This window comes from Celeribacter litoreus, from assembly GCF_020165855.1.
GTDB classification, from domain to species: domain Bacteria; phylum Pseudomonadota; class Alphaproteobacteria; order Rhodobacterales; family Rhodobacteraceae; genus Celeribacter; species Celeribacter litoreus.
Genome location: NZ_JAIUFY010000011.1, coordinates 1 through 115,343 on the forward strand (window position 1 = coordinate 1; position 115,343 = coordinate 115,343).

Annotated in this window: 111 protein-coding genes (1 of these 111 running past the window's edge); 77 read left to right on the top strand and 34 right to left on the bottom strand. The window is 58.1% G+C overall.

Annotation, left to right across the window (positions count from 1 at the left end; genetic code table 11):
• Positions 1-299: 299 nt before the first annotated feature.
• The 15 genes from LA304_RS10475 (at position 300) to LA304_RS10545 (ending at position 15,858) form a co-directional block, all read left to right on the top strand.
• Positions 300-1,889, top strand: a complete 1,590-nt coding sequence (locus LA304_RS10475) for a sulfatase-like hydrolase/transferase (protein ID WP_224503102.1) — start codon at positions 300-302, stop codon at positions 1,887-1,889.
• A 166-nt stretch (positions 1,890-2,055) separates the two neighbouring features.
• Positions 2,056-2,559, top strand: a complete 504-nt coding sequence (locus LA304_RS10480) for a tetratricopeptide repeat protein (protein WP_224503103.1) — start codon at positions 2,056-2,058, stop codon at positions 2,557-2,559.
• A gap of 13 nt (positions 2,560-2,572) precedes the next feature.
• Positions 2,573-3,064, top strand: a complete 492-nt coding sequence (locus tag LA304_RS10485) for a prepilin peptidase (protein WP_224503104.1) — start codon at positions 2,573-2,575, stop codon at positions 3,062-3,064.
• Positions 3,065-3,126: 62 nt separating this feature from the next.
• On the top strand, positions 3,127-4,797 hold the full coding sequence (locus LA304_RS10490) for a TadE/TadG family type IV pilus assembly protein (protein ID WP_224503105.1): 1,671 nt from the start codon (positions 3,127-3,129) through the stop codon (positions 4,795-4,797).
• Positions 4,798-5,146: 349 nt separating this feature from the next.
• Positions 5,147-5,356, top strand: a complete 210-nt coding sequence (locus LA304_RS10495; protein WP_224503106.1) for a Flp family type IVb pilin — start codon at positions 5,147-5,149, stop codon at positions 5,354-5,356.
• A gap of 171 nt (positions 5,357-5,527) precedes the next feature.
• Positions 5,528-6,613 carry a Flp pilus assembly protein CpaB gene (gene cpaB, locus LA304_RS10500; RefSeq protein ID WP_224503107.1) on the top strand — a complete coding sequence of 362 codons (1,086 nt, stop codon included), beginning with the start codon at positions 5,528-5,530 and terminating at the stop codon, positions 6,611-6,613.
• A gap of 55 nt (positions 6,614-6,668) precedes the next feature.
• The gene (locus tag LA304_RS10505) at positions 6,669-8,102 is read left to right on the top strand and encodes a type II and III secretion system protein family protein (RefSeq protein WP_224503108.1); all 1,434 of its coding nucleotides are present in this window, start codon (positions 6,669-6,671) and stop codon (positions 8,100-8,102) included.
• A gap of 280 nt (positions 8,103-8,382) precedes the next feature.
• A complete protein-coding gene (locus LA304_RS10510) occupies positions 8,383-8,871 on the top strand; it encodes a TadE/TadG family type IV pilus assembly protein (RefSeq protein WP_224503109.1) in 489 nt (162 codons plus the stop codon).
• A gap of 53 nt (positions 8,872-8,924) precedes the next feature.
• Entirely contained in the window at positions 8,925-9,506 is a 582-nt protein-coding gene (locus tag LA304_RS10515; protein WP_318010690.1) for a TadE family protein, read from the top strand.
• Between the two features lie 15 nt (positions 9,507-9,521).
• Positions 9,522-10,664 (top strand): hypothetical protein, encoded by a 1,143-nt coding sequence (locus tag LA304_RS10520; protein WP_224503111.1) that lies wholly within the window; start codon positions 9,522-9,524, stop codon positions 10,662-10,664.
• The gene (locus tag LA304_RS10525) at positions 10,661-11,224 is read left to right on the top strand and encodes a L,D-transpeptidase (RefSeq protein ID WP_224503112.1); all 564 of its coding nucleotides are present in this window, start codon (positions 10,661-10,663) and stop codon (positions 11,222-11,224) included. Before LA304_RS10520 ends, LA304_RS10525 begins: the two co-directional genes overlap by 4 nt.
• 10 nt (positions 11,225-11,234) lie before the next feature.
• Positions 11,235-12,638 carry a CpaF family protein gene (locus LA304_RS10530; RefSeq protein WP_224503113.1) on the top strand — a complete coding sequence of 468 codons (1,404 nt, stop codon included), beginning with the start codon at positions 11,235-11,237 and terminating at the stop codon, positions 12,636-12,638.
• Positions 12,635-13,597, top strand: a complete 963-nt coding sequence (locus tag LA304_RS10535; RefSeq protein ID WP_224503114.1) for a type II secretion system F family protein — start codon at positions 12,635-12,637, stop codon at positions 13,595-13,597. Before LA304_RS10530 ends, LA304_RS10535 begins: the two co-directional genes overlap by 4 nt.
• Positions 13,598-13,615: 18 nt before the next feature.
• Positions 13,616-14,542 carry a type II secretion system F family protein gene (locus LA304_RS10540; RefSeq protein ID WP_224503115.1) on the top strand — a complete coding sequence of 309 codons (927 nt, stop codon included), beginning with the start codon at positions 13,616-13,618 and terminating at the stop codon, positions 14,540-14,542.
• Positions 14,543-14,580: 38 nt separating this feature from the next.
• On the top strand, positions 14,581-15,858 hold the full coding sequence (locus tag LA304_RS10545) for a hypothetical protein (RefSeq protein ID WP_224503116.1): 1,278 nt from the start codon (positions 14,581-14,583) through the stop codon (positions 15,856-15,858).
• An 89-nt stretch (positions 15,859-15,947) separates the two neighbouring features.
• On the opposite strand, the gene LA304_RS10550 is transcribed toward LA304_RS10545, so the two are convergent.
• Positions 15,948-16,721, bottom strand: a complete 774-nt coding sequence (locus LA304_RS10550; protein ID WP_224503117.1) for a class II aldolase/adducin family protein — start codon at positions 16,719-16,721, stop codon at positions 15,948-15,950.
• Positions 16,722-17,102: 381 nt separating this feature from the next.
• Between LA304_RS10550 and LA304_RS10555 the strand changes: the two genes are divergently transcribed.
• Positions 17,103-17,669: a nuclear transport factor 2 family protein gene (locus LA304_RS10555; protein ID WP_224503118.1), complete on the top strand. Its 567-nt coding sequence runs from the start codon at positions 17,103-17,105 to the stop codon at positions 17,667-17,669.
• Between the two features lie 71 nt (positions 17,670-17,740).
• Here LA304_RS10555 and LA304_RS10560 read toward each other — a convergent pair whose 3' ends face one another.
• The 7 genes from LA304_RS10560 to LA304_RS10590 all read right to left on the bottom strand — a co-directional run bounded on the left by LA304_RS10560 (position 17,741) and on the right by LA304_RS10590 (position 24,904).
• Positions 17,741-19,066, bottom strand: a complete 1,326-nt coding sequence (locus tag LA304_RS10560; protein ID WP_224503119.1) for a TRAP transporter large permease — start codon at positions 19,064-19,066, stop codon at positions 17,741-17,743.
• 3 nt (positions 19,067-19,069) lie between these two features.
• Positions 19,070-19,585 carry a TRAP transporter small permease subunit gene (locus LA304_RS10565; protein WP_224503120.1) on the bottom strand — a complete coding sequence of 172 codons (516 nt, stop codon included), beginning with the start codon at positions 19,583-19,585 and terminating at the stop codon, positions 19,070-19,072.
• A 60-nt stretch (positions 19,586-19,645) separates the two neighbouring features.
• Entirely contained in the window at positions 19,646-20,671 is a 1,026-nt protein-coding gene (locus LA304_RS10570) for a TRAP transporter substrate-binding protein (RefSeq protein WP_224503121.1), read from the bottom strand.
• 341 nt (positions 20,672-21,012) lie between these two features.
• Positions 21,013-22,038: a ketopantoate reductase family protein gene (locus LA304_RS10575; protein ID WP_224503122.1), complete on the bottom strand. Its 1,026-nt coding sequence runs from the start codon at positions 22,036-22,038 to the stop codon at positions 21,013-21,015.
• A gap of 9 nt (positions 22,039-22,047) precedes the next feature.
• Positions 22,048-23,328, bottom strand: a complete 1,281-nt coding sequence (locus LA304_RS10580; RefSeq protein WP_224503123.1) for a TRAP transporter large permease — start codon at positions 23,326-23,328, stop codon at positions 22,048-22,050.
• Positions 23,329-23,342: 14 nt separating this feature from the next.
• A complete protein-coding gene (locus LA304_RS10585) occupies positions 23,343-23,882 on the bottom strand; it encodes a TRAP transporter small permease (protein ID WP_224503124.1) in 540 nt (179 codons plus the stop codon).
• On the bottom strand, positions 23,879-24,904 hold the full coding sequence (locus LA304_RS10590) for a TRAP transporter substrate-binding protein (protein ID WP_224503125.1): 1,026 nt from the start codon (positions 24,902-24,904) through the stop codon (positions 23,879-23,881). Before LA304_RS10590 ends, LA304_RS10585 begins: the two co-directional genes overlap by 4 nt.
• A gap of 143 nt (positions 24,905-25,047) precedes the next feature.
• Between LA304_RS10590 and LA304_RS10595 the strand changes: the two genes are divergently transcribed.
• A complete protein-coding gene (locus LA304_RS10595) occupies positions 25,048-25,518 on the top strand; it encodes a MarR family winged helix-turn-helix transcriptional regulator (RefSeq protein ID WP_224503126.1) in 471 nt (156 codons plus the stop codon).
• Positions 25,519-25,535: 17 nt separating this feature from the next.
• Here the strand turns inward: LA304_RS10595 and LA304_RS10600 are convergent, their stop codons facing one another.
• The 8 genes from LA304_RS10600 to LA304_RS10635 are packed head-to-tail and all read right to left on the bottom strand — an operon-like array spanning position 25,536 to position 32,277.
• Positions 25,536-26,039: a flavin reductase gene (locus LA304_RS10600; protein ID WP_224503127.1), complete on the bottom strand. Its 504-nt coding sequence runs from the start codon at positions 26,037-26,039 to the stop codon at positions 25,536-25,538.
• A 3-nt stretch (positions 26,040-26,042) separates the two neighbouring features.
• On the bottom strand, positions 26,043-27,008 hold the full coding sequence (locus tag LA304_RS10605) for a PDR/VanB family oxidoreductase (protein ID WP_224503128.1): 966 nt from the start codon (positions 27,006-27,008) through the stop codon (positions 26,043-26,045).
• Positions 27,009-27,013: 5 nt separating this feature from the next.
• The gene (locus LA304_RS10610) at positions 27,014-27,775 is read right to left on the bottom strand and encodes an SDR family NAD(P)-dependent oxidoreductase (protein ID WP_224503129.1); all 762 of its coding nucleotides are present in this window, start codon (positions 27,773-27,775) and stop codon (positions 27,014-27,016) included.
• Entirely contained in the window at positions 27,775-28,269 is a 495-nt protein-coding gene (locus LA304_RS10615) for an aromatic-ring-hydroxylating dioxygenase subunit beta (RefSeq protein WP_224503130.1), read from the bottom strand. The genes LA304_RS10610 and LA304_RS10615 overlap by 1 nt, the downstream gene beginning before the upstream one ends.
• Positions 28,266-29,543, bottom strand: coding sequence for an aromatic ring-hydroxylating oxygenase subunit alpha (locus LA304_RS10620; protein WP_224503131.1), 1,278 nt, complete (start codon positions 29,541-29,543; stop codon positions 28,266-28,268). The genes LA304_RS10615 and LA304_RS10620 overlap by 4 nt, the downstream gene beginning before the upstream one ends.
• A gap of 14 nt (positions 29,544-29,557) precedes the next feature.
• Positions 29,558-29,920, bottom strand: a complete 363-nt coding sequence (locus tag LA304_RS10625) for a hypothetical protein (RefSeq protein WP_224503132.1) — start codon at positions 29,918-29,920, stop codon at positions 29,558-29,560.
• Positions 29,921-29,965: 45 nt separating this feature from the next.
• Positions 29,966-31,117: an acyl-CoA dehydrogenase family protein gene (locus LA304_RS10630; protein ID WP_224503133.1), complete on the bottom strand. Its 1,152-nt coding sequence runs from the start codon at positions 31,115-31,117 to the stop codon at positions 29,966-29,968.
• Positions 31,114-32,277, bottom strand: coding sequence for an amidase (locus tag LA304_RS10635; protein ID WP_224503134.1), 1,164 nt, complete (start codon positions 32,275-32,277; stop codon positions 31,114-31,116). Before LA304_RS10635 ends, LA304_RS10630 begins: the two co-directional genes overlap by 4 nt.
• Positions 32,278-32,850: 573 nt before the next feature.
• Between LA304_RS10635 and LA304_RS10640 the strand changes: the two genes are divergently transcribed.
• From LA304_RS10640 to LA304_RS10650, 3 genes are all read left to right on the top strand, one after another.
• Complete coding sequence (locus LA304_RS10640) at positions 32,851-33,894, top strand: NAD(P)-dependent alcohol dehydrogenase (protein WP_224503135.1); 1,044 nt, start codon at positions 32,851-32,853, stop codon at positions 33,892-33,894.
• Positions 33,895-33,922: 28 nt separating this feature from the next.
• Positions 33,923-35,371 carry a xylulokinase gene (gene xylB / locus LA304_RS10645; RefSeq protein ID WP_224503136.1) on the top strand — a complete coding sequence of 483 codons (1,449 nt, stop codon included), beginning with the start codon at positions 33,923-33,925 and terminating at the stop codon, positions 35,369-35,371.
• Positions 35,372-35,443: 72 nt separating this feature from the next.
• Positions 35,444-36,202: a FadR/GntR family transcriptional regulator gene (locus LA304_RS10650; protein WP_224503137.1), complete on the top strand. Its 759-nt coding sequence runs from the start codon at positions 35,444-35,446 to the stop codon at positions 36,200-36,202.
• A 3-nt stretch (positions 36,203-36,205) separates the two neighbouring features.
• Here the strand turns inward: LA304_RS10650 and LA304_RS10655 are convergent, their stop codons facing one another.
• Positions 36,206-36,886, bottom strand: a complete 681-nt coding sequence (locus tag LA304_RS10655; protein ID WP_224503138.1) for a DUF1028 domain-containing protein — start codon at positions 36,884-36,886, stop codon at positions 36,206-36,208.
• 101 nt (positions 36,887-36,987) lie between these two features.
• Between LA304_RS10655 and LA304_RS10660 the strand changes: the two genes are divergently transcribed.
• The 4 genes from LA304_RS10660 to LA304_RS10675 all read left to right on the top strand — a co-directional run bounded on the left by LA304_RS10660 (position 36,988) and on the right by LA304_RS10675 (position 42,428).
• Entirely contained in the window at positions 36,988-38,565 is a 1,578-nt protein-coding gene (locus LA304_RS10660; RefSeq protein ID WP_224503139.1) for an ABC transporter substrate-binding protein, read from the top strand.
• A gap of 79 nt (positions 38,566-38,644) precedes the next feature.
• Entirely contained in the window at positions 38,645-39,592 is a 948-nt protein-coding gene (locus LA304_RS10665) for an ABC transporter permease (protein WP_224503140.1), read from the top strand.
• Entirely contained in the window at positions 39,589-41,472 is a 1,884-nt protein-coding gene (locus LA304_RS10670; protein WP_224503141.1) for a dipeptide/oligopeptide/nickel ABC transporter permease/ATP-binding protein, read from the top strand. The genes LA304_RS10665 and LA304_RS10670 overlap by 4 nt, the downstream gene beginning before the upstream one ends.
• The gene (locus tag LA304_RS10675; RefSeq protein WP_224503142.1) at positions 41,469-42,428 is read left to right on the top strand and encodes an ABC transporter ATP-binding protein; all 960 of its coding nucleotides are present in this window, start codon (positions 41,469-41,471) and stop codon (positions 42,426-42,428) included. The genes LA304_RS10670 and LA304_RS10675 overlap by 4 nt, the downstream gene beginning before the upstream one ends.
• Here the strand turns inward: LA304_RS10675 and LA304_RS10680 are convergent.
• Entirely contained in the window at positions 42,425-43,426 is a 1,002-nt protein-coding gene (locus LA304_RS10680) for a GlxA family transcriptional regulator (protein WP_224503143.1), read from the bottom strand. The two genes, LA304_RS10675 and LA304_RS10680, sit on opposite strands and share 4 nt — an antisense overlap.
• A gap of 210 nt (positions 43,427-43,636) precedes the next feature.
• On the opposite strand from LA304_RS10680, the gene LA304_RS10685 reads away from it, so the two are divergent.
• The 20 genes from LA304_RS10685 to LA304_RS10780 all read left to right on the top strand — a co-directional run bounded on the left by LA304_RS10685 (position 43,637) and on the right by LA304_RS10780 (position 63,613).
• Positions 43,637-44,767: an S-(hydroxymethyl)glutathione dehydrogenase/class III alcohol dehydrogenase gene (locus LA304_RS10685; RefSeq protein ID WP_224503144.1), complete on the top strand. Its 1,131-nt coding sequence runs from the start codon at positions 43,637-43,639 to the stop codon at positions 44,765-44,767.
• A gap of 3 nt (positions 44,768-44,770) precedes the next feature.
• Positions 44,771-45,601, top strand: a complete 831-nt coding sequence (fghA, locus tag LA304_RS10690) for an S-formylglutathione hydrolase (RefSeq protein WP_224503145.1) — start codon at positions 44,771-44,773, stop codon at positions 45,599-45,601.
• A gap of 164 nt (positions 45,602-45,765) precedes the next feature.
• Entirely contained in the window at positions 45,766-46,182 is a 417-nt protein-coding gene (locus LA304_RS10695; protein WP_224503146.1) for a hypothetical protein, read from the top strand.
• Positions 46,179-46,799, top strand: coding sequence for a MotA/TolQ/ExbB proton channel family protein (locus LA304_RS10700; protein WP_224503147.1), 621 nt, complete (start codon positions 46,179-46,181; stop codon positions 46,797-46,799). Before LA304_RS10695 ends, LA304_RS10700 begins: the two co-directional genes overlap by 4 nt.
• On the top strand, positions 46,792-47,175 hold the full coding sequence (locus LA304_RS10705; protein WP_224503148.1) for an ExbD/TolR family protein: 384 nt from the start codon (positions 46,792-46,794) through the stop codon (positions 47,173-47,175). The genes LA304_RS10700 and LA304_RS10705 overlap by 8 nt, the downstream gene beginning before the upstream one ends.
• Positions 47,175-47,555 (top strand): ExbD/TolR family protein, encoded by a 381-nt coding sequence (locus LA304_RS10710; RefSeq protein WP_224503149.1) that lies wholly within the window; start codon positions 47,175-47,177, stop codon positions 47,553-47,555. The genes LA304_RS10705 and LA304_RS10710 overlap by 1 nt, the downstream gene beginning before the upstream one ends.
• The gene (locus LA304_RS10715) at positions 47,552-48,358 is read left to right on the top strand and encodes a TonB family protein (RefSeq protein WP_224503150.1); all 807 of its coding nucleotides are present in this window, start codon (positions 47,552-47,554) and stop codon (positions 48,356-48,358) included. The genes LA304_RS10710 and LA304_RS10715 overlap by 4 nt, the downstream gene beginning before the upstream one ends.
• A gap of 124 nt (positions 48,359-48,482) precedes the next feature.
• Complete coding sequence (locus tag LA304_RS10720; RefSeq protein WP_224503151.1) at positions 48,483-50,468, top strand: TonB-dependent receptor domain-containing protein; 1,986 nt, start codon at positions 48,483-48,485, stop codon at positions 50,466-50,468.
• A gap of 68 nt (positions 50,469-50,536) precedes the next feature.
• Complete coding sequence (locus LA304_RS10725) at positions 50,537-51,595, top strand: hemin-degrading factor (RefSeq protein WP_224503152.1); 1,059 nt, start codon at positions 50,537-50,539, stop codon at positions 51,593-51,595.
• Positions 51,592-52,449: a heme/hemin ABC transporter substrate-binding protein gene (locus tag LA304_RS10730; RefSeq protein WP_224503153.1), complete on the top strand. Its 858-nt coding sequence runs from the start codon at positions 51,592-51,594 to the stop codon at positions 52,447-52,449. The genes LA304_RS10725 and LA304_RS10730 overlap by 4 nt, the downstream gene beginning before the upstream one ends.
• A gap of 4 nt (positions 52,450-52,453) precedes the next feature.
• On the top strand, positions 52,454-53,542 hold the full coding sequence (locus tag LA304_RS10735; RefSeq protein WP_224503154.1) for a FecCD family ABC transporter permease: 1,089 nt from the start codon (positions 52,454-52,456) through the stop codon (positions 53,540-53,542).
• 10 nt (positions 53,543-53,552) lie between these two features.
• Positions 53,553-54,347, top strand: coding sequence for a heme ABC transporter ATP-binding protein (locus tag LA304_RS10740; protein WP_224503155.1), 795 nt, complete (start codon positions 53,553-53,555; stop codon positions 54,345-54,347).
• 169 nt (positions 54,348-54,516) lie between these two features.
• Positions 54,517-55,683, top strand: coding sequence for a nucleotide sugar dehydrogenase (locus LA304_RS10745; protein WP_224503156.1), 1,167 nt, complete (start codon positions 54,517-54,519; stop codon positions 55,681-55,683).
• Positions 55,684-55,694: 11 nt separating this feature from the next.
• Positions 55,695-56,705 (top strand): GDP-mannose 4,6-dehydratase, encoded by a 1,011-nt coding sequence (locus LA304_RS10750; RefSeq protein WP_224503157.1) that lies wholly within the window; start codon positions 55,695-55,697, stop codon positions 56,703-56,705.
• A 58-nt stretch (positions 56,706-56,763) separates the two neighbouring features.
• The gene (locus LA304_RS10755; protein WP_224503158.1) at positions 56,764-57,651 is read left to right on the top strand and encodes a LysR family transcriptional regulator; all 888 of its coding nucleotides are present in this window, start codon (positions 56,764-56,766) and stop codon (positions 57,649-57,651) included.
• 125 nt (positions 57,652-57,776) lie between these two features.
• Positions 57,777-58,247, top strand: coding sequence for a formate dehydrogenase subunit gamma (locus LA304_RS10760; RefSeq protein ID WP_396022187.1), 471 nt, complete (start codon positions 57,777-57,779; stop codon positions 58,245-58,247).
• A complete protein-coding gene (locus tag LA304_RS10765) occupies positions 58,244-59,761 on the top strand; it encodes a formate dehydrogenase beta subunit (RefSeq protein WP_224503160.1) in 1,518 nt (505 codons plus the stop codon). The genes LA304_RS10760 and LA304_RS10765 overlap by 4 nt, the downstream gene beginning before the upstream one ends.
• Positions 59,758-62,682 carry a formate dehydrogenase subunit alpha gene (fdhF, locus tag LA304_RS10770; RefSeq protein WP_224503161.1) on the top strand — a complete coding sequence of 975 codons (2,925 nt, stop codon included), beginning with the start codon at positions 59,758-59,760 and terminating at the stop codon, positions 62,680-62,682. The genes LA304_RS10765 and fdhF overlap by 4 nt, the downstream gene beginning before the upstream one ends.
• On the top strand, positions 62,679-63,413 hold the full coding sequence (gene fdhD, locus LA304_RS10775) for a formate dehydrogenase accessory sulfurtransferase FdhD (RefSeq protein WP_224503162.1): 735 nt from the start codon (positions 62,679-62,681) through the stop codon (positions 63,411-63,413). Before fdhF ends, fdhD begins: the two co-directional genes overlap by 4 nt.
• Entirely contained in the window at positions 63,410-63,613 is a 204-nt protein-coding gene (locus LA304_RS10780; RefSeq protein WP_224503163.1) for a formate dehydrogenase subunit delta, read from the top strand. The genes fdhD and LA304_RS10780 overlap by 4 nt, the downstream gene beginning before the upstream one ends.
• A gap of 58 nt (positions 63,614-63,671) precedes the next feature.
• Here the strand turns inward: LA304_RS10780 and LA304_RS10785 are convergent, their stop codons facing one another.
• A complete protein-coding gene (locus LA304_RS10785; RefSeq protein WP_396022188.1) occupies positions 63,672-66,041 on the bottom strand; it encodes a DUF1989 domain-containing protein in 2,370 nt (789 codons plus the stop codon).
• Between the two features lie 99 nt (positions 66,042-66,140).
• Positions 66,141-67,484 (bottom strand): NAD(P)-binding domain-containing protein, encoded by a 1,344-nt coding sequence (locus LA304_RS10790; RefSeq protein WP_224503164.1) that lies wholly within the window; start codon positions 67,482-67,484, stop codon positions 66,141-66,143.
• 179 nt (positions 67,485-67,663) lie between these two features.
• Between LA304_RS10790 and LA304_RS10795 the strand changes: the two genes are divergently transcribed.
• The 6 genes from LA304_RS10795 to glnT all read left to right on the top strand — a co-directional run bounded on the left by LA304_RS10795 (position 67,664) and on the right by glnT (position 74,096).
• The gene (locus LA304_RS10795; RefSeq protein ID WP_224503165.1) at positions 67,664-68,947 is read left to right on the top strand and encodes an ABC transporter substrate-binding protein; all 1,284 of its coding nucleotides are present in this window, start codon (positions 67,664-67,666) and stop codon (positions 68,945-68,947) included.
• A 22-nt stretch (positions 68,948-68,969) separates the two neighbouring features.
• Positions 68,970-69,605: a helix-turn-helix domain-containing protein gene (locus tag LA304_RS10800; protein WP_224503166.1), complete on the top strand. Its 636-nt coding sequence runs from the start codon at positions 68,970-68,972 to the stop codon at positions 69,603-69,605.
• Between the two features lie 193 nt (positions 69,606-69,798).
• Entirely contained in the window at positions 69,799-70,689 is an 891-nt protein-coding gene (locus LA304_RS10805; RefSeq protein WP_224503167.1) for a class II glutamine amidotransferase, read from the top strand.
• A gap of 4 nt (positions 70,690-70,693) precedes the next feature.
• Positions 70,694-71,380: a GltB/FmdC/FwdC-like GXGXG domain-containing protein gene (locus tag LA304_RS10810; RefSeq protein WP_224503168.1), complete on the top strand. Its 687-nt coding sequence runs from the start codon at positions 70,694-70,696 to the stop codon at positions 71,378-71,380.
• A 10-nt stretch (positions 71,381-71,390) separates the two neighbouring features.
• Positions 71,391-72,716, top strand: coding sequence for an FMN-binding glutamate synthase family protein (locus tag LA304_RS10815; RefSeq protein ID WP_224503169.1), 1,326 nt, complete (start codon positions 71,391-71,393; stop codon positions 72,714-72,716).
• 63 nt (positions 72,717-72,779) lie between these two features.
• Entirely contained in the window at positions 72,780-74,096 is a 1,317-nt protein-coding gene (gene glnT, locus LA304_RS10820; protein ID WP_224503170.1) for a type III glutamate--ammonia ligase, read from the top strand.
• A gap of 75 nt (positions 74,097-74,171) precedes the next feature.
• Here glnT and LA304_RS10825 read toward each other — a convergent pair whose 3' ends face one another.
• The gene (locus LA304_RS10825) at positions 74,172-75,110 is read right to left on the bottom strand and encodes a GlxA family transcriptional regulator (RefSeq protein ID WP_224503171.1); all 939 of its coding nucleotides are present in this window, start codon (positions 75,108-75,110) and stop codon (positions 74,172-74,174) included.
• Between the two features lie 119 nt (positions 75,111-75,229).
• Here LA304_RS10825 and LA304_RS10830 point away from each other — a divergent pair, with 119 nt between their 5' ends.
• The 14 genes from LA304_RS10830 (at position 75,230) to LA304_RS10895 (ending at position 89,215) form a co-directional block, all read left to right on the top strand.
• Entirely contained in the window at positions 75,230-76,480 is a 1,251-nt protein-coding gene (locus tag LA304_RS10830; protein WP_224503172.1) for a sarcosine oxidase subunit beta family protein, read from the top strand.
• 9 nt (positions 76,481-76,489) lie between these two features.
• Positions 76,490-76,771, top strand: a complete 282-nt coding sequence (locus LA304_RS10835; RefSeq protein WP_224503173.1) for a sarcosine oxidase subunit delta — start codon at positions 76,490-76,492, stop codon at positions 76,769-76,771.
• The gene (locus LA304_RS10840; protein ID WP_224503174.1) at positions 76,768-79,713 is read left to right on the top strand and encodes a sarcosine oxidase subunit alpha family protein; all 2,946 of its coding nucleotides are present in this window, start codon (positions 76,768-76,770) and stop codon (positions 79,711-79,713) included. Before LA304_RS10835 ends, LA304_RS10840 begins: the two co-directional genes overlap by 4 nt.
• A complete protein-coding gene (locus tag LA304_RS10845) occupies positions 79,706-80,263 on the top strand; it encodes a sarcosine oxidase subunit gamma (RefSeq protein WP_224503175.1) in 558 nt (185 codons plus the stop codon). Before LA304_RS10840 ends, LA304_RS10845 begins: the two co-directional genes overlap by 8 nt.
• A 1-nt stretch (position 80,264) precedes the next feature.
• Positions 80,265-81,182, top strand: coding sequence for a bifunctional methylenetetrahydrofolate dehydrogenase/methenyltetrahydrofolate cyclohydrolase FolD (gene folD / locus LA304_RS10850; protein ID WP_224503176.1), 918 nt, complete (start codon positions 80,265-80,267; stop codon positions 81,180-81,182).
• An 84-nt stretch (positions 81,183-81,266) separates the two neighbouring features.
• Positions 81,267-82,151 (top strand): formyltetrahydrofolate deformylase, encoded by an 885-nt coding sequence (purU, locus tag LA304_RS10855; RefSeq protein ID WP_224503177.1) that lies wholly within the window; start codon positions 81,267-81,269, stop codon positions 82,149-82,151.
• A 147-nt stretch (positions 82,152-82,298) separates the two neighbouring features.
• The gene (locus tag LA304_RS10860; RefSeq protein WP_224503178.1) at positions 82,299-83,012 is read left to right on the top strand and encodes a FadR/GntR family transcriptional regulator; all 714 of its coding nucleotides are present in this window, start codon (positions 82,299-82,301) and stop codon (positions 83,010-83,012) included.
• A 382-nt stretch (positions 83,013-83,394) separates the two neighbouring features.
• Positions 83,395-84,774, top strand: coding sequence for an ammonium transporter (locus tag LA304_RS10865; RefSeq protein ID WP_224503179.1), 1,380 nt, complete (start codon positions 83,395-83,397; stop codon positions 84,772-84,774).
• 27 nt (positions 84,775-84,801) lie between these two features.
• Positions 84,802-84,978 carry a hypothetical protein gene (locus LA304_RS10870; RefSeq protein WP_224503180.1) on the top strand — a complete coding sequence of 59 codons (177 nt, stop codon included), beginning with the start codon at positions 84,802-84,804 and terminating at the stop codon, positions 84,976-84,978.
• A 106-nt stretch (positions 84,979-85,084) separates the two neighbouring features.
• Positions 85,085-86,218, top strand: a complete 1,134-nt coding sequence (locus LA304_RS10875; protein WP_224503181.1) for an aminomethyltransferase family protein — start codon at positions 85,085-85,087, stop codon at positions 86,216-86,218.
• Between the two features lie 88 nt (positions 86,219-86,306).
• Positions 86,307-86,900, top strand: coding sequence for a dimethylamine monooxygenase subunit DmmA family protein (locus LA304_RS10880; protein ID WP_224503182.1), 594 nt, complete (start codon positions 86,307-86,309; stop codon positions 86,898-86,900).
• Complete coding sequence (locus LA304_RS10885) at positions 86,897-87,841, top strand: PDR/VanB family oxidoreductase (protein WP_224503183.1); 945 nt, start codon at positions 86,897-86,899, stop codon at positions 87,839-87,841. Before LA304_RS10880 ends, LA304_RS10885 begins: the two co-directional genes overlap by 4 nt.
• Before the next feature lie 12 nt (positions 87,842-87,853).
• The gene (locus LA304_RS10890) at positions 87,854-88,897 is read left to right on the top strand and encodes a heme-dependent oxidative N-demethylase family protein (RefSeq protein ID WP_224503184.1); all 1,044 of its coding nucleotides are present in this window, start codon (positions 87,854-87,856) and stop codon (positions 88,895-88,897) included.
• 3 nt (positions 88,898-88,900) lie between these two features.
• A complete protein-coding gene (locus LA304_RS10895) occupies positions 88,901-89,215 on the top strand; it encodes a DMT family transporter (protein ID WP_224503185.1) in 315 nt (104 codons plus the stop codon).
• A gap of 6 nt (positions 89,216-89,221) precedes the next feature.
• Here the strand turns inward: LA304_RS10895 and LA304_RS10900 are convergent, their stop codons facing one another.
• The 4 genes from LA304_RS10900 to truA form a co-directional block, all read right to left on the bottom strand.
• On the bottom strand, positions 89,222-89,875 hold the full coding sequence (locus tag LA304_RS10900; RefSeq protein WP_224503186.1) for a TetR/AcrR family transcriptional regulator: 654 nt from the start codon (positions 89,873-89,875) through the stop codon (positions 89,222-89,224).
• An 89-nt stretch (positions 89,876-89,964) separates the two neighbouring features.
• Positions 89,965-91,713 (bottom strand): sugar phosphorylase, encoded by a 1,749-nt coding sequence (locus LA304_RS10905; protein ID WP_224503187.1) that lies wholly within the window; start codon positions 91,711-91,713, stop codon positions 89,965-89,967.
• A 203-nt stretch (positions 91,714-91,916) separates the two neighbouring features.
• Positions 91,917-92,066: a hypothetical protein gene (locus tag LA304_RS10910; protein ID WP_224503188.1), complete on the bottom strand. Its 150-nt coding sequence runs from the start codon at positions 92,064-92,066 to the stop codon at positions 91,917-91,919.
• Positions 92,067-92,167: 101 nt separating this feature from the next.
• Entirely contained in the window at positions 92,168-92,938 is a 771-nt protein-coding gene (truA, locus tag LA304_RS10915; RefSeq protein ID WP_224503189.1) for a tRNA pseudouridine(38-40) synthase TruA, read from the bottom strand.
• Positions 92,939-93,046: 108 nt separating this feature from the next.
• Here truA and LA304_RS10920 point away from each other — a divergent pair, with 108 nt between their 5' ends.
• Both LA304_RS10920 and LA304_RS10925 read left to right on the top strand, forming a co-directional pair.
• Positions 93,047-94,450, top strand: coding sequence for a YcjX family GTP-binding protein (locus LA304_RS10920; RefSeq protein ID WP_224503190.1), 1,404 nt, complete (start codon positions 93,047-93,049; stop codon positions 94,448-94,450).
• Positions 94,447-95,445 (top strand): YcjF family protein, encoded by a 999-nt coding sequence (locus LA304_RS10925; protein WP_224503191.1) that lies wholly within the window; start codon positions 94,447-94,449, stop codon positions 95,443-95,445. The genes LA304_RS10920 and LA304_RS10925 overlap by 4 nt, the downstream gene beginning before the upstream one ends.
• Before the next feature lie 4 nt (positions 95,446-95,449).
• Here the strand turns inward: LA304_RS10925 and LA304_RS10930 are convergent, their stop codons facing one another.
• Positions 95,450-95,731 (bottom strand): hypothetical protein, encoded by a 282-nt coding sequence (locus LA304_RS10930; protein ID WP_224503192.1) that lies wholly within the window; start codon positions 95,729-95,731, stop codon positions 95,450-95,452.
• Positions 95,732-95,874: 143 nt separating this feature from the next.
• Complete coding sequence (locus LA304_RS10935; RefSeq protein ID WP_224503193.1) at positions 95,875-96,294, bottom strand: group III truncated hemoglobin; 420 nt, start codon at positions 96,292-96,294, stop codon at positions 95,875-95,877.
• A 268-nt stretch (positions 96,295-96,562) separates the two neighbouring features.
• Between LA304_RS10935 and ileS the strand changes: the two genes are divergently transcribed.
• The gene (gene ileS, locus LA304_RS10940) at positions 96,563-99,499 is read left to right on the top strand and encodes an isoleucine--tRNA ligase (protein ID WP_224503194.1); all 2,937 of its coding nucleotides are present in this window, start codon (positions 96,563-96,565) and stop codon (positions 99,497-99,499) included.
• A gap of 124 nt (positions 99,500-99,623) precedes the next feature.
• On the opposite strand, the gene LA304_RS10945 is transcribed toward ileS, so the two are convergent.
• The 5 genes from LA304_RS10945 to fsa form a co-directional block, all read right to left on the bottom strand.
• Positions 99,624-99,890: a hypothetical protein gene (locus LA304_RS10945; protein WP_224503195.1), complete on the bottom strand. Its 267-nt coding sequence runs from the start codon at positions 99,888-99,890 to the stop codon at positions 99,624-99,626.
• A gap of 50 nt (positions 99,891-99,940) precedes the next feature.
• Positions 99,941-100,873: a tyrosine recombinase XerC gene (locus LA304_RS10950; RefSeq protein ID WP_396022189.1), complete on the bottom strand. Its 933-nt coding sequence runs from the start codon at positions 100,871-100,873 to the stop codon at positions 99,941-99,943.
• Between the two features lie 5 nt (positions 100,874-100,878).
• A complete protein-coding gene (locus LA304_RS10955; protein ID WP_224503197.1) occupies positions 100,879-101,568 on the bottom strand; it encodes a DUF484 family protein in 690 nt (229 codons plus the stop codon).
• Between the two features lie 179 nt (positions 101,569-101,747).
• Positions 101,748-103,547 carry an FkbM family methyltransferase gene (locus LA304_RS10960; protein WP_224503198.1) on the bottom strand — a complete coding sequence of 600 codons (1,800 nt, stop codon included), beginning with the start codon at positions 103,545-103,547 and terminating at the stop codon, positions 101,748-101,750.
• 162 nt (positions 103,548-103,709) lie between these two features.
• A complete protein-coding gene (gene fsa, locus LA304_RS10965) occupies positions 103,710-104,363 on the bottom strand; it encodes a fructose-6-phosphate aldolase (protein WP_224503199.1) in 654 nt (217 codons plus the stop codon).
• 105 nt (positions 104,364-104,468) lie between these two features.
• Here fsa and LA304_RS10970 point away from each other — a divergent pair, with 105 nt between their 5' ends.
• On the top strand, positions 104,469-106,664 hold the full coding sequence (locus tag LA304_RS10970) for a primosomal protein N' (protein ID WP_224503200.1): 2,196 nt from the start codon (positions 104,469-104,471) through the stop codon (positions 106,662-106,664).
• Here the strand turns inward: LA304_RS10970 and LA304_RS10975 are convergent, their stop codons facing one another.
• Positions 106,665-107,726: a YeeE/YedE family protein gene (locus tag LA304_RS10975; protein WP_224503201.1), complete on the bottom strand. Its 1,062-nt coding sequence runs from the start codon at positions 107,724-107,726 to the stop codon at positions 106,665-106,667.
• Between the two features lie 183 nt (positions 107,727-107,909).
• Between LA304_RS10975 and LA304_RS10980 the strand changes: the two genes are divergently transcribed.
• The 8 genes from LA304_RS10980 to LA304_RS11015 all read left to right on the top strand — a co-directional run bounded on the left by LA304_RS10980 (position 107,910) and on the right by LA304_RS11015 (position 114,546).
• A complete protein-coding gene (locus tag LA304_RS10980; RefSeq protein ID WP_224503202.1) occupies positions 107,910-109,151 on the top strand; it encodes an MFS transporter in 1,242 nt (413 codons plus the stop codon).
• Between the two features lie 66 nt (positions 109,152-109,217).
• Entirely contained in the window at positions 109,218-109,922 is a 705-nt protein-coding gene (gene msrA / locus LA304_RS10985; protein ID WP_224503203.1) for a peptide-methionine (S)-S-oxide reductase MsrA, read from the top strand.
• A gap of 59 nt (positions 109,923-109,981) precedes the next feature.
• Complete coding sequence (locus LA304_RS10990; protein ID WP_224503204.1) at positions 109,982-110,854, top strand: 50S ribosomal protein L11 methyltransferase; 873 nt, start codon at positions 109,982-109,984, stop codon at positions 110,852-110,854.
• Between the two features lie 131 nt (positions 110,855-110,985).
• Positions 110,986-111,333, top strand: coding sequence for a hypothetical protein (locus LA304_RS10995; RefSeq protein WP_224503205.1), 348 nt, complete (start codon positions 110,986-110,988; stop codon positions 111,331-111,333).
• 163 nt (positions 111,334-111,496) lie between these two features.
• On the top strand, positions 111,497-112,006 hold the full coding sequence (ruvC, locus tag LA304_RS11000) for a crossover junction endodeoxyribonuclease RuvC (protein ID WP_224503206.1): 510 nt from the start codon (positions 111,497-111,499) through the stop codon (positions 112,004-112,006).
• Complete coding sequence (gene ruvA / locus LA304_RS11005) at positions 112,003-112,683, top strand: Holliday junction branch migration protein RuvA (RefSeq protein WP_224503207.1); 681 nt, start codon at positions 112,003-112,005, stop codon at positions 112,681-112,683. The genes ruvC and ruvA overlap by 4 nt, the downstream gene beginning before the upstream one ends.
• 5 nt (positions 112,684-112,688) lie before the next feature.
• On the top strand, positions 112,689-113,729 hold the full coding sequence (gene ruvB / locus LA304_RS11010; protein ID WP_224503208.1) for a Holliday junction branch migration DNA helicase RuvB: 1,041 nt from the start codon (positions 112,689-112,691) through the stop codon (positions 113,727-113,729).
• Positions 113,730-113,781: 52 nt separating this feature from the next.
• Entirely contained in the window at positions 113,782-114,546 is a 765-nt protein-coding gene (locus tag LA304_RS11015; protein ID WP_224503209.1) for a hypothetical protein, read from the top strand.
• Between the two features lie 3 nt (positions 114,547-114,549).
• Here the strand turns inward: LA304_RS11015 and aroQ are convergent, their stop codons facing one another.
• On the bottom strand, positions 114,550-114,987 hold the full coding sequence (gene aroQ, locus LA304_RS11020) for a type II 3-dehydroquinate dehydratase (RefSeq protein WP_224503210.1): 438 nt from the start codon (positions 114,985-114,987) through the stop codon (positions 114,550-114,552).
• A 99-nt stretch (positions 114,988-115,086) separates the two neighbouring features.
• Here aroQ and LA304_RS11025 point away from each other — a divergent pair, with 99 nt between their 5' ends.
• A protein-coding gene (locus LA304_RS11025; RefSeq protein WP_224503211.1) for a hypothetical protein crosses the window boundary here: on the top strand, positions 115,087-115,343 show its start. 373 nt of this gene lie beyond the right edge of the window; 257 of the gene's 630 nt are visible here — the first part of the coding sequence; its start codon is at positions 115,087-115,089; the stop codon falls past the right edge of the window.

A 115,343-nucleotide genomic window follows, 5' to 3' on the forward strand; every position in this document is an offset into this window, starting at 1 on the left:
GCCCGGTAGCTCGTCAGGCTCATAACCTGAAGGTCGTAGGTTCAAATCCTACCCCCGCAACCAAAAATATTAGAAATCCCCGTCGGATTACTCCGAAGGGGATTTTTTGTTTTTAGCGTTTCTCTAGGCCCGATCTAGCGCGTTATTTTGAATGAATACCGCCGTCGATTGGGTGAGGCGCCGCCAGAAAATAAAGAAATGTTGTTATTGCGCCGTTTTATGTCAAGATAGGTCTATTGAGGAGGAGCTATATCTCGAACTGGATGGGGGGTCCGGTGGAGCATGTTTGGCTAAGGCATATGGGCAGATTTATTCTCGCCCTCGCGCCGCTCGCATTTTGTATCGTATTTATCCGTGAGCTGTTCCCGGTACTGGATTTCAGCGCAAATGTGTTGAGTATTCTCGGCGCGATTCTTATGATCCACGCTGGGGTCCTTTCGCTGGCGTTGCTGGTCATAGGAAGACAAGCGCCAAGAAACTCACATGTGATCTTTCTCTTCTTCCTTTTCCTTCTTATTTTGGCTGTTCCTTTTTCGTTCATGAAAGACGCCTTTGGGACACGCGATGTCGGTAGTTTGCTCATGACGATTAATGAGAACGAACTCGGAGACATGGTCTCTGTTGGTTTTGACGGCTTCCAGTCCTTAATTTTCGACCATCTGCTCCGCGTGTGTCTGCTGACCCTCGGAGCGTGGCTTTTGGTCCGATATATTTGGCATGGGGTGCCGACACTTGCTGTATGTTCAGCGTTGTTACTCTTGATGAGCCCGCTCCCTCAGTACTTTTTCCGCAGTATTTTCCCTGACCCTGCTCACGCTCTGATCAAAACCGATGATGTGGTCGAGGGTCCGATTATTCTCGAACATCCTGTGAAAAAGAAAAATTTGGTCATCGTGTATTTGGAGAGTGTCGAGCGAACCTATCGTGATTTGGATGCCACGGCTCAGGCGTTTCAAAGGCTTGCTGCGCTTGAAGACCGCGGGGTGTCCTTTCGAAACCTGGGACAGGCCTATGGTACGGGATTTACGGCCGGTGGATTGGTTGCGACGCAATGCGGCGTGCCGCTTTTGCCGCGTGGCGCGATTAGTGTCGCAAAGAAAATACATGACAAGACCGATATCATACCTGCGGCAACGGATTTCCTGAGCGAGCTAACCTGTCTCGGGGATGTTTTGAGTGCTGACGGGTATAATGCGAGCTACATCAATGGCTCGGATCTCGCCATATTTTCCAAGGGGGACTTTTTCCGGAGCCATGGCTATTCCCGCGTTATGGGGCTTACGTCCTATGATGGATGGGAAAGCGAGACGCGGAGAAATGTCTGGGGGATGGATGATGATCTATTGTTCGAGAGGGTCAGCCAGGAATTGGACTTTCTCGCGGAGCAGGGCGCACCCTTTCTGCTTTCGACCCTGACAATCGCGACACACGGCCCTGACGCATTTCTTGATCAAACCTGTCGGACAGTTCCGGAAGGGGAAAGCCGTATACCCGAAGCAATTGCTTGCACCGTGGCTCATGTCGAGGCCCTGTTGGCGAAGATTGACGATCTCGGGATACAGCAAGACACGCTCGTGCTCCTAACATCAGACCATCTCGCGTTTCACAACACGTTGGCGGATCAGCTCCGGCAGGCGGAAAACAGACGAAATTTCTCGGTTGTCCTCGGTGCGGGGCAAGGCGAAATTTTGCGCTCGGGAAGCATGTTCGACATCTACCCGACGCTACTCGAACTCTTGGGATATCGCATTGAAAACGGACGTGCCGCGCTCGGCCAGTCCCTACTGTCCGAGGATTTAACCTTTGCGGAGTCAGAGGGCCTAGACGTGCTGAACCGCGCGATCAAGAACAACAGCGAGCTACAGAGAACCATATGGTCCATGCGTTGAGAAGGGCCAGCCTGATGCGCGAAAGCCCCATATTGGGCACAAAATTCACGATTTAGGAACGAAAGTCGAAAAAAAGTGGATTGCAATCACGTAGCCGTTACTCTCAAGGTAAGATGTGAAATTGGAGTAAATGCCAGTGAACATAGTGGGGGCAAAGGGGGAGACCATGAAAAAATATCTTTTGGTCGTCGGGTTTCTCGGACTTGTGGCGTGTGAAGGTAGCCCGTTTGATGACGGAGCTGGCTCGGTGTTCGATTCCGCGAACAGAAGCTATTATCGTGATGACGAGTCGTTGATCGCAGCGAAAGTTCAGTTCAACGAGGGGAATTACGGTCGCTCCTATTCGTTTTTCGACAAGGCGCTGGATGTGACACCGAATGACCCAGAGGCCCTTTTGGGCTATGCGGCATCAGCGGATATGCTGGGCAGGTTTGATAAGGCCGATGACGCCTATCGCAAACTGCGCCCGATTATCGGAAACACCCTGCAATATCATAACAACTATGGATATTCGAACCTCTTGCGCGGCAACCTGACAGTTGCTCGCCAACACTTCCTTATTGCATATGAGATGGACCCGTCGAACGAATTCGCGGCCAATAATCTGGAGCTGTTGCGCAACTCGATCAATTATCCACGCAGGGCTCCCGGCGATCTAAACGGCATTTAAGAGACACGCGCGTGTGTCCGCTGTTGAGTTTCTCCAATATCTGTCTGCCTTCTCGATCATCGGGCTGCTGACCTATATTTGTATTCACGATTTCAGGCACCTGATCATTGAGAACTGGACAGTCGTCACCCTGTTTGGTCTCTATGTTATATGGGCAGGACTCGCCGGCTTTCCGTCCGTCTGGACAGATGTATTCATGGCGGCGCTGTTTTTTCTGCTGGCTTTTGTCATGTGGATATTCCGGGCCATGGGGGCGGGAGACGTAAAGCTCTACTTCGTTCTTGGGCTGCTGATGGGAATGGAATGGGCTGTGGTCTTTATCGCGTTGCTGCTCGTCTGTTCTGTTCTGTTTTGGGTCGGGCTCAGGTTGAGTGCTCGATACGAAAACAAGTCTAATTATGTTATTTCGCGGTTTCGCTTTTTCAGAGAAGAGGGCGTCTTGCCATATGGCGTCGTTTTGACCTTGTCTGCTGTTCCGGCCATCATAGGGCGGTTTTTCGGTTAATCTTGAGAAAATTTGCATTGTGAGAGAGGATTACTAAGGGAGACACAGGGGGGTGTGTGGCAATGGGACGCTTTTGGAAAGACAGACGTGGATTCGTTTTGGTGTTGTCTTTGTTGGCGCTGCCGATTTTCATCGGCTACGGTTTGATCATCATAGACATCGGGCGCGGCAACAATATCCACGCTGATTTGTCAGCTGCAGCGGATGCCGTTGCGTTGGCTGGTGCGGGAGAGCTCGATGGAGGTGTCGATGCTATCACCCGCGCTAAGACGGCCATGGGGGCACTAACCAATACGGTCAGTATGATTGGCAAGAGCGGTCCCGATATGGAGATCCGGCTCGTTTACGAAGATGAAGCGGGCAATGAGTTCACGGTGGTCTTTTTGGAAGACATACCGGTGCGGGACGAAGACCCGATCGATTTCGATTATGCGACCAGTGACCCGGCGAAGGCAAAGTTCGTGTGGGTTAAGGCCCAGTCAAAGGACCTCATCACGGCTTTCCTTAACCCGATCACGGGGCGCAGTGAGCGCGTGTCGATAAGTGCAGTGGCCGTCGCTCAGGCAAAATCAGCCACCTGTAATATCCCGCCGCTCTATATTTGCAACCCGTTCGAATATGACTCCACGGGGACTTATGTGGGCGACCAGTTGCAAACGAGTTTCGCCAATGGCGACCTGCATGGTCGGGTGGTCAAGCTTCACCCGAAGGGCTCTTCGACAGCAGCGCCCGGCAATTTCGGGTTCTTGTCGATTGACGGGAGTTCAAGCGCGGATGCCATTCGCGATTTCTTCGCGGGCGCAACCGTTCCAAAGTGTTTTGCATCGGACAATGTCCAGACAAAGCCGGGTGCAGCAAGCTCGATTTCTCAGGGTGTGAACACGCGTTTCGACATGTACGAAGGCCCATTCAGCAATTGGAACAATGATACCGGACAGTTTGTTATTGCTCCGGCTGAAAATGTCCGCAAAGGCATTAAACCCAAGGTGAACGGAGCCAATATCGATGATTGCGTGCGCCCGAACCCATCTACGGCGTCTCCGAACGGGACGCCGGGGGACGATCATATCAACGACTTGATCGCCGGGTGGGACGCGAATGGCACTGACGATTTGGTCTATGGTCTCCCGGACAACGATACGATGTCTGCGCCGGGGACATTGGTGTCAGGGGCCGCGATCGGCACAGGTGATTGGCCGATTGAGGAGTATCTCATAGAAAATTTCGATCTCGGAGTAGATGCTGCTGCTGAGGCTGATGCCGCTGCGGCCCTCAAAGCATCTATCCCGAATGCGTTTAGCGGCGCACCCACCACGCTTGGAGCGTCTCATGCGTCCCGTTACGAAGTATATCGTTGGGAGTTGGATGCTGGTGTCGTCGATGTTGCTGACCGCCACCCAGGCGACAGTGCGACGGGCGGGGATGAAAGCGAGAGCGGAGCACCCCTGTGCGGGCTTGAGGACAAGCCAAAGGCGATCAATCCGATCGCTGAACCCGATCGTCGATTGATGGTGGCTGCGATCATCGACTGTGGAGAGCAGGCTGCGGAGGGTGGCGGCACGAACACCTACGAGGTCAACAGCTATGCGAGCATCTTCTTGGTTCGTCCGATGACAGAAAGTGCACCGGGTGTGGATGCGACCATTGATGTCGAAATTGTCGATATCACTGGATACGGGGGGAACGGAACGCTGGATAATTTCATCCGCAAAGAGGCGATCCTTGTGCGGTGAGACGGCGAATCAATGAGTCGTAAACCGTTCCTGATATCTCGGATTCGGGGCATTAACAACTCGCAAACCCACGTCAGCTTCTGAATAAAACGTAAATATGTTGCAAAAATAGCAACATATTTACGTTTTTGAGGGTATTTGGGTTAGGTTTGGGGCGTAATGCGCGCGAAAGTAAGACAAAAATTTGACAGAGGAGTTTTGGAGGCTCATGGTTATCACATGGAGTTGATAAAACTCTTATTCGTGGGGGGAATCACGAACATCTAGACGCACGTACTTTAGGAGGCTCGCTTCAGGGCGTCTGAACCTGTGTCTGTTGTGTCGCTGATTGAAAAGTGGAGGAGACTAAATGTTCGACTTTATTACTAAACTTGTTGTGCGCCTTCGGACCGAAGAGGACGGTCTCGCGTTGACGGAATATCTCATCTTGCTCGGTCTGCTGACCGTCGTGGTGATCGGGGCCGTTATCGCATTTGGCGAAAGCCTCGGGATCGCGTGGCAAGGTTGGGCGGACTGGATCAAAGGGCTTGAGGACAACGCGCCGTCCGGATCGATCTGATGATCACAAAAAAGGCGTAGTTTGCTGCGATCCTTTTAAAAAACAAGCGCGCACCGTTTTGGCGGTGCGCGCACCCAACGGGAGAAAATTACGCGGCGAGTGGCTGTCGCGACAAAGTCAGTCAAAGCATTTCATTGATTTTGACTGGCGCCCTGAGGCGGGAGGAGAGAGATGCGGTTTACGACAGCGGTCAGCTTTCTTATTGCAGCGATTTTGGCGATCGGCGCCGTTTTTGGCGCACAAAGATGGCTGAGCTCGGAACGTTTGCAGATTCAATCTGATGTTCAGCGCGAGCTGGAAGAGCGGCGCGACGTTCAGGCCCCCATGGCGACAATTGTCGTCGCGGATAAGGCCATTTCTTTCGGGGAAAAGATTGAGCCGAATATTCTTCGCGAGATCGAATGGAGCAGTGATGTCTTTCCAGAAGGCGCATTTACGACAATTTCCGACGTCGTTGTCGGCAATGATGCCGACCAACAGCGTTTTGCGCTGACGCAGATCGCGTTTGGCGAACCGATACTCGCAACAAAGATCACAATCCCGGGGCAGCGTGCGAAACTTTCCGCAGCTTTGTCCCCAGGACTGAAAGCGGTTTCGATCCGCGTCAATGACGTGCTTGGCGTGGCTGGTTTTGTTTTGCCGGGCGACCGGGTGGACGTCATGATTACCCGCGGTCGGGGCGGGTCTACTTATGTCGACGTGTTACTGCAGGGCGTACGGGTTATCGCGATTGATCAGCTCGCAGACGACAGCCGTGACAAGCCGAGCGTCGTGCGCACGGTCACCTTTGAGGTGAGCACGGCAGAAGCTCAGAAACTCGTACTTGGTGCGAATGTTGGGACGTTGTCCCTTGCGCTACGCAATGCAGGTTCGGGTGATTTTGAACGCATCGAGCGCATTACGACTGCGGATCTCGATGATGATGATGTCGCTGATGATCTGATGGTCGCTGCTGCGAACGCGCAAACGACTGCGCAAACTGAGCGTTTGAACCGTCTGGAAGCACAGCTGGCTGCACTTGCTGAACAACGCGAGGAGCAGGAAGAAACTCTTCCAATTCAAGCAGAAGCTGCTCCGGTTTCGGTTTTGCTCCCATTCGAGACAAAGACGAGTGTCGGGGTCATTCGCAACGGATCCAGAAAAGAATACAAGGTTCTGAAAGTCGTTCCCATCGTGAGCGAAGGTGACAGAGCCACAAATGACGATATAGTCGAAGTAGTTGGGACTAGCGCGAACGCTGAAATCGAAGCAGAATAACATAAAGCGTTTCCGCTAGATGATAATTAGGAATGCAAGGGGCAAAAGGCAGTCAATGAAACAGAGCTTGTACGAGCAGATCTCAGGGTTGGGGCGAAAACTCCTACTCGCAGTATTTTTCGCGCTTCCGGCCACAACGCTGGTCGCAGAGACACAGACGATCACAATTGCGGACGGGACCTTCAGTACGATCGAACTCGCGTCCGGGCGCACTTTGAATGTGCAAACAGATAAGCCGTTTAAGGACATTCTGATCGGGAACACCGACATCCTCGATGTATTCCCGCTCACGGAAACCTCGCTTTATATTCAGAGTAAGCGTAACGGCGCGACGAACATCTCGTTGTATGACGAACAAAAGAGATTGTTGGAGGTCATCGACGTAAATGTTCGCGCCGACTATTCCGATCTCGCGATGTCGATCCGGCAGGCGGTTCCTTCTGCGCGCGTGAACGTGGCGAACGTGAACAATCGGATTCGGCTGTCGGGCGATGTGAAGAACGCTGTCGATGTAAATCGCATCTTGCAGATCGCCAGCCAATACTCTGAAGAGCCGGTCATCAACGCGATGCGTGTGCAAGATCAACAGCAGGTCGAATTGGACGTGCGCATCATTGAGGTTGCGCGCAATTCCGGACGGTCTCTTGGTGTCAATTTGACTGGCTACTACCCGGATGGTGCCGTCGATTCATCGGGCAACCCGATTGATGATGTGCGCTTCACGACTGGGGCGGCCTCTAGCCAGGTGCCCTTCGGCGTGGCGGTCGGCGAATTGCTTGAGGTCTCCGGGATGCAGGTGGATTTCCTGATTAACGCTCTTGAAGGCAATGGTCTCGCACGGCGTCTGGCAAACCCGAAGTTGGTGGCGACCAGCGGGGTCGAAGCGAATTTTGTTGTTGGCGGTGAAGTTCCGATCTCGGTCTTTAACTCGGACAGCGATGTCTACGAAACGACCTACCGTGAATTCGGTGTCCGTCTTAATTTCCTGCCCGAAGTCCTCGATGAGGAACTGATCCGTCTGCGGATCACACCCGAGGTCAGCGATATTGACGCCTCTATCGACGTGAACGGCCAACCTGGCTTCATCACGCGTCGTGCGGATACGACCGTATCGCTTAGAAGCGGCCAGAGCTTCGCGATTGCCGGTTTGCTTCAGGCCAATAACGAACGCAGCATCAACCAAGTTCCGTGGTTGGGAGAGGTCCCGATCCTTGGTGCGTTGTTTAAATCGACGGCTTTCCAGAAACGCGAAACGGATCTGGTGATCCTTGTGACTCCTCGGATCGTGCGGCCTGCGCGGCCTGGTGAACCTCTCGCCACGCCGCTCGACGGGACCCGCTCTTCGAATGACGTCGAATTGTTCCTGTTGGGAATGCTTGAAGTGGATAAGAAAACAATCCGTGGGTTCCGCGATGGTGTCGGTATCAACGGAGTTTATGGCCATATTATTGATCTGGAGTTTGAAGATGGCGTTATCGCTAAAAAATAAGCCGTTTCTGCTCGGGCTGGTGTTTGTGGCATCCCTATCCGGGTGTTCTACGCAATACGCGAACAATTGGGACCGTGTTTCGGCGCGCGCCGGGAACGCGATGGACGCAAACACGGCCATTATGGAAGTGGTTCCAAGCCACACAGACAACACATCAACAAATGTCGGTGGGTAACCACCGCATTTAGGGGGCTTGTGGATTACGAGTAAGATGGAGACGCGTGACACCGACTAGAGGTTAGGGAGATTTTTTAGGGGGGCTTAAGACATGTGGAGGAGGGTGCGACACGGCTTTTGGCGGAATGACGATGGTGCCATTCTGGTTGAAACGCTTGTTGCAATGCCGGTTCTTGCACTGCTTACATTTGGCATTCTCGAATTCGGCAATTTGATGTGGCAGCGTCAGCAACTTCAGAGCGGAGTGCGAGACGCTGCGCGTTACTGGTCAAAATGCCGTCACACGGTGAGCCCCACTGCATTTGACAACTGCGATGCAACGACAGCGCGGAACATAGCCTTCCACGGGCGCCCGGATGGCTCCGGAGCGTTGCGCGTGCCTGGCTGGGATGAGCCGTCGGAGTTGACGCTTTGGCCAGCGGAGGCTGGTCTGAACCCCACACCTGGACTTCAGGATTATGTTCAGGTCGAGGGGCGTTTCGAATATCAGGGATCGCCGTTTTTCCAAGCCGTCTTTTGCCCGCGGCGTGAGGATGTATGCGTGCCGATCGAGATCGGATACTGGGCAACGATGCGATACTACGGATGGTAAGCGTACGTGTGCAACTAAGGCGGTTCTGGCAAGACCGCCGGGGGATCTCCCTCGTGGAAGCCCTTCTGGCGATGCCTATTGTGCTGATCGTGCTGGCTGCGATGTTCGAGTTTGGCGCGCTTATGTTCCAGTGGAATATGACCGTCAAAGCGACTCAAATTGGCGCTCGTATGGCTGCCGTGTCGACACCGCTTGTGGGGGAGGCAGAGTACGACGCGGCGATGCAAGCCGATTTCGGCACGCTTATCGAGGGTGAGCCGGTTCCTGCGGCGAAACCTTCAATCTCCTGCGGGGCAGGCTTTTCTGCGTGTAAGCCACCAGCTGCCATGACGCGGTTATTGACTGGCGGAGATGGTATCTGTGGAGAGGTTTCGGATAGCTCCGTCATTGGAATGTGCGACGTCGCCCCGTTTTTGGGGGCCGAAAATGTTCGCATCACATATCAAAGGTCGGGCCTTGGCTATGTCGGACGCCCGTATGGCCAGATTTCGACCGTTACAGTTGAAGCCGTTGATCTGACATTCGACTTTTTCCTGCTCGACAGTCTGATCCCGGCCTTGGGAAATATTCCTATTCCCGCGCATCCGGCGGCAATAACCAGTGAAGATTTAAACGACTGTAAAGACAGTTGCTGAGGTGGAAGGTTGGCTATGCAAGAAGGATCAAAAGTTAAGATTCTGATGTTCAATGGCGATGGTTTGGACCCTGGAGATGTATTGGTTCCACTCAAAAGCCGCTCCTCGAGCAAGGTTGAGATGGCGCGGTCCGAGGCGCTGCCGAAGGCACTTTCTCATTCGAATTTCGATCTATTTCTGATGCATGCGGAGAGTTTGGCGGAAGAAGAGATTCAGGTTTTGACCACAGTCAGGGCGATGAAACCCGATCTTCCGGTGCTCATTGTGTCGACCGAACTCTCTGCCGATCAGACACGACTTTTGCTGAAGCACAATGTGCAGGACTGGCTTGCGAAACCCGTGTCGGCCGAGTCCCTCGACAGCGCAATTCTCGGCGCATTCCGTGTGAAACGTATCCAAGACAATAGCGTTCATGCGGTGCTATCTGTCGTGGGTGGTGCTGGCGCGACAACGGTTGCCGTTAGCCTTGCTGACCTGCTTGTTTCTGAAAACAAGAAAAGCTCAAATATCGCCCTATTCGATCTCGATTTTTCGACGGGTAATTGCTCCTACACACTCGATATGGTCAATGAGTTCAATCTCGGATCGGTGATCGACGCCCCACAGCGCGTTGATGACGAGTTTATCCGGCTTGTTCAGCAAAAGCACCGCCGTGGGTTCTATCTGTATTCTTTCAAAAGACCCGGACTAAATACCGAAATCAACAGCTACGAACTTGTGCTGAGAATGTTGGATGCGGTGTTGCTGGAGCACACACACACCATTCTCGACATTCCCTATTACGACACAGAGTGGCGCGACGATGTGTTGTCCGCGGTGAACACCTGCACACTGGTGACTGAGCTCAATCTTCCTGCGCTCAAACATACGCTTGATATGATCAAATATGTGCGTGAGCTGCGGGGTGAGACGTTCCCGCTTAGTGTGATCATCAACAAGAAGAGTGGGCAACTCTTCGGCGGCCGCATTAGTAAAAAACGGTTGCAATCCCTGCTCGGGGAGGTGCCGTACTACTTTTTGCCGGAAGAAAACGACATCCTTGGTGAAGCGCTTGACCGAGGCATCCTGCCAGTCGAGATCCGGGCGCGTAACGGGTTTTCGCGGAAACTGTCGAAAATCTTTTCACAGCTGCAAATGGCTCCCAAGGTGATGTCATGAGTATGCTGCGCTCTGATCGTCGAACTTTTGTTCTCGCAACGGTTGCCAGCGTTTTCGCTCCGTCCGTTTCCTGGGCTCAGGACGTGAAGAGCGTCCCTCGCGATCATGGCCCCCAGACAATGGAAATTGTGAATTACCCGAATGAGTACGCGCCCGGGACGATCGTGATTTCCAATGCGGATCAAACCCTTCATCGACTTTTGGGAGGGAACAAGGCCGAGCGCTACAAGATCTCTGTCGGGAGGGATGGATTCCTCTGGACTGGCACGACCGTAGTGGGGCGAAAGGCGACCTGGCCAGGGTGGACCCCACCGGGCGCGATGCGCCAACGCGATCCATCTTTGCCGGAATACGTGCCTCCGGGGCCGTATAACCCGCTCGGTGCGCGGGCACTCTATCTGTTCTCGGGAGGGCGGGACACGCTGTACCGGATTCATGGGACGAACAACGCAGGAACTATTGGGAATTACGAGACATCCGGGTGTTTTCGAATGACGAATGCCGATGTGATGAGCCTGTATAACAAGGTTCCTCCGGGTACGAAGGTCGTTGTGAAATAGGGGGAGAAACATGTTAGGCCGCTTCTACACAAAAAAGAATATTGAGACGCCGGAGAGCGAAGCGCCATCGGCCAACCTGCAAGATGTGCCGTCCATCGAAGCAAATGCCGCAAGGGCGCAATCCGATCAGATTGAGCAGCGGGACTTTGTGAATGAGCGTGTCGAACTGCACCGTTTCCTCATAGACAAAATCAACCTCTCGATCCTCGACACGATGGAAGAGGACGAACTACACGATGAATTACGCCCACTGGTACGCGACTATGCGAAGTCGCACAGTTTTCCCCTCAGCGGAAGTGAGCTTGATGCGCTGATCAGCGACATTGCCGACGAGATGCTCGGCCTAGGGCCGCTTGAGCCGCTTTTGGACGATGACAGCATTGCCGATATTCTTGTCGTCGGCTCCGGTAGCGTCTTTATCGAGAGAGGAGGCGTTCTTGAGAAAACGAATGTTCGCTTCAAGGACGAAGATCACCTCATGCGCATCATCAACAAAGTGGTCGCCTCCGTTGGGCGCCGTGTCGATGAAAGCTCTCCGCTCGTTGATGCGCGATTGCAAGATGGTTCCCGTGTTAACGTAGCGATCAGGCCGGTCGCCGTGGATGGGCCGCAGGTCTCGATCAGGAAGTTCTCCAAGCGCCCCTATTCTCTCGAAAAGCTCGTCAGTAACCATGCCCTGTCACAAGGTATGGCCGATCTTCTGGCCGCCTGTGCAGAGGCCAAGATTTCGATGATCATTTCGGGAGGGACAGGGTCGGGTAAAACAACAATGCTGAATGCGTTGTCTTCCTACATTCCGTTCCAAGAGCGCCTTGTCACGATCGAGGACGCAGCGGAGCTTCAGCTTCAGCAGCCGCATGTTGTCCGACTGGAAACGCGCCCACCCACTGTCGATGGGCGGCATGAGATCATGCAGCGCGATCTCGTCAAAAACGCTCTGCGTATGCGTCCTGACCGGATCATTGTGGGTGAGGTACGTGGGGGCGAAGCCTTTGACATGCTTCAGGCGATGAACACCGGTCACGAGGGATCGATGTCTACCGTGCACGCGAACAGTCCGCGTGACGGGATCAGCCGGATCGAGCAAATGGTCGGTATGGCTGGCATGCCGATGTCGCAAACGGCAATCCGCTCGCAGATATCATCGGCGGTTCAACTGATCGTCCAGCTGTCGCGTTTGCGCGATGGTACGCGGCGCGTGACATCTATTTCCGAGATCACCGGTATGGAGGGCGATATCATCCAGCTTCAGGAAATCGCTAAGTTCAAACGTCTCGGTGTAAGTGAGGATGGCACGATTCAGGGCGAGTTCCGTCCTACGGGCATTCGTCCGACTTTTTATGAAGAGTTGGAGACGATGGGACTTAGCCTTTCGCAAGATATTTTTGATCCATCGAAGGCGACACCGTCATGAACGACAGACTGATCTTTCTCTATGGTTTGATATTTATCGCGTCACTTCTGCTGATCGAAACCATGCTGCGCATTTTGTTGCGCCGCCTCATGTCCCAGAAGGAAGTCGCCAACCGACTGGAAGCTGTCAAGCAGCGTATGGAAGGCCCCGATGCGTTCAAGGAGCTACTCAAGCGCCGCGGGATGGGGGACGGGACAGATTTGAGCTCTTTTTCCGCGGTCCATCGGAAATTCATCGGTCAAACTGGCCTCGAAATTTCCAATGTCCGGCAAATCTTCTATCTGGTCCTTTTCGCGCTTTTGGGTCTCTTTACTTCGGCCCTGTTCTTGGGGCTAAGGGGAATTCCCCAGATCATCTTCTCACTGGTTTTCGCCGTGGCGCTGGGGGCGCTCATTCTGTGGGTGAAGCGGGCGCGTCGTATCCGCCTCTTCACGAAGCAACTTCCAGAGGCAATTGATGTGATTGTGCGCAGCCTGAACTCAGGACATCCATTGAATTCGGCTATCGCCCTGGTCGCGAGAGAAATGCCGGACCCGATCGGGTCTGAGTTTGGCATCCTCCATGATCAGATGACCTATGGTGCGGATCTCGAAATGGGTATGATGGCGCTCTATGATCGCGTGGGCGCGCCGGAGATCCAGCTGTTGACTGTGACCGTGAGCGTGCAGCGCGGGACTGGCGGGAACCTTTCGGAAATTCTGGAAAACCTATCCAGCATGATCCGCGCCCGATTGATGATTAAACGGAAGATTCTCGCCATTTCGGCAGAGGGGCGTATCACCGCCTGGATCATGCTCGGTTTCCCGTTCGGTCTTTACTATATGATCTTGGCCTTGGTGCCCGAGTATTTTGATCCTGTTTGGGAATCCGGCTACGGCGCGCTCGTCGTCACGGGGTGTCTGACCATGATCTTTTTCGGGATGATCATAATACGCCGTTTGGTGAACTTTGATTTCTGAGCGAGTTGGGAGGTCGACATGCTAACTGAAACGACAGTCCTCATTCTGATTTTCGTGGCCGTCTTGCTCAGCGTCTTCGTGATCGCGGATCGTCTTCTCGGGCGCCGCGACGTGGCCAAGCGCATCGAGCGCGCGAGCGAGCAAAAACATGATCGCGAAGACCTGATCGACAAAAACCTCGGCTCAGGCAATGAGAGCATTCGCTACTATCTTGATGTCGTGAAAAACGAACCGGCCAATTCATTGCGGATGCGACTTGTGCAGGCCGGGTATTTTTCACCCAAGGCTTTGCGCATTTTCAACCTCATCCGTCTCCTCGTGAGCCTAGGTGTGATTGCCGTCTCCTATATCGCTTTTTCTGTGACGCTTGTCGGGGCTGGCTCTTTCGCTCACTTGGTGATCTCTCTCGCGCTCGGCGGCATGTTCTTTGTGCTCTGTTCCTATGTGCTCGAACGAAAAGCCAAGAAGCGTCAGCGCGAGTTCGGGAAACTTTTCCCTGATTTTATGGATTTGCTTCTTGTTTGTGTCGATGCAGGGCTCGGGATCGACTCTGCGCTGGATCGTGTGACGCGCGAATTCCTAGTCACCACGCCGGACTTCGGGGTGCAGTTGTCGATTGTGAATCTGGAGACACGTGCCGGACGTCCCCTCGATCAAGCCCTGATGAATTTTGCGAAACGTATCAATGTGGAAGAGGCCCGCACGCTCGCTGTTTTGTTCAAGCAGTCTCAGGAACTCGGCGCATCGATCAGTCATACGCTGCGGGTGTTTAGTTCGGAAATGAGAGAGCAACGATTGATCCGGGCAGAGGAAAAGGCCAACGCGCTCCCGGTCAAAATGCTCATGCCGATGGCGCTTTTCATGTTCCCGGTCAATCTCGTGATCGTGCTTGTGCCGATCTTGATGACAATCATGAAAATGATGGTTGGCTTGGCGCCGCGATGAAGGACAAGGTCGAGGATTTCACCAGAGAAAGACATGATATGAGCAAATTTCACTATCCAGAGCCGCCCAAATCCGTGGAGGAAACGGGTCTAAGTATGAGTTTTCTCATTAATCTGGTCGCGAAGGTCATGTATGAAAGGGGGACCCTTACGCCGCTCCTGATCAGTGAGGAGATCAAATTATCCAAGCTGATTTGCCGTCAGTTGATTAAGGAAATGACGCGTCTCTTGATGGTTGAGGCGCAGGGGCTTGAGAGTGAGGATATCAAGTCCGACATTCGCTACAGTCTGACGGATGCAGGTCGGAAAGTGGCGATGGAAGCCATGCTGGCCTCGCAATATGTCGGGCCTGCGCCTGTGACGCTTGATGCGTTCAACGCGCAAATCAAAGAGCAATCCATCCACGCTGAAGAAATCCACCGTGACGCGCTCGTGGAGGCGGCGAAACATCTCGTTTTGCCAAAAGGGATGATGGCTCAACTCGGTCCGGCCGCCAATTCCGGCCGCTCGGTCCTTTTATACGGTGAGCCCGGGAATGGGAAAACCTCCCTCGCGCAAGCCTTGGGAGATGCTTTCTCGGATACGGTCTATTTTCCTTATGCGCTTCTGGTCGGGAACCAGATTATCAAGTTCTTTGATGAGACGCTCCATGAGGTTGTGGAGCAGGATCCTGATATGCGACCGCTTGATGCGCGCTGGGTGCCCTGTCGCCGCCCTGTCGTGATCGCGGGAGGCGAACTAACGCTGTCGATGTTGGATCTCTCTTTCGATGAAAACTCTCGATTTTACGAAGCGCCGATGCACTTTAAGGCCTTGTGCGGTGTGTTCGTGCTGGATGATTTCGGGCGTCAGGTTGCGACACCGCAGGCATTTCTGAACCGCTGGATTGTGCCGCTCGAAAAAGGGTTCGACATTCTGTCCTTACACACGGGGCGCAAGTTCACGGTGCCTTTCGATCAGTTGGTGGTTTTTTCTTCCAACATGTTCCCCGAAGAGCTCGGGGACGGGGCCTCCCTACGGCGCATCTACTTCAAGATTTACGTGCCGTGTCCGACCCGCGAGGATTTTCTCCAAATCTTTGAGGATGCTTGCCACGATCTGGGTTTTGAGTGGAGGCCGAATGTGGTGGGCGACTTCTTCACCAAGGAATATGAAGAGAAACAGCACATCACCTCTGGTGCGCACCCGCGCTTTTTGTTGCAACACATTGATGCGTACTGCCGATACGAGGATGTGCCGCGGGAGATCACGCAGGAAAATCTTGAGATCGCGAGCCGCAATATCACGGCAGGCAAGCGCAAGGTGGCTGCCCAATAAAGCGGTGTGCAATAATGATGCTTATAAATTAAAGGCGAGCGATCAGATGTGATCGGCTCGCCTTTCTGTTCTTTCATGCTCGTGAGGAATTATGCGAATTCCGGACGATCCCGCTTCATTTTACGCACCATCGCATCGAAGAGCAGAGTCGCGAAGGACGCATTGTCTTTCAGGCGCTGAGCGTCTTCCGCGCATTTTTGTTTGATTGCGTCGGGGAGCTGGACGTTTGGGCCGGGGATGGACGCCGCCGCACATTGAATCTCTGCGGCGCGTTGCACGGTCCACAGGAGGAAGAAGGTGAGCGGGATATCGGCCTCGCAGACGGCGATGCCGTGGTTGCGGAGGACGAGCACGTGTTTGTCGCCGAGGGACTTTAGCATGCGCTCACGTTCTTCGTCGTAGATCGTGATGCCTTCGAAGTCATGATAACCGACGCGTCCGTAGAGCTGCGCACCGTTGAAGTTGTTGTGGTCAATGTGACCATCTTTCATCACGATGGCTGAGATCGGAGTCGTGTGAGTGTGCGCCACGCAGCCAACGTCGGGACGGTGCTCGTGAATCACGCCGTGGAGCGCGAAACCTGCCGGGTTCGGTTTGTATTCGCTCTCACGCAAAAGTTTGCCGTCAACGCCCACGACGAGGAGGTTCTCAGGTGTCACTTCGTCGTAGTGCAGGCCGAGCGGGTTCACGAGGTAGGCGTGTTCGTCACCCGGAAGGCGCACGGAGATGTGGTTGAAGATCAGTTCGGTCCAGCCGAGGTAGCTGACGAGATGATAGAAGTCAGCGAGTTGGACGCGGAGTTCCTGTTCGGACATTCCTGCCATTGGATTGGTGTCTGCTTTGACGGCCGTTGGGCTATTCATCTTGTCATCCTTTACATTCAGCGAGTGCGTAGAGCGTTACGCGCCGGATCAGACGTCCATGAGGCGAAGGCATCAGGAGTGCACATTGAGAAGTATAACACGAAACGCTTGCTCCTTTTGGCCGCGGGTCATGTTGTTTTGTGCGTCCCTCTGCCGATCTCTTATGTGCCGGTTCCGAGGTGTTTGAATTTCTATTACGGTAAGTTTCACGCAAATGTTTGACGGGTCAAGGCTTTAGTGCGATAGTTAAACAAAGAAACGCAAATTCTCGACTGTCGGCGCGAAACAGTAATATTACTGCAAATCTTGGGGGCAAACTCACTCTGGGATGACGCAATTTTACGCGCAGATGGTTTGAGCCATTCAACAGGAAGAATGCAAATGGCTGATGATTCACTGATCGAAACCCTGACCCGCCGCATTGAGAATCTGGAGGCCGCGAATGAGGTTCGCAACGTCCAGATGCGCTACATGTTTCTCTGCGACACGCCGCTGCCAGAATACGGCGTCAAAGACGACGCCGAGAGGATCGACTTGATCATGGAGCTTTTCGCAGAAGAAGCTGTCTGGGAAGGCGTTGGCGAGTACTACGACGGTCAGTTCGGACGGGCAGAAGGGAAAGCGGCCGTGCGCGCGCACTTCGAGAGTTTCTGGGGTGGCAAGCAGGACCCGGCGTTGATCCTCAATTGCCATTACGTGACATCGGAACAAATCCATGTTGCTGAGGACGGTCAGACCGCGACTGGTCAATGGGTGCACATGCAGCCGTGGCTCTTCTCCGACGGCAAGGCGCTTCTGCGTTCTTCCCGCTTGTTTAATGCTTTCAAGAAGTGTGAGGACGGGAAATGGCGCTACACGCGGAACCGGACGGAAAATGTCTTCGTCGCGCCGCTGCCCGCGACATGGGCGTCTGACTACCCGTCGAAATCAGTGCTGATGAAGCCGTAATCAGAATCTGGAAGTTCGAAATGGAGAGGGCGCCGAATTCGGCGCCCTCTTTGCGTTTTGCGTAGATACCCTCACCAAAGTGCCAGCTGTGGGAACACAAGAGTCAGCACCAGAATGCCGATCTGCATTGCGACGAACGGCAGGACAGACCGGTAAATCTGCGTGATCTCCACGTCAGGCACTGCGTTCTTGAGATAGAACAGCGCCATGCCGACGGGCGGGGTCAGGAACGATGTCTGCAGACAGATCGCGATTAGAATTGCCACCCACGCCGGATCATGTCCGAGCGCGGTAAGAACCGGAAGCACAAGCGGCGCAACGATCAGAATGATCTCCATCCAGTCGAGGAAGAACCCGAGCAGGAACACGATGAACAAGATGAGAATGAGCGTGCCCGTGGGTGAGAGCGGAACAGCATGGAGCGCGCTGTCGATCAACTCGTCGCCACCGTAACCGCGCAGCACGACTGAGAAGCAACTTGCACCGAAGATCAATGCAAAGAGGAAAGCGGTCGTGATGCCCGTTTCTTCGCACACGTCTGTAAACGTCTTCCACGACAGGCGGCCCGAGCCGAGCGCAATGAGTGTCGCGCCGGCTGCGCCGATGCCCGAGGCTTCGGTCGGGGTCGCGATGCCAAAAACAATTGAGCCGAGCACAGCAATTACGAGGAGGAGCGGGGCCACAAGAGACCCGAGAAGATCACGAGTGATTTCACCGAGGCTCCGCCCTTCTTCCAATGGCTTTGCGGGCGCCCGATCTGGATGGATGATCGCGTAGACGACCGAGTAGACGACGTAAGCAACAGCTAGGAGCAGGCCGGGAACCATCGCGCCGCGGAAGAGGTCGCCGACAGGGATTTGGAGCTGATCGCCCATCACGATGAGCATGATCGACGGCGGGATCAGGATGCCGAGACAGCCCGTCGCGCCAATGACGCCGAGACCGAGACGATCATCATATCCCGCACTGCGCATCGCGGGCATGGCGATGGTCGCCAAGAGAACAACGGATGCGCCGATGATGCCGGTGGACGCGGCGAGAACGACGCCAATCAGGACGACAGAAACCGCCATCCCGCCGGGCACGACACGAAGAACGCCGTGCATACGGGTGAGCAAGCGCTCTGCGACGCCAGACTTATCAAGCATCAACCCCATGAAGACGAACATCGAGATCGGAATGAGCGAGTAGCTTGAAAGCGTGTCGAAAATCCGGTTTGCGACGAACCCGATCATCCGTAGGGACGCCATATCCGCATCGACAGAGAAGTAGTCGAGCATCGTGCCGAGCGCAGCAAAGGCGACAGCAACGCCGCCAAGGACGAACGCGATCGGGAAGCCAGAGAACATCACCACCAGAAAGGTGGAGAAGAGCAAAAATACAAAAAGGACGTCCATCTCTTATGACTCCTTGATCGTCTTTGGGCCAAAGAGGAAGAGGGCGGATTTCAGCAGGACGGCGATGCCTTGGAGGAACAAGAGACTCAGTCCGGCGGCCATCACAAACTTGATGAGGTAGCGGGCGGGAAGGCCGGAGGGCATGGGGGAGCCTTCCTTGAGTTTCCAGCTGTAGCCGAAAATCGTCCACGCGGAGTCGGCGACGAACCAGACGAACGGGAAGAGCAGGAAGATCACGCCGAAGAGTTCGACGATGGCCTTTTGTGTTTCGGACATCTTTGCGTGGAACGCATCGACGCGGACGTGCGCGTTTTTTTGATAGGCCCATGCGAGGCAGGACATGACAGCAACGGCATTGAGGTGCCATTGCAGTTCCTCAAGCTGGATCGACCCGCGTCCGAGGACATAGCGGGAGAAGACGTTGACGAGGATGGTGAGCATCAGAAGCGGCAAAAACAGGGAGCCGACTTTGCCGATCCCCGCGATGAAACGCTCGATAAGTGTGATGATTGGCTGCATGTTTTCACCGAGTAGTGGCGCGCCGAGGCCGTGGCTCCGGCGCGCGATGGTGAGGAGCGCTTAGCGACGTTCTGCCCAAGCGGCGGTTTTCTCGCGGTAGGCGATCAGAGAGTCCCAAACGCGTTTGAAGGTCTCGTCTTCTGCGGTTTGTTCAGCAATCACTTCGTCGAAGGCTGCTTTGAGCGGCACGAGCACTTCTTCCGGGAAGGAACGGATTTCGACGCCAGCGGCTTCGAACTCGGCAATCGCGTCGCTGTTGGCGGTCAGGGTCGACATGATGGAGGTGAGGTTCACCGCTTTACAGGTTTCCTCGATCAGCGTCTGCTGGCTCTCTTCAAGGCTCTCCCATTTCGCCATGTTGATGATGAGTTCATTCATCGCTGCCGGCTGGTGCCAGCCCGGTAGGTAGTAATATTTGCCAACATCCTGAAGGCCTAGGGTGATGTCGATGGCTGGCATGGAGAGCTCGGTGCCGTCGATGATGCCTTTTTCAAGGCCCGGATAGATCTCGCCGCCCGGCAGGAGGACGATGGAGGCGCCGACTTTCGCCATGGCTTCACCAGCGAGGCCAGCAAAACGGACTTTCTTGCCGTCGAGGTCTTCAACGGTGTTGATTTCGAAGTTGTACCAACCGCCAGCTTCGGAATCCATCAGGCCACACGGAATGGTTTTGACGCCTTGCTCAGCGTAGATCTCGGACCAGATTTCAGCGCCGCCACCTTCGTAGAGCCAGCCGGTGTGCGTGATCGCATCCGGACCGAACGGAATGCCGCCGAAGAGTTGAACGGCAGGAAAACGGCCAGCCACGTAAAGCGGAGAAGTGATGCCTGCGTCGAGCGTGCCTTGCTGGACGGCGTCGAAGATTTGCAGAGACGGGACGAGTTTGCCTGCGCCGTAGACGGTGACATCGAGCTCGCCATCGGACGCGGCGGTGAGTTTTTCACCAAGGTAGGCCGCGTTCGCGCCGGAGGCGGGCATTGTGAGGGGCCATGCGCTCTGAATGTCGAGCTTTTCTTTTGCGATGGCCGGGGCGGCCGTGGTGGCGGCGATTGCCACCGCGACAAGGGACTTTTTAAGTGCAGTCATTTGGGGGTCTCCTGTTGGTCTGCATTTATAGTTGATCAGTTTCCGTTGCCGCCTACAGGTCACACGAATGGGTCTGGCGCCCGTGTGAAGGGGCATCAGCTATCCGTCATTCGGGACAGATCGGAACGCGGCGCGGTTATTTTTATGGGTGCGTAATTGCGTTAACTTTACCGTTATTGGCCTTAGTGAACACCAAAAACAAAAACGTAATCAAGTAAAAATAAGATGAAAAATCATCTAATGAGGCTTTTTTGTGCAGAAGGCTTTTCTCTATCTTTTGGTTGGGCCTTCCTTAGGCAGAACGAAGTCACGAAAGCCCCAAAAGGCGCTTGAAACGCGTGCTAGCCCCGCGCGTAGACGGTCATATTGGCGAGTCTCTCGATGGCTGCGGGCACATCGGAAACGGGCAGCCGCGCGGCGGTTTCGACATCTGCGATCAGCCGGGCAAGCAGGGGCATGTCGCCGCCATCGCGTCGCGCCAGTTCGAGCGGAGCACGGCAAATGGCATCGAGTTCGAGCGCTCGCCCCGCGAGAGCGTCTTGCAACATCGATGTCGGGAAGTCACCGGCTTCAATGAAGAGATCGACGAGCCACTCGTTCGAGGGCAGGTCATACCCGTTGTCTTTCGCCCAGCTTCTGAACTCATCGGCCAGTTCAGTCGCGATCTCGCGCAGCATCTCGGTTTGTCCGACCGCTTCAAGGGTCGCACCGGTGAGCGCCGTCAGAGGGTTGGTGGTGAGATTGGCAAGAAGTTTGACGAGCACCTTTTGACGGATGTCGTCGCTCAGATCTGTCCGAACGCCGCCTGCCTCTAACGTGGCGACGAGGCGTTCGATCTTCTCTGCATGTGCGCCCGTTGCCACGGTGCCGATGCTGAGCGTCGGTGTGTTCGACGAAATCGCCTGACCGCTTTCGTCCATACGCACCGTCATGAGAAGCACAGCCCCGAGGATCTGTGATGGGCGCAGAAGTTTTGCCAAATCCCCCTTCGGGTCGAGATAGGGGATTTGGCCCATCTCGTTTTCAGTCGCAAAAAACCAAAAAGGCATTCCGTTGACCATCGGGATGATGAGAGTCTCCGGACCAATCGCTTCTGCATTGCTGAGGAGGGCTGTCGGCAGACTCTGGCTCTTCACACAGACGAAGACCGCATCCATTGTTTCCGGAAGAACTTCGGATGCAAACGGATGTACCTCAATGACGTCGCCGCGATCATTGAGGCGAATGCCGTCGTCCGACACCGCGCGAAGGCGTTCGTTACGTGCTGTGAGGAAAACCTCGGCGCCTGACCGCGACAGCAGTGCTGCCATCGCGGTGCCGATATTTCCTGCGCCAATGACGCCGATTTTGAGCGATGTGCCGGTCATGTCTTTTCCTCAGGTCAGCAGAAGTACGAGTGACGGAACCATGGTGAGCAGGCCAACGCGCACAACATCCATCACAACGAACGGGCCGAGGCCTTTGAAGATCGTGCCGAGCCGCACATCAGGGACCACCGAGCGCAGAACGAAGGCGTTCATGCCGACCGGCGGCGTGATGTAGGAAATCTCTGTGACCATCACGACGAAGATGCCGAACCAGATCAGGTCGACGCCCATGGAAGCCGCGATCGGGTAGAACACCGGAACCGTGAGCATGATCATCGACAGGCTTTCCAACACACAGCCAAGAACGAGATAGATGCAGAGCACCACGAGGATAAAGCTGATGCGGCTATCCCCGAACATGGTCAGGAAGCTTTGGATGTCGCGGGTCATGCCGGACATGTTGACGTAGTTCGTGAACGTCAGTGCGCCGAAGAGGATGAAGAACATCATGGCCGTGGTTTTCATCGTATCGTAGAGCACGATCAACATCGAGTTCAGCGAGAACTTGCCCTGCAGAACGACGAGCAGGAGTGCACCACCTGCGCCCATGCCCGCGCTTTCCGTCGGGGTGAAGACGCCGAGGTAGATGCCACCCATCACGAAAGCGAACAGGGCGAGTGCGCCAGCCGTCCCTTTGAGTGCACGGATACGGTCCATGAGCGGGAGTTTCTCTTCGACGGGCAGGTCGATGTTTTGGAACTTAAGAGAGATTTTGACGGCAATCATGTAGCCAATTATGCCGATAATGCCGGGAATGATCCCCGCGAGGAAGAGCTTGCCGATGTCCTGCTGGGTCATGATGCCGTAGAACACGAGGATTACGGACGGCGGGATCAGAATGCCGAGCGTGCCGCCTGCTGCAATCGACGCGGTCGAAAGCTGGTCAGGGTAGCCGAAGCGGCGCATGGAGGGCAGGGCGATCCGTGTCATCGTTGCGGCGGTCGCCATCGAAGAGCCGGACACAGACGAGAACGCGCCACAGGCAATGACCGTCGCGGTCGCGAGGCCACCTTTGCGGTGACGGAGCCACGCGTAGGCAGATGTGTAAAGGTCCTGCGCGATGCCGGATTGCACCACGAAATTTCCCATCATGAGGAAGAGCGGCAGAACGGACAGGGAATAGTCTCGGCCGTTGTCAAAGAACGCCGACCCCATCAGGGACAAAGCCGGATTCCAGCCGATGATGGAGGCAACGCCGACGAGACCGACGCCGGCAAGTGCGAAAGAGATCGGCACACCCAAGAGCAACAGGACGCTCAGGATGGCCATACCAACGGGCCAATGTTCCATGGGAAATCCTTTCCTCAGGCCATGAGGCGTAGATAAAGGCGCTTCATCGGGAGAAACGCAGTGATGATGGCGCCAATCGCCGCGCATATCGCGCAGAAATAGCCGAGCGGAGCAATCGGGATGGCGAGGTTCGTCGTGGAGCCGCCGTAGCTACCGATCTGTGCTGCATAGACCCAGAGCCGCCAGCTAACGAGCGCAAGTACCACGCCGCTGAACAGACCGCTGAGCGCGATGCGCCACGGCTGAATGAAGGCGGGAAGGCGATCAGTCACGAGATCGACCGTCACATGTTCTTCGCGTAGAGATACCGCGCCGAGGCCGAGAAAGATCGTCGCGGCCAACAGAAGCTCCGTCAATTCCGCGGCCCCCTTGATCGGGGAGTTGAAGACGTAGCGACCGATGACGTCGAACACAGTCAGAGCCATCATGACGGTGAGCATGATGCCCCCGACCGCCGCGAGCGCGACGCCCACGGGGCCGAGCAACTGGCTCGGAGGCAGCTGCTTGCGCGCTGCCTCCTGTTGCTTTTCATCCATCAGCACAGGCTGCTTCATTTACCCGCGCTTTCGGCTGCGACTTCAGCAATGAACATCTCGTAGGCTGCTTGGCCGTCGACACCGGACTCGCTAACTTGCGCGATTTTCTCGTCGATGACCGGCTGAAGGCTCTCTTTCCAAGCTGCGAGTTGTTCATCGGTTGCAGGCGTCACTTCGATTTCGCCGTCCATCGCTGCGAGGCCGGCTGCATCCACTGTGTCCCACATCTGACCAGCCATACGGGCGAGGTGTTCGCCGGTGACGCTGTCGATGGCTGCTTGAATCTCAGGGGAGAAGCTGTCGTATTTCGCCTGGTTCATGACGATGTAGAAGGAGGTGTTGTAGAGGCCGCCCGGAACGGAAACGCCTACGTCAAGCTGCGGGATCAGCTTAAAGAAGTTGACGGATTCATACGGGAACAGGATGCCGTCAGCGACGCCTTGGGACAGAAGCTCGTAGGCTTTGGAAGACGGACCTTCGACCGGTACAGCGCCGAGTGTGGATGCAACTTCGTGCACGATGCCACCGCCGACGCGGAGCTTCTGACCTTTGAGCAGGTCAACGGAGGTTGCGTCGCCTTCTTTGAGGAAGATTTCGCCCGGACCGTGGGTGAAGACCGCGAGCACTTTCACGCCGTCGTATTCGCCTGCGTCTTTGAGCATCGCATCCCACGTGCGCCAGTAGGCGACAGAGGTTGCTTCTGCGCTGTCACCGATGAACGGGATTTCGGCGATGTTGGTGGTTTTGAAGCGACCAGCGTTATAACCCTGCACGCCAAAGGTGATGTCGGCAACACCGTTCACCGCAAAGTCGAAGTGCGCAGCCGGCGGCCCGAGCGGTGCGGGCAGGATGTTGGCGACAACTTCTCCACCGGTGGCTTCGGTGATTTGCTCGGTCATCGGAACGATGACATCGGACACGAGCGGGTGCGATGGCGGCAGCCAGTTGGCGACGGTGATCGTCGTTTCTGCATGAGCCACACCAGCAAAGAGTGCGATGGACGCCGCCATAGAGGCGATCTTTTTGGTTTTCACGTTCATTTTCATATTCCCCGTTGGGTCAGGTTGATGGTATTGGACTGTTGAAAGTTCTGTTGTTGTGAAGGAGGTTATTTTCATGTTTTTGATTTTCCTTCATTTTTTGAGTATCCCCCAAGCTGCAGGGATGCGGAGAGGAGAGAGGAATGACTCAAAATCCTACGGATGACACGAAAGAAAACCCGAGCCATTTCCGTGAAACGTGGCCCTACTTTTGGATCAATAGGGCCAATTCGTTCTATACGCGTGCGCTGGAAAAGCGGTTGAAACCCATGGGCGTCGATGCGCCGCGCTGGCGGGTTCTGATCACGCTTTACCAACAGGATTACATGTCGGTGTCCGAGATTGCGGAATTTTCCACCGTCAAACTCAACACCGCGACAAAGATCGTCCAGCGCATGATCGCCGAAGGCCTGGTCAAAACCCGCGTCCGTCCGACCGATGGTCGGGTGACGGAGGTGTGTCTGACCGAACAGGGCGATGCCTTGCGTGCGAAGGCGCTCGTAGAGGTGAGCCGCATTCGTGACGAAAGCTTCTACAACATTTCGCCCGCCGAGCTTGAGACACTCAACGGCATCCTGCGAAAGGTCAGCGCCGATCTTGCAAAGATGATTTGAGTGTCCCAACACGATCATCATGCACGCTCCGTGACGAGGTGGTGATAGTCGCGGCTGAACCAAACGAGGCCGTGCCGTGCTTCCGATGCGAGGCGCACGGCCTCGACCTGACAGAAGAAGACAGAGTGGGTGCCTTCTTCCTGACGGCCGGTGATCCGGCAATCAAAGGCGACGTTTGCATCGGTCAGGAGGGGAGAGCCGGTCTTTTCCGTCACCCATTTCCCGTAAGAAAACCGGTCGACGCCTTCGACGTAGCGGGCGAATTTGCTGGAGAGTTCCTGATGCTCTGCCGCAAGCACGTTGACCGCGAGCACGCCGTTCTCGATGAATTTGTCGTGCACAAAGGCGTTCTTGTTGATGCAAACCAAGAGCGTCGGTGGATGGTCTGTGACGGAACACACCGCAGACGCAACGAGACCGTGTCTGCCAGCAGGGCCGTCAGAGGTGATCAGGTTGACCGCCGCACCGAGGCGGCTCATGCCTTCGCGGAAATCGAGTTGGGTCTGCGAGAGCTCTGGCATCACTCAAATCTCCAATACGAGTTTCGGACCCTTGGCCCGCGAACAGCAAGCGCAAATGACGTCGCCGTCTTCACGTTCCTCTTCGGTGAGGAACTGATCACGGTGATCAATCTCGCCTTCGAGAACGTCGGTGAGACAGGTGCCGCAAACGCCTTCTTCGCATTTCACTTCGATTTTGATGCCCTCACGGGCGAGTGCCTTTGCGATGGTATCATCGGGGCCGACCGTAATGGTCACGCCGCTCTCGGAGCATTCTACCTCAAAACTGTCACCGGACAGTTCGACATCGGCAGAGAAATATTCGCGGTGTACATTGGCTGTTGCGTGACCTGCGCCCTCGGCACTGTCGATCACCCAGTCCATGAAGCCTTGCGGGCCGCAGACATAGAGATGCGTCGAAGCGGACGGGGCGGGCAGGTCGCGTTTCAGGTCGAGCTTTTGCCCGGCATCCTGATCGTCAAAGTGGAAGAAGACTTTGTCTGCAAACCCGCAACCCTTCAGGTCATCGAGAAACGCGGTCACGTCCTCGGAACGGGTGCAATAGTGCAGTGTGAAATCTTTGCCGATGGCGTGCAGGCGTTTGGCCATGGCGATCATCGGCGTGATGCCGATGCCACCGCCGAGCAGGACAGTCGTTTCTGCCGTCTCGTCGAGCGGAAAGTGATTGCGCGGGCCTTCGATGGTAAAGACAGCGCCCTCAACGGCGGTTTCATGAACCTTCACAGAGCCACCGCGGCTGTTCGGGTCTTTCAGGACGCCGATCTCGTAGTAACCGGTTTCCGCAGGATCCGAGCAGAGCGAATACTGACGCCACATGTCGAGATCAGGCAGGTAAATGTCGAGGTGTGCGCCAGCCTCATAGGCGATGATGTCACCGCCATCTTGAGGGGCAAAGCGAATGCGGGAGATATCTCCACGGTCGTCGATGCGGGCGATGACCTTGAGCTTTTGTGCGATTTCTTTGGTCATTGTCTTTACCTTACGTAGAGCCCGCCGTTGACGTCCCAGCATGCGCCGGTGACGAAGGCGGCCTCGGGGCTTGCCAGCATCACCACCATATTGGCGACGAAGTCGGGATCGCCGAGCTGGCCAACCGGAATATTCTTGAGAAAGCCTTCAATCTTGTCGCCGACAATGTCGCGAACCATCGGGCTATCCATCGGGCCGGGGGAAATGGCGTTGCAGGTGATCCCGTATGCTGCCAGATCACGCGCGAAGACCTTGGTCAAGGTCAGGATCGCGCCTTTCGACGCGGCATAATGCGCACCCGTCGCAGTGCCTCCATTTTGACCAGCCAGAGACGCCATGTTCACGATGCGACCATAGCCGCGCTCTTTGAAATGACGGGCAAAAATCTGACAGCCTGCAAAAGTACCGCCAGCGTTCGTCGCCATGATTTCGTTGAACACCGCAGGGTCAATGTCCATGACGGGTTGCGCCATGGTGCGGGCCGCGTTGTTCACCAGCACCTCGACCGATCCGTACCGGTCGATGCATTTGTCGAGAACTTCTTGGAAGTTTTCCGGTTTAGAAATGTCCAATGTAGCCGTGATCGCCGTTTCGCCAGCCAGATCGAGTTCGGAGGCCAGGGCCTTGGCCTCCTCTCCCGGATTCAGGTCGGCAATGATGACGCGGTAGCCTGCCTTGTGCAGAGCGCGAACGATCGAGGCACCGACGCCGCGCGCGCCACCGGTCACCACGGCCGTCTGGATTTTTTCAGGGAGAGGAGCAGTCATTAGAACAAATAGCTGAAGGAGTTCAGCATCCCGTCAGAGTTGAGAAGGCGGACGATCTTTTGCTCGATCTTGAAGCCGTCTTCGGTTTTTACGAGCGTGTAGTAGGCGTTGCCGGCCCACACGCGCTGGCGTCCGAATTTGTCCTCGATGAGGTGTTCGGCGCAGGACGCCTTGACGATATCACCCTCGACAGAGTCGATACGAATGCGGGACAGGGTCCGAACCGTCTGCGCGGGCGGCGCAGACGAGATGGAGAAGCCGCGCTCGAAACGTCCGATGCGGTCGCGGCGCATCTTTGCGTTGTCGTAGCAGAGGTTCACCTGGTTCTTGTAATCCTCGCCGTCGCCGATCGGCATGATGTAGAGGCCGGTCTCGGTCCACAGGTCTAGCCAGTCGCTGTATTCCTTGGCGTCGAGCATGGCGCCCTCGGTCCAGATGAATTCAGTGACTTCGGACAGAACGCTGGTCGTGCTGATTTTGCTCATCTCGGTCATTTGCCCATCATCCCTTTCCACATTTTGTAAGCGGCGCGCATGCCGGTCTCGGCGGAGATGTGGCCACGCGGACCGAACTCACCCTGCTCTTCATCGACCATGCCGCGGTTGACGAGGATCGGGAGCGTTTCGCCACCTTTGGTTCCGCGCTGAACGCGTTCCCAAACTTCTGCGTCATCCGGAGAGCCGAAGCCCATCGGCCCCTGGAAGTGCTCGTGCAGGCGGATACGTGCCTGGTTCGCAGCATCCGGACCACCGTCCATGCCGATGGCGATGTGACGGATGTCGGTCTGCTCTACGTTCATCGGGGTCAGAACGCGGAAGAAGGCGAGAGAGAAGGACACGTTCGGGAAGAGGTTCAGGTTGAAACCAGCGCCGCTCACCGCGCGGACGATCTTTTTGACCTGATCTTCCGGATAGCCTTCGTCGCGCAGTTCTTGAGCCAGCTCTTCGAAACGTTCCGGGATCGGCGCGTCGAGGTTTTCGTCGAGGTCAACAAGTTCCGGGATCATGGTCATCACGGAGTGGCCGTTGCCGAGGTCTTCGACATAGCCGACGCCTTTGTCGAGGAAGTCGAAGAGTTCACCGGTCTCGCCATCGAGCGTCTGCATGAAGCTCTTGTGCACGATCGGGAAGTGGTATGCATCGGTCGTGTTTTCGAGCTGCACTTTCCAGTTCATCGGCACGGAGAACTGGTGCTCGCCGAGCACTTTGACCGGGAAGCCGCCGCCCTGTTTCATGAACAGGTCGATGTATTTGCGAACGCCTTCGCCGAGGAAGTCTTCGAGCGGCTCCATGTCTTCTTTGAAGGTCGCGAACACCATGCCGTTGTAAGACTCGGTGCGGAGCTTCAGGAGGCCGTGCTGCGACTTGTCGAAGTCGTCGCCGTATTGTTCAGGGTAGGGCAGTGCGCGGAGCGATCCGTCGAGGCCGTAGCCCCAGCCGTGATACGGGCACTGGAAGGAAGAGGTCTTGCCCTTCTTCACTTCGCAAACAGTCGCGGCACGGTGGCGGCAGCGGTTGACCATGCAGTGGATCTTGCCCTTGCGGTCGCGGACAACGATCACCGGCTCAAGGCCCACCTGAGACAGTTTGAAAGAGCCTTTGTCGGGGAATTCGCTTTCGTGCGCGACCCAGACCCAGGTGTTTTTGAAGATCTTTTCCATCTCTTCGTCGAAGAGGGCAGGATCTTCATACATTTCGGTGGCAACCAGCGCGTTCTCTTCGTCGTAGAGCGCGTCGAGATCGCTGAATTTCGGCATATCCAAAGACATGTCAGCTCCTATTTTTAAAGTTGCGGGATCTCGAGCGCGCGTCCCATACGCGCCTCGACGGTCATGTATTTCCAAAGGCGGTCATTGCCTTCACCGACGACGATGGTACGGAGCAGGTTGCAGGCTGCCTGCACGTCTTCGCGGGTCGGGAAATCGGCCATGATGTACCAAGTGTAGGGGAAGCCGACGGATGCGCCGACGAAGGTTTGGTCATCGTCAAACGTGCCGACGATTTCGACGCCGTCCATCTGGTCGATCTTGGCCATCAGTTCCTGCGTCGCTTTCCAGACCGGACCGATCTGGTCGAACGGGAGGCTGAAAAAGGCCGCGTGGTTGTTGAAGCATAGCAGTGTGCGGATCGGTTGTTGTTCACTCATGTGTCTGGTCCTCTGTCGGGGAATTCTTGAATTTTGTGGGTGCGATTATGGGTAGCCGGGCATGGTCGGTTGATCGAAGAACCCTGCACCTGCGGCGGTCCATGTGCCTTCGCCCATGAAGGCGTGCTGTGCGACGCAGGCTGCGTCGATCATGCAGCGGCCAAGCGTATGGCCGGTTTCCATGACGCCGGAGCCGCCGATAACAAAGGCGATGCGCGCTGCTTCTGCGCCGTCACGCGCGGCTTTGGTGGCCACGAGGCGGAGGCGGATTTTCATGTCTGGCGACACTTCACCTTTGGTCTTCAGTTCGTCCCATGCGGCTTCAATCGTGTCGTAAAAGGCTGCGCGGGCGCCCATCAGAAGTCCCTGTGCTTTGGCGAATTCAGCCTGCACATAGGGGCGTGCGCCAGGGTTCGGAGCGCCGGTGATGGAGGCGCGCTGGCGTGCGTCGTTTACAAGGAAGTCGAGAGCTTCGCGTGCGGCTCCGAGGGCGACAACTGCAAGCACCTGTGCGGCAAGTGCCATGGCAGGGAAGCGGAAGATGAGGTCGTCCATTTCCGGTTTGCCGCCGCGGATGAAGGTCCACTCGGGGGCGACGACCACATCTTCGACAACCGCGTCGTGAGAGCCGGTCGCGGAGAGGCCGATGGTGTCCCATGTTTCGTCGACGGTGACTTTATCGCGGGGCATGATGGCGACGCGCGGAAGGGGGGTGTCGTCGCCTTCAACTTTGATGCCGGCGCCCACAAGAGAAGCCCCCATGATGCCGGAGCACCACGGCCAGCGACCTTTGACTTTGAAGCCACCGTCGACCTTCTCCGCTTTCTGCGGTGGGAACATCGCACCAGCGAAGACAGTGTTCGGATCTTTGCCGTAAATAGCCGCGTAGGTTTCTGGCGGAAGGGCGGCGAGGTAGGTGGCAGACACGCCGAAGGAGGCGACCCAGCCAGTGGAGGCGTCGGCGGCGGCAATGTCTTCGATGAGGCGGCAGAAGTCAGCAGGGCTCAGTTCGTCGCCACCGAAACGCGCAGGCACAAACGCGCGGTAAGCGCCGATGTCCTGAAGCTTTTTTACCATATCCATCGGCACATGGCGCAGGGCCGTGAACTCTGCGCGGCGGGCGCGGATTTCGTCGAGCACCGTGCAGTAGTTTGTTTCGTCGGCCTGATCAAAGGCCAGTTTTGAAATGTAGGTCATTGGGTGTGGTCCTTTGACTGAAACAAGGGGATGCAGGACGAAATCCAGCTCGCGATCGCGCAAAGCTTTTCGTCCTCGCCTTTCCGTCCGATGATCTGCAACCCGATGGGCAGACCGGCATTCGAACGTGTCGGCAGAGTGATGGCGGGATGCCCGGACAGGTTGAACGGGCGTTGATAGCGCGTGAGGGACAAGACGTTCTGCGGGTCTTTGGCGTCCTCAAGGGTCGGCGGAACTGTCGGTAGAGAAGGGGTGACGAGTGCGTCATAGCCTTCGAGCAGGGCGTCAACCTCAGCGGTGAAGCGCTCTCTAATGGCCTCGGCCTCTGCCAGTTGTACGTCGGTGATCTTTTGCGCGGCTGCGAGCCGTTTTGCGATGTCCGGACCGAACGGCGCGCCCTGATCGAGCATGTCGCCAAAGGCTTTCGCCATCTCGTAGGACATGACGACCATGCCTGCGTCGAACGCGGCATCAAAAGACGGCAACGTCTCATAGGGCATATCCGGATAGGCATCCATCAGCGCGAACACCAAAGGATCACCGACCTCGAGATCGACACCCTCCGATTTGATGCGACGCAGACGTGGCGCGTGGACAAGGCTCTCGCGTTTGAAGGTCGGATCAATCGCCTCCATCGCAGTGTTCAACATGTTCATGTCACGGGCAAAGGCGCCCACGCAGTCGAGAGAGCTCTCGCTCGGGATGAGGCCTTCGCGGCTGATCCGGCCAAACGTCGGTTTGATGCCGATAATGCCGCAGCATGTCGCGGGCTGGCGGATTGAGCCGCCGGTGTCTGTGCCAACCGCGAAGTCGCAGAGGCCTGATGCAACGGCAACCGCCGAGCCGGAAGAAGAGCCGCCGGGAATGCGGTCGGGCCAGTTCGGATTGATCGGCGTGCCGGTAAAGCCGTTCACGCCCGTCATGCCAAAGGCGAGCTCATGCATGTTGGCTTTGCCGATGATCCGGCAGCCCGTAGCGAGAAGATTGTCGACGACGACCGCGTTTTTTTCAGCGGGCGCAGTGCTGGCGAAGGCTTCCGACCCGCAGCCGGTGACAAAGCCTGCAATGTCGATGCAGTCCTTGATCGCGACGGTTGGTCCGGTCTCTCCAATAGAGAGCGACGCAACCAGCGTCGTATCGCTGGGTGTGTGAGCGTTCATCGTTTTAGTCCTGTTGGAACTGTGCAGTTGTGTTTTTCTATTTACAGTAAAATTCACGTAATAAATCGCCACGTCAAGAAAAATATAAATCAACAATATCGAATTAATTCTGGAGGGCGGAATGTCGCAATTGCGGTAAGATTATCGCATTAAATCAGCGCAGCCGTCGAAAAATCGTGCTCAATAATTGCGCGATCCGTGTTTTGAGGCTTGCAGTAAACCGTGTTTTATTGAGCCCTCCAGGCGTACTCTGACCGTTGCTTCAGGCCTTTTTCGCGTTGTTTCGACTCATCAGTGGAACGTCTGGCTCGCGCGCCGATTCCCCCTGCTGGGGGGGATTTCTCTGCTTTGTCCCCTCGGTGTCGGGGGAGGAGACGCTCCTTAGCACATCGGGCGGCAGAGAGAGTGTCGCCTGCGAAGCAAACTCGAGTGTAAGCACGAAAAAATGTTAGCGCTCCCTTTCTCTCGGGGAAGGTTTCGCGCTATGCATATCGCGGTGGGCGTTCGAGGGAGTGGAGCGCTTGTGAAGGCGCTGGCTCTCTGCGGACAGCTCAGCGCAGGGAGGAACATTCAATGGCTGTTGCGCTCGTACTCGAGAAAAAGGGGCAATTGTCGCTGCGGGAGTTTCCGCTGCAACAGGAGCTCTCCCCAACGGATGTCCGGATCGCTGTGAAAACCGTCGGCGTCTGCGGCTCCGACGTGCATTACTATACGCACGGAAAGATCGGCCCCTTTGTTGTGGTGGAGCCCATGATCCTCGGACATGAGGCCTCGGGTGTGGTGGTTGAAGTTGGCGCCGAGGTTACAAACCTGAAAGCCGGTGACCGGGTCTGCATGGAGCCGGGCATCCCGAACGCGACGTCGCGGGCCTCGAAGCTTGGCATCTATAACGTCGATCCCGCCGTGCGGTTCTGGGCCACGCCCCCGATCCACGGCTGTCTGACGCCGGAGGTCATTCATCCGGCTGCCTTCAGCTATAAGCTGCCCGACAATGTGTCTTTTGCCGAAGGCGCAATGGTGGAGCCCTTCGCGATCGGGATGCAAAGCGCATTGCGTGCACGCATTCAGCCGGGCGACATTGCAGTCGTGACTGGCGCTGGGCCGATCGGGATGATGACAGCCCTTGCCGCGCTTGCCGGTGGCTGCGCGAAAGTGCTCGTTGCGGATCTAGCGCAACCTAAGCTCGACATCATCGGAGCGTACGATGGGATCGAGACGGTCAACATCCGCGAGAAATCCACAGCGGATGCGATTAGCGAGATGACGGATGGCTGGGGCGCGGATGTTGTGTTCGAATGTTCCGGCGCGGCCCCTGCGATCTTGGGGCTTCCGGCACTTGCGCGTCCGGGAGGGGCGGTTGTCCTCGTGGGGATGCCTGTCGATCCGGTGCCAGTGGATATCGTTGGGCTTCAGGCCAAAGAACTGCGCGTTGAAACCGTGTTCCGCTACGCCAATATCTACGACCGCGCGATTGCGCTCATCGGGGCCGGTAAAGTCGATCTGAACCCCCTGATCTCAGCGACCATTCCGTTCGCGGACAGTGTCAGTGCGTTCGACCGTGCCGTCGAGGCGCGTGAGACGGACGTGAAAATCCAGATTGATTTGTCAGGGTTCTGAATGCCGGAAAGAATGAGGGAGACTCCAAATGTATCTTGGTCTTGATATCGGAACCTCCGGCGTCAAAGCGATGCTGGTGAATGACAGGTTCGATGTGATCGGCACGGCGCATGCATCGCTGACTGTATCGCGTCCCCACCCAGGCTGGTCCGAGCAGAACCCGCTGGACTGGATTGCGGCGTGTGAGAGGACGATCGCGGAACTGGCAGAAACGCACTCCGAAGCCTTCGGCAAACTGCAATCTATTGGACTTTCGGGTCACATGCACGGCGCGACGCTTTTGGACAGCAATGATCAGCCGCTTCGCCCCTGTATTCTCTGGAATGATGCGCGATCAGGGCCGCAATGTGAAGCGCTCGAAGAGCGGGCCGATTTTCGTGGGATCGGCGGCAATATTGTCATGGCCGGTTTCACGGCGCCGAAACTCCAGTGGGTCGCAGAGAACGAACCCGAGATTTTCGAGAAAACGTGCAAGGTTCTTCTCCCGAAAGACTTCGTGCGTCTTTGGCTCACGGGTGAGCATGTGTCCGATATGTCGGATGCGGCGGGGACGCTTTGGATGGATGTGGCAAAGCGCGATTGGTCCGATACGCTCTTGGAGGCGACGGGTCTTGATCGTTCGCATATGCCGTCGCTTGTCGAGGGATCGGACGTATCGGGACACTTGCGCGCAGACCTTGCAGACCGCTGGGGTGTTGCAAAGGTGCCGGTGGCCGGTGGCGGTGGCGATAATGCCGCGACGGCCTGTGGCATGGGGATCACCACGCCCGGCACCGGCTTTCTTTCGCTCGGAACATCGGGTGTTCTCTTTGCGACGACCGACCGTTTTGCGCCAAACACGGCGGATGCGGTTCATGCGTTTTGCCATGCCGTTCCGAACACCTGGCACCAGATGGGGGTCTTCCTGTCGGCGTCCGATAGTCTGACGTGGCTCTCGGAAATCTCGGGCCGTAGTCCTGCCGACCTTGCCTCGCTCTTGCCTGAAACCATTACAGAGCCGTCGCCGGCGGGCTTTCTGCCCTATCTCTCCGGCGAACGGACGCCGCACAATGACCCCAACGCGACAGGTGCGTTCTGGGGATTGCGCCGCGACGTAGCCTTGCCTGATATGGTGCAGTCCGTGATGGAGGGCGTCGCCATGGCCTTTGCGGATAGTGCCCATGCCTTGCGGAGCGCGGGGACGGAGATTGATGCGGTCTATGCTGTGGGCGGCGGCGCGCGTTCGGACCAATGGTTGCAGATCATTGCCGCGATGACAGGTCTTACTCTGCTCAAACCGGAAGCTGGTGATTTCGGTGCGGCGATGGGCGCGGCCAAGCTTGCTGCGGCGGCTGCGACGGGGGATGTCTCCGCTTCTGTTTTCTCGTCTCCGAAGGTTGATGCAGAGGTCTGGCCGGATGCGCACCTCGCAGAGAAATACGCAGAGAAGTATGACGCCTATCGTCGCGCCTACGGGCAGCTCAAAGTCCTCGGATGACGCGAGACTTGAGTTTTTAATGATAAATTGGTCTCTTTAGGCAGCAGACCTTTCCGACCTGATGGAACAGACGTGACAGATCAGACGACATCAATCCGCCCGCGCAAATCCCGTCCGGAACGGGTGGCGGGGACGATCAAGGAATGGATTGTCGAAAAGGGCATGAAACCCGGAGACCGTCTGCCGAATGAGGCGCAGTTGATCGAGACCTTTGCCATGGCGAAGGGCACGATCCGCGAGGCAATGCGTTTGCTGCAAGCCGAGGGGTTGGTTGTCACGCGGACGGGGCCGGGTGGCGGGAGCTTTCTCGCCGAAACCTCCCGCGATCGTGCGAATGCGCTGCTGTCAAACTACTTCTACTTTCAGGATCTCTCTGTCGACGACATCTATGCCGTGCGTCTGCTACTCGAACCGGAACTTGTCGCCGGTTTGGCGGGGCGGCTGACCGAAGATCAAATTTCTTCACTCGAAGCCGTGATGGAAGACTATGCGCGGCCAGCTGAAAACAGTGAGGAAGAGCGGAAACAGCACGTTGCTTCGTTGCGGTTTCACGCTCTGCTTGCCGAATATAGCGCGAACAAGGTGCTTGGGTTTTTCATAGGCTTCATGTCGCAAATCCTCACCGACCTGACCGTCTTTCGAAAGCTCTACTCTGAACCGAACCTCCCGCTCTGGGAGCGGGGGCGCAACCATCAGATTGAATTGATCAAGGCGCTTCGGAGTGGAGACGCCGAGCGTGCGCGCGAGGTCATGAAGGCGCATATGGAATACGCGCGGCACATGATGGATGCGCAGGAAGCGACCGTCACGCGACGGTTCCTGAACGCGTGACCTTTAACTAACGATGTCCGGAAACGCCTCGTCACGATGTGGTTCGTTGACGGTCGGAACCAGTTTGGCCCATTCAGCATATTCACCGGATGTAGCCTCGGCATGGAGTGCGCGGAGTGCTTTCAGTGGCGTGTCCGACAGGTCGATCCGGAGCGAGAGGGGCGCGGCGTCTCGGTTCAACACCAAAAGCGCCGCGGACTTTTGACCGCGACTGTCGCCGCCTGCCTTTGCGGCCTCATCAAGGGCAGCCAGCAGGCGTTCGTCCATTGAGCCCTCGGTCGCGACAAAGGTCGCGAGCGCAGCATCAAGTACAGCTTCGGAACTTAGGAGGTTGCCGGTGACGATGACATGAGGCGCTTGTCTGCTTCCGGCGACCTCAATGCTTTTCGCGCCCGTAAACGACGCGGTGCTGCCATCCGGTGCAAGTGCGGCGAGTTGGCGCTGGTCGCGCCCTTCATCCGCCGTCGTGACCGTTTTGACCGCGATTTCGGCGCTGTCACCAAGGCGCATGCAATCGAGAACATCCTCGCCCCAGAGCGTCGAGGGCAGAGATCCCTGTGACGCGCTCAGCCCCGATTCGATGTTGCCGCGGAGCACCCATCCCCCGACGCAGAGGCTACCAGTCATTGCTGCACTGCCGTAAGTGCCTGTTTTTTCATCATAGGCGAGGATGGAAATCGTCATGCCGCGTGTCTCCTTCTGAGGACTTGAATTTATCATGATGATTTGGCCTAATCAAATTAATCATTATAAATTACCAACGGGAAAACAGCGGAGGTTCTCCTATGTCGCTCACGTCTTTCACTCGCCGCAGCCTGCTCGCAGCCAGCACGGCCCTTGCGCTCTCAATCGGGACATTTGGTGTCGCGGAGGCTCAAACACCGCCAGGTGTTCTCGTGGTGGGCCAGATTGCGGAGCCGAAGGCACTTGATCCGGCGGCCGTCACTGCGGTGAACGATTTCCGTATTCTGATGAACGTCTATGACGGGCTCGTGCGCTACAAAGACGGCACGCTCGAAGTGGAGCCTGCGCTGGCGACTGCGTGGGAGATCAGCGAGGACGGAACGGAATATACCTTCACCCTTCGTGATGGCGTCAAATTCCACGATGGGTCCGATTTCAATGCAGACGCCGTTGTGTTCAATTTCGAGCGGATGCTGAACGAGGATCATCCTTACCATAACACCGGACCTTTCCCGCTCTCCTTCTTCTTCTCATCTGTGGCGAGCGTTGAGGCCATGGACGACATGACGGTGAAGTTCACCCTGTCGTCGCCCTACGCGCCGTTCCTGTCGAACCTCGCCTATCCAACCGGCCTCATCGTGTCTCCGGCGGCGGTTGAGCAATACGGAGCGGAATTTGGTCGCCACCCGTCCGGCACGGGTCCGTTCACTTTTGCGGAATGGCGGTCGAACGAAGCTGTCGTTGTCGAAGGCAACCCTGACTACTGGGACGGCGCGCCGGAGCTTCAGGCTGTGATCTTCCGTCCGATTACGGATGCGAACACACGCACGGCAGAAATGCTCGCTGGTGGGATCGACCTCATGGTCGAGGTGCCGCCTGTCGCTCTCTCGCAGTTCGAAGGCGAGACCTTCAATGTGGTTGAGCAAGCAGGCCCGCACGTCTGGTTCCTGATCCTCAACGCGAAAGAAGGCCCGTTCGCAGACAAACTCGTCCGTCAGGCAGCGAACTACGCTGTGAACAAAGAAGCCCTCGTGAACGACGTGCTTGAAGGCACGGCCGCCGTGGCCGCCGGACCTACTCCGCCTGCCTTCGCATGGGCCTACAACGATGATCTGTCGCCCTATACGTATGATCCTGAAAAGGCGAAAGCTCTGCTGGCCGAGGCTGGAGCCGAAGGCGCCGAAGTAACCTTCTATGTCACCGAGGGCGGCTCCGGCATGCTCGACCCGATCGCGATGGGCACGGCCATTCAGGCCGACCTCGAAGCTGTCGGGTTTGATGTGAAAATCGAAACCTACGAGTGGAATACGTTCCTCGGAGAGGTGAACCCGGGTCTTGAAGGCAAAGCCGACATGGCCGAAATGGCGTGGATGACGAACGATCCGGATACGCTCCCGTTCCTCGCGCTGCGGACAGAAGCCTGGCCGGACAAAGGCGGTTTCAATTCCGGTTACTATTCAAACCCAGAGGTCGACAAACTTCTCGAAGAGGCCCGCGTCGCCACCGATCAGGACAAGCGCGCCGAACTCTACAAAGAGATGCAGACGATTGTTCAGGACGATGCGCCTTGGGTATTCGTTGCAAACTGGAAACAGAATGCGGTGACATCCGATGCCGTTGAAAACTTTACGCTACAGCCATCCTTCTTCCTGTTGTTGGATGATGTCGTCAAAAACTGATTTTTGACGTTCGCGGCGCGCGGTTTTCCCTTCCCGCGCGCCGTTATTATTTTCCCACCGCCTCAGAACGGAGGGCCACATGACAGGCTACATCCTTAAGCGCCTTTTGTCGGCGATCCCGGTTCTCTTCGGGATCACTGTTATCGTCTTTCTTATCATGGCCCTCATTCCGGGCGATCCTGCGACGGCCATCCTCGGGTCCTATGCGACGCCAGAGAACGTCGAAAAGCTCAACCGCGATCTTGGTCTCGATAAGCCGCTTGTGACCCAATACGTGATCTGGCTCGGCAATATGCTCACCGGTGATTTCGGGACATCCTTTGCCCTGAACCGGCCCGTGCTGGACGAAGTTCTGGAGCGCTTCAACGCCACGCTGGTTCTCGCGGGCACGGCATTTGTCCTGTGCTCTGTCCTAGGCATCGCGGCGGGGGTCATTTCGGCCTCACGCCAATACGGGTTTGCGGATAAGGCGATTACCTTCTCCGTCCTCATCGGCATCTCGATCCCGTCTTTCTTTCTAGGGATGATGATGATCCTGGTGTTTTCCGTGAACCTGCGCTGGTTTCCTGTCTCTGGCATGTGGCCGATTTACGGAGATCGGGATTTGCCGGCACTGATAAGCCATTTGACCATGCCCGCTCTCGCGCTCGCCGTAGTGGCGACCGGTGTTGTCGCTCGTCTGTCCCGCTCTGCGATGCTCGAGGTGTTGCGGCAGGACTTTATCCGGACGGCCCGTGCCAAGGGCGTGCATGAGCGCCGCGTGATCTGGCGTCATGCGCTCAAGGTCGCGATGGTGTCCATCATTCCTGTTCTCGGCATTCAGGCGGGCTTTGTGCTTTCTGGTGCTGTTTATATCGAGATGGTGTTCCAATGGCCGGGCGTCGGGCGGATGCTCGTCGATGCCATTCTGAAACGGGATATCCTCTTGGTGCAGGGCGGTGTCGTCTTCGTTGCAGCCTGCTATGTCTTCTTCAACATCGTCGTGGATGTGCTCCAGAGCCTGCTCGACCCGAGGATTAAGACATGAGTGCCTTTCTTAAACTCCTCGCACGCAATCGCCTCGCTCTCGCTGGCGGGGTCGTCCTCTCGGTCGTCGTCCTTCTCGCAATCATCACGCCGCTCCTTCCGCTCGCTGATCCGAATGTGACCAACACTGCTGCACGTTTCACAAAGCCGTTCTCCGAAGGCGCGCTTCTGGGAACCGACCATCTCGGGCGGGATTTGTTGTCACGCCTCATGTGGGGCACGCGTCTTAGTCTTGCTGTCGGTTTCGCGGCGGCGGTGGTCGCGGCGACGCTCGGCGCGGCGATCGGCATCATCGCGGGCTACTATGGCGGTCGCACCGACAACTTGATCATGCGTGGCGTCGATCTGTTGATGGCGTTTCCGTATATCCTTTTGGCGCTCGCGATTGTCGCGGCGCTCGGGCCGGGGCTGTTCAATGCCCTGATCGCTGTTGCCGCGGTCAATGTCCCGTTCTTCGCCCGCAATATCCGCGGGATCACGGTCGGCATCGCGCACAAGGAATTCGTAGATGCGGCCAAGCTCGCTGGGCTGACGCATCGTCAGATCATCCTGAAAGAAATCCTCCCGAACGTCGTACCCGTGATCGTCATCGCGATGTCGACGACGATTGGCTGGATGATCCTCGAAACGGCGGGTCTGAGTTTCCTCGGCCTCGGGAGCCAGCCGCCCCAAGCCGACCTCGGCTCCATGCTCGGCGAGGCACGATCCGCGATGATTGCGAACCCGCACACCTCGGTGGTGCCGGGTGTGATGATCCTGATCATCGTCATGTCGATCAACCTGCTGGGTGACGGGGTGCGCGATGCGCTAGACCCGCGTTTGAAGTCCGGCGCCCTGTCGCGTCCGATGGCGGCGACCCGCGTCGAGCGTTCGGGCGACATTCCGGAGACTGAAGGCAAAGGCCTCTTGGAACTTCAGAACCTGCAAACTCAATTCCATGTCGGCAATCGTATCTACAAAGCTGTGGGCGGTGTGTCGCTAAATGTTGAAAAGGGCGAATGCCTCGGGATTATTGGCGAGTCCGGTTCGGGGAAATCCGTCACAGCGCTCTCCGTCATGGGGCTGGTCGCCTCCCCGCCGGGCGTGATCACAGGCGGAGCCGTCCGATATGAGGGCGAAGACCTCGTCGGCGCGCCATATGGTCGTCTTCGCGATATGCGGGGGCGCAATGTGGCCTATATCTTCCAAGACCCGCTGGCGACGCTTCATCCGCTCTATCGCGTCGGCGATCAGTTGATCGAGGCGATCCGCGCGCACCGGCCGATCTCAGAGGCTGAGGGGCGCACAAAGGCCATAGAGCTTTTGAAATCCGTCCGTATTCCCAATCCGGAAAAGCGCGTGTCCGACTATCCGCATGAGATGTCGGGCGGGATGCGTCAACGCGTCGGGATCGCGATGGCATTGGCCAACGATCCGGACGTCATCATCGCGGACGAGCCGACGACAGCGCTGGACGTGACGGTTCAGGCTCAAATCCTGTCGCTTCTCGATGAGTTGCGGCGGTCGCGTGGCCTCGCGATTGTCTTCATCACGCATGACTTCGGAGTGGTGGCTCAACTGTGTGATCGCGTTGCCGTCATGTATGGCGGTCGCATCGTGGAAGAAGGACCTACCACAGACATTCTCGACCGTCCCGCACATCCCTACACCGCGCGATTGATGGCCTGCGTCCCCGAACTCGGCGGGGGCAAGCGGCGGCTGGAGGCCATCCCAGGTCTACCTCCCGCTGTGGACCGATTGCCGCAAGGGTGTGCTTTCGCGGCGCGATGTGATCGGGTGCAAGAATCGTGTCAGGCAGCCGATGTTCCGCTCGGTGGAGAGGGATTGCACGCTGTCCGTTGCTTGTTCCCTTTCACATCCCCACAGGAGGCCGCAGAATGACCTATGCGCTCAAACTCACGGACCTGTCGAAAACCTTTCCCGTCGGGCGCCGGTTGTTCGGCAAGCCGAAGGCGTCGGTCAAAGCAGTGCAGCCGCTCTCGCTGACCGTCGCAAAGGGCGAGACGCTCGGCATTGTTGGCGAGTCCGGCTGCGGGAAGTCGACCCTTGCTCGGATGCTTGTGGGATTGTTGGAGCCGACGACAGGTGAGATCGAAATCGACGGAGAGGCGCTCGACAACGCTGACCCGGCAGCATTCGGGAAACGCATCCAGTACGTGTTTCAGGACCCGATCTCGTCGCTCAACCCGCGTAGGACGATCCGTCAGATCATGGAAAGCCCGTTGATCCACCTGCACGGGATGGACAAAGCCGCCCGCGACAAACGGATCAAGGAGATTTTCGATAGCGTCAATCTCCGTCACGAGTTTCTTGACCGCTATCCGCACGAGTTTTCGGGCGGGCAGGCGCAGCGGATCGGCATCGCGCGGGCGCTCGCAGCGGAGGCGAAGACGCTGATCCTTGATGAGCCTGTTTCCGCGCTGGACGTGTCGGTTCAGGCGCAAGTTTTGAATCTCTTAGCGGACCTGAAAACGGAGCTCGATCTGACATACCTCTTCATCTCCCACGACCTCGCCGTGGTCGAAGCGGTGAGTGACCGGATCGCGGTGCTCTATTTTGGCTCTGTCGTGGAGGTCGGTCCCGCCGAAGAGGTCTTTGCCAATCCGCGCCACCCATATACCCGGCTCCTCGCAGAAAGTGCGCCTGTGGTCGGGCGTGCGCTCTCCGCACCTGAGGCGAAGGAGAGCGAATTGCCTGATCCGCTCAACCCGCCATCCGGATGTGCCTTTGCCGCGCGCTGTCCGAATGCGCAGGCGAAATGCAGAGAGATGGCGCCGGAGCTCACCGATCACGGCGCTGCGCAGGTAGCGTGCTTCTTTCCCGTGGGCGCGGATTAGGCCTTGCTCGTCGTCTTAAAGCGCTCGCGATATTCACGCGGGGTCAGCGAGAACTTGCGCCCGAACACTTTGCGCATCTGATCGTCTGAGGAAAAGCCGACGCGATGGGCGATGGTTTTGAGCGGCAGGTCGGTTTCGAGCAGCAGAGCAGTCGCCCGTTCGCATCGTGCGTTCACCAAATATTCGGCAGGGCTATGCCCTATTTCGCGCGTGAAATGGCGGGTGAAGTTCCGTTCGCTCATGCCCGCGCGCTCCGCGAGGTCTCCGGTCACAATCTTTTTGTCGAGGTTGGCGTGAATCCACGTCCGCACGTCGTCCATGCCTGTTCGGCTCGACATTTGTCCGGTGAGCATGGAGCTGAACTGCGACTGCCCGCCCGGACGTTTCAAATACATCACCATATCCCGCGCGACAGATAGGGCCAGATCGCGTCCGAAGTCTTGTTCGACGAAGGCGAGCGCAAGGTCGATTGAAGCCGTGACGCCCGCCGAGGTGTAGAGGTTCCCTTCATTGAGAAAGATCGCGTCTGCATCGACCTGAATTTCAGGGAAGCGCTGTTGCAGTCGGTCCGCGACGCTCCAGTGCGTTGTGGCCTTGCGCCCGTCGAGCAGTCCGGCCTCTGCGAGGAAAAACGTGCCAGTGCAAAGCGACGCAAACCGGCGAAGGTCGCGCGCGTGTTTCTGGCACCACGAGACGATTTGCGGGTTCTCAGACAGGGCGTTCTCAATGTCGAGCGCGCCCGCGATCATCACGGTGTCTGCGGGTTCACAGGCGTCGAGGGAGATGTCTGCCTGAAGCGACAGTAATGTCTCCGAGATAACCGGTCCGGGGGTCGGCGTGACGAGGCGCGCATCATATCGGGTTGGATGATCAGACGCGGCGAGATAGCGGTTTGCCGCCGTGAACACGTTGACCGGTCCGACGGCCTCCATGCATTTGAAGCCGGGATAGATCACGATATCGACTTGAATCTGGTCGGGTGCTGGCGGCTTGGTCATGCGTGCTCCAATACGGCGTGCAAACGTGCGATGGGTGGATTTAGGGGTGAATTGTCCAGATTCTTCCGAATGTCCAGATTGTGCTAGTCTCTTTCCTTGGAGGAAAGTAGCGTGGAGATAAAGAGGTGGTGCGTTGCGCTGCCAAACAGGGTGGTTCGCCGCGCCTGTTCGTTTCACTGTTTTAGAAGACGTTAAGAAAAGGATCAGATCATGCGCACGAAAGCTGCTGTTGCGCTCGAAGCGGGTAAGCCGCTCGAGATCATGGAAGTGAACCTCGAAGGCCCGAAAGCGGGTGAGGTTCTTATTGAAATCAAGGCAACCGGTCTATGCCACACGGACGAGTTCACCCGGTCTGGCGATGATCCGGAAGGCCTCTTCCCGTGTATTCTCGGCCATGAGGGTGCTGGCGTTGTGATCGAAGTCGGCGAAGGCGTTACCACGCTGAAACCGGGCGATCACGTGATCCCGCTCTACACACCGGAATGCCGTGAGTGTCCGTCCTGCCTGTCCGGCAAAACTAACCTCTGCACCGCGATCCGTGGCACGCAGGGTCAGGGCCTTATGCCCGATGGCACCACGCGTTTCTCCATGCTCGATGGCACCCCGATCTATCACTACATGGGCTGCTCGACCTTCGCGAACCACACGGTCATGCCGGAAATCGCGCTCGCGAAAGTCCGTGATGACGCTCCGTTCGACAAGATTTGCTACATCGGTTGTGGCGTAACCACCGGCATCGGCGCTGTGATCAACACCGCGGGTGTCGAGATTGGCTCCACGGCGGCTGTGTTCGGTCTCGGAGGCATTGGCCTCAACGTCATCCAGGGCCTGCGTATGGCAGGTGCCGACATGATCATCGGCGTCGACCTGAACGATGACAAAGAGGAAATGGCACGCAAGTTCGGCCTGACCCATTTTATCAACCCGTCCAAAATCGAAGGCACGGTTGTCGAGGAGATCGTCAACCTGACCAAGCGCGGCGCAGACCAGATCGGCGGCGTGGACTACTCTTTTGATGCAACCGGCAACGTCAAAGTCATGCGCGACGCTCTGGAATGTTCGCACCGTGGTTGGGGCGTGTCCGTGATCATCGGCGTGGCTCCGGCTGGTGCTGAAATCTCCACCCGTCCGTTCCAGCTCGTGACCGGCCGCGTTTGGAAAGGCACTGCCTTCGGTGGCGCCAAAGGTCGTACCGACGTGCCGAAGTTCGTGGACTGGTACATGGACGGCAAGATCGAGATCGATCCGATGATCACCCACAAACTGAGCCTTGAAGAGATCAACCACGGGTTCGACCTCATGCACGAAGGCAAGTCGATCCGCGCGGTTGTGGAATTCTGATCGATGGAAATTCTTTCCACGAACAAAGCGTTTGGTGGCGAGCAAATCGTCGCCAAACACGCGTCCGAGGTCTGCGGCTGTGATATGACCTTCGCGGTCTATTTGCCGCCAGCGGCTGCCTACGGGCCTGTGCCGGTTCTCTGGTATCTCTCGGGTCTGACATGCACGCATGAGAACGCGATGACCAAAGCGGGTGCGCAAGCCGCCGCCGCTGAGGCCGGAATTGCGCTGATCTTCCCTGACACCTCCCCGCGTGGCGAAGAGATCGCCAATGACGAGGCTTATGATCTCGGTCAGGGTGCAGGGTTCTACGTGAATGCGACGGAAACCCCGTGGGCGCCGCATTTCAACATGTGGGACTACGTGAAGACAGAGCTTCCGGCGCTCCTATTCAAAGAGTTCCCGCTTGATGCGAACCGTCAGGGCATCACCGGTCACTCCATGGGTGGCCATGGTGCGCTGACGCTCGCGATGACCGATCCGGAGCAATACAAGTCGGTCTCGGCCATTGCGCCGATCGCGAACCCGACCCAATCCGATTGGGGCCGCAAGCAATTGACGGCTTACCTAGGCGCGGATGAGGCCAAATGGGCCGCGCATGATGCCACGCTCCTCATGACTGAAAAAGGCTTCCCGGGGCCCGTCATGGTGGATCAGGGTGCAGCCGATCAGTTTCTTGATCTGCTGAAGCCTGAAGCGCTGGCTCAGGCTGCCGCGGCGCGCCGTCAGCCGTTCGAATTCCGGATGCTCGACGGGTATGACCACAGCTACTTTTTTGTGGCCTCGGTTATGGCTGATCACGTCTGGTTCCACGCAGAGCAACTGGACAAGTAACGCCAAGCCGGATGCGGATCCCCCCCTCCGCATCCGGCAACTTAATTCCTATTAATTTAATCGGGTATTGCAATTTGCAGCCATTTGTGGCCAGTTGCAGCCAACAGATCAAGCAAGCCCGTCCGCGCGCCAGATCGTGATTTTCATGATTCCGGAGCTGACCCGTGCGATACCTATTTGCCGCGCTGCTTGCTGTCTGCGCCTCCTCTCCAGCCCTTGCAGATGAAACGACCGGCAAACTATCTGTCGAGATAAATGCAGTTGAGACTGTCGATGGTGGATGCCGTCTGTCCTTCCTCCTTCAGAATGGCTTGCCGTCGGACCTGACTGAGACGGTGTTTGAAACCGTTCTCTTCGATCAGGCCGGTCAGGTTTCTCAAATGACACTTCTCGACTTCGGCGTGCTTCCGATGAACCGGCCACGAGTGCGTCAGTTCGTGCTCAGTGGCACGGCCTGCACAGAGATTGGCGGCGTCCTGATTAACGGGGCACAATCCTGTCAGGGCGAGACTGTTTCGAATGACGCATGCGAGGAGGCTTTGGAGGTGACATCCAAAACAGAGATTGAGGTGCTCGGATGATCACTGCTCTGCGAACTGCATTCTCACAGATTGCGACCTTGGGCGGTCCGGTTGTTCTCCTGCTGATCGGGGTGTCCGTGATCGCGTTGACGGTTGTCTTCTATAAGCTCTGGCAATTCTCTGTTGCCCATGTTGGCCGCCACGATGCGTTAGGTCAGGCGATCGATGCTTGGGACCAAGGGGAACGTGAGGCTGCGCACCGATATGTGACGCAGTCGAAAAGCTATCTGCGCGAACTCATTGGATTGGCGATGTCCGGCCAAACGGATCATGCACGCCTCGAAGCTGAGGCCGAAACGAGGTTCGCGCGCTTGGAGAGCGGCTTTCGGATACTCGACATGATCGCGCAGCTGTCACCGCTCATGGGGCTGTTCGGGACCGTTCTAGGGATGATCTCCGCGTTTCAGTCGCTTCAGGACGCTGGCGCGCAGGTGGACCCTGCAGTGCTGGCGGGCGGGATCTGGGTTGCTTTGCTCACCACAGCTGTTGGTTTGGCAGTGGCAATGCCGACCTCGGTGTTCCTGAGTTGGTTCGAAGCGCGGATGGATCGCGACCGCATCTTTGCCGAACGCGCCCTGCGTACGATCCTTTCTCCAAGCGACCGAGCCCATGCGTAAGCGACGCCGGAAGGGACGGATTTCGATGACCTCTCTGATCGATGTCATCTTTCTGCTGCTGCTGTTCTTCATGCTGACATCGACCTTTTCGCGTTACTCAACTGTCGAACTCGTTGCAGCTGCCCCATCCGGTCAAGGTGCGTCTGAGGCGCCCCCGATATTCGTGCAACTTTCATCGGACTCGGTGCGGCTGAACACCCGTGATGCGTCTTTGGAGACATTGCCGGTGCTCTTGAGAGCGGATCGAGCTCATGGCTCCGATGTCACCTTGATTGTGGCGCTAAAAGGATCGGTTACTTCGCAGCGACTGACCGACTTTCTCGTCGCGATCCGTGAAGTTGAAGGTGTCACGCCAGTTATTTTGGGGGCTTCCTGATGCGACGTGAGCGAGTGAAGCCGGAGCCAACGATCGCCCTGATCAATGTCGTGTTCTTGATGCTCGTTTTCTTTCTTGTGGCGGGGACTTTGGCGCAGCCGCTGGATCGTGACGTGACACTCGTGCGGACTTCGGGCCTTGATGCCGATAGCCCGCCCGATGCGCTCGTTGTGCGCGCGGATGGAGCGATGAGCTATCGCGGCGCGCCTGTGGAGAGCCTCGAACGGTTCCTTGCAAGAGAAGTGGGCGAGGGTGTCGCTGAAGTGCGCGTCGTTCCAGATCGGGAGTTGCCGGCCGAAGCACTCGTGAAGATCGGCGCAGAGTTGCGTGCACTTGATGTGTCGAAGGTGGTGATCGTTACGGAAAGAGGTTTGCGATGAGAGTATCCAGTTTTTGGGCCAAAGCGTCGGCGCTCTCTTTCGCACTGGTCGGGCACGGGGCCCTCGCGCTCTTTTTGGTGCCGCAGACCGGTGTGGAGTTGGAGGGTCAAAGTGGCGCTGCCGTCGCGCGGATTGGATCGGTGTTTGCTGATCTCACGGCGGGGTCATTGCCCTCTTCAGCGCCGCAACAGGCCATTGAGGCAGAGCGGGTGACCGAAGCAGTGGAGGCGTCCCCGCTGGAACCAGTTATGGCGGCACCACTTGTTACCTCGATGCCAGTTACGGCTCAGGCCGTCGCGAAAATGGATAACGTTGAAGCCAAGCCGCTCACCTCAGTAGAACAAGAGCGCTCAGTTCTCCGACCTGAGCCGCGGCAGGAAGAAAAGCTCATCGAGGAGGAGCAAACAAAGACGCCGCAACCGACGCGACAGGCCTCCGCCGGAAATTCGGATCGGTCTGCGCGGGCGGGTGACGCGCGGGGTGTTTCATCGGCTAAAGCCGCCACACAAGGTGCGTCGGGGGCGTTGGAGGAGGCCGGAAATGCCGCCGCCTCGAACTATCCGGGTGAGGTTATGCGCGTGCTCTCAAGGGGTCCTCGTCCGTCTGTGAGTGTGCGGGCGAGCGCCTTTGTGTCATTCCGTATTGCGGGCAGCGGTGCTCTGGAGCAGGTCGGAATTTCGCGCAGTTCAGGGTCTGCGTCGCTTGATCGGGCGGCGCTTCAGATGGTCGAGCGGGCCGCCCCGTTCCCTGCGCCTCCAACGGGCGCACAAAGGTCGTTTTCGGTCGAAATCAAAGGTAGATGAACCCGCTAAAAAAAATCCGAACAATACTTTACAAAAATAGTAAGGTGTTTTAAATCACCCTCATCCTGCGAGCACCCAGTTTCGGTAGCCAGCACAAATGACTGCTTGCGAAATTGGGGATACCATGAAGACTCACACTCGGATTCTGGCGGGCGCAACGGCGCTGGCCACGCTTCCTATGACAGCCTCCGCCCAGGATTTGCTCCTCGGCACTATCCTGCTCGAAGAAAGCAGACGCGGAGTAGCAACTGAGACCGCCACTGCGGAAACCACACTGGATCAAGATGAACTCGATGCGCGTCAGGCGTCGACGCTCGCCGAGCTCATGGACACTGTGCCGGGCGTGACACTGTCCAACGGTGCATCGCCGCAGGGCTCGTCGATCAACATCCGTGGCCTTGGCTCGGACGCCGGTGTTTACGGCTCAAATACCAAAGTGAACGTCATTGTTGACGGCGTCGCGAAGGGGCAGGAAGAGCTCTATCGCCAAGGCAGCACCCTCACGATGGAGCCGGACCTCTTCAAAGAGGTAAAGGTGATCCGTGGTCCTGCGGAGAGCTTTCAGTTCTCATCTGGCGCAATCGGGGGAACCGTCGAGGCGGTGACGAAGGATGCTGCCGATTTCCTTGAAGACGGTGATACCTTTGCGTTTCGTCAGAAGCTCTCGTTCCAGAGCAACGGCGAAGGCGCGATGACAAGTTCCATCCTCGCGTGGGCACCGGACGACAAAATCGATGTGATCGGATTCCTCGGCTACCGCACGGCGAACGATTACGAAGATGGCGGCGGCGCCACGCAGGCCGACACCGGATATGACCTGCCCTCCGGCCTTCTGAAAGTGAAATACCAAGCGACGAATGCACTGAGCTTCACCGCCTCCTATTCTCGGACCGAGAATAACCTCAATGATGTCAGCTACGATATGATGGGGGCGACGTTCCCCGTTCAAGTCGACGCGGACATTGAGGATGTGACGGCCTATCTGGCCATGGAGTACAATCCTCTTGGAAACGACCTCGTCCATACGACGGCGAAGCTGGTCTATTCCGATGAGTTGATTGCAAACGTCTCGGACACGATCACGTCTACGATCTACAACGCGGACAACCGCACAAAGCGCCTCGCCTTCATCCTCGAAAACGAAACTCTCTTTGCGAGCGGCCTCATTGACCATACGCTTCTTACCGGTATCGAAATCGGCCGCAGAGAGCGCAGTTCGATCAGCGATACAGGTGAAAACGCCGGATCGACACCTGGTGGCACGGATGACTACGTTGCGTTTTATGCGAGCGATGAGATGCGCATGGGGGCGTTCACGCTCACGCCGCAGCTTCGCTATGAGGCGCAGACCATCACGTCGGCCGATAACTCTGCCGTCGCAGACGGCACCGAATATGCCGCGCATGATTGGGCAGGGGCGGTTTCCGCACGTTACGCTCTGACGCAGGACTTCGCTCTTTTCGGGGCACTGGCCTACAACACCAACCTGCCGATCATCGATGACCTGACCAGCGCAGCCAATATGGAGACGACTGAAAAAGCGGTCACATATGAGGCGGGCGCCTCGTATGACACGCTCGATGTTCTCACCGGCGGCGATGCCCTTCGGACGAAGGTTACGGCCTTCAATACGCGGATTTGGGATAACACCACGTACACCAACTATACCGGTGGTGACGCGAGCCACATCGATCTTCATGGTGTCGAATTCGAACTCTCCTACGCGCATCCGAATTTTTACGCTGACTTCAACGCGGCGCGGATTCGCGGCAAATGGGGTGACGGAAGTTGGTTCAACAATGCGCCTGCTGACAGCGTTCAACTGACGCTCGGCAAACGGTTCTTCGACGACCAACTCGATCTGTCGATTGAGACGCGTCACGACTGGAGCACGTCGCGAAACGTGCAGTTTGGCGGCAACTCCACGACGGCTGACAGCTTTACGATCCACACCGTGGCGGCGGGATACACGCCGCAGAGCGGAGTACTCGGAGGCGTCGAAATTCGTGGCGCCATCGAAAACCTCTTCGACACGGCCTATCAGCCCTACCTGAGCAGCCGCCAGGCGCCTGGGCGCACCTTTAAAATTTCTTTTGCCAAGGTCTTTTGACCGAAGCCGCCGGATGACGGGCGCTGCGTTCCTTTCCCGTCATCCGGCCATATGCTTGGAGCTATCAGATGAACAAACCATTGACTGCGGCGGAGATCCGTGCCGCCAAATCCGAGGCAACCGACACGCGTGATCGCGACCTCGCAGCCGCGCTCGGAATTTCAGAAGCGGAACTCGTCGCCGCGCACCTTGGTCAACACAACGGCCAAACCGTCACGCGCATTGCCGCGCATCCGGATCTTGTGATGCCTGCGATGAAACAGCTTGGCGAAGTGATGGCACTAACGCGCAATCGCTCTGTCGTGCACGAACGGGTCGGCACATTCGAGGACTATCGGGCGGGGCAACATGCGTCCATGGTTCTGGGGCGTGAGATCGACACGCGGATTTTCCCGAAATTCTGGGCGCACGGTTTTGCCATCGAGAGCGAGACAGATCGCGGCACGCGCCGCACTTTGCAGTTCTTTGATCACGCCGGCGATGCGCTTCAAAAGGTGTTCCTCCGGGAGACGTCCAATCACGCGCGCTGGGCAGACGTTGTCGCGGAGCTTGCGCTCGAAGATCAGTCCGAAGGTGTCGAGGTCGAGGCGCGTGCGCCTGTCGAGGCGGCAAAGATCAACGAGGAAAAGCGTGAGACCCTGATCGGGCAATGGCAGGGCATGACGGACACCCACCAATTCAACCGGATTGTGACACGGCTCGGAATGAACCGCCTCGGAGCCTATCGTCTCGCCGGTGCGCCGTTCGTGCGAAAGATCGAACCCTCCGCAGTCGAGTCTTGGTTGCATTCGGTGTCAGATGCAGGGCAGAGCGTGGTGCTATTTGTCGGCAACCGTGGCAACATCCAAATCCACTGGGGGCCGCTTGAGAACATCAAGCCTATGGGGCCGTGGCTGAATGTTCTCGATCCGCGTTTCAACCTGCATCTGCGGGGTGACCACGTCGCGGAAGTCTATGTGGTGAACAAGCCGACCAAGCGTGGTCCGGCGATCTCGCTCGAAACCTTCGATGAAGATGGGGCTTTGATCTTTCAATGCTATGCAGAACGCGAGAACGAAAGCGATACTCTGGACCGTTGGCATGGAATTCTTGATGCACTGCCGTCAGCGCGAGAGGCATCGGAATGAGGGAACTATTTCTTGCGTCTTTGATCGCCGCCTTGCCGTGGGTAGCCATCGCTGAGAGCTATCCCGAAGCGGGGCGGATTGTGTCGGTCGGGGGGGGCGTCACCGAGATTATCTATGCGCTCGGAGCCGGAGATCGCGTTGTGGCCCGCGATACGACGTCTCTCTATCCGGAGCGCGTCACCGAATTGCCGGATGTCGGGTACATGCGTCAGTTGTCGGCGGAGGGTGTTCTCTCCGTCGGGCCAGACTTGATCATCACGCGCGACACAGCTGGGCCGCCCGATGCGATCGACCAATTGCGCGCGGCGTCGATCCCGATGGTGGAGGTTGCCGACGGGTTCACGTCAGATGCGGTGGCCGCAGGCATTCGGACTGTGGGAGTGGCTTTGGGGGCATCGGCAGAGGCGAATGCCTTGGCTGACCAAGTCGCGGCAGATTTTGCTGCGCTTGCCGCGGACATCGCTGCCACATCGCGTCGACCTCGCGTGCTCTTCGTTCTTTCGAACCAAGCGGGCCGGTTGAATGTCGCCGGTTCTGGGACAGGAGCGGATGGTATCATCTCACTCGCGGGCGGCGAAAATGTCATGGCAGGCGCCTATGAGGGGTATAAAATTCTTTCTGACGAAGCGCTGATTTCTTCCGCGCCGGATGTCATCCTGATGTTGGCGCCGACGGGTTCAGAGGAACTTGACGCCAACCTTGATGATGTCCTGTCTCTACCGGCGATCCAGCGCACGCCCGCCGGAGAAACCGGGGCGGTCGTGACGGTTGATGCCGCGGCTTTGGGCTTTGGCCCTCGCACGGCAAAATTCGCGCGTGCGCTTCATGAGCAGTTGATGGGCGCGGGGCACTAAGCCGGTGGTTGCGCTTTCTGACCAGATCGTGGATCGCCGCGCCGATATCCGTCAGGGGGATCGGAGGGCCCGTGCGGCGAAGGTGCGTGTCGTGCTCATCCTACTGTTCTTTTTGTCGGTGCTCCTCGGGCTTGGATGGGGCGCGGCCGGAGATACCGATGTGATCGGAGCGCTCTTGGCGCGGTTCGGGATCGGTGAGGCGTCACTGCGTGATCTCACAATTGTCTGGGATATCCGGATGCCGCGGGTCTTGACCGCGGCTTTGGTTGGAGCGTCACTCGCAGTGGCCGGAGCCGTCATGCAGGGATTGTTTCGCAACCCTCTCGCGGACCCTGGCCTCGTCGGGGTCAGTGCGGGTGCGGGACTTGGCGCCGTCATGGCGATTGTTCTCGGGGGGCTGCTGCCGGTCGCCGCCTATACGGTCGTTGGTGGCTATCTCATCCCCGTAGCCGCCTTCCTCGGTGGCTGGGTGTCGACACTCGTGCTCTACCGTGTCGCGACTCAGGGAGGGCGAACGTCGGTTGCGACCATGCTCCTCGCGGGAATTGCGCTTGGCGCAGTAACGGGTGCTGTGACTGGACTGCTCGTCTACAAAGCCGATGACAACCAACTTCGTGACCTCACCTTTTGGTCGATGGGATCAGTGGCAGGTGCGACATGGGCGAAACTCCTCGCGGCGGGACCACTGATCGCTCTGGCGCTCGTGACAGCTCCCCTCCTTGCGCGGGCGCTCGACACGCTCGCCCTCGGTGAAGCGGTCGCGCATCAGATGGGGGTCGATACGCAGCGCATGAAACGGATCGCAATTCTCTCTGTCGCCGGATCGGTCGGCGCCTCTGTCGCTATCACCGGCGGGATCGGCTTTGTCGGGATCGTCGTCCCGCATCTCTTGCGCCTGCTTCAAGGTCCGGAACATCGGATGCTTTTGCCGAATGCAGCTTTGCTAGGAGCAGTGGTTCTTCTTTTGGCGGATATGGTGAGCCGTGTCGCTGTTTCGCCAGCTGAGCTACCGATCGGGATTGTGACCGCAATGATGGGCGGTCCGTTCTTTCTCTGGATATTGTTGAAGAACCGCCATTTGCTCGACATGTGAGGACGTGCTGATGACCCTTGAGGCGAATAATATTTGCGTGAAATTCGGATCGCGAGCGGCATTGAATGGCGCGAGCTTTCGGGCGGAGGCGGGGCAGGTGACGGCCATCGTCGGGCCGAACGGGTCCGGCAAGACCACTTTGTTGCGCGCTGTGACAGGAGATCTGGCCTTCGCAGGTACAGTTCTAATCAATCGTGAAGATACACGCCAACTGTCCCCGCTCGATCTGGCGCAAAGGCGCGCGGTTCTGCCCCAATCGGGGACGATTGCATTCCCCTTCACGGTTCTTGAACTCGTGCGTCTTGGTCTCACGGCGGGGATGTCGACAGTTGAGGTCAACACGCAGGAAACCCTCCCGATGGAAGCCATCGAACGGGTCGGTCTCGCTGGATTTGAAGGGCGGCTGGTCCATGAGTTGTCTGGCGGAGAGCGCCAGCGCGCGCAACTGGCGCGAGTCTTGGTGCAGATATGGGAGCCAGTGTTGCATGGCGTTCCTCGCTGGCTATTTCTCGATGAGCCTGTTTCCGCGCTCGATATCTCCCATCAGCTACAGGTGATGCAGATTGCGCGGGATTACGCCGCGCGCGGCGGCGGAGTCGTCGCCGTCATGCATGATCTCAATCTGACTGCGATGTTTGCGGATCGCGTTGTCTTGATGGGGCACGGTCACGTGCGCGCAAGTGGGGCGCCGAGGGACGTTCTGACAGACCAGGATTTGTCCGCCTGCTACGGATGTGCGCTCCGTACGAACACGCCTCCACCGTCAGGCGGGACATGGATTTTGCCACAAGCTGCAGGCCTCTAAGATTCAGAGAACTCTGTCTGGTCAGGGTAAGGCATTCCGTCTACATTCCACGCACAATATTTTGAAACGATAAGGTTTCTGACCCACAAGCGCTGGCTGCTGTTTCCCTTCGAATAATGGCACGCCGCTTTTCAGCGTGTTGGTCAGCGTGGTGTGATAGAGGTGTGTCATGAAGATCGCGGTTGCCGGTATTGGATATGTGGGGCTGTCGAATGCAGTCCTGTTGGCGCAACATAACGAGGTCGTTGCTGTTGACGTATCCGAGGACCGCGTCGCGATGCTCAATGACCGCGATTGTCCAATCGTGGATGCAGAGCTTGAGGATTTTCTGGCGCACAAAAGCCTGAACCTAACGGCCACCACCGATGGTGATCTGGCCTACAAGGATGCAGATTTTGTCATTGTGGCGACGCCCACCAATTACGACGAGAGAAGCAATTATTTCGATACGTCGAGCGTCGAGAGCGTGATCTCTCAGGTGATCGCGATCAACCCGACTGCGACGATTGTTGTCAAATCAACGATCCCTGTGGGCTTTGTTGAGAAACTTCGCGCTGATCTCGAGACAGACCAAGTGATCTTTAGCCCCGAATTCTTGCGGGAGGGGCGGGCGCTCTACGACAATCTCTATCCGTCGCGGATCATCGTGGGCGAGCGTTCGGAGCGCGCGCAGACCTTCGCCAATCTTCTTTTGGAAGGGGCGATCAAGAAGGATGTCGATATTCTCTACACCAACCCAAGCGAGGCAGAGGCGATCAAACTGTTTGCCAACACGTATCTTGCGATGCGTGTCGCCTTTTTTAACGAGTTGGACAGCTACGCGATGGCGGGGGGTATGGACACGCGACAGATCATTGAAGGCATCGGGTTGGACCCGCGGATTGGCTCCCATTACAACAACCCGTCCTTCGGATACGGCGGGTATTGCTTGCCGAAAGACACCAAGCAACTTCTCGCGAACTACCATCACGTCCCGCAGAACCTCATCCGCGCGATTGTTGACGCGAACCACACGCGCAAAGATTTCCTCGCAGACCAGATCCTGATGAAGGGGCCGCATGTCGTCGGCGTCTATCGTCTCGTGATGAAAGCGGGCTCTGACAATTTCCGCCAGTCGTCCATTCAGGGCATTATGAAGCGCCTCAAGGCGAAAGGCGTTGAGGTGATCGTATATGAGCCTGTTCTCGAGGAAGACGAGTTTTTCCGTTCGCGCGTCATCCGTGATCTCGATGCGTTCAAGCAAGAGGCTGACCTCATCATTGCCAACCGCTTGACCGACGATATTCGAGACGTCGCAGACAAAGTGTTCACCCGCGATTTGTTCGGCGCGGATTGAGGGGCGTTCACATGCAAACCGCCCTCGTGACCGGTGCGGCCGGATTTATTGGATCGTTCGTGTGTAAAACGCTCTTGGAAGAGGGGTGGCGGGTGATCGGTCTCGACTGCATGTCGGACTACTACGATGTCGCTCTGAAAGAGCGTCGCGAAGAGTCGCTCAGCGCCTATGACACCTACCGCTCCGTGCATGACAAGGTCGAAACGCCCGGTCTGTTGATGTCGCTTTTCGAAGAGGAAAGGCCCGACGTCGTGATCCACCTCGCCGCTCAGGCGGGCGTCCGGTATTCCATCGAGAACCCGCGGTCGTATCTTGAAAGCAACATCATCGGCACGTTCGAATTGCTGGAGGCCGCGCGCGCATATCCGCCGAAACACATGCTCCTCGCCTCCACGTCTTCGGCCTATGGCGCGAATGAGGAGATGCCGTATCGCGAGATCGACAAAGCCGATCATCAAATGTCGTTCTATGCGGCGACGAAGAAATCGACGGAAAGCATGGCGCACAGCTATGCCCACCTGTTCGATCTGCCGATTACGATGTTTCGGTTTTTCACGGTCTATGGTCCGTGGGGGCGTCCCGATATGGCGCTGTTTAAGTTCACCAAAGCGATCCTCGAAGACCGGCCCATTGACGTCTACAACTACGGCGACATGAAGCGGGACTTTACCTATGTCGAAGACCTCGTTCATGCGATCCGCTTGTTGATTGATGCTGTGCCTGTGCGTCCGGCAGATGGCGTCGTTGGCGAAGGCGACAGTCTCTCTCCCGTTGCGCCATTCCGCGTGGTGAATATCGGGAACAATGATGCGGTCCAGTTGGTTGATTTTATCGCCGCGATTGAGGCCGCGACGGGCCGCAAGGCGGAGCGTAATCTCATGCCGATGCAGTCGGGTGATGTGCCCGCGACTTGGGCGGATGCGAGCCTTTTGAAGAAGCTGACGGGCTACGCACCGAAGACGGCTGTTCCGGAGGGCGTCGCAAGCTTTGTGCGGTGGTATCGCCAGTATTATCAGGTATGAACTGAGTGCCTGATAGGGTATTTCTATCTGAAAGTGATCTTTCGATAGGAAACTCGCAATGCTCGACAAGTTGGAAATGTTTATCGCCTTGGCGAAAGAGGAGCATTTCGGACGCGCCGCAATCTCGCTCGGGATTACGCAGCCGACGCTTTCGACGGGGATCAAACTTCTTGAGGAGCAGCTCGGTGTGCAACTCGTCTTTCGCGGCTCGCGCTATGGCGGGCTGACGCCCGAGGGGCAGAACGCTCTGGTCTGGGCGCGGAAGATTGTGTCGGACAGTCGCCAGCTTAAGGAAGAGATGCGCGCGACCCGTCATGGTCTCTCCGGGCAAATCCGGTTGGCCGTAGTGCCGACGGCGCTCACATGGGCAGCGCAATTGACGTCCCAGTTTACGAAGGCACATCCGAAATTGAGGGTGTCGATCCTGTCGCGGTCGTCAGCGCAAATTCTCTCAATGTTGGACCATCTCGATGCGGATGCGGGAATTACATACCTCGACAACGAACCGTTAGGACGGGTTGTCACGCGCCCCCTCTACCGCGAGCGCTACATGGTCGTCACACCCAAAGACAACCCGCTGGCCGCGCGCGACATGTTGGAGTGGGCTGACCTCTCGGGGCAGAGGTTGTGTCTCTTTACGGACGACATGCAGAACAGGCGCATTCTGGATCGGCACTTGAGTGACGCGGGTGTCTCCCCCGAGGCGACCGTCGAGTCGAATTCGATTGTTGTTCTGGTTGCGCATGTCGAGGCGGGGGACTGGATTACCGTCTTGCCGGAGGGCATCGCGCGTTACCTGTCGCGGGGCACGGACCTCGCGCTCGTGCCGATTGATCCCGCTGGTGACGGGCATCGTGTTGGACTCGTGGCACCTTTCCGCGATCCCCATACGCCCGTGCTGGATGCGCTTCTGGGTGCTGCGGAAAAGCTCTCCGAAATTGATTGAAATCTTCAATCGTTTAACGGAATAGCGATATTGATTTCGCGATGAACCGTGTGCTCTGGTATACTGAAATGTGACTGGCGTGTCGGGCGTCTGAGTCCGTGTCGTCCAAAATGAGGTCAGCCATGATGCCAACCCACTCCGAGAGCGATGCCGCAATTGCGGAAATTCTCTCTGCCCACGCACATCTCGAAGGGCCGCTGCTGCCCATGCTTCATGCTCTGCAAGAGGCCTTCGGCTTTGTGCCGGCGGAGGCGCACGAGCCGCTCTGCAAAGCCGTGAAGATCACGCGCGCGGAGCTCAAGGGCGTTCTGTCTTTCTACCATGATTTCAGAGATCACCCCGCGGGCAAGCATGTCCTGAAAATTTGCCGTGCAGAGGCCTGTCAGTCCGTTGGAGGCACGGCCTTCGCAGAGGATCTCCTCGCAAAGCTCGGCCTAGAGTGGCATGGAACCTCCCCCGATGGAAAGCTGACGGTTGAGCCGGTCTACTGCCTCGGGATGTGTGCCTGTGCGCCGGCTGTGATGCTTGATGAAAAACTGATCGGACGGGCTGACACGGCGCGGGTCGAGAAAGCAATCGCAAAGGTGTCGGCATGAAGATTTACGTTCCACTGGACAGCGCCGCCAAAGCTCTGGGCGCGGACGAAGTTGCGGATGCAATTACACAAGAGATCGCAGCGCGCGGGATCGACGCCGAAATCGTGCGGAATGGCACGCGTGGGATGATCTGGCTGGAGCCGCTCGTCGAGATTGAGCAGGACGGCGAGCGTCTCGCCTATGGTCCGATTTCCGAGGGTGATGTGGCTGCGCTTCTGGACGGAAAGATTGAGACTCTTGGCAAGGTCGAGGACATCCCGTTCTTCGCCCGTCAGACGCGCCTAACTTTCGCCCGCTGCGGCATCACCGATCCGCTCTCTCTTTCGGATTACGAGGCTCACGACGGTCTCAAAGGTCTCCGCCGTGCGATCGGCATGAGCCAGGATGCGATCATTGATGAAGTGAAAACGTCTGGCCTACGCGGTCGTGGTGGTGCGGGTTTCCCGACAGGTATCAAATGGGACACGGTGCGCCTCGCCCATGCACCCCAGAAATACATTGTCTGCAACGCCGACGAGGGTGACAGCGGCACGTTTGCCGACCGTATGATCATGGAAGGCGACCCCTTCACCCTGATCGAAGGTATGGCAATCGCGGGTCTCGGATGTGGTGCGACGAAGGGCTATATCTACACGCGCTCCGAATATCCGGATGCCGTCGCGATCATGCGCCGTGCGATTGAGATCGCGCGAGACGCAGGCATTCTCGGCGACGATGTGCTCGGCTCCGGTCGCGCGTTCGATATGGAGGTCCGTGTCGGCGCGGGCGCGTATGTTTGCGGAGAGGAAACCTCTCTCCTGAACTCACTCGAAGGCAAACGCGGCACCGTTCGCGCAAAGCCGCCGCTTCCGGCGCTCGAAGGTTTCCTCGGTCGTCCGACCGTTGTGAACAACGTGATCTCTCTCGCCACCGTGCCGGTGATCTTTGCCGAAGGCGCGGAGCATTACGCGAACTTCGGGCTTGGTCGCTCCAAAGGCACCATGCCGATCCAGATCGCGGGCAATGTGAAATTCGGCGGGCTGTTTGAAACGGCCTTCGGGATGCCGCTCGGAGAACTGGTGAATGATGTCGCCGGTGGCACCGCGAGCGGTCGTCCGGTGAAGGCGGTTCAGGTTGGTGGTCCTCTCGGCGCCTATTTGCATCCTGACCAGTTCGAGACGCCGTTTGGCTATGAAGAGTTCGACGGGCAGAAGGCCCTCATCGGCCACGCGGGTATCGTCGTGTTTGACGACAGCGCCGATATGCTCGCGATGGCACGGTTCGCGATGGAGTTCTGCGCAGTGGAAAGCTGTGGCAAATGCACCCCCTGCCGGATCGGTGCCGTGCGCGGTGTCGAAACGCTCGATCGGATCAAAGAAGGGGACGCCAGCGCGATCCCGCTCTTGGAAGATCTCTGTGAGGTGATGGTGGACGGGTCGCTCTGTGCTCTAGGCGGGTTCACCCCATACCCCGTACTCTCGGCGCTTCGCCATTTCCCGGAAGAATTCGCAGCCCAGAAGGAGGCGGCAGAATGAAAGATTTTATTATCCCTTGGGAAAACGGAACTGGCATTCAGGACGAAACCGACCGCGGAACCCCCGCGAAATCCGGCAAGCCTGTCACGCTAACCATCGACGGAATGGAAATCACGGTGCCTGCTGGCACGTCCGTGATGCGCGCGGCGAGTGAGCTTGGCATTCAGGTCCCGAAACTCTGCGCGACCGATAGCCTAGAGGCCTTCGGTTCCTGCCGTCTCTGCGCCGTCGAGATCGAAGGACGCCGCGGCACACCAGCGTCCTGTACGACGCCGGTCCATGCGGGCATGAAAGTTCACACCCAGACCGACAAGCTGCGCAAACTGCGCAAGGGCGTGATGGAGCTTTATATCTCCGATCACCCGCTCGACTGTCTGACCTGTTCTGCGAATGGCGACTGTGAACTGCAGGATATGGCCGGTGCGGTCGGCCTGCGCGGAGTGCGGTATGAGGCCCCGAAAGCGGGCGGCCTCGCAAACCATTTCGAGGCGCGCAACACCTCGGGTGAAGTCAATCCTGAGTGGCTCCCGAAAGACGACAGCAACCCGTATTTCACCTATGACGCCTCCAAGTGCATCGTCTGTAACCGCTGCGTTCGAGCATGCGAAGAGGTACAGGGCACCTTCGCGCTGACCATCGAAGGCCGTGGGTTTGACAGCCGCGTGGCCGTCGGCGCCGAGAACTTCCTCGCGTCTGACTGTGTGTCCTGTGGCGCCTGCGTTCAGGCCTGCCCGACCGCGACGCTTCAGGAAAAATCCGTGATCGAAATGGGCACACCGGATCGCTCTGTCGTGACCACCTGCGCCTATTGCGGTGTTGGCTGTAGCTTTAAGGCCGAGATGCAGGGGGATCAGCTCGTCCGTATGGTTCCGTACAAGAACGGCAAAGCGAACCGCGGACATTCCTGTGTGAAGGGGCGTTTTGCCTACGGCTACGCGACGCACCAAGATCGCATCCTGAACCCGATGATCCGCGACACGGTCGATCAGCCGTGGCGTGAGGTGTCTTGGGAAGAGGCGCTGAGCTTTGCCGCCAAGAAACTCGTCGGGTTGCAGCAGAAATACGGTCAGAAGAGCATCGGCGTGATCACGTCGAGCCGTTGCACCAACGAGGAGACCTACCTCGTTCAGAAACTCACCCGCGCTGTGTTCGGCAACAACAACACCGACACCTGCGCCCGTGTCTGCCACTCGCCGACCGGCTACGGCCTCGGTCAGACGTTCGGCACCTCCGCAGGTACGCAGGACTTTGACTCCGTCGAGCACTCCGATGTGGTGATGGTCATTGGTGCGAACCCAACAGACGGACACCCCGTCTTTGCATCGCGTCTGCGCAAGCGTCTGCGTGAAGGCGCAAAGCTTATCGTCGTTGACCCACGTCGTATCGACCTGTTGGAAACACCGCACATGGGCGAGGCGCATCACCTCGCGCTGAAGCCGGGGACGAACGTCGCCGTGGTGTCCGCGATCGGGCATGTGATCGTGACCGAGGGGCTGTTTGACCAGACCTTCATCGCGGAACGGTGTGACCTCGACGCCTGGGAAGACTTCAAAGCCTTCATCTCCGATCCGCGCCACGCGCCGGAGGAGACCGAGGCGCTCACCGGCGTCCCTGCGCAAACTCTGCGCGAAGCCGCACGCGCTTTCGCAAATGGCGGGAACGGTGCGATCTACTATGGCCTCGGCGTGACTGAACATTCCCAAGGCTCCACGACCGTGATGGGCATTGCCAACCTCGCCATGATGACAGGCAACATTGGTCGCACGGGCGTGGGTGTGAACCCGCTGCGTGGTCAGAACAACGTGCAAGGGTCCTGTGATATGGGCTCTTTCCCGCACGAGCTACCCGGATATCGCCACGTGAAGATGCCGGAGGTCCGCAAGATCTTTGAAGACACTTGGGGTGTCGAGATTGATCCGGAGCCTGGTCTGCGCATTCCGAACATGCTCGATGCGGCCGTCGATGGCACGTTCAAGGGCCTCTACTGTCAGGGTGAGGATATCCTGCAATCTGACCCCGACACCAAACACGTCGCAGCGGGCCTTGCTGCGATGGAATGTGTCATCGTGCACGACCTCTTCCTCAACGAGACAGCGAACTACGCGCATGTCTTCCTGCCGGGGTCGAGCTTCCTCGAGAAAGAAGGCACGTTCACCAACGCCGAACGCCGCATCAACCGCGTGCGGAAGGTGATGGCGCCGAAGAACGGCTATGAAGATTGGGAAGTGACCCAGTTGCTTGCGAATGCGGTTCTGAAAGAAACCGGTGGCAAGGCGTGGACCTACACCCATCCGGCGGAAATCATGGCCGAGATTGCAGCGACGACGCCGTCGTTTGCGGGCGTTGACTATGCGGTGCTTGAGGAAAAAGGCTCCGTCCAGTGGCCGTGCAACGAGGCGCATCCGGATGGCACGCCGCTTATGCATGTCGACGGCTTCGTGCGCGGCAAGGGGCGGTTCATCGTCACCGAGTATATCGCGACGGCCGAAAAATCCGGTCCGCGGTTCCCGCTCCTTCTGACGACTGGTCGTATCCTAAGCCAGTACAACGTTGGTGCGCAGACGCGTCGGACCGAGAACTCGGTCTGGCACGATCAGGATGTGTTGGAAATCCACCCGCACGACGCCGAGAACCGTGGTCTTCGGGATGGGGATTGGGTGCGGCTTGCGTCGCGGTCCGGTGAGACGAGCCTTCGTGCGAAGATCACCGACCGCGTGAGCCCGGGCGTTGTCTACACGACGTTCCACCACCCCGACACGCAGGCCAACGTCATCACGACGGATTACTCCGACTGGGCAACGAACTGCCCTGAGTACAAGGTCACGGCTGTGCAGGTCTCTCCGTCCAACGGCCCGTCCGATTGGCAGGAGCGCTACAACGCGCAGGCGGAACAATCGCGACGGATCGAGGCCGCTGAATGAACGAACTGGTCGACGCCCTTCCGGAAGAAGCCCCTGTCGCGCTCGTTTACAACGGGTCGACGGCGGCTGTGATGATGGCGTCGCCGTTCGATTTGTCAGAGTTCCTCGTGGGTTTTGCGGTGTCTGAAGGCATCGTCGAAAGCGCGGCAGAAGTCACCGAGATTTCGGCGATCCGTCATCCTCACGGCTATGAGGTGCGGGGGCGTATTCCCGAGGAGCGTTCGAACGAATTGGACGCACGGCGTCGTGCGTCTGTCGGGCCGATGGGCTGTGGGCTCTGTGGAATTGATAGTCTTGAAGAGGCCTCTGCGTTTCCGGGTGAAGTTGCGCCCATGACCACTGGATTGGAGCACTATGCACGTGCCGCGCTCGACGAATTGAACGCGGGGCAGGAGCGCCGCGAACAGGTTGGTGCGATGCATGCGGCGGGGTTCTTCACCGCGCAAGGGCTCGTGGCCCTGCGGGAGGATGTTGGACGCCACAACGCGCTCGACAAACTGATTGGTGCGCTCGGCGAAGATGATTTGAGAGAGGGCGCGGCGCTTATCACCTCGCGCCTCTCCGTCGATCTCGTGCAGAAATGTGCACGGGCGGGAATTTCTGGATTGTTCGCCCTGTCCTCGCCGACCCGCGCGGCTGTCGAGCTCGCGGAAGAAACTGGTATGACATTGATGGTGCTACGCCGCGAGGTAATCGTCGCCTATACGAATGAGAAGGAAGTGACGCTGTGACTGACGAAAAAATGGTGCTCATGGCCAATCAGATTGCGAGCTTTTTTGGGACCCAGCCAGGGGGTGATCAGGCGGCGGGTGTAGCCGCGCATCTCAAAGATTTCTGGGAGCCGCGGATGATCGCACAGCTCAAGGATTATCTCGCCGGAGGCGGCGCGAATTTGAACCCGCTCGTTGTCGAGGCTGGCGAGTCTCTCTGAAAGATCAAAACACCAATAAAAAACCCCGCTAAATGCGGGGTTTTGTCGTTTTGGGGTATTAGGAGCGTGGCCGTGTCTTTTGGGGATCGTAATGCGGGAACGCTGCGACACGCGCGGAATAGCGTTTCAGGTGACCGTCGAGTTGGCCGACCTCCACATGCGTCCCTTCCTCTGCATGGGCAACGTCAATGCGAGCGAGCGCGATCCATTGACCCGTGCGCGGGCTGCGCATTGCGGAGCAAATTTCCCCGACCTGCGCCCGTCCGATCCGGATGCAATCGCCATGCGCCACCGCATTCTGCCCGTCGATTTCGAGGCCGACGAATTTGCGGGAAGGCGTTTCCTTGCGACGGAGCAGAGCGTCACGTCCGACGAAATCGGAGGTCTTGGATTTTAGCGGAACGGTAAAGCCGACACCGGCCTCGAACGGATCTGTCTGATCGGAGAAATCGTAACCCGCGAAGACGAGCCCTGCTTCGATCCGGACGAGATCGAGCGCCTCGAGCCCCATCGGTTTGATGCCGACTTTCTGACCGGCTTCCCAGACGGCTTTGAAAATCTCTGCGCCATCTTTTGGGTGGCAGAAGATCTCGTAGCCAAGCTCACCGGTGTAACCGGTCCGCGAGATGACGACGGGTGTGCCATCGTGGTCGCCGAGGCGGGCAGGGGTAAAGCGGAACCACCCCATCTCTGTCAAATCAGGATGATGAGGGGCTGTCCAAAAGAGTTCATTGATCAAATCACGCGATTTCGGGCCTTGGACGGCGAGGTTGTGCATCTGGTCCGTAGACGAACGGATCATCACGTTGAGGCCGAGGCGTTTGGCCTCTTCACGCATCCAAACGCCGCCCTCGTCAGAACCGCCGATCCAGCGGAAATTGTGTTCGCCCAGACGGAACAGGGTGCCATCGTCGATCATGCCGCCGTGTGGGTAGCACATGGCGGAATAGACCACCTGACCGATGGCGAGCTTTTCGACATTACGGGTGAGAACCCAGTTCATCAGTGCTTCGGCATCGGGGCCGGTGACTTCGAACTTGCGCAGCGCGGAGAGGTCCATGACAACCACGCCCTCGCGGCAGGCCCAATAGCTTTCGATGGCGTCGCACTCGGGGAAGGAGTTGGGGAGCCAAAACCCGTTGTAATCGGCAAAGTCGCGGGTCATCGCGGCAAAAGAGTCATGAAAGGCGCTTTCACGGGTCATGATCGGATCCTCATCGGGGGTCGGGCGCCAAGCAGTGGCGCGGGAAAAGCGTTCTTCGGCACCATAAGTGCGCACGTGGATGTCGGTGAGGTGCCAGCCGTTCGCGGCAGATGTGTCATCAGGGCAGGACGAGGACACGCAAACCAGATCGGTCAGGGCGCGAAGCAAAACGTAATCGCCGGGGCGTGACCACGGCTCATCCGCAAGCATCACGCCGTGTTCATCGACGCCCGTGTTGAAGAAGAAGTTCGCGGCCATCCAGCCGGGGCGTGCCGGAATGCCATAGGGGTCGAGCACGGCATTGAAGTTGTCGGAGCAGTTGGCGTGTCCCGGGTAGCCGATGTCGTCGTAGTATTTCGCGTTACAGGCGAGGCCGAAGGCGTCGTGCCGTCCGCAGGTATCATGCACGACCTCGACGAGCGGGGTCAGGTCATGATCGAAGTATTTCGAGTGCAGACCCGGCATCGGGTAGGCGTGGCCTTGGATCGTGCGGGTCGTGGTGACGTCGAGCGGATGGAAGATGCCTTTGTCCACCTTGCGCGCGTCGAAACACTGAAAGTCGGTGCATTGGCGCCCATCGACATCCATGATCTGGATGAATTCACCCTTTTTCACGCGGTAGGCCTGCGCCGTGGCGGAGGCGATGCGGATGTCTTGCAAGGGGTCCGCAAGCGGATCGGGAAGGGCAAACGAGCCAGCCACACGCGCCTGAGCGCGCGTGATGGTTACAACAATAGGCGTCGCCGTCGTTTGCGCCTCAAAGTCCGGCTGCGGGGCAGGGGCTGTGATTAATACCCAGCCCTCGGATTGCGCGGTGAAACTCACCCCTTCGCCAGCGCTGCTTGTGTCCGAGAAAAGACCGATGACCCGAGCAGCTGCGACGTCGATCCCTCGCTTCGCGAGCCCGAGACGCAAACGCGCCATACCGGGAAGGGTGCTGTCGAGGGTTGCGCGCAGAGCGTCTCCGGTCGCATCCGCCGACCATCCGAGAACACCCGCATCGATGCGCCCGTCGAGGTGCGCGGCAATCATCTCACAACGCTGCCCGCCCTCGGGGTTGGTGACCGTGATCCGGTCTCCGGGCTTAAGCTCAAGCAAAGTCGCGCCACCACCGTGGACGGTGTGGCGTTCTTCGTTCGACGCGAGTTGATAGGCCGCAGCGCGGCGGGGCAGGGAGCCCTTGGGAGGTCCTGCGCGAAAAGGAAGGCCGGAAGGATCAAGGATCAACGGAGATCTCCATCGGTCTGAATAAAAAAGTCCGGAGGCACTCAGGTCCCCCGGACCAGGGGAGCGTGGGATGCGCCCCGTTACGGGGCTACATCATCAGTTCTGCAGGTAGGCTTCCATCGAGTCATCGAGTGCGTCTTTCCACGGGGTGTGGTGGACCGGCGCCATGGTGCCGGTGATGACGGATTTGTAGGAGTTGTCGCGGAAGGCCATGATGTCTTTGGCTTTGTGCTTTTTCCATTCAAAGAAGGCTTCGCATGCGCCGTCGATGTCGAAGGACGGATAGTCGGTGTCTGCGACGAGTTCTTTGACGTATTCGGCCTGATACTTGATGGCGTATTTAACATCATCATCAGCGTCTTCGCGCGCAACGCGTTCAGCAACGTCGGCCTCGAGAACAGCTTTGTCTTCAGGAACGGCGATACGGTCGAGGATGATGTCACGGACATACCATGCCTGCGCGTCGAACATGTTGAAGGTGAACCACTGGTCCTGCATGCCGAGGTAGAAGAGCTTCGGGTTGTGGTTGTAGACGACACCTTTGTAGAGATCGGCGGTCGCGAGACGGTTCGCGGTTTTGAGGCGCAGATCGTCCGGCAGGAACGGGAAGTAGTGTTTGTAGCCGGTGCAGAGGATGATCGCATCAATGTCTTTGGTGCTGCCATCTTTGAAGAAGACCGTTTTGCCCTCGACCTTTTCGAGTGCGGGCTTTTCTTCCCAGTTGTCCGGCCAGTTAAAGCCCATCGGAGCGGAGCGGTAGCAGCTCGTGATCGACTTCGCGCCATATTTCCAGCACTGGGAACCGATGTCTTCGGCAGAGTAGGAAGACCCCATGACGAGGACGTCTTTGCCTTCGAACTCACGCGCGTCTCGGAAGTCGTGGGCGTGAACGATGCGGCCGTTGAACTGGGCGAAGCCCGGGTATTCCGGCACGTTCGGGGAGGAGAAGTGGCCGGAGGCGACGATCACGTTGTCGAAGCGCTCTTTGTAAACGGTGTCTTTTTCCAGATCGTGCGCGGTGATCACGAAGTCACCCTTCTCTTCATCGTATTCGACAAAGCGGATCACGGTGGAGAAGCGGATCCAGTTGCGCACGTCGGCTTTGAGGACGCGGCCCTCGATGTAGTCGAACAAAACGGCGCGCGGCGGGTAGGACGCGATTTGTTTGCCGAAGTGTTCCTCAAAGGAATAGTCAGCGAATTCCAGACCCTCTTTCGGTCCGTTGGACCAGAGGTAGCGATACATGGAGCAATGCACCGGCTCGCCGTTTTCATCGACGCCAGTGCGCCAGGTGTAGTTCCACAGCCCGCCCCAGTTGTCCTGCTTTTCAAAGCAGACGATCTCGGGAATCTCGGCACCTTTCTGGGCGGCGGACTGGAATGCGCGAAGTTGTGCGAGGCCAGATGGGCCTGCGCCGATGACGGCGACTCGTTTGGTCATGGTTGTCTCCCTGTTGGGGTTGGCGTTGTGGTATGGACCAATATTTATAATTGGTTCTTTTGGGTTTCTTCTGGTTTGATCCAAAAATTTTCTAGTGGTCAACGAATTTTCTTTAGAGGAATATGGGAGTCGGAGTTCTTTTGGGTCGTTTGGCCTATTTTTAAGCGAGGGATTAAAAAATGAGCGCCTCCTCTCTGGCTCAGAGGCTTGCCGTTGCCGGAAGCTTGCCGCGCCTGTCCGTGCAGGATCGCGCGCCAATCCGCATCGGACTCTTGGTGCCGATGTCCGGAGATGAAGAATCGTGGGGGCGTCCTGGTCTTGCGGGCTGCCGGATTTGGGTGGACTGGATCAACACGCATGGCGGCATGATGGTCGGCGGTCGACGCCACCCTGTCGAACTCGTCGTGTCGGATTCCGCATGTAGTGAAGAAGAGACGCTCGAAGCCGCCCGTCAGATGGTTGAGACCCAGCGTGTGCGCATTGTTCTGACCCTCGGCGGGCGCGACATGGGGCTGACCCTGGCCTACCTGATGGAAAAGCGGATGCTCACCGCGACGCTACTACCATCTGACTTGTCGCCAGATCATCCGACATTGATCGCGCCGGCAGAGGTTCACCCCTTCTTTAACGTGACTGGAGTGGACTGGCTCGCCCGAACCCGACCGGAGGCGCGTCGCGTCGCTCTCTGTTCCCAGACCGATCTTCTGGGCCTGCCGTCGCTGGCGACCTATCGCGCCGCGTTTCAGGTGGCGGAGCGCGAGGTCGTTGAAGAAGTCATCTACGGAGATAATGAGAGTGCGGCAGACATTGTTGCGCGCATGATGGCGGCAGAGCCCGATGTCCTGTGCTGGTGTTCGTCGTCGCCCCCTATGATTGATGCGCTGACCGAAGCCGCGTTTGAAGCTGGGTTCGAGGGCGAAATCCTCGCCTGCACCTGTGACAACTACAAAGCTCTGGTCGAGAGGACCTCGCCGGAGTTTATGGAGCGCTTCACCTTCCAGTTTCCGGATTTCGATGACCCCGCGCTACAAGAAGCCGAGTTCTTCTTCCGTCGGCCGAAGGCCTTCTATGATACCTATCAGGAGCGTTTCCCCGATCAATGGACAGCTGTGAGTTGGGAATACGCGTCGATTCTCGATCTCTGGCATGAGGCAGTGGAAACTGCGGACAGTCTCTCGACGGCGTCTGTTCTTGCTGCGCTGAAACGCGGTCGGCACATGCCTCATGCATTCGGTATGGCGAAATGGTGGGGGACGGAGGTCTACGGGATCGATAACGCCTTGGTCGGTGATTGGCCGGTCGTCGTCATCCGCGACGGCAAGGCGCAGATTCAGGAATTCGGCTCAGTGCTGGACTGGCTTGAGGCGCACGGCGCGATCCTGATGGAGGAACTCAGTGCGTTGGGCCAGCTTTGGCACCAGCGCGTGAAACCGGATTTGGCCAGAGCGCTGGCGGAGAGCTGATTTGAACGTGAGGACATGAATTTTGAGCAAGACTGATAAAGCCCTTCGGCAGAACCCGCACGCACTCAAGGAACATCGCGAAAAGAACCTCGAGGTCGCGATCGGTCGGCAGGTGCGTGAGCTTCGCAAGCGTCAGAGGATGACGGGTGCCGAGCTCGCAGCGCAGACGGGTGTGTCTGTGGGCATGCTCTCGAAAATTGAGAACGGCGTGATTTCTCCCTCGCTCAATACGATCTCGGCGCTGGCTCATGCGCTGAAGGTGCCGCTCGTACAGTTGTTCTCCGGCTATGAAGAAGAGCGCGGCTGCATGCATGTCAAAGCGGGTGAGGGTGTCGAGATTGAGCGCGAAGGCACGCGGGCCGGTCACCAATACAGTCTGCTCGGGCACATCGGGTCGAATAATTCCGGCGTGGTGGTTGAGCCGTATCTGATCGAGCTGACAGATGCTTCCGACCGGTTCCCGGCCTTCCAACACGAAGGGATTGAGCTCCTTTATATGCTCGAAGGTCGCGTTGATTACCGCCATGGCGATAAAATCTATTCTCTCGAACCGGGCGACACGCTGCTCTTCGATTCGGATGCGCCGCATGGCCCGGAGGTGATTGTAGAGCTTCCGACGCGGTATCTTTCGGTCATTACCTATCCGCAGCAACGCTAAATCATCCATTTTTAGCTCACAAAATAATCATATTGCTCAAAACGGCGCCACTTAGGCGCCGTTTTTGTCTTCCAGCGTCCAGTTTTGCGGAGTTTGCCAAAGAAGATAAAAAGTTTCTTGAAAGGAAAATAGTTTTCCTACTAGGTAGAGACAACGGCGCGAGACGCCGCAGATCAACGCAATGGAGGATCCTATGTGTGGCATTGTTGGCCTCTTCCTGAAAAAGGATGAACTCCGCCCCCAGTTGGGCGACCTGCTGACCGATATGCTCATCACCATGACCGACCGCGGCCCCGATAGTGCGGGTATCGCGATCTATGGTGACGAGGCAGAAGGCAGCGTGAAAATCACCGTTCAATCCGATACGCCTGATGAGGCTTTCGCCGATCTGGACGCCGCAGTTTGCGCCGCCGTTGACGCACCGGTCACGATCAAAGTGGTCGACACCCATGCAGTTCTGACGCTGCCGGAAGCAGTCGAGAAAGACGCCATCGCGTTCCTCGAAGAGAAAGGCCTGCGTATCATGGGCTCTGGCGCTTCGATGGAAATCTACAAAGAAGTGGGTCTTCCGAAAGACGTCGCAGCACGCTTCGGTCTGCGCGAGATGGGCGGCTCCCACGGGATCGGCCACACCCGCATGGCAACCGAGTCCGCTGTGACCACCATGGGCGCTCACCCGTTCTCCACCGCAGACGACCAGTGCCTCGTGCACAACGGCTCGCTCTCGAACCACAACCAGATGCGTCGCAAGCTCGCTAAAAAAGGCGTCTTCACCCGCTCTGAGAACGACACCGAAGTGGGCGCAGCATACATCTCCAGCCGCATCGCCGATGGCGCATCGCTCGGCGAGGCTCTCGAAGGCACCCTCGAAGATCTCGACGGGTTCTTCACCTTCGTCACTGGCACCAAAAACGGCTTCGGCGTCGTGCGTGACCCGATCGCATGTAAGCCTGCCGTGATGGCCGAAACCGAGGACTATGTGGCCTTCGCCTCTGAATACCGCGCCTTCGCCGACCTGCCGGGCATCGAGACTGCCCGCGTCTGGGAACCGGAACCTGCAACTGTTTACTTCTGGGAGCGCTGAGACGATGAGCACCACTCTCGACATGACGACGACCGAACTGCGTGAGGTCAACTCCACGCTTCAATCGGCCGCAAAAGCCCACGCCAACGAAGACTATGTCATCACGAACCCGCGCGGCAGCCACGCTATGGCCTGTGGCCTCGACGGCCCTCTGTCCGTCGTCGTGAAAGGCTCTACCGGTTACTACTGCGCCGGTATGAACAAAGAAGCGACAGTGACTGTCGAAGGGTCTGCTGGCCCGGGTGTTGCAGAAAACATGATGTCCGGCGTAGTGACCATCGAAGGCGATGCCTCGCAATATGCTGGCGCAACCGGTCACGGCGGTCTTCTGAACATCAAAGGCAACGCCTCCTCCCGCTGCGGCATCTCGATGAAAGGCATCGACATCGTTGTCCATGGCAACATCGGCCACATGTCCGCGTTCATGGCGCAAAAGGGCAACCTAGTTGTCCTCGGCGACGCAGGTGATGCGCTCGGTGACTCGCTCTATGAGGCCCGCCTGTTCGTGCGCGGCAACGTCAAATCTCTCGGTGCGGACTGCATCGAAAAAGAGATGCGTCCGGAACACATCGAGATCCTGAAAGAGCTTCTCGAAAAAGCCGGTGCAGACGCCAAGCCCGAAGAGTTCAAGCGCTACGGTTCTGCGCGCAAACTCTACAACTTCAACATCGACCACGCTGACGAATACTGAGGAGCGCATCATGGACAAGACACCTCAAACCGAACCGCGTCAGAGCTGGACGTTCTCCAACTCGATCAACTCGGAAATCCGTCGTGCGGCCGAAACCGGCATCTACGACATCCGTGGCGGTGGCGCGAAACGCCGCGTGCCGCACTTCGACGACCTGCTGTTCCTCGGCGCCTCGATGTCGCGTTACCCGCTCGAAGGCTACCGTGAGAAATGTGACACCTCCGTCACCCTCGGCACGCGTTTCGCGAAAAAGCCGATCGAGCTGAAAATTCCAGTGACCATCGCGGGTATGTCCTTCGGCGCCCTCTCTGGGCACGCGAAAGAGGCTCTAGGCCGCGGCGCAACCATGGCAGGCACCTCCACCACCACCGGTGACGGCGGCATGACCGAGGAAGAGCGCGGTCACTCCGAGAAACTCGTCTACCAATACCTGCCGTCCCGCTACGGTATGAACCCCGACGACCTTCGTCGCGCTGACGCAATTGAGATTGTTGTGGGCCAAGGCGCAAAGCCGGGTGGCGGCGGTATGCTCCTCGGTCAGAAAATCACTGAACGTGTTGCTGGCATGCGTGACCTCCCGATCGGGATCGACCAGCGTTCCGCATGTCGTCACCCTGACTGGACCGGTCCGGATGATCTCGAGATCAAAATCCTCGAAATCCGTGAAATCACGAACTGGGAAAAACCGATCTACATCAAAGTCGGTGGCGCACGCCCCTACTATGACGTCGCTCTCGCCTGTAAAGCAGGTGCGGACGTGATCGTTCTCGACGGTATGCAGGGCGGCACCGCCGCGACCCAAGACGTGTTCATCGAGCACGTTGGCCAGCCGACGCTTGCCTGTATCCGTCCGGCCGTTCAGGCCCTTCAGGACCTCGGGCTGCACCGCGAAGTGCAGCTGGTTGTGTCCGGCGGTATCCGCACCGGTGCTGACGTTGCAAAAGCTCTCGCTCTCGGCGCGGACGCTGTTGCCATCGGGACCGCAGCACTCGTCGCTCTCGGCGACAATGATCCGAAATGGGAAGCCGAATACAACAAACTCGGTTCGACCACGGGTGCCTACGACGACTGGCATGAGGGTCGCGATCCGGCCGGTATCACCACGCAGGATCCGGAGTTGATGAAACGCCTTGATCCGATTGCAGCTGGTCGCCGTTTGCGCAACTATCTCAACGTGTTGACGCTCGAGTGCCAGACGCTTGCGCGTGCCTGTGGCCACAACCACGTTCACAACCTCGAGCCTGAGGACCTGTGCGCGCTGACGATGGAAGCTGCTGCGATGGCGCAAGTGCCGCTCGCTGGGACCAACTGGTATCCGGGCAAGCCGGGCTTCTAAGGAATGACGACCTGAGAGGGGCTCTCTGCCCCTCTCTGTTCAACAGGGAATAGGGAAAAGAAGATGAGCAAACTTGCCAAATTCGCCGAAGAAAAAGGCGTCAAATATTTTATGATCTCCTACACCGACCTTTTCGGTGGCCAGCGCGCGAAGCTCGTGCCGGCACAGGCGATTGCGGACATGGAAGAAGACGGGGCCGGCTTTGCAGGTTTCGCAACTTGGCTCGACCTCACGCCGGCGCACCCGGACATGCTGGCCGTGCCGGACGCGGATGCCGCGATCCAGTTGCCGTGGAAACCAGAAGTAGCTTGGGTTCCTGCCGACTGCGTCATGGAAGATGAGCCGGTTGAGCAAGCTCCGCGCAACGTCCTCAAAAAACTCGTGAAAGAAGCTGCCGAAGCAGGTCTGCGCGTGAAGACCGGTATCGAAGCTGAATTCTTCCTGCTGACGCCGGAAGGCGACCAGATCTCCGACCCGTTCGATACGGCGGAAAAGCCCTGCTACGACCAGCAGGCCGTGATGCGCCGCTACGACGTGATCGCAGAAATCTGTGACTACATGCTCGAACTTGGCTGGGGTCCGTATCAGAACGACCACGAAGACGCGAACGGCCAGTTCGAAATGAACTGGGACTTCGACGATGCTCTTGTCACTGCTGATCGCCATTCCTTCTTCAAGTTCATGGTGAAATCCGTCGCCGAAAAACACGGTCTTCGCGCGACCTTTATGCCGAAGCCGATTCAGGGCCTGACCGGTAACGGGTGCCACGCACACATCTCCGTTTGGGATCTCGACGGCAAAACCAACGCTTTCGCTGGCAATGCCGGTGGTCAGGTGGGCGAAGTTGGCCTGTCCGAGCAGGGCGGTTTCTTCCTCGGCGGGATCATGAAGCACGCAGAAGCACTCGCTGCGATCACCAACCCGACGGTGAACTCCTACAAACGCATCAACGCACCGCGCACGATGTCTGGCGCAACCTGGGCGCCGAACACTGTGACGTGGACCGGCAACAACCGCACGCACATGGTGCGCGTCCCTGGTCCGGGCCGTTTCGAGCTGCGTCTGCCCGACGGTGCTGTGAACCCCTATCTGCTTCAGGCTGTGATCATCGCGGCGGGTCTTTCCGGTATCAAAACCAAAGCTGATCCGGGCCCGCGCTACGACATCGACATGTATGCTGAAGGTCACAAGATCGAAGGCGCGCCGAAACTCCCGCTCAACATGCTGGATGCTATTCGCGCCTACGACGCCGATCCGGAACTCAAGTCGATGCTCGGTAATTCCTTCTCCGCGTCTTACATCAAGATGAAGCATCAGGAGTGGAACTCTTTCGTCTCCCATTTCTCCAACTGGGAGAAAGAGAGCACGCTCGACATCTGAGATGGTTTCCCTCTGCGATGCGCTTTTTCGCCTCGCTGTTCCCCCCAAGAGGTCCGGCTATTTGCCGGGCCTTTTTTATTTCGAACTTCTGAGTTTCGAAGGTGCGTGACCATAGAGACGGCGGAACGCATCCGAGAAATGCGCCTGCGTGGAAAAGCCCGTAAGTTGCGCAATTTCAGAGAGGGATAGGTGTGTCGATACGGCGAATTCTTTTCCTGTTTCCAATCGGATGCGGCGATATTCCTCCATGATGGAGCGCCCGAGGGTAGCTTTGAATTGGCGTTGGAGTTGACGGGTGGAGAGGCCGGAGAGAGCTGCAATTTGATCCTGACCGAGCGGATCGGCGATGTGGCTTTCCATCAGTTCGAGCGCGGCCTCGACACCCTCCGGAAGCGTGCCGTATCGGGAGGCAATCGACGCCTGTTGCGGGGCTTCGGACCCGCGGATTTCAGTTTGGATGAACCAATCCGAAATGCGCTGTGCGAACCGCGTTCCGTGGTCGCGGGCAATAATGGCGTGCATCATGTCGAGAGGCGCAGACCCGCCTGCGCAGGTGTAGCGGTCGCGGTCGATTACAAAGAGACGCCGCTCCAAAAGCCAGTCGCCGGGCATGGTGTCGAAGTCGTCATAATGGTGCCAGTGAACGGTGAACCGGCGCCCTTCGAGGAGACCGGCTTTCGCCAGAATGACCGCCCCGCCGGAGATGCCGCCAAGCGCTGCGCCATTGCGATCCGCCTGCCGTAACCACGCAAATAAGGCGGGGTCGGAAATGCGGGCCGGATCGCCGCCTGCCACGACAAAAATGAGGTCGAAAAGCGGGATTGCGTCGCGATAAAAACGGGTCTCGAACGTCCCGCCCGCAGACGATTTTGCCGTCTTTCCGGTATTGGAAAGCAGGGTGATATCGTAGTCGATCCCCTCGGAGAACTGGTTCGCGGCCCGCAGCGGTTCAAGCGCCGAGGCGGTCGACAAAAGGGCGTATCCGTCGATCAAAAGAAAGGCGATTCTGCGCATGAAGAACCCTGCGGTGAATTTCGAAAATCATGTCTCTTATTCGATATATTATGTCCTAAATCAAGAGGAATGGCCTGAGAATCAGCGGTAAAACGGATGTAAGCGAAGGAGCACACCGCATGAAATTCTCAGGTTTCAAAGTCGTCAAAGAGGCCCTGACGGGCTACAAAGGCTACGGGCCTTTGTGGCGGAATCCGGACCCGAAACCGGCCTATGACATCATCATCGTCGGAGGCGGAGGGCATGGTCTCGCAGCGGCCTACTATCTCGCCAAAGAGTTCGGAATGACCAACATCGCTGTGTTGGAAAAAGGCTGGCTCGGTTCCGGCAACATCGGCCGCAACACGACGATCATCCGCTCCAACTATCTCTTGCCCGGCAACCAGCCCTTCTACGAGTATTCGATGAAGCTCTGGGAGAACCTCGAGCAGGACACGAACTTCAACTCCATGGTCTCGCAGCGGAGCATCCTCAACCTGATCCACTCCGACGGTCAGCGTGATGCCTACCGCCGTCGCGGCAACTCCATGATGATCTCCGGTGCGGGCGGGCAACTGCTGTCCCGTGCCGAGGTCAAAGAGATGGTGCCGTTCCTGAATTTTGATAACGCGCGCTTCCCGATCAAAGGCGGGCTGATGCAGAAACGTGCCGGCACGGCGCGTCACGACGGTGTGGCCTGGGGCTATGCACGCGGCGCGGACATGCGCGGTGTTGATCTCATTCAGAACTGCGAAGTCACCGGCTTCAAAATCGAGAACGGCAAGGTTCTCGGCGTCGAGACCTCGCGTGGTTTCATCGGTGCGAAGAAAGTCGGCGTGTCTGTCGCTGGCTCCTCCGGTCGCGTCATGGATATGGCGGGGATGCGTCTCCCGATCGAAAGCCACGTCTTGCAAGCCTTCGTCTCCGAAGGTCTTAAGCCGGTCATTCCGGGTGTCATCACCTTCGGCGCAGGGCACTTCTATGTGAGCCAGTCCGACAAAGGCGGCTTGGTCTTTGGTGGTGATATCGACGGCTACAACAGCTACGCACAGCGCGGGAACTTGCCTGTCGTCGAGGACGTGCTCGAAGGCGGCATGGCGCTCATGCCGATGATCGGTCGCGCGCGCCTCCTGCGGAGCTGGGGCGGTATCATGGATATGTCGATGGACGGCTCGCCCATCATCGATAAGACCCATATCGACGGTCTCTATTTCAACGGCGGCTGGTGCTACGGCGGGTTCAAGGCGACCCCGGCGGCGGGCATGACCTTCGCGCATCTGCTCGCGACGGACAAACCGCACGACACCGCGAAAGCCTATCGGTTTGATCGTTTCAACCGTGGCTACGTCATTGATGAAAAGGGCGTTGGCGCCCAGCCGAATCTGCACTGAGGTCCTGATATGCTGATCCCACATCCTCTTCTCGGTCTGCGCGACTCGCAAGAATTCACCTACCTCGGCGATGCGTCTCTGATGAACCGTCCTGATCCATCTGCGCCAGACGCGGAAGCCGCATTCTGTGACTACGTGTTCCTACGCAACAACCCGGCGGGCGTTCACCGCGAGCTCTGGTTCCATGAGCAAGGTGATCGAAGCTGGCTCATCGTCACGCGCAACACGGTGACACACGAAATTCTCGGGGCTGAACTGGCCACCGACGTCAAACTTGGAGGCGCGCAATGACCCGTCTCACTGGTGGTCTGATCGACCGCACGAAACCGCTTAACTTCACCTTCAACGGGGCCTCCTATCAGGGCTTTGAGGGTGACACACTCGCCTCCGCGCTTCTGGCGAACGGGGTTCAGTTGATGGGGCGGAGCTTTAAATACCACCGTCCGCGCGGTGTCTTCTCCGCTGGTTCCGAAGAGCCGAATGCCATCGTCGAACTGCGCTCCGGCGCGCGGCAGGAGCCGAACACCCGTGCGACCGTCGCGGAACTGTTCGAGGGGCTGACTGCGAACTCGCAGAACCACGTTGGTCCGCTTCATCGTGACCTTCTGGCTGTGAACGACATGTTCGCGCCGTTCTTTGCGGCTGGCTTCTACTACAAGACCTTCATGTGGCCGCGCGCGTTTTGGGAGAAGATTTACGAACCCCTGATCCGCAACGCGGCGGGTCTTGGTAAGCTGTCGATGCTTCCGGATCCGGACGACTACGACAAAGGCTTTCTGCACTGTGATCTGCTCGTGATCGGTGCGGGCGCGGCGGGTCTGTCTGCGGCTCTGACGGCTGGGCGTGCGGGTGCGAACGTCATTCTCGCGGACGAAGACTTCGCCCTCGGCGGACGCCTCACGATGGAAAGCGATCCGCTCGACGGAGAAGACGCGCAGGTTTGGGTCGCGAAGGTCAAAGCCGAACTGGAAAGCCTCGCGAACGTGCGGATCATGCCGCGGACCACTGTGTTCGGCGTCTATGATCACGGCATCTACGGCGCGGTTGAGCGCGTGTCCGACCACTTGCTGACCCCAGGCGACAAGGTGCGCCAGACCCTGTGGCGTATTACGGCGAAGCAGACTGTTCTCGCCGCTGGCGCAACCGAGCGTCATATCCCCTTCGCGGACAACGACCGTCCGGGCATTATGCTCGCCGGTGCGATGCGGGCCTATGTGAACCGTTGGGCCGCCGCTCCGGTCAAAGCTGATAATGACGCCATCGCGATCTTTACGAACGGCGACGACGGCCACCGCACGGCGCTGGACCTCATTGCCAAAGGCGCGAAGGTTCTTGGTGTGATCGATAGCCGTGCTGACGCAAAAGCCCTCGGGTCCTATGAGGTGTTCGCTGGTGCGACCGTTACGGGCACCAAAGGGCGCCTCGGCCTCAAAGAGATCGAAATCACGCGCGGCGGTAAATCCACGTGGCACAGTGTGGGCGCCTTGGGTGTCGCGGGGGGCTGGAACCCGAACGTGCACCTGACCTCGCATCACCGCGGACGTCCGGTTTGGGACGAAAGCCTGCTGGCCTTCGTTCCGGGGCAGGGCGGTCCGAAAGGGCTTATCCCCGCAGGGGCTGCGGCAGGCAAAGGTGGCACCGCAACAGCAATGGCTGACGGTATGCGGGCGGCGATTGCTGCGCTCTCAGAACTCGGCATGACCGCCAATGAGATCGCTTTGCCGGACGCTGTTGATGCATCGCAGGCACAGGCCGCGTTCTGGCATGTCCCGGGCAAGAAACGTGCATGGGTCGATTTCCAGAACGACGTGACCGTCAAGGACGTGAAGCTCGCGCATCAGGAAAACATGACGCCGGTCGAGCATCTCAAGCGTTGGACGACGCTTGGCATGGCGACTGACCAAGGCAAGACATCCAACATTTCCGCTCTGGCTGTTATGGCGGAGCTCACCCAGAAATCCATTCCGGAAACGGGCACGACGATCTTCCGTCCGCCTTATACCGGGGTGTCCCTGTCGGTGTTGGGCGGAGGCGATACCGGACCCCTTTTCCGTCCGAGCCGTCTGACACCGACGCACCACTGGGCGGAGGCCCAAGGCGCCGAGTTCGTCGAGGTCGGTCCGTGGATGCGTGCCCAGTATTTCCCGAAAGCGGGAGAGAAAACTTGGCGCGAGACGGTGGATCGTGAGGTCCTCGCCGTGCGCTCCGGCGTTGGTCTTTGCGATGTGACCACGCTCGGCAAGGTGGACGTGCAGGGCGCGGATGCTGGCGAGTTCCTCAACCGCGTTTACGCCAACATGATCGGCACGCTTAAAGTCGGTATGGTTCGCTACGGCCTCATGCTCCGCGAAGACGGTCATCTTTATGACGACGGGACCTGCGCGCGGATGGCTGAGGATCACTATGTGGTCACGACCACCACCGCGAACGCAGGGGCTGTCTATCGCAACATGGAATTCTACCACCAGTGCGTCTGGCCAGAGCTTGACGTGCAGTTGATCTCGACCACCGACGCATGGGCGCAGATTGCCGTGGCCGGACCGAAGTCCCGCGAACTTCTCACGCGTCTGGTTGACGATTTCGACCTGTCGAATGAAGCTTTCCCCTTCATGGCCTGTAGCGATCTGACGATCTGCGGCGGTCTGCGGGCGCGTTTGTTCCGCATCTCGTTCTCTGGCGAACTTGCCTACGAGATCGCTGTGCCTGCCCGTTACGGTCACGCTCTGATGGAACGCCTGATGGAGAAAGGTGCCGATCTCGGCGCGACGCCATACGGGACCGAGGCACTTGCCGTTCTCCGGATCGAGAAAGGTCACGCAGCGGGCGCCGAACTCAACGGCCAGACCACCGCGCAAATGCTCGGACTTGGGAAAATGGTCTCCGCGAAGAAAGACTCTGTTGGAGCAATCATGTCCCGCCGCGAAGGGATGGGGCAGGACGCGCGCCGTCTCGTTGGCCTCAAGCCGGTTGATCCGACGAAACAGATCATGGCGGGCTCGCACCTCTTTACCGAGGCGACGGCACACACGATGGAGACGGATCAGGGGTGGGTCACTTCTTCCTGTTATTCGCCTCACGTGGAAAGCTATATCGCGCTCGGCTACCTCGAAAACGGGGATAGCCGTATGGGAGAGATTATTGTGGCGGCCAACCCGCTCGAAGGGATTACACTCAAAGCCGAAGTGGTGTCCGCCCATTTCGTTGATCCAGAAGGAGGACGTCTCCGTGACTGATCTGACACCAATCACTGCTCTGGGTGCCGCCGCGCCACGCGTGGAAACCTTTGGCGCGCTGCAGATCGAAGAAAACGCCGGTCTCGCCCTTGCATCGCTCGCGCTACGTAAAGGCGGCAATACGCCTGCGCCGTTCGGCCTGACGCTTCCTGATGTTGCATCAGCCGTGTCCAATGGAGAGATCGGCGCGTTCTGGACGGGGCGCGGACAATGGATGGTCGAGGCCGCTGGCAAATCCGAGACGGATTTTGCGGCGCTGCTCAAAGCGGAGGCCCCCGAGTGCATCGTCACCGAGCAAACAGACGGGTTCGTTGCGTTCGAAGTCGTTTCCACGCAAGGTGGTGCGCCTATCGAGGCGCTGATGAGCAAGCTCTTAAATATCGACCCAAAAACTTTCGGCGCGGGCCAAGCGGTGCGTACCGGACTCGAACATATGACTGTATTCCTGATCCGTCGCTCAGACGAGAAACTCGCAGTGATCGGGATGCGCACACTTGCTGGCTCGCTGTGGCATGCCCTCGCGGTCGCCGCACGCCGATTGGAGGATTAAAATGACTGCCAAGATCATCAGCGGAACAGAGTTCGCCGCGACAGTTCGCGAGAAAGTCGCGATGCATGTCGACCGTTTGAAAGAAGTAAACGGCATCACGCCCGGTTTGGCTGTTGTGCTCGTCGGCGAAGATCCGGCCTCTCAGGTTTATGTCCGTAACAAGGGCAAACAGACCGTCGAAGTCGGGATGAATTCTTTCGAGCACAAACTTCCTGCGGACACGTCCGAGGCGGATCTGCTTGCTCTCATCGAGACGTTGAACGCCGATCCTGCCGTGCATGGTATTCTCGTGCAGCTTCCTTTGCCCGCGCATCTCGACAGCGATCTGGTGATCAACTCAATTGATCCAGCGAAGGACGTGGACGGGTTCCACATCTCTAACGTTGGCCTTCTCGGCACTGGCCAGAAAAGCATGGTGCCCTGCACTCCGCTCGGCTGTCTGATGATGCTCCGCGACCACCATGGGAGCCTGTCTGGCCTAAACGCCGTGGTTGTCGGGCGCTCGAATATTGTCGGCAAGCCGATGGCGCAATTGCTGCTCAATGATAGCTGTACCGTCACCATCGCGCACTCCCGCACCAAAGATATCGAAGAGGTCTGCCGCCGCGCGGACATTCTCGTGGCCGCCGTCGGTCGTCCTGAAATGATCAAGGGCGACTGGGTCAAGCCCGGCGCCACCGTCATCGACGTCGGCATCAACCGTGTCGAAGCGCCAGAGAAAGGCCTCAAGGAAGACGGCAGCGTGAAAACGAAACTCGTGGGCGATGTCGAGTTTGACAGTGCCGTTGAGGTGGCCGGTGCCATCACACCCGTTCCGGGCGGCGTTGGTCCGATGACGATCGCCTGCCTGCTCGCCAACACCGTGACGGCATGCTGCCGCGCGAATGACTTGCCAGAGCCCGAGGGGCTCACAGCTTAACACAACACAAAAATCACAATAACGATAAGAAACACAAAAATAGGGAGCTTGCGTCAGGGGAGCGAGCTCTGTCTGGAGAACGAAATGACGAAATATTGCCTCACCGTAGCCTGCGAAACCAAACGCGGGATCGTCGCCGCCATCGCCACGTTCCTCGCGGAGCATGGCTGTAACATCACCGACAGCTCTCAGTTCGATGACACTGAAACCGGTCAATTCTTTATGCGGGTGAGCTTCACCTCCGAAGAGGGCGTGGCTCAAGCGGCGCTCGAAGAGGAATTCGCAGCAATCGGTGACGAGTTCGGCATGACCTTCGCGTTCCACGACGAGAGCGTGAAAATGAAAGTCGTGATCATGGTGAGCCGCTTCGGCCACTGTCTCAACGACTTGCTCTACCGCGTGCGCATCGGCGCCCTTCCAGTGGAAATCGTCGCGGTGATCTCGAACCACATGGATTACCAAAAGGTCGTCGTGAACAACGACATCCCGTTCCACTGCATCAAAGTGACCAAAGAGAACAAGCCGGAGGCCGAGGCCGCGATCATGAAAGTGGTCGAGGATGCAGGTGCAGAGCTGATCGTTCTCGCGCGTTACATGCAGATCCTCTCCGACGAGATGTGCACCAAGATGTCTGGCCGGATCATCAACATCCACCACTCCTTCCTGCCGTCCTTCAAAGGTGCGAACCCCTACAAACAGGCCTTCGCGCGCGGCGTGAAGCTCATCGGTGCGACCTCTCACTATGTGACGGCTGATCTCGATGAAGGCCCGATCATCGAACAGGACATCGTGCGCATCACTCACGCGCAGAGCCCTGAGGACTACGTTTCCCTCGGTCGTGACGTTGAGAGCCAGGTGCTTGCCCGCGCTATCCACGCCCACGCGAACCACCGCGTGTTCCTGAACGGCAACAAAACCGTCGTGTTCCAAGCTTCGCCGGGCTCCTACAGCTCCGAGCGCATGGGCTAAGCAGTTCGCTGCGAGATCAGGCAGCTGGTCTAAAAAATCGTTATCAAGGGGCGCATTGTTGCGCCCCTTTTGGTTTGTTGAGTAGGATCGACTGGACCAGTTGCGGAAAATTGGTCTAATAGGCGCGAAGCCTGCAAGGATCCAGTCGTGCCGAATTCTTCCATACCAGTCGCAGAAGCAACGCTCCCGGGAGCGACTGTGAAATATGTGATCGAAACGCTCTCTTCGCGGATCGTCACACAGGAGTATGCGACAGAGGAGCGTTTGCCGTCCGAGCGTCAGTTGGCGCAGGAACTCGGTGTTGCCCGCAACACGGTGCGAGAAGCGCTCGACCACCTTGAAACGCGCGGAATGATCCGTCGTCGCGCGGGGTCTGGGTCCTTCGTGACCTACAATCCGGAAGGTGGAGGAGAGGCACTCTCTCCCGTCGCCGCCGAAACGGGTCCGCTTCAGCTACAGGTGATGCGCGGGATTCTCGAGCCGGAGATGGTTCGTCTTGCAATCGTCAACATGTCGCCGCGTCAGATCGAGGCCCTGTCTGCAGTTCTTTCCAAAATGGAAGCCGTCCAAGCCGACGCGACCGCCTTCGTGCGCCTCGAAGAAGAGTTTCACCGACTGATCGCCGAGGGAACGGGAAACCCGCTCTTGGTTGCCTGTTACAATCTTGTGCTCGACGCGCGGCGACAGGCGTTTCGCGCAGCCATGTATCGCCGCCATCTTACCCCTGCGCGGCTCGCCATTTACCAGCGCGGCTACAACGGGCTTTTTAACGCCATTGCCGCGCGCGACATCGAAGAGGCCAGCGAGTTTATGAAGCTCGCCCTCATCGAAGATCAACGTCTCCTGCTCCAGGAAGACTGATTGGTCCAACCAATTCGGCGACGACATTCTCTGCGATTTTGCACAGTTTACGACTTAAGTGTCGGGTGTTTTCGTCTCCGAATCTTTGTTGTGACTGAACCAATTCTGTGAGTAGCCCCATGTGTGAGCGACCCAAGCTCTGTTGGGATTTTCGCTATTTGCACAGAAATTGACCTTTCATGACGCCTCGAGTGGTCATTTGACCTAAAAAGCAGCGCAAATTCCGTAAAAATAAATTCCTGTCAGGAAAAAACTTTGACCCAAGGTGATCTTGGGGCGTTTCATGGGTGCACTGAGTGAGCCAGTTCGCACAATTGGTCCAAACCAAAATCGGACCGTCTGGCTTTAATTGAAAAGTCAACTTCAGGACAGGGAGAACGACTTGGAACAGGATATTGCATCCTTGGCTGCCGCAGTTGCGGAGCTACAGGGAAATCATGCCGCGACGAATGGCACATTTTCCGAGACTTTCTACTATCTGACGATCCCGCTCATGGTGCTGATCCATGCCGGGTTCCTCGCATATGAAATGGGCGCATCGCGGTCGAAAAACGCGCTGGCCTCCGGCATCAAAAACATCCTCGCCTTCGCGATGATCGTGCCATTCTTCTACTTCGTCGGCTGGTGGATCTATTGGGCCTTCCCGACAGGCTTCACCCTTTCCGAAGGCGCCATGGGCATCTCCGGTTTGGCATACGCGAACGAAGTCGCTCTGCCGTGGAGCCAATACATGGGGCCGAACCTCGATGACCGCGCGTCTGGCGTGTTCTGGGGTGCCTTCGTTCTCTTCGCCGCAACGACTGCGTCGATCATGTCTGGTGGTGTGATCGAACGGATCAAGCTTACCGGCTTTGTTGTTCTCGCGATCGTTCTCGGCGCTTTCGTCTGGATCCTCGCAGGCGCATGGGGTTGGCACGCAGACGGCTGGCTCGTCACCAAGTTCGGCTACCATGACTTCGGTGCTGCTGGCGTCGTGCACATGATTGCAGGCTTCTTCACTCTGGGTGTGCTCATCAACCTCGGGCCGCGCATCGGCAAGTTCAATCCGGATGGCACCGCAAACCACATCGCTGGCCACTCCATGCCCATGACCCTCATCGGTCTGATGCTCATCATCGCGGGTTTCTGGGGCTTCCTGATGGGCTGCGTTATCGTTCCGGGTGAAGCATGGTCCTGGGGCACCGAGATCGAAGCAACGATCTACGGCACGCCGATGACCATCTCCGGCATGACCTTCAACACTCTGATGGCCTTTGCTGGCGGCATCATCGGTGCATGGATGGTGACACGTGATCCGTTCTGGATGATGTCCGGCGCGCTCGGCGGGATCATCTCTGCGGCTGCTGGTCTCGACCTGTGGTACCCGCCCATGGCCTTCGCCATCGGTTTCATCGGTGCCTGCGCAATGCCGTTCGTTGCTTCCTTCATCGAGAAACGCGGCATCGACGATGCGGTTGGCGCATTCGCTGTGCACGGCTTCCTCGGCATGTGGGGTCTGCTCGCTGTCGGTATCGCAGCTCAGGGCTACCCGGCTCTGTTCGGTGAAGACGTGATCGAAACCTCCTTCATCGGCCAGCTGGTTGGCGCTGTCACCATGGGTCTCCTCGGCTTCGTGCCTGGCTATGTGGTCTCCTTCATCCTGAAGGTCACCGGTCAGCTCCGCGTGCCGGAAGAGGCAGAGATCATGGGTCTCGACGCAGTCAAAGTTCCTGCTGAAGCCTACCCTGAAGCCCTTCACCCGTCCGTTAGCCCGGCTGAGTGATCCTGAAATCAAGGAAAGGAATATCAAATGGAAGCTCCTTTTGAAGCAACCTCCTGGGACGGCATCACCGGCGCAATCTATGCGGGTTATGGTTCCGGCGAAGGTTTCTGGCTCCTCGTGTGTCTGGTTCTGGTCGTGATGGCGATCATCTTCGGCTGGCGCCATGAGGAACACGCCTACAAGGCCACTCAGAAGAAAGACTGATCTGACTTCTCTAGAGGGTTTCACGCCCTTCCCTGGAACCGGCGACAGGAACGTCGCCGGTTCCCCCCAAAAAAATGCAACTACTACCGACCCGAAGGACAAAACAATGATCGCATCATGGAGATTTTCCGCATTGGCGGACCGGCACCGCGCACTGGGTTCCGATCTCGAAGACTGGAGCGGCATGGGCACTGCTTGGAGCTACGACAAGGATCAGACCGAGGAATACCTCGCGATCCGGACCAAAGCGGGCGTCATGGATGTATCGGGCCTCAAAAAAGTTTACGTCGTCGGCCCGCACGCCCAATACGTGATCGACAAGGCCACGACCCGCAATATCGAAAAACTGAAACCCGGTCGCTCGACCTATGCCACCATGCTCAATGACGCCGGCAAGTTCGTAGACGACTGTGTGATCTACCGTCTCGGGCCGCAGAACTTCATGGTCGTCCACGGTTCTGGCGCTGGCCACGAGCAACTGACCATGTATGCGGCTGGCCGCAACGTCGCCGTGATCTTTGACGACGAACTGCATGACATCTCGCTGCAGGGTCCGCTCGCTGTCGATTACCTCGAAAAGCACGTGCCGGGCATTCGCGATGTGGTCTACTTCAGCCACATGCAGACAACCCTCTTCGGCAAGCCGGTGATGATCTCCCGCACGGGCTACACCGGTGAGCGCGGTTACGAGATCTTCTGCCGCCGTCAGGACGCCGTTGAAATCTGGGACACCATCGTAGCTGAAGGCGAAGAGATGGGCATCATCCCGACCCGTTTCACCACGCTCGACTGGCTGCGCGCCGAGAGCTACCTGCTGTTCTTCCCGTACGACAACTCCGAAATGTATCCGTTCGAGGATGAGGCCGCAGGCGATACCCTGTGGGAGCTTGGTCTTGATTTCACCGTTTCTCCGGGCAAAACCGGTTTCCGTGGTGCCGAAGAGCACTACCGTCTGAAAGGCAAAGAGCGCTTCAAAATCTACGGTGTGAAGCTCGAGGGCACCGAGCCCGCCGCCGAAGGCGCACCGCTTCTAAAAGACGGCGTTGAGGTCGGGGTTGTCACCATTGGCATGTATTCCCCGCTCAACGAGCACAACGTCGGCATCGCGCGTATGCCGGTCGATTGCGCCGTTGAAGGCACTGAACTGACCGTGAAAAACCCGGACGGTGAAATCAAGGCGATCGCCCACCCGATGCCGTTCTACGACGTCGACAAGAAACGCCGCACCGCCAAGGGCTAATAAGACAAGCTCGAAAACTTACGAGGCGGGGGCAATTCCGTGCCCGCCTCATGAGACCAACAGGACCCTCGCAAGGTAATGTAATGTAATGCCGAATACTGAATTCTCTCCTTCTATCGACAGTCGTCCGACCTACACCGGGCTCGTGTCGCAAGGTTCCGCCCCCGCGATCATGGTCGCGGACGAGGCTGGTGCCGGCGCGCTGTCCGATCTCGCCACTGCTGATGCCTCCGTCATGGACAATGCGCATGTTGTGCTCGTTGGATGTGCCGCATCTGTATTGGGCGACAACGCCCCGCGCGCAGTGCACGAAACTCCGGACCTCGACGCCGCGACGCCTCTCGTGTCTCAACTGTTGAACGAGGCGCGGATGGGCACACAGCTCTATCTCGCCGGATCAGAGGGCCTGATGGGGCATGTCTCCGCGCTGGCGACGGCTGCCGGAATGCCGCTCGGGGAAATTCAGATGGAGCATCGCGGTTCCATCGCGCGCCGGATGCAGTGCGTCCACTGCAAAGGGATCACCGAGGGTGTTACGACCGACCCGTTTACGTGCTCCCATTGCGGCCTGACGCTCTTTGTGCGCGACCACTTCTCCCGCCGTCTTGGCGTGTTCCAAGGCGTCTGCGTCGATGCGGAAACCCCGGGCGTCGTGCCCGAAACCGTGGAGATTCAGGCATGAAGCTCGCTCTGAAAGTTACCGAGATCGAACAGCTCTCCCCGCTCGTCAAACGGTTCCGCTTTGAGGACCCGAAGGGTGGTTCGCTTCCCGTCTTTTCCGGTGGTGCGCACATCACCGTTGAGATGCCAGAAGGCGAGATCATCCGCCGCAATTCCTATTCTCTCATTTCCGACCCTTACGATGGCACCGCTTATGAGATCGCGATCCGCCGTGAGGATCAGGGGCGCGGTGGTTCGCTCTATATGCACACCAAAGTGTCCGAGGGCGACGAAATCACAGTCTCTGCGCCGTCGAACCTGTTCCAGCTCGATCTGCGCGCGCGAAAGCATGTGCTGATCGCGGGCGGGATCGGCATCACGCCGTTCCTGTCGCAGCTCAAGCAACTCGACATGGAGCTGAAGCCGTACGAACTGCACTACGCGGCACGTTCTCGCGCCGAGGCGGCGGGCATCAAACTCCTGCCCGAGGCCGCGCATGTTCATGTGCATATCTCGGAAGAGGGCGCGCGGATGGACCTCGGGGCGATCCTTGATGGCCAGCCGCTAGGCACGCATGTCTACACCTGTGGTCCGGATGGCCTCATCACCGCTGTGGCCGACCAAGCCGCGCGTCTCGGCTGGCCCAAGACCTCCGTTCATTCCGAAGCCTTCACCGCACCGCCGCCCGGTGAGCCGTTCGAGGTGGTGATCGCGTCCACGGGTCAAACCGTCAGCGTCAAAGCCGATCAAAGCCTGCTCGAGGCGCTCGAAGCGGCAAAGGTTGAGGTGGACTATTCCTGTCGCGGCGGCGCCTGCGGTCGTTGCCACACCAAAGTGACGGCGTGTGACGGGCGCATCCTGCACAATGACCATTGGCTGTCCGAGGGCGAACGTGCCGCGCAAAAAGACATTATGCCCTGCATGTCGCGCTTCAAAGGCGCGCGCCTTGAGCTTGATCTCTGAGGAGAAGACCAGATGACGATGCAATTCAACGACGAAACGTTCCGTGGTGATTACACCTATTTCAACTCGGAAACCGCGATCAATCGCTTCCCATTTCCTTTCGATCAAGACACCTACATGTATTCGGTGAACATCGAGCAGCATCCGGGTGGGCCGAAAGGCACGCCGTTCGAGAAGATGTTCGATGTCGACGAGCACTACGTCTCCGAGATGAAAGACCGTGAGATCACTCTCGCAGAAGACCCGCTCCGGTGTCAGTCCCTGCCGCATATGGAACTTGCGGGCTGGGACTTGCTCGAACTGATCATGGTATCCAAAGCGAAGGACTATCCTGATCTCTTCAAGCTGACCCGCGACGGAAACGATTGGCACTGGGTTAACAAACCGCTAGGGATTGAGAAGAAATTCACCTTCCTCGCCCCGACAACACTTCCGTGTGGGCCGATGGAATACATCACGCGGCAGACGCAGGGGGATTTCGCTCTTCTGCATGAGCGTGACGGAAACCTCTGGATGGACGCAGGGATGGTGACATCTCAGGCGGACTGGTCGCTCGATTTCGATGTTGGCATGAACTTTTTCGAATGGCACGCACCTGTGCCGAAAGCGAAAAAGATGGGCGTGTTCGACAAGGCGCTGAAGTTCCTTCTCTCCGTCAATCAGGGGCAGCACTACCGCCGTCTGAACTGGACCATGACGGTGAACCCGCGTCTTGATACGTCGCCGGAGAACTACCACAAATGGGGGCCGGAGAAGCGGACGATCACGCCCGAGAACGTAGGTCAGAAACAGTTCCTGCGCGTTGAACTTCAGACCTTCTTCCGCCTGCCGCGTTCCAATGCGCTCGCCTTCCCGATCCGCTGCTATCTGATGAACCTCGAAGATATCGCGACCAAGCCAAAGTGGGGGCGTCGCCTTCACCGTGTTCTGCGCGATATTGATCCGGACCTCGCGGACTACAAAGGGTTCGCGGTGAACCAAGAGATGATCGTCAACTATCTCTCCCAGTTTGACGACGGTGCTCCGACGTCTCCGGGCATCTTCCCGGAGAGCTGACGCATGGCGTGGGTGTTGCTGACCATCGCGGGGCTTTTGGAAGTCGTCTGGGCGACCGCAATGAAATCATCGAACGGCTTCACGGTGCTCCTCCCGAGCATCGTGACCGTGGTCGCAATGCTGCTCTCCTTCGGACTATTGTCTGTTGCGATGAAGTCTCTGCCGCTTGGCACGTCCTACATGGTTTGGGTTGGCATTGGCGCAATTGGGGCGTTTATCGCGGGTGTCATTCTGCATGGTGAAGCCCTGAACGCGACGCGTGTGCTCGCGGCCGCGTTCATTATCTCCGGCATGGGCTTGATGAAGCTGTCGTCCTGAAATCGGTCAGGCGCCGCGCGCAATGCGGTGTGCCTGATCAAAAATTGCTTCCTGTAAACCAGTCGGAGCCTTGTAGGCCTGCCCACAAGACGGCCCCATGGCGTCAACGATCGTGTTGATAATCGCGGCGCGTCTCAGGGCTTCGTCCTCGGGGAGTTCGGCCGTCATACCACGCACGATCGCCGCAACCTGCTCATTGAGAAAGACGCAGGTCCGTGCGAAGAAATCTGCTGGGCCATTATGGCGGATCGCCAAGTCCTTGATCCCGACGCTGATCGCCCGCAACCTCAGATCATTGGCGCGCCGCAGCCGGAAGTCGAGATAGGCGCTCAGGCGCTCTTCGGGCGTGTTCATAGACAGGGCGCCGGTGTCTTCCAAATTGCGCAGGAATTGACCGAGAGCAAAGCGTGTGATCGAGGTGAACAGGTCCTCTTGCGTCGTGAAATAATACTGCAGATTGCTGAGCCGCATATCGCATTTGCGGGCCAAGGCACGAAAGCTCAGTCCCCATGCGCCATCTGTGGCGAGAACCTCAAGGCCTTCTATGAGGACTTTCTCGACCGTTGCCTTGCTACGAGCGGAGGGTGTCTGGATGCCATATGTCAGTTTGGATGTGCCATCGGACGCCAGTTCAGTCAGCATCCTGGAAAGATCGGACAACATACTATCCCTCAAAGAATTGAGCCTCCACCAATATGGCAGAGGCCCTAATATGTAGACCTTCGGAGGTCAATCGCTATGCACTGCGATCAGATCGAGTTGGAAATCCAGCGACACTGATAAGGCTTGAAGTGGATGTTCGGTTTCGAGAGGTCGATCTTCTCGCCACTGAGCAGGTCATACCAATCCTCGCCGTCGATCAGGTTGATCGAGAAATGCGGAATCTCGACGTCTTGGTCGCTGACGTTGTGGATCGCGAAAATTGACTGATCGCGTGCGGGCGATTGCCGCCAAATCCCGAAAATCTGATCGCCCAATTGCATGGTGAACTGCGTCGCGTTCGGGTGGAACGCTTTCTGTTCGATCCGGATCGCAATGCGGCGCTTCATCTCGTTGAGCACCTGCGCGTTCTGGCTTTCCGGGTTGTCGAGCAGGGCGCGAAGCTCCGGATAGTCCCAACGGTGACGGTTGATCGCCCGCTTTACGCCAGTTTTTTCAACGCCCGCGTGGTCGTTGTGGGTCGCGAGAAGTGAGTGGATGTAGAAGGCCGGAACGCCTTCGAGCGACATGACGATGGTCTGCGAGCAGAGGAAGCGCTCGACCTGATGTTCGTCCTCACCGTTTGCGAGCGTGCCTTTGAGTGCGTCGAAATAGGTGATGTTCAACTCGTATGGCTTTTCCGATCCATCGGCGAGGGCGCGCATCGAGACGAGGCCTCCGAAGTCGCGCACGCACTTGATCACTTCGCCAAGCTCTTCGCCGGACAAGAGCCCTTCTGCGCCACGCACGCCGATGCCGTCGTGAGAGGCGGCAAAGTTGAGATAGGCGCAGCCAAGTTGTGCCGGCGGCATGCGCATGAGCCACTGGTTCAGATAGGTCGATGTCCCCGACAGCAGCGCGTGCAAGAGCAGCGGTGGCAGCGAGAAGTTGTAGATCATATGCGCTTCGTTGCGGTTGCCAAAGTAGCTGAGGTTCTCGGAATTCGGCACGTTGGTCTCCGTGAGGAGAACCACACGCTCTTCCGCATAATCGCAAAGGAGGCGCATCAGACGCACGATCGCGTGGGTCTGCGGCAGGTGGATGCAGGAGGTGCCAATTTCTTTCCAGACAAAAGCAACGGCATCAAGACGCACGATCCGGATGCCGCTGTCGATATGCAGGCGTGTAATCCGCAGAAATTCGAGCAGCACTTCAGGATTGTGGAAATCAAGGTCGATCTGGTCGTGGCTGAAGGTGCACCAAACATTCTTCGGGCCGTTCACCGTGTTGACTTCGCGCAGCAATGGCGAGGTTCGCGGGCGCACGACCTGGCTCAAATCGGTGTCCGGGTCGACTTCAATGAAGAATTTGTCGAAGGGCTCATGGCCCTGTCGATACTCTGTGAACCACGTTGACATGGAAGAGACGTGATTGAGCACGAGATCGGACATCAACCGGAATTCGCTGCCGATGCGCTGGATGTCGGCCCAGTCGCCCAGCTGGCTGTTCACGGCGCGATAATCCGTGACAGCGAACCCGTCATCCGAGGTGAATGGGAAGAACGGCAGGATATGCACCCCGTGAACAACGCCCTTGAGATAGCGGTTCAGGAAGTCGCGGAGCAGATCGAGCGGTTTGTGCTGACCGTCGATGAGTGAATTGCCGTAGGTGATGACGAGCGTATCGGTCTCGTTCCAGAGGCTATGCCCCGGTGCGCGCACACGGCTGCGTTGCTTCGTGCCCTCGGGCCAGAAGGCGTCAACAATCTGCTGGCTGAGCGCCTTGCTGTCGTGGTCAGGATAGATTTGTTCAAGTAGCGCGCGTAGACGTGTGTTGAACTGTGAAGACGGTTTTGCCATCGGGCGACCCCTTCTATGTGATCTTTTCTCTGGGTAGATCAGACCATTTCCACAGGTTCAATGCAGGCAACGGCCAAACTTGGGTATTCCTGTGCAAATTTTCACGAAACCTTTCGAGGCGTTCTCAAGCTGCTCTAATTTTGGGCAGTCGAAACTGTTTCGGCCAAATTGCTATGAGGAAAGGACTCACTTCGACCGTTTGCTCAGGCCTGATCGCTGAGGCCTGTATCGATCAAAAAGCCGTCCGGACCCGCAATCCAATCGGGCAGTGCAATGATCATGGCTTCACGGATTGCAACCGTGGTCATGATGGCAAATGCGATCTGGTCGAATGTGATGGCGGAAAGGTCCATGCCTGAGCTCCTGTCTTCAATAATCACTGTGCTGACAGGTGATTCAGGCCGAAATAGGGCGGGCTGTAGACGTCTTTTGGATACGTGAAACTGAGGAAAAGTTACTGCGAAAATGGGTCGTCCGGATAGCCGACGCCCACAAAATAGAGACCCTCCGGCGGGCAGACAGGGCCACACGCCGCACGCGACTTTGCCTCAAGCGCCGCAGTGACATCATCCGGTGTCCACGCGCCTGCGCCCACACGCTCCAGAGAGCCTACAAAGCTCCGGATTTGGTTGTGAAGAAACGAGCGGGCCCGGAAGTAGAACCGGAACTCTTGGCCGTAAGGAATATCCATAACTTCGACGCGGGCTTCGTCGAGCGTTTTTACTGGGCTATCTGCCTGACACATGGTCGACCGGAAGGTCGTGAAGTCATGGAGGCCGATCAGACGGTCCGCACCCGCCTGCATCGCCTCAGCGTCAAGTTCGTGATTGACCCGCCACGCGAGACCCGCGTCATGGACCAGCGGCGCACGGCGGGAAATCAGGCGGAACATGTAGCGTCGTTCACGGGCCGAGAACCTCGCATGCCAGTCATCTGCAACGCGCGCGGCCTCGAGAATGGCGACTGGGTTAGGCTTGAGATGGTGATTGAGCGCCTCCGAAAGGCGAAACGGGTCCCAATCCTTTGCCATGTCGCAATGCGCGACCTGTGCTGTCGCGTGAACACCCGCGTCCGTGCGCCCCGCAGCCCCGATGCCCGGGCAATCCGCTTCAAGTTTGCGCAAGGCCTCCTCAACCGCCTGCTGGACGGAAGGATGCTCTTTCTGGCGCTGCCAGCCGGCGAAAGGAGCGCCGTTATATTCGATTTTCAGGGCATATCTGGGCATGTGGGCGCTTTAGCGCGGCAGGCGCGATCCGTCCAGCCTTTCTCCCTTACAACGCAACATCGCAATGCCTATGTTAATCGGAGAAACACTATTCGTGAGGCCAAGGGATTGATCCTGAACGACGTTGCAGACCGGATTTTTCGAGGCGTGGAGGCCGTGCAGAACGGCGTTAATGAAGCGCTCTTTGAACCTGTGATCCGTCTCGGCGTCACGGGTCTGTCCCGGTCGGGGAAGACTGTGTTTATCACCTCGCTCGTGGCCAACCTTCTAGATCGCGGTCGCATGGCACAGTTCGGTCCCGCCACGGCTATCACGACGGCTTATCTACAGCCTCAGCCCGACGATACCGTCCCAAGGTTTGATTATGAGGCGCATCTCTCGGCGCTCACCTCGCCGGAACCGCATTGGCCGGACAGCACGCGCGCTGTGTCCGAGTTGCGCCTGTCTTTCAAGGTTCGTCCTGCGGGACTGCTCGGCGGTCTCACGGGGCCAAAGACCATCCACCTCGATATCGTGGATTATCCAGGCGAATGGCTGCTTGATCTCGGCCTTATGGAGAAGAGTTACGCGCAGTGGTCCGAGGAAGCGCTCGCAGCCGCGAAGCAACGGTCGGAGGGGCAGGCATTTCTTGACGTGCTCGCGACGGCGGCGGCTGCTGAGCCGCATACGGAGACCGAGGCAAAGCGCCTTGCTCAAAGTTTCTCGACCTATTTGAAAAATGCACGAGAAGCGGGGTACTCCGACTGCACCCCAGGTCGGTTTCTCCTTCCGGGGGAGCTTGAGGGGTCTCCGGTCCTGACATTCGCCCCGTTGCCAGCAGGCGCGGCTCCACGCGGGTCGTTGCATCGCGAGTTCGAGCGCCGTTATGAGGCTTACAAACGTGAGGTCGTGAAGCCCTTCTTTCGTGATCATTTCTCGCGCATTGATCGTCAGATCGTATTGGTCGATGCCTTGGGCGCGATACACGCCGGTCCGAAAGCTGTCGAGGACCTGCGCCGTACGATGTCCGACATTCTCGCGGCCTTCCGGCCCGGGCGCGTCAGTCGCCTTTTGTCGCTCTTGGGGCAGCATAAGGTGGAGAAAATTCTCTTCGCGGCGACCAAGGCCGATCATATCCACCACACCCAGCACCCGCGTCTCACCGCCATCATGGAGGCATTGGTGCGCGAAGCTCGTGACCGTGCCGATTTCGCAGGGGCCGGAACGATGGGAATGTCGATTGCCGCTTTGCGCGCGACGGTGGAGGAGACGTTGGATCACGACGGGCAGAAGCTCGACGTGGTGCGCGGAACGACTGAGAGCGGCAAGAAAGCAGCCTTCTATCCCGGCGAGCTGCCCGACGACCCCGCGCATATTCTCTCTCCCGCACGCAAGGGCGCGGAGAGCTGGCTCGATGCGCAATACGAGATCATGAAGTTCCGACCCGCGCGGCTCACCCTCCGACCGGGGGAGGGGCCGCCTCACATACGGCTTGACCGTGCTGCCGAGTTTTTGATCGGAGATAAGCTATGACTGAGAAACGTGGTCCCGTCCTGATCGAACTCGATGAAGCGCAGACGGTGAACCCGTCGACGGCTGAGCCTGTGCCCGAACTCGCGCCGCTCGCGCGTCCTGCCGCGATGGAGCGCGTGGCGGTTCTCGTTGCGCGCAAACCGTCCGCACTCGTGCGGTGGTTCTGGCGTCTGTTTGGGTTGCTGTTCACCTTCATCCTCACGCTGACGGCTTATGATGCCATCGCAGGATTGATCGCGCGAAACCAAGTCCTTGGCTTTGTGGCGCTCGGATTGACCGGTGCGTTTCTCGTTGTGCTTGCGGTGATTGCGTTGAAAGAGCTGTCCGCCTTCGCGCGTTTGAGGCGGATTGATACTCTGCAAAAATCTGCGACCGAGGCGATCAGCCATGGCGATCTAAAGGCGGCAAGGGGGGTCGCAGACCGGCTTTCGGCCCTCTATTCTCACCGTGATGAACTGTCTTGGGGGAAGGAGCGGTTCAAAGAGCGAGAAGGCGAAATCTTTGACGCGGATGGTCTGCTGGGCCTCGCTGAAACAGAACTGCTCGCGCCCCTCGACGCAGCCGCGCGACGTGAGGTGGAGGCGGCCGCACGGCAGGTTGCGACGGTGACCGCGCTCGTGCCTTTGGCTCTGGCGGATGTGTTCACCGCATTGACGGCCAATCTGCGGATGATCCGGCGAATTGCGGAAATCTATGGCGGGCGCTCCGGTACGCTTGGCTCTTGGCGCGTCACGAAATCGGTGCTCACCCATCTGGTCGCAACCGGGGCCGTGGCCGTGGGGGACGATCTGATCGGCACCATGGCTGGAGGCGGCGTGATGGCCAAGGTCTCGCGCCGCTTCGGCGAGGGGGTCGTCAACGGCGCTCTGACCGCGCGTGTGGGCGTGGCCGCAATAGAGGTCTGCCGCCCGCTGCCGTTCATGAAGGCCAAAAAGCCGTCCGTTTCCGGGACCGTTAAACGTGCGCTGACGGGGTTGTTCGATAAGGGCGAGTGATCCTTTAATACGGCCCCAGTCGCGCAATCTCGCCCAAGCCTGGATCGTCTGTGGCGGGCAGGAAACCGACAGCGTAGCCGCTGAAATAGTCATCTTTGGTGATCCGAACGACCAGTTCGCCGACCACATCAAGGCCGTTGATCACCTCTCGGCACCGATAGATCGCAGTTATCTCGCGGTCGTGGAGGGAAAACTGTGCGAGTTCCGCGTTGGGGAGGCAGGCGCCTCGTGCTTCGTAAAGCGCGAGGTCGCCATTGAGTTCGCCGTTACGCCCGACACCATTCATGGTTTTGAGCCGTTCCGCCCACGCGAATAGAGCGCTCTGCGCGCGAATGTTCCACGGCGTTAGGATGTCGTTGGCTGACCAACCAAGGGCAGCGGAGGCAAGAAGAAAAAAAAGAAGGTTCTCTTTTTCATCAGGGAAAAGGCCTAAAACAGCTTCGGCGGGGCATCTTTCGGTTGGTCGCGCTGGGCGATGCCCATGCGAAAGGCGCGGCCGATGCGGTGGGCGATTTCCGACCATTTGGCGGCGGTCTCTGTGTCCAGTTCCGCATTGAGCGCTTCGTCAAAAAGCCCGAGCCACATCGCAAAATGATGCTCTTTCACCTCCGGCGCCATGAGGTGCACGCGCTGGGGGAACCCGTCATAGTTCCGTTCGAGCAGGATCGCGTTGCGCCAGAACCGTCCGATTTTCTCCTCATGCGCGGGCCAATCATCGACATGCGCAGCAAAGACGGGGCCGAGCTCCGGATGCGCGCGAACGCTCGCATAGAAGCGGGACAGGACGCGGTCCATCGCGTCGTGGGAAATGTCGAATTTCGGGGGCAGGGCGGAGCGGTTTTCCGTCATAGTCGTCTCTCTTTGAGGGCGTGGCGATCCTGCGGCAAATCCCGTTTGGCTTCAATGCGGCAATCGGTCGAGGGGGATGTGCGGCGCGAAGTGCCATGTGTGCTTGCCCACGGCGCATGGCGCCCCTATAAGGCAGGCATGACATTCGTGGCGATCATTATTCGAATTATTAGCCCGGCGCTCTGACAGACGAGCCGCCGGGAAAAGGCGTATGGAGACCCGCGCCGCCTTCGAAACTGATACCATCCCTCCCAAGGACCGATTTGACATGTGTTCCGAGACGACCACACCCGACTATAAAGAGACCCTCAATCTGCCGAAAACCGAGTTTCCGATGCGCGCTGGCCTGCCCAAGCGTGAGCCGGCTTGGCTCGAACGTTGGGAAAAGATTGGCGTCTACGACCGCCTGCGCGAAAAGGGCAAAGCCGAAGGGCGCACGCCGTTCGTGCTGCACGATGGCCCTCCCTATGCCAACGGTCACCTGCACATCGGTCACGCTCTGAACAAGACGATCAAGGACATCATCAACCGCTCTCACCAGATGATGGGCTTTGACGCGCGTTATGTGCCGGGCTGGGACTGTCACGGCCTGCCGATCGAGTGGAAGATCGAAGAGAAATACCGCGAAAAGGGTAAGAACAAGGACGAGGTTCCGATCGTCGACTTCCGTCAGGAATGCCGCGCCTTTGCGAATGAGTGGGTCGGCATCCAGCGTGAAGAATTCAAGCGTCTCGGCATCTACGGCAAGTGGGAAGATCCCTACCTGACCATGAACTTCCATGCTGAGGCCGTGATCGCCGAGGAGTTCATGAAGTTCCTTATGAACGGCACGCTCTATCAGGGCTCCAAACCTGTGATGTGGTCGCCGGTTGAAGAAACCGCGCTCGCAGAAGCAGAGGTCGAATACCACGACAAGGAAAGCCCGACCATCTGGGTGAAGTTCGCAGTCGCCAACGAAGGCGCTGATCTTCAGGGTGCTTATGTCGTGATCTGGACCACCACGCCGTGGACCATCCCGTCCAACAAGGCGGTCGTTTATGGCGCCGATTACAATTACGGTCTCTACGAAGTGACCGGCACGCCGGATGAGTGCTGGCTCAAAGTTGGGGAGAAATACCTCCTCGCTGACAAACTTGCCGCGCAATGTTTTGCTAAAGCGCGCCTCTCCGAGGATCAGTGGACCCGCGTTCGTGACGTTCCGACGTCCGAGTTCGAAGGGCTGGGACTCCTCCACCCGCTTGCGGGCGTTGAGGGTAGCAATGGCGAATGGGACGATGTGCGTGACTTCCGTGCCGCTCCGTTCGTGACCGATGACGAAGGCACGGGCTTTGTCCACTGTGCGCCGTCTCACGGTATGGAAGAATTCGAACTTTACCGCGATCTGGGGATGCTGGAACAGGTCATCACCTACAACGTGATGGACGATGGCAGCTTCCGCGAAGATTTGCCCTTCTTTGGCGGCAAGCGCATCCTGCGCGAAAAGCCGAAGAAAGGTGACTGGGAAGGCGACGCAAACGCCGCTGTCATTGCGAAGCTCACCGAGGTGAGCGGTCTCATGGCGCGTGGCAAGATCAAGCACAGCTATCCTCACTCCTGGCGCTCTAAGGCGCCGGTGATCTTCCGCAACACGCCGCAGTGGTTTGCGTCCGTTGACAAGAAGATCGACGACGGCATGGGCCAGTATGGCGACAGCATCCGTGAACGCGCGCTGCGTTCCATCGACGAACTCGTCAAATGGACCCCGCAAACGGGCCGCAACCGTCTCTATTCGATGATCGAGAACCGCCCGGACTGGGTGCTCTCGCGTCAACGTGCATGGGGTGTGCCGCTCACTTGCTTCACGAAAAAGGGCCTGCTGCCGACGGATGAGGGCTTCTTGCTCCGCAACGAAGAGGTCAACGCCCGTATCTCCGCCGCGTTCGAAGAAAACGGCGCGGACGTCTGGTATGAGGACGGCTTCAAAGAGAAGGTGCTCGACGGCATCGTCGATCCGGCGGACTACGATCAGGTGTTCGACGTGCTCGACGTGTGGTTCGACTCCGGTTCCACCCACGCCTTCGTTCTGCGCGACCGCGAAGACGGCACGCCGGACGGTATCGCCGATGTTTATCTCGAAGGCACCGACCAACACCGTGGCTGGTTCCACTCCTCGCTCTTGCAGGCCTGCGGCACCAAAGGCCGCGCGCCATACAAGAACGTGGTGACCCACGGCTTCACGCTCGACGAGAAGGGCATGAAGATGTCCAAGTCTCTCGGCAACACCATCGTGCCGGAAACCGTCGTCAAACAGTACGGCGCAGACATCCTGCGTCTTTGGGTGGCTCAGGCCGACTATACTGCGGACCAGCGGATCGGGCCGGAAATCCTCAAAGGCACCGCCGACAGCTATCGCCGCCTGCGCAACACCATGCGCTTCATGCTCGGCTCGCTCAGCGACTTTACCGAGGCGGATCGCATTGACGCTGCTGAGATGCCGGAACTGGAGCGCTGGGTGCTTCACCGTCTGGCAGAACTCGATCAGGTTGTGCGGGATGGCTACCAGGGCTTTGATTTCTCTGGCGTTTGGCAGGCTGTGTTCAACTTTGCGACGGTTGATTTGTCATCCTTCTACTTCGACATCCGCAAAGACGTGCTTTACTGCGATGGCGACACCACGCGTCGCAAAGCGGCCCGCACGGTCCTGGACATCCTGTATCACCGCCTGACCACCTGGCTCGCGCCGATCTTGCCGTTCACGATGGAAGAGGTCTGGCTGGAGCGCTTCCCGGGGGAGGAAAGCTCTGTGCACCTCCTTGATTTCCCTGAGACCACCTCCGGCTGGCTCGACGGCGATCTCGCTGCGAAGTGGTCCGGCATCCGCAAGGCTCGCCGTGTTGTCACAGCAGCTCTGGAAATCCAGCGTCGTGAAAAGGTGATCGGTGCGTCGCTTGAGGCGGCCCCCGTTGTTCATGTTGAGGATGCGGCCCTCCTTGAGGCGCTCAAGTCGGTCGCGTTTGAAGACCTCTGCATCACCTCCACGATCGCTCTGACCGGTGATCCGGCCCCGAACGAGGCATTCCGTCTCGTCGGTGAGGTCGAAGGTATCGGCGTCGTATTCGAGAAAGCCGATGGCGAGAAATGCCAGCGCTGCTGGAAAATCCTGCCGGACGTTGGCACGCACAGCCACGAAGGCGTCTGTGGCCGCTGTGACGAAGCGCTCGGCTGATTGCGAAGCGGTCACGAGAATGAAAAAAGGCGCGGATTTCCGCGCCTTTTTGCTAGTCCGGTTCTGGAGAACGAATTTCACCAGACGCGTGATCCAGTGCGGTCACATCCGCCGGGTCCGCAGATCAATTGTCTCGGGTGTCGGTCTTTTGTGATTGGGTAACGGCGTCGTCTTCAACGGCATCCTCGAGCCATTGCAGTTCTTCTTTCGAGAGCACGCTTCCGCCACTCAGATCAAACATCGCCGCCGCGCGCTCGATCTGTGTTAGAAAATCTTCTTGTGTGATGCGATCGACCTTTGCCACTTCGGAAAATCCGTCGCGGGCAGGGGGGGCAGGAAGATCCCCGGCCTGATGTCTTTGGCGTCGCGCCAGTCTGCTCGTTCTTTTCATCGTTCCTGCGTCGGTTGGCTGGTCGAGGTTTTTATATCGTTAGAAACACTTTACTCGTCAGAACCAATACGGGCCCGTGGATGTGCATTCCGATACACATCAAGGAGGCGCGCACTATCGACAGCCGTGTAGGCTTGCGTGGTCGATAAGGAACTATGGCCCAACAGCTCCTGGATTGCACGTAGGTCGCCACCGGCATTTAACAAGTGTGTGGCAAAAGAGTGACGCATTGCGTGTGGTGTCACAGACGATGGAAGGCCGAGTTGCATTCGAGCGGCTTCCGTCACCTTGGCGATCAAGCGCGGATTGAGCGCACCGCCCCGCTTGCCAAGAAAGAGAGGGGTATCTGCGAGCAACTCATACGGGCAGAGGCGCACATAGTTCTCCACCGCACTTCGCGCCGCAGGGAGGACGGGGACAATCCGCTCCTTGCCGCCCTTCCCGACGATCCGGAGCGTCTCCCCGAGCGGAGCGTCCTTGCCTTGGAGGGACAATGCTTCGGATATCCGAAGGCCGCAGCCGTAAAGCAGGGTGACGACAGCCACATCGCGCGCCGCGATCCATGGTTCCTCGTGCTGAAGTTCCACTGTTTCCAACATATCCCGCGCGGCGTCCTGCGAGAGCGGGCGCGGGAGTTTGCGCTGGAATTTCGGCGCCCGCGTCGAGAGGATGGCCGAAGGGTCGAAACCGTCGCGTTCCGCGAGCCAGCGCGTGAAGGTCTTCACAGCCGATAGAGCGCGGGCGAGGGAGCGCGGAGCGACGCCGCGTCCCCGCTCATGCGCCATCCAGCCGCGCATGTCGGAAAGTGTCACGCGCGCGATCTGCGCAGCCCCAAACCCCTCTCCGTAATGTTCGGCGAGAAAGGCGAGCCAACCAGTGACATCGCGACTGTAGGCGCTGATCGTGTTCTCGGAGGCGGCTTTGAGGGCTTTCTCATGCGCGAGCCAGGACTCCAGTCGATCGCGCAGACCTTCTGAGATCAGAAAGCTCATCCGATCCAGCGACGCAGAACCCGTTCGGTTGCGCCAGAGAAAAAGGCCAAAAGGTCAGTGCCCTGAGAGGGCTTAAAGAGGGTCTCCTCCTCTGAGCCGAACACCAGAAGGGCAGGCATTCGATCATCGCCTAGGTCAAGTTTCATCAGTGCTTCAGACCGGATGAAGCCGGAGGTGTTGCCGTAGATGAGGTCTTGAGCGGGCGCCACAGTTCGCAGCGTGATCTGGCGGGCCGGACGATTGCGGCCGTAGGTTATGTAGGTGTCGATGAACCCGGGTTCTGTCGTTACCGCGATTTCGTTCGGGTCAGCAAAGGTTGGCAGAGCGCCTTCGTCCTCCGTCTCCAGCAACAGTTTCACCGCATCAATCCGAAGCGTGCGGGAGATCGGGCCAGCGAGCAATTCGAGGAGCCCCTCAAGTGTCTCTGCGTCCAAAAGTTTAAGAACCGCGCGATGGATTTGATTGGTGCCCGCCTGATTTTCATAGGCCGCCGCAATCACGTCACGATGCGTATCCTCAAGACGTTCGAGCCGCTCCTCGAGCCGCTCCATCGCCAGCCCGCGAAGGTCGACGATGTTGCTCCCGGTCGCGTCCTCTTTTGCGGAAATGAGCGCTCGCATGACATCGGGGTCATCCAGCACAACTTCGGGCGTCGAGATGATCTTCTCGCGCAAGTCTTCGGACATAGAAAAATTCGCCCGGGAAAGCTGGGTCGTCATATTGCCTCGTCAAATGCTCGTTTCGCCGATTGTTCGGTCGTTAAGCAAACTATGACGCTGAGCCAGTTTTTATTCAAGTCTCTTGCGGCAAGGCCATACGTTTGAGGGAGTATGCGATTGTGTTGCGTTTGCCTTCAGAGCTTCAACTACGCGTTCTCTTCGCGCTTTTTGCGGTGAGCTTCGACACGTTCACGGTATTCTTCAGGAATCTCGCCGCCCCAAGCTTCGTCAAAGATCCAGACTTTGCGGTCCTCGAATTCAGGATTTCCAGCAAGCGAGGCGATGCGTGCCTCATGCGCCTCGCAGGAAGCCTCATGGCATGCCGCGAGATCAGTATCCTGAATGAGTTTGTCAAACTCTTTTTGCGCCTTTGGCCGAAACCGTGTCAGATCGGTTGAGTTATGCTCATTCCTGTTTCGCGTTCTCCAGTAACGGTTAGAGACGCGCTTGTTTGCAACGACCACATCTCCGCGGTGCATCTTGACGAGGAAGCATTCCAACGATCTGAGAGGGAAGTGCTCGAGTGTCACAAGTTCGTAACTCCCACGTGCGTCCCACCCGTTGTCTTCGGGGCTCGTCAAGAGCTCCTCACGCCGCCGGCCAGAACCATCTAACCATTTGACTGTTCCGAAATTCTGGCTGAGATCGGGCCGGTGATTGCGGATTGATTGGACTCGTGGGCTCAGTCGGGTAATGCTTTTCAGACCGCGATGGGCTTTCCGCTTTCCGGGGGTTGCGGATTCGTGGCTGGGGTAAAGCTTTGTCACCCAATCCCTTGCGAAATGCAGTTTGCCGTTGGAGCCGTGGTTAAGTTCGGACATGGATAGGACATCAAACTCTCCCGCAGCCTCAAAGAGGTCAAGGAGTGTGCCGTCGCCGACATGGACGTTGATGAATTCGTCCACGTCCATCGAAATCACAAAGTCAGCCTCGCGCATGTCGCGGGTATAATGCGTATAGCGGAGCGCGCGTGGCTGAAAATTCGTGTCGCCAGCGGCCAGTGCCGGGTTGGGTAGGTGTTTGACGATGCCCATGTCATCCAAACGGTCCAGAAGTTTGTCCGTTCCGTCGGTGCAGTCGTTCGTATAAACGACAAAGTCGGTTACACCGATTGCGCGATGCCATGCGATCCACTCGAGAATAAATGGCCCCTCGTTCTTCATGCAGGTGGCGACGAGAATGCGCGGGTTTTCTACGGGCCACTTTTTGTAACTCCGACGCGGCATCGAGAACGCGGGGAGCATTTGACCCTCGATCTGAACCCGATCAAATCGTTTGACCGAGCCGGATATGTCGCTGTTCTCCGAAGGGAGGAACCCTTTTGCGCCAAGTGTGTCGATGATCTCGCGTAGCCCCTCCGGCCCATAGACCTTTGGATGCAACTCCATCACGATATGCCGGATGCCACTCAGGTCAGCTTGATCCAGCAAACCAAGTTCTGCGCCTTCAATGTCACACGAGAGAACCGTCGGCGAGAATTCCTTGATGATGTCGCCAACGCCCATGGCCGGCACAGATTCAACACGCTCGTAAGGGCGCGAGTCAGGCTCCATTGAACTCGCCCAGAAATCTGAGCGGACATAGAAATTGATCGGCTCTCCGCTCTGTGCCGTCGCAATCCCGTTCCGGAGCGTCGCATTCGTCACGCCGTTGAGACGCCAGGTTTCTTCGATCATTGGGACGAGCGTCGGGTCCGCTTCAATGGACAGGACCGCTTCGACACCATCAACAGTCGCGGCAGCGCTCGACACGACACCTACACCCGCGCCAAGTTCCAAAAGACGATCGCCGGGCCGAAGGATGTTGCGCATCAACTCGACTTCGCCCCGTTCATACCGCCCCCGACGCATCGGACGTTCGATTTTCTCGGTGATGATTTCAGGAACGAAGGGCACAGCAATGCCGTGCACAGTTATCTCTTCGGAATACTCATACATGTCCAACATTTGCCCGCTGAAACCGGCGTCCTAAAATCGATGATCCGCCGTGCTGCTCTTCGGGAAGACGGTTCAATCTTTTGATCCCAATTGCAACCGCAGCGTCGGAAATTTTCAAAAAAAACGCCCGCAAAATGCAGGCGTTTTCAAACTTGTTGCGAGGGCGGGCGATCAGACGATCTTGATGCCGGCGTCTTCCGCGTCTTTCACGAACTGGGCCAGACCCTTGTCGGTCAGAACGTGGTTCGCCATGGCCTTAATCACGTTGGCAGGCGCGGTGATGACGTCAGCGCCGATTTTCGCGCAATCAGAGATGTGGTTCACGGTGCGGATGGAGGCGGCGAGGATCTCGGTCTCGAAGCCGTAGTTGTCGTAAACCGTGCGGATGTCTTCGATCAGCTCGAGCCCGTCGAGGTTGATGTCGTCGAGACGGCCAACGAACGGGGAAATAAAGGTCGCGCCGGATTTCGCAGCGAGGATCGCCTGGTTCACGGAGAAGCAGAGCGTCACGTTGATCATGTGGCCTTCGCCGGACAGCGTTTTACAGGCTTTGAGGCCGTCGAGGGTCAGCGGAAGTTTGATCACGACATTGTCGGCGATTTTCGCGAGCTTGCGGCCTTCGGCGACCATGCTGTCGTAGTCGAGTGCCACAACCTCTGCGGAGACGGGACCGTCTACGATGTCACAGATTTCTTTGGTCACTTCGAGGATGTCGCGACCGGATTTCTTGATCAGAGACGGGTTGGTTGTCACCCCATCCACAAAGCCAAGGTCGTTCAGTTCGCGGATTGCATCTACATCGGCGGTATCGACAAAGAATTTCATGGGCGGGTCTCCTTTCGCCTTACGTTAGCGCTCATATACTGCATGAAAGTGCCGAGGCAAAGGGGGTCTGGCGTGTCGGAGCCAAAACCCCTACGACTTGACCCCATGAGTGATGACGCGTTTTTCCCCGAAGGCACATTGGTCGCGGTTCTGACCTGTGAGCCGCTTGACCGGACGCTTGATTACAAAGCGCCGGAGGGCGGTGTCTTTCGCGGCGCGTTCGTCGAGGTTCCGCTCGGGCCGCGTAAGGTGCTGGGCTGCGTTTGGGGTGCTGGGATCGGCGGATTTGATCTCTCCAAGGCGCGGAGCATTTCCTCCGTTCTCGATCTCGCGCCGATGCGCGACGAGATGCATCTCTTCCTCGAAAAGGTGGCCGCCTATACGCTCACACCCATGCCCGCGATGCTGCGTCTCGCGACCCGCGCGCCGGGGCTGATGAACCCGCCGGGCATGCGCAAAGTGTTTCGCAGAGGCACAGGCCTGCCGCCCCGTGAGACAGAGGCGCGAAAGCGCGTGCTCGACACGCTCGATGAATATGGCGGGCTGTCGTTCACGCTCAAGGAATTGGCGGACACGGCGGGAGTGACCGCTTCGGTCGTCAAAGGGCTGATCCCGTCCGGAGCTGTGATCGAGGAGGACACGCCCCGCGATCTTCCCTTTCGTCGGCTTGATGCAACTGCGGAGGGGAAGGAACTGACCGATGCGCAGTCAGAGGCGGCGCGGGCGCTGCGCGAGGCCGTTGCTGCGGAACGTTATAGCACGACGCTTCTTAAGGGCGTGACGGGGTCGGGGAAGACCGAGGTGTATCTGGAGGCCGTCGCCGAATGTCTCGCGCATGGCCGGCAGGCATTGGTCCTCTTGCCCGAGATCGCGCTTACGGCGGAATTCTTGACGCGGTTCGAGGCCCGGTTCGGGGCACGTCCTGCGGAATGGCACTCCGGCGTCACGATGACCGAGCGCCGCCGTGTCTGGAAAATGGTCGGGACAGGCGGTGCGCAGGTGGTGATCGGGGCGCGGTCTGCGCTTTATCTGCCCTTCCAAAACCTCGGCCTGATCGTGGTCGATGAAGAGCACGACCAGAGCTACAAACAGGAAGACGGCGTTCATTACAACGCCCGCGACATGGCCGTTCTGCGGGCGTCTCTGTGCTCGGCGGCAGTTGTTCTTGCCTCGGCGACGCCGTCGCTCGAAACATGGGCGAATGTCGAAGTGGGGAAATACAGACGCCTTGATCTCGAGAGCCGCTATGGTCCCGCCGTGATGCCGGACATGCATGCGCTCGACATGCGGGACGAACGGCTGCCCGCGACGCAATTCATCTCCGAGGCGCTGGCTAATGCGGTGCGCAAGCGGATCGGATTAGGTGAGCAGTCGCTTCTGTTCCTCAACCGTCGCGGCTATGCTCCCGTCACGATCTGCCGTGCCTGCGGGTTTCAGATCGGATGCGATCATTGCGACGCGCGGATGGTGGAGCACCGTTTCCTCAAGCGACTTGTCTGTCACCAGTGCGGCGAGACAAAGCCGATGCCGAAAGCCTGCCCGAGTTGCGGCGTCGAGGGAAGGCTTGCCCCTGTCGGGCCGGGGGTTGAGCGTCTGGCGGAAGAGGTCAAAGAACGCTTTCCAGAGGCGAAGGTTGCTGTGCTGTCTTCAGACCTCTTCGCCTCTGCGCGGGCGCTCAAAGAACAAATCCGCCTGATCGCCGAGGGGGACACCGAAATCATCATCGGGACGCAGCTTGTCGCAAAGGGGCACAACTTTCCGAACCTGACGCTTGTCGGCGTGATTGACGCGGATCTCGGGCTTCAGGGGTCTGACCTACGCGCCGCCGAACGGACGTTCCAATTGATGCGTCAGGTGGCGGGCCGCGCGGGGCGGTCCGAGAAGAAGGGCGTCGCGCTCCTTCAGACCTATCAGCCGGAGCACCCTGTTATTCGGGCGATCCTGTCTGGTGATGAGGAAGGGTTCTGGCGCGCCGAGGCTGCGGAACGGAAAATGGCAGGTGTGCCACCCTATGGCCGGATGGCGGGGATTGTTCTCTCGGGACCTGATCTGGCGGTAGTGTCTGATGTTGCCAACCAACTCGCACGGGTGGCGGGGCCATTGCAGCGGATCGGCGCGCAACTTTTCGGTCCAGCCCCTGCGCCGATTGCGCGGGTGCGCGGGCGGCATCGCATTCGCCTCTTGGTGAAGGCCGAGAAAACCGCGTCGATCCAAGCCGCGCTCGCCGACTGGACACGGCAGGTCAAACTGCCGAACAACGTCCGCCTTCAGATCGACATCGATCCGCAATCGTTTTGGTAGTTAGCAGGCCAGAGCTGGATCGGCTTGGCGGTCGACCATCAATGTTGTGACAATCGCCCCGATCCACATGCAGAAGAGCGCGAGCCAAGCGGTCGCGGCGAAAACCGATCCGCCCGTCACACCATTCCCGATCGCGCAACCGCCTGCGAGCATCGCACCGAATCCCATGAGAACGGCCCCGATCATGGACCGACGCATCACGGGTACCGAGTCAAAGCTCTGCCAGCGGAATTCGCCAGCGAACATGGATGCCGCGAAGGCGCCAATGACGACCCCGGGCACGAGGCCGACGTCGAACTCGAGCACAGCTTTACGGTCGAGAAAGAACATGAGCGTGTTGGCCGATGGGCCCGAGAAGGTGACGGATGTGACCGGCACCGGATCGAAGGCGACCTGTGCGAGTTGCCATGACAACCCCCAACCGACAGCAACGGCAAAACCGACGCCCGAGGCGAAAATCCATGTTTTTGGCCCGATCTGGTTCTTCGCCGCAAGATAAAGCGCAAGGGCCGCAAACATGAGGCCGAGAACGAGGCCAGAGCCGTTCGGGAGATGCAGCGCCGAAAGCAGGTTGACGTTCTCTGACCCCGTGATCGACAGGGAGGCGAGACGGTCGCGGAGCGGGGAGAGCATTCCGTGCAGGCTCATCTGCGCGGTCACGGCAAAGATCAGACCCGATACGACAGAACGAAGATTGCCGGTGGACGCCAAAACGAGCAGTCGTCCGGAGCACCCTCGGGAGAGCACCATCCCCACGCCGAACATGAGCCCACCGATAATGGCGCCCGACCACGATCCGGGAACCGCCATGATGCGAGCATCCGCGCCGCGAAAGAGGCCAAGGAGTTGCGCCGCCTGAACCCAGACAATTGCGGTCGATAGCGTCAAAAACCAGACGGCCACCTTTGGCCCGAGCCGCCCACGGGCAAATTCGACCGTCGCCGCACGTAGGCAGAACTGAGAGCGTTGCGCAGAGACGCCAAAGATCAATCCGGTGATCATACCGAAGATCGCGGCGGACGGACTTTCCCCGATCCCTTCCACGAGGGTTAAAATATCCATAGTGCGTCCTCCTCCCATGCGCCAATTTCACGAGTTTATCGTGGCGGGCGCAGTCCGCCTTGAGATGGATCACATGATCATGAATGTTTGAATGTCTCGTCAAGTGGAACTTCTCGCACCCGCGCAAGGGGGTGTGCGAGAAAATCAACTATCAAAAAAACGAGTTTCGCCGTATGCGAGGGTATGAAACGCCAAATCGTCTCCCTTGATAACATCTCCGACCTGCCGCGCTGGCGGCGTCCTGAGGCTTTGCTGTTTGTGATGGCCTTTGCCATGCCTGTCGCGTTTGCGACGTGGAATGCGCTGTTGAACAACTTTGTCATCGAGGTTGCGGGCTTTACCGGCGTTGAAATTGGCTGGCTCCATACGGTGCGCGAAATCCCCGGCTTCTTCGCCATCGGTGTCATCGCGCTAATCATGATCGTCCGTGAACAGGTGCTCGGGATCGTGTCCCTGATCCTGCTCGGCGTGGCGACGGCTGTGACGGCCATGTTCCCGTCACTCGGCGGTATTCTCGTGGTGACAATGTTGTCGTCCATCGGGTTTCACTACTACGAGACGGTGAACCAGTCTTTGCAGCTTCAGTGGCTTCCGAAAGATCGCGCGCCTATCGTGCTCGGGCGTTTGGTTGCCGCGGGATCGGCAGCGTCTCTGATCGCTTACGGACTCTTGGTGATCACGTGGAAGACCTTCGATCTATCCTACAACCTCGTTTACCTGCTCTCAGGCGGGTTCACCGCGATTGTCGCGCTCTTCGCGCTACTGGCCTACCCGCAGTTCGAGGCCCCCAATCCACAAGCGAAGAAGCTGATCCTCAAGCGTCGCTATGGCCTCTACTATGCGCTGCAATTCATGGCGGGGGCGCGGCGGCAGATTTTCGTCGTCTTTGCGGCCTTTATGATGGTCGAGAAATTCGGCTTTGAAGTGCACGAGATCACGGCCCTGTTCCTGATCAACTTCGTCGCGAATATGTTGGTCGCCCCCTACTTCGGGAAGGTTGTGTTCCGCCGTGGCGAACGCTTTGTTCTGATGTTCGAATATATCGGCCTGACACTCGTCTTCCTCGCATACGGCGGGATCTACTGGCTCGGTTGGGGCGTCGTTGTGGCCGGTGCGCTCTACGTGATCGATCACATGCTCTTTGGGCTGGCCTTCGCGCTCAAGACCTACTTCCAAAAGATTGCCGATCCAGAGGATATCGCGCCCACGGCTGCGGTTGCTTTTACGATCAACCACATCGCAGCCGTCTTCCTGCCGGCCCTATTGGGATATCTTTGGGTGGCGTCTCCAGGCGGAGTTTTCGTGCTCGCGGCTGCGATGGCGCTCGCGTCTCTGGGACTGTCCGCGCTCATCCCGCGCCATCCCGAGAAGGGCAACGAATGGCGTCTGTTCCGCCGCGTGGTCGAGGCGAACCCCGCCGAATAACGCGACGTTTGGTGAAGCGACGAATCCAGCCTATATTGATGTGAGATTGATATGATGGAGACGCCCATGTTTGCCGCCTTGACCAAAAAGCTGACCATGCCGACGCCGGATGAGGCGCTGCCGGGCCGTGCGACGCCGATCCCCACGGCGGAGAAGCACTTCATTTTCGACGTTCCGCTGGTCGCTGACCCCGTCGAAGGCCAAAGCGTAGCGGTTTTCGGGATGGGCTGTTTCTGGGGCGTCGAGCGCATGTTCTGGCAAATCCCGGGTGTCGTGAATACGGCGGCGGGGTATGCTGCGGGCTACACACCGAACCCGACCTACGAAGAAGTTTGCACCGGCAAGACCGGTCACAACGAAGTCGTTCGCGTGATCTTCGACCCCGAGAAGGTGAGCTACGATACGCTGCTCAAGACGTTCTGGGAAGGACACGACCCGACCCAAGGGATGCGTCAGGGCAACGATCGTGGGACGCAGTATCGCTCCGGCATCTACTTTGCAGACGAAGCGCAAAGAAAAGCCGCTGAGGCGAGCCTAGCCGGATACAACGTGCTCTTGCAGGACAAAGGCTATGGCGCGATCACGACGGAAATCCTGCCGTCGGGCAAGTTCTACTACGCGGAGGATTACCATCAGCAGTATCTCGCCAAGAACCCGAACGGATACTGCGGGATCGGCGGGACGGGCGTGACGTGTCCTGTTGGCCTGTCGATGGATAGTCCGATTCAATGGAACCAAGCGGTCGAAGGGCCGGACGCCTCCTCATCGTAATGCTTGTCTGAGCACAGAAGGGGGGATAAGGCAGAGCCAAAGCCAAAAGGATTGCCGATATGCCCACCTTCACCGCCTTTACAAAAACCCAAGGGAAAGCACCTGCCGAAGCCATCGGCGAAGCACTGGAGGATATCTATCCAGAGCCGACAGGTGTTGGGGTTTTCGAAATTGAGGACGGTTCGGGGCTTTGGGAAGTCGGTGCCTACTTTACCGAGGAACCGGATGATATTGCGCTCGCGCTTTTGGCGAAAGTTCACAATGCGCCGGACTTTGTCATTTCCGAGCTTCCGGAAACCGACTGGGTCGCGAAGGTCCGCCGTGATCTCGCCCCGGTCGAAGCAGGGCGGTTCTTTGTCTATGGCTCACATGATGCGGATAAGTTGCCAGAAGGCAAAATCGGGCTTTTGATCGAAGCCGCGATGGCGTTCGGCACAGGGCACCACGGCACGACCCTCGGCTGCCTGAAGGCTCTCGATATCTTGCTCGAGAAAGGCGTGCCGCTCGACAAAGTGGCGGATATTGGGTGCGGCACAGCGGTTCTCGCGATGGCGGCGGCAAAGTTCACGGATCAGCCCGTTTATGCGTCCGACATTGATGAGGTCGCGGTTGAAGTCGCCGAGAGCAACGTGCGGGCAAATGATCTCGCGGGGCAGGTTGTGTGTTTGGAAGCGGCTGGTTTCAATCACGAAACACTTGCGAAAATGGCGCCCTATGACCTCGTTTTCGCGAATATTCTGAAAGGGCCGCTCGTCGCACTGGCGCCGGACATGGCTGCGAATGTTGCGAAAAATGGCCATGTGATCCTCTCCGGTATCCTGAATCCACAAGCTGACGAAGTTGTGGAGGTTTATTCACGCAATGGCTTCAATTTGGTGAATCGGGAGGAGATTGGTGACTGGACGACGCTAATAATGGTCAATTTTGCCTAATTTTGGCATAATTCACCCCAAATCCGCCAAATTTGCCCCAATTTTGACATAATTCAACCTGATCTTTAGGTCTTGCGCCGTCAGACGCGAGTCGGACGAGCACCACGAAACCTAAAGATGAGGAAGCTGTGATGGCTTACGCGGGATCGGAACAGTTGGAGAAACGTCTCGATCGCATTGAAGCTCAGCGCGATGCGATCAAACGAGGCACAGTCTATTCCGTCGACCATGATGGAACAATCGTTGCTCGTGCGCGCCGACGGAGTTTCCGTCGCCCCCTCCACATTCTCGTGATGGCGATCGCAGGATTGATGCTTTTCAAAGTCGTTGTCTTCGCGGCCCTTGGCCCGGGTACCTACAACGCACGCGTTGCCGAGCTCCAAGAGGGCTCGTCGGTTGAACGTGTCGGTGCATGGGTCATGGAAGCGGGCGACATCACGGTGTTTATCGCAACCGAATGGCTTTCTTTCATGCACTAACGCCTCTTCTCGGCGAAGTCGCGTGATGAGAGAAAATTATACAGCCCGCACCGTTTAGGCGCGGGCTTTCACGTTTTCGGATGACGCGCACGACGCGACGCTTGGCAAATGTTCTCGTTTCGTGCTAATTGGGTTTCAAAGAAAAAACAGAGCAGGTGAGATTATGCGTGTGATGGGCATCGACCCCGGGCTGCGCAATATGGGCTGGGGCATAATCGATGTTCAGGGCCCGCGTATCAGTCACGTCGCGAATGGTGTGTGTCGGTCGACATCGGCGGATGATCTCGCTACGCGTCTTCTGTCATTGTTTGACCAACTCACCGCTGTGCTCGAAACCTACGGCCCCGATTGTGCCGCCGTAGAGCAGACATTCGTCAACAAAGACGCGGTCGCTACCCTAAAGTTGGGGCAGGCACGCTCGGTTGCACTTTTGGTTCCTGCACGCGCTGGCATCCCAATCGGAGAATATGCGCCGAACGCGGTCAAAAAGACCGTTGTTGGTGTCGGGCACGCAGCCAAGCAACAGGTTGAACATATGATTAAGTTGCAGCTCCCGGGCGTCAAACTCTCTGGTCCCGATGCCGTCGATGCTCTGGCGATTGCGATTACCCATTCCTACCACGCGCAGTCCTCCTCTCGTTTACAGGACGCCCTCAAGAAAGCAGCCTCATGATCGGTAAACTGACAGGTGTGATCGACTACATCGGTACAGATCATGTGATGATCGACGTGCGGGGCGTCGGGTATATCGTCCACGTGTCGGAGCGGACGCGGATGGCGTTGCCGGGTCAGGGCGCGCCGGTCTCCCTTTATACCGATATGCTGGTCCGTGAGGATCTCCTGCAATTGTTCGGGTTCACCTCGCTTCTCGAAAAGGAATGGTATCGCCTGCTCATTTCCGTGCAGGGGATCGGGTCGAAAGCAGCCATGGCCATTCTCGGAACCCTTGGGCCGGAGGCAACGGGACGCGCGATTGCGTTGGGCGACTGGACCGCGATCAAGGCGGCGCCAGGTGTCGGGCCGAAGATCGCACAACGTGTCGTAAATGAGTTGAAGGACAAAGCTCCTACTGTGATGGCCATGGGTGGTTCACTGTCTGAACCTTTGTCCACACCTGAACCGGCCGAGGTTATTGAGGCAGACGCACCGAAGGCTGCGCCGAAGCCGACTGCCGCGCCGCAAGCGCGCACGGCGTCTGCGGAGGCAGAGGCGCTGTCGGCCCTTCAGAACCTCGGATATTCTCCGTCTGATGCTGCGCAAGCTGTGGCCACTGCAGCGCAGGAAGTGCCTGATGCGGATACGTCGACGCTCATCCGCGCCGCTCTGAAAAAACTCGCGCCGAAGGATTGATCTGAATGGAGTTCCCCGATCCCACATTGCGCCCCGAGATGACAGCAGAGGAGCGCCGCGCCGACGCGGATCGCGCGTTGCGACCGCAGGTTCTCGAAGACTTCATCGGTCAGCAGGAGGCGCGGGCCAACCTTCGCGTGTTCATCGAGTCCGCGAAGATGCGCGAAGAGGCGATGGATCACGTGCTCTTTCACGGTCCCCCGGGCCTCGGGAAGACCACGCTTGCGCAGATCATGGCGCGTGAACTCGGGGTGAATTTCAAGATGACCTCGGGGCCGGTCCTCGCAAAAGCGGGCGATCTGGCGGCGATCCTCACGAACCTAGAAGCCCGCGATGTGCTCTTTATCGACGAGATTCACCGGATGAACCCCGTCGTCGAAGAAGTGCTCTATCCTGCGATGGAAGATTTCGAGCTCGATCTCGTGATCGGTGAAGGGCCAGCGGCGCGGACGGTGCGGATTGAATTGCAGCCCTTTACGCTCGTGGGCGCGACCACGCGGCTTGGCCTGTTGACGACACCGCTTCGGGATCGCTTCGGCATCCCGACCCGCTTGCAGTTCTACACCACGGACGAATTGCATGAGATTGTCACGCGTGGCGCAAACCTTCTTGGTGTGCCTGCTGATCCAGACGGCGCACACGAGATTGCGAAGCGAGCGCGAGGGACACCACGGATCGCGGGACGCCTCCTGCGACGCGTTTTGGATTTCGCAGTTGTCGAAGGCGACGGCCGGATCACAAAGCCGCTCGCGGACAATGCGCTCACGCGACTTGGGGTCGATCTGCTCGGACTAGACGGTGCTGACCGTCGCTACCTCGGGATGATCGCGGAGAACTACGGCGGCGGACCTGTCGGCGTTGAAACGCTCGCAGCGGCGCTCTCTGAATCCCGTGATGCGATTGAGGACGTGATCGAACCCTATCTACTGCAACAGGGCCTCATCCAGAGAACGCCGCGTGGAAGGATGCTCACACAGAAGAGTTGGCGGCATTTGGGGCTCGAGGCTCCGAAAGCGCCTGATCAGTCTGATTTGTTCGAAAAGTGACTCTTTTTTGATAATTCGCGCCCTGATAACCGGGATAATATCTCTTTTCGTCATGCCTATGTGGGCGGAAGAAGTGCGTACACGCGTAGCAGTCTATGAAATTCTTCCAATCGGTGAGATCGGTACTGACACCCTCTACATCGGAAATAGACCCGTCGAACTGCCGCGTCTCGCTGATCGCCTTGAGGTCGCGGGTCAAGATGGTGATCTTTTGCTGGTCCGCCTCGGGTCGTTCGGGACGGCATGTCCGAACATGTGGGTCTTTGTCGACGCGACTAAGGCTCCCGCAAAGGTCTCGGACATGTTCGGCACCTGTCACGATTCTTATGAGGTGCGTGTCGGCGCGGACGGGCTTGAGTTGCGCACGCCCTCTGTAGAGCCGGATGAGAGCGGCGATATGCGATACTGGTTCGCGGATGGCGTAGTCCACGAAGAACTCGGACCTCCGACGTCGCTCGGGCTGAACACCGTTTCAGAGTGGGGCGGGGAGTATCCGAAATTCCTCGTAAACGATCCCATGTGGGAGGGCGCGATGCTCACCCATATCGGACCTGTCGGTCTCCTCGACCTGCGCAGTCTTTTCGAGATGCAAAGCGCATTCGAATGGGAGGGCGACTGGCTCGTTGCCACCGGATGCAGAACTGATGCCTGTGGCAGTCTGGGCGGTGTGCTCGCCCTTTCAAGAGATGGAAGCCGGATGGTCGCGATGGTACACCGCGACGAGGGGGCGCCGAAAGACGGCTTGGCTATTTACGGTGATGACGCCGGAGACTTGCCACATACCCTGATCGAGTTTCAGGAGCGCTGGAAAAAGTAAGCCTTAGCCCAGAATTTTGCCCATGTGCTGGACCGCGAGCGGATAGCCGTTAACGCCAAAGCCGGCCATGACAGCATCAGCGCGCATGGAGACATAGGAATGATGGCGGAAGGCCTCGCGTTTGTGGACCTGCGAGATGTGCACTTCGATCACCGGCCCCTCGAACGTGTTGAGAGCATCAAGGATCGCGACAGAGGTGTGCGTGTAAGCCGCCGGATTGATGATAATCCCTGCCGCTTTCTCACGGGCCTCATGGATCAGGTCAATGATCTCGCCCTCGTGGTTCGATTGAGCGAAGACAATATCGAGGTCAGCCTTCGTCGCTTCGGCGGCACACATGGCTTCGACATCCGCGAGCGTATCCGCACCGTAAATCTCCGGCTGGCGTTTCCCGAGAAGGTTCAGGTTCGGGCCGTTCAGGATGTAGAGTGTTTTGCTCATGGTGCGCCTCATGTGTATTTGCGGCGAAACTATCCGGTGACAGGGTTGCAGCGCAAGGCGTTGTGCCGCAAAAGACCGGCAAAGAGGCAAGAGGTTCCCATGACTGACGTGACACCGGAAAGCATCGAAGAATTTTTCACCCGCTCCAATGGCGACTATGTCTTTGCCCGTTGGGGGCGCCCGATTGCGCCGGTGGTTTTCGGCGTCGAGGAAGAGACACTCGTCACAGTCAAAAGTGCGATCGAGGCCTGCGTTGCGATCTCGGGGCATGAAATGGCCGAAACCGATCCGGAGCTTGGGACCAATCTGATGGTATTCTTCCTCTCCGATTGGGCGGAACTCCTCGATGTGCCGCA

Bases quoted from the DNA above. Each gene is read 5' to 3' on its own strand.
- LA304_RS10475 (WP_224503102.1), top strand. From the start codon at position 300: ATGGGCAGATTTATTCTCGCCCTCGCGCCGCTCGCATTTTGTATCGTA.
- LA304_RS10480 (WP_224503103.1), top strand. From the start codon at position 2,056: ATGAAAAAATATCTTTTGGTCGTCGGGTTTCTCGGACTTGTGGCGTGT.
- LA304_RS10490 (WP_224503105.1), top strand. From the start codon at position 3,127: ATGGGACGCTTTTGGAAAGACAGACGTGGATTCGTTTTGGTGTTGTCT.
- LA304_RS10495 (WP_224503106.1), top strand. From the start codon at position 5,147: ATGTTCGACTTTATTACTAAACTTGTTGTGCGCCTTCGGACCGAAGAG.
- cpaB (WP_224503107.1), top strand. From the start codon at position 5,528: ATGCGGTTTACGACAGCGGTCAGCTTTCTTATTGCAGCGATTTTGGCG.
- LA304_RS10505 (WP_224503108.1), top strand. From the start codon at position 6,669: ATGAAACAGAGCTTGTACGAGCAGATCTCAGGGTTGGGGCGAAAACTC.
- LA304_RS10520 (WP_224503111.1), top strand. From the start codon at position 9,522: ATGCAAGAAGGATCAAAAGTTAAGATTCTGATGTTCAATGGCGATGGT.
- LA304_RS10525 (WP_224503112.1), top strand. From the start codon at position 10,661: ATGAGTATGCTGCGCTCTGATCGTCGAACTTTTGTTCTCGCAACGGTT.
- LA304_RS10530 (WP_224503113.1), top strand. From the start codon at position 11,235: ATGTTAGGCCGCTTCTACACAAAAAAGAATATTGAGACGCCGGAGAGC.
- LA304_RS10535 (WP_224503114.1), top strand. From the start codon at position 12,635: ATGAACGACAGACTGATCTTTCTCTATGGTTTGATATTTATCGCGTCA.
- LA304_RS10540 (WP_224503115.1), top strand. From the start codon at position 13,616: ATGCTAACTGAAACGACAGTCCTCATTCTGATTTTCGTGGCCGTCTTG.
- LA304_RS10545 (WP_224503116.1), top strand. From the start codon at position 14,581: ATGAGCAAATTTCACTATCCAGAGCCGCCCAAATCCGTGGAGGAAACG.
- LA304_RS10550 (WP_224503117.1), bottom strand. From the start codon at position 16,721: ATGAATAGCCCAACGGCCGTCAAAGCAGACACCAATCCAATGGCAGGA.
- LA304_RS10555 (WP_224503118.1), top strand. From the start codon at position 17,103: ATGGCTGATGATTCACTGATCGAAACCCTGACCCGCCGCATTGAGAAT.
- LA304_RS10560 (WP_224503119.1), bottom strand. From the start codon at position 19,066: ATGGACGTCCTTTTTGTATTTTTGCTCTTCTCCACCTTTCTGGTGGTG.
- LA304_RS10565 (WP_224503120.1), bottom strand. From the start codon at position 19,585: ATGCAGCCAATCATCACACTTATCGAGCGTTTCATCGCGGGGATCGGC.
- LA304_RS10570 (WP_224503121.1), bottom strand. From the start codon at position 20,671: ATGACTGCACTTAAAAAGTCCCTTGTCGCGGTGGCAATCGCCGCCACC.
- LA304_RS10575 (WP_224503122.1), bottom strand. From the start codon at position 22,038: ATGACCGGCACATCGCTCAAAATCGGCGTCATTGGCGCAGGAAATATC.
- LA304_RS10580 (WP_224503123.1), bottom strand. From the start codon at position 23,328: ATGGAACATTGGCCCGTTGGTATGGCCATCCTGAGCGTCCTGTTGCTC.
- LA304_RS10585 (WP_224503124.1), bottom strand. From the start codon at position 23,882: ATGAAGCAGCCTGTGCTGATGGATGAAAAGCAACAGGAGGCAGCGCGC.
- LA304_RS10590 (WP_224503125.1), bottom strand. From the start codon at position 24,904: ATGAACGTGAAAACCAAAAAGATCGCCTCTATGGCGGCGTCCATCGCA.
- LA304_RS10595 (WP_224503126.1), top strand. From the start codon at position 25,048: ATGACTCAAAATCCTACGGATGACACGAAAGAAAACCCGAGCCATTTC.
- LA304_RS10600 (WP_224503127.1), bottom strand. From the start codon at position 26,039: ATGCCAGAGCTCTCGCAGACCCAACTCGATTTCCGCGAAGGCATGAGC.
- LA304_RS10605 (WP_224503128.1), bottom strand. From the start codon at position 27,008: ATGACCAAAGAAATCGCACAAAAGCTCAAGGTCATCGCCCGCATCGAC.
- LA304_RS10610 (WP_224503129.1), bottom strand. From the start codon at position 27,775: ATGACTGCTCCTCTCCCTGAAAAAATCCAGACGGCCGTGGTGACCGGT.
- LA304_RS10615 (WP_224503130.1), bottom strand. From the start codon at position 28,269: ATGACCGAGATGAGCAAAATCAGCACGACCAGCGTTCTGTCCGAAGTC.
- LA304_RS10620 (WP_224503131.1), bottom strand. From the start codon at position 29,543: ATGTCTTTGGATATGCCGAAATTCAGCGATCTCGACGCGCTCTACGAC.
- LA304_RS10625 (WP_224503132.1), bottom strand. From the start codon at position 29,920: ATGAGTGAACAACAACCGATCCGCACACTGCTATGCTTCAACAACCAC.
- LA304_RS10630 (WP_224503133.1), bottom strand. From the start codon at position 31,117: ATGACCTACATTTCAAAACTGGCCTTTGATCAGGCCGACGAAACAAAC.
- LA304_RS10635 (WP_224503134.1), bottom strand. From the start codon at position 32,277: ATGAACGCTCACACACCCAGCGATACGACGCTGGTTGCGTCGCTCTCT.
- LA304_RS10640 (WP_224503135.1), top strand. From the start codon at position 32,851: ATGGCTGTTGCGCTCGTACTCGAGAAAAAGGGGCAATTGTCGCTGCGG.
- xylB (WP_224503136.1), top strand. From the start codon at position 33,923: ATGTATCTTGGTCTTGATATCGGAACCTCCGGCGTCAAAGCGATGCTG.
- LA304_RS10655 (WP_224503138.1), bottom strand. From the start codon at position 36,886: ATGACGATTTCCATCCTCGCCTATGATGAAAAAACAGGCACTTACGGC.
- LA304_RS10660 (WP_224503139.1), top strand. From the start codon at position 36,988: ATGTCGCTCACGTCTTTCACTCGCCGCAGCCTGCTCGCAGCCAGCACG.
- LA304_RS10665 (WP_224503140.1), top strand. From the start codon at position 38,645: ATGACAGGCTACATCCTTAAGCGCCTTTTGTCGGCGATCCCGGTTCTC.
- LA304_RS10670 (WP_224503141.1), top strand. From the start codon at position 39,589: ATGAGTGCCTTTCTTAAACTCCTCGCACGCAATCGCCTCGCTCTCGCT.
- LA304_RS10675 (WP_224503142.1), top strand. From the start codon at position 41,469: ATGACCTATGCGCTCAAACTCACGGACCTGTCGAAAACCTTTCCCGTC.
- LA304_RS10680 (WP_224503143.1), bottom strand. From the start codon at position 43,426: ATGACCAAGCCGCCAGCACCCGACCAGATTCAAGTCGATATCGTGATC.
- LA304_RS10685 (WP_224503144.1), top strand. From the start codon at position 43,637: ATGCGCACGAAAGCTGCTGTTGCGCTCGAAGCGGGTAAGCCGCTCGAG.
- fghA (WP_224503145.1), top strand. From the start codon at position 44,771: ATGGAAATTCTTTCCACGAACAAAGCGTTTGGTGGCGAGCAAATCGTC.
- LA304_RS10700 (WP_224503147.1), top strand. From the start codon at position 46,179: ATGATCACTGCTCTGCGAACTGCATTCTCACAGATTGCGACCTTGGGC.
- LA304_RS10705 (WP_224503148.1), top strand. From the start codon at position 46,792: ATGCGTAAGCGACGCCGGAAGGGACGGATTTCGATGACCTCTCTGATC.
- LA304_RS10710 (WP_224503149.1), top strand. From the start codon at position 47,175: ATGCGACGTGAGCGAGTGAAGCCGGAGCCAACGATCGCCCTGATCAAT.
- LA304_RS10715 (WP_224503150.1), top strand. From the start codon at position 47,552: ATGAGAGTATCCAGTTTTTGGGCCAAAGCGTCGGCGCTCTCTTTCGCA.
- LA304_RS10720 (WP_224503151.1), top strand. From the start codon at position 48,483: ATGAAGACTCACACTCGGATTCTGGCGGGCGCAACGGCGCTGGCCACG.
- LA304_RS10725 (WP_224503152.1), top strand. From the start codon at position 50,537: ATGAACAAACCATTGACTGCGGCGGAGATCCGTGCCGCCAAATCCGAG.
- LA304_RS10730 (WP_224503153.1), top strand. From the start codon at position 51,592: ATGAGGGAACTATTTCTTGCGTCTTTGATCGCCGCCTTGCCGTGGGTA.
- LA304_RS10740 (WP_224503155.1), top strand. From the start codon at position 53,553: ATGACCCTTGAGGCGAATAATATTTGCGTGAAATTCGGATCGCGAGCG.
- LA304_RS10745 (WP_224503156.1), top strand. From the start codon at position 54,517: ATGAAGATCGCGGTTGCCGGTATTGGATATGTGGGGCTGTCGAATGCA.
- LA304_RS10750 (WP_224503157.1), top strand. From the start codon at position 55,695: ATGCAAACCGCCCTCGTGACCGGTGCGGCCGGATTTATTGGATCGTTC.
- LA304_RS10755 (WP_224503158.1), top strand. From the start codon at position 56,764: ATGCTCGACAAGTTGGAAATGTTTATCGCCTTGGCGAAAGAGGAGCAT.
- LA304_RS10760 (WP_396022187.1), top strand. From the start codon at position 57,777: ATGCCAACCCACTCCGAGAGCGATGCCGCAATTGCGGAAATTCTCTCT.
- LA304_RS10765 (WP_224503160.1), top strand. From the start codon at position 58,244: ATGAAGATTTACGTTCCACTGGACAGCGCCGCCAAAGCTCTGGGCGCG.
- fdhF (WP_224503161.1), top strand. From the start codon at position 59,758: ATGAAAGATTTTATTATCCCTTGGGAAAACGGAACTGGCATTCAGGAC.
- fdhD (WP_224503162.1), top strand. From the start codon at position 62,679: ATGAACGAACTGGTCGACGCCCTTCCGGAAGAAGCCCCTGTCGCGCTC.
- LA304_RS10790 (WP_224503164.1), bottom strand. From the start codon at position 67,484: ATGACCAAACGAGTCGCCGTCATCGGCGCAGGCCCATCTGGCCTCGCA.
- LA304_RS10795 (WP_224503165.1), top strand. From the start codon at position 67,664: ATGAGCGCCTCCTCTCTGGCTCAGAGGCTTGCCGTTGCCGGAAGCTTG.
- LA304_RS10805 (WP_224503167.1), top strand. From the start codon at position 69,799: ATGTGTGGCATTGTTGGCCTCTTCCTGAAAAAGGATGAACTCCGCCCC.
- LA304_RS10810 (WP_224503168.1), top strand. From the start codon at position 70,694: ATGAGCACCACTCTCGACATGACGACGACCGAACTGCGTGAGGTCAAC.
- LA304_RS10815 (WP_224503169.1), top strand. From the start codon at position 71,391: ATGGACAAGACACCTCAAACCGAACCGCGTCAGAGCTGGACGTTCTCC.
- glnT (WP_224503170.1), top strand. From the start codon at position 72,780: ATGAGCAAACTTGCCAAATTCGCCGAAGAAAAAGGCGTCAAATATTTT.
- LA304_RS10825 (WP_224503171.1), bottom strand. From the start codon at position 75,110: ATGCGCAGAATCGCCTTTCTTTTGATCGACGGATACGCCCTTTTGTCG.
- LA304_RS10830 (WP_224503172.1), top strand. From the start codon at position 75,230: ATGAAATTCTCAGGTTTCAAAGTCGTCAAAGAGGCCCTGACGGGCTAC.
- LA304_RS10835 (WP_224503173.1), top strand. From the start codon at position 76,490: ATGCTGATCCCACATCCTCTTCTCGGTCTGCGCGACTCGCAAGAATTC.
- LA304_RS10840 (WP_224503174.1), top strand. From the start codon at position 76,768: ATGACCCGTCTCACTGGTGGTCTGATCGACCGCACGAAACCGCTTAAC.
- folD (WP_224503176.1), top strand. From the start codon at position 80,265: ATGACTGCCAAGATCATCAGCGGAACAGAGTTCGCCGCGACAGTTCGC.
- purU (WP_224503177.1), top strand. From the start codon at position 81,267: ATGACGAAATATTGCCTCACCGTAGCCTGCGAAACCAAACGCGGGATC.
- LA304_RS10870 (WP_224503180.1), top strand. From the start codon at position 84,802: ATGGAAGCTCCTTTTGAAGCAACCTCCTGGGACGGCATCACCGGCGCA.
- LA304_RS10875 (WP_224503181.1), top strand. From the start codon at position 85,085: ATGATCGCATCATGGAGATTTTCCGCATTGGCGGACCGGCACCGCGCA.
- LA304_RS10880 (WP_224503182.1), top strand. From the start codon at position 86,307: ATGCCGAATACTGAATTCTCTCCTTCTATCGACAGTCGTCCGACCTAC.
- LA304_RS10885 (WP_224503183.1), top strand. From the start codon at position 86,897: ATGAAGCTCGCTCTGAAAGTTACCGAGATCGAACAGCTCTCCCCGCTC.
- LA304_RS10890 (WP_224503184.1), top strand. From the start codon at position 87,854: ATGACGATGCAATTCAACGACGAAACGTTCCGTGGTGATTACACCTAT.
- LA304_RS10895 (WP_224503185.1), top strand. From the start codon at position 88,901: ATGGCGTGGGTGTTGCTGACCATCGCGGGGCTTTTGGAAGTCGTCTGG.
- LA304_RS10905 (WP_224503187.1), bottom strand. From the start codon at position 91,713: ATGGCAAAACCGTCTTCACAGTTCAACACACGTCTACGCGCGCTACTT.
- LA304_RS10910 (WP_224503188.1), bottom strand. From the start codon at position 92,066: ATGGACCTTTCCGCCATCACATTCGACCAGATCGCATTTGCCATCATG.
- truA (WP_224503189.1), bottom strand. From the start codon at position 92,938: ATGCCCAGATATGCCCTGAAAATCGAATATAACGGCGCTCCTTTCGCC.
- LA304_RS10925 (WP_224503191.1), top strand. From the start codon at position 94,447: ATGACTGAGAAACGTGGTCCCGTCCTGATCGAACTCGATGAAGCGCAG.
- LA304_RS10930 (WP_224503192.1), bottom strand. From the start codon at position 95,731: ATGAATGGTGTCGGGCGTAACGGCGAACTCAATGGCGACCTCGCGCTT.
- LA304_RS10935 (WP_224503193.1), bottom strand. From the start codon at position 96,294: ATGACGGAAAACCGCTCCGCCCTGCCCCCGAAATTCGACATTTCCCAC.
- ileS (WP_224503194.1), top strand. From the start codon at position 96,563: ATGTGTTCCGAGACGACCACACCCGACTATAAAGAGACCCTCAATCTG.
- LA304_RS10945 (WP_224503195.1), bottom strand. From the start codon at position 99,890: ATGAAAAGAACGAGCAGACTGGCGCGACGCCAAAGACATCAGGCCGGG.
- LA304_RS10955 (WP_224503197.1), bottom strand. From the start codon at position 101,568: ATGTCCGAAGACTTGCGCGAGAAGATCATCTCGACGCCCGAAGTTGTG.
- LA304_RS10960 (WP_224503198.1), bottom strand. From the start codon at position 103,547: ATGTTGGACATGTATGAGTATTCCGAAGAGATAACTGTGCACGGCATT.
- fsa (WP_224503199.1), bottom strand. From the start codon at position 104,363: ATGAAATTCTTTGTCGATACCGCCGATGTAGATGCAATCCGCGAACTG.
- LA304_RS10970 (WP_224503200.1), top strand. From the start codon at position 104,469: ATGAGTGATGACGCGTTTTTCCCCGAAGGCACATTGGTCGCGGTTCTG.
- LA304_RS10975 (WP_224503201.1), bottom strand. From the start codon at position 107,726: ATGGATATTTTAACCCTCGTGGAAGGGATCGGGGAAAGTCCGTCCGCC.
- LA304_RS10980 (WP_224503202.1), top strand. From the start codon at position 107,910: ATGAAACGCCAAATCGTCTCCCTTGATAACATCTCCGACCTGCCGCGC.
- msrA (WP_224503203.1), top strand. From the start codon at position 109,218: ATGTTTGCCGCCTTGACCAAAAAGCTGACCATGCCGACGCCGGATGAG.
- LA304_RS10990 (WP_224503204.1), top strand. From the start codon at position 109,982: ATGCCCACCTTCACCGCCTTTACAAAAACCCAAGGGAAAGCACCTGCC.
- LA304_RS10995 (WP_224503205.1), top strand. From the start codon at position 110,986: ATGGCTTACGCGGGATCGGAACAGTTGGAGAAACGTCTCGATCGCATT.
- ruvC (WP_224503206.1), top strand. From the start codon at position 111,497: ATGCGTGTGATGGGCATCGACCCCGGGCTGCGCAATATGGGCTGGGGC.
- ruvA (WP_224503207.1), top strand. From the start codon at position 112,003: ATGATCGGTAAACTGACAGGTGTGATCGACTACATCGGTACAGATCAT.
- ruvB (WP_224503208.1), top strand. From the start codon at position 112,689: ATGGAGTTCCCCGATCCCACATTGCGCCCCGAGATGACAGCAGAGGAG.
- LA304_RS11015 (WP_224503209.1), top strand. From the start codon at position 113,782: ATGCCTATGTGGGCGGAAGAAGTGCGTACACGCGTAGCAGTCTATGAA.
- aroQ (WP_224503210.1), bottom strand. From the start codon at position 114,987: ATGAGCAAAACACTCTACATCCTGAACGGCCCGAACCTGAACCTTCTC.